At 35.5% G+C, this 115,343-nt stretch carries 98 protein-coding genes and 3 tRNA genes (2 of these 101 only partly in view); 40 read left to right on the top strand and 61 right to left on the bottom strand.

Annotated features, from left to right (window positions below; all coding sequences use genetic code 11):
- The 3 genes from DB895_RS01540 to DB895_RS01530 all read right to left on the bottom strand — a co-directional run.
- Positions 1 to 365: the beginning of a voltage-gated chloride channel family protein gene (locus tag DB895_RS01540; RefSeq protein WP_116723659.1), read on the bottom strand. 892 nt of this gene lie to the left of the window's left edge; 365 of the gene's 1,257 nt are visible here — the first part of the coding sequence; it begins with the start codon at positions 363 to 365; its stop codon lies beyond the left edge, outside the window.
- A 91-nt stretch (positions 366 to 456) separates the two neighbouring features.
- Entirely contained in the window at positions 457 to 849 is a 393-nt protein-coding gene (locus DB895_RS01535; protein ID WP_116723572.1) for an ExbD/TolR family protein, read from the bottom strand.
- Positions 839 to 1,561, bottom strand: a complete 723-nt coding sequence (locus tag DB895_RS01530; RefSeq protein ID WP_317046082.1) for a MotA/TolQ/ExbB proton channel family protein — start codon at positions 1,559 to 1,561, stop codon at positions 839 to 841. The genes DB895_RS01535 and DB895_RS01530 overlap by 11 nt, the downstream gene beginning before the upstream one ends.
- Before the next feature lie 212 nt (positions 1,562 to 1,773).
- Here DB895_RS01530 and guaA point away from each other — a divergent pair, with 212 nt between their 5' ends.
- The 7 genes from guaA (at position 1,774) to yidC (ending at position 10,750) form a co-directional block, all read left to right on the top strand.
- The gene (guaA, locus tag DB895_RS01525; RefSeq protein ID WP_116723571.1) at positions 1,774 to 3,303 is read left to right on the top strand and encodes a glutamine-hydrolyzing GMP synthase; all 1,530 of its coding nucleotides are present in this window, start codon (positions 1,774 to 1,776) and stop codon (positions 3,301 to 3,303) included.
- A 21-nt stretch (positions 3,304 to 3,324) separates the two neighbouring features.
- Positions 3,325 to 4,143 carry a LysM peptidoglycan-binding domain-containing protein gene (locus DB895_RS01520; protein WP_116723570.1) on the top strand — a complete coding sequence of 273 codons (819 nt, stop codon included), beginning with the start codon at positions 3,325 to 3,327 and terminating at the stop codon, positions 4,141 to 4,143.
- 53 nt (positions 4,144 to 4,196) lie between these two features.
- Entirely contained in the window at positions 4,197 to 6,218 is a 2,022-nt protein-coding gene (locus tag DB895_RS01515; RefSeq protein ID WP_116723569.1) for a LysM peptidoglycan-binding domain-containing protein, read from the top strand.
- On the top strand, positions 6,218 to 6,619 hold the full coding sequence (locus DB895_RS01510; RefSeq protein ID WP_116723568.1) for an OsmC family protein: 402 nt from the start codon (positions 6,218 to 6,220) through the stop codon (positions 6,617 to 6,619). Before DB895_RS01515 ends, DB895_RS01510 begins: the two co-directional genes overlap by 1 nt.
- A 53-nt stretch (positions 6,620 to 6,672) precedes the next feature.
- Entirely contained in the window at positions 6,673 to 6,903 is a 231-nt protein-coding gene (locus tag DB895_RS01505) for a DUF3820 family protein (protein WP_116723567.1), read from the top strand.
- A gap of 199 nt (positions 6,904 to 7,102) precedes the next feature.
- Positions 7,103 to 8,725 carry a CTP synthase gene (locus DB895_RS01500; RefSeq protein WP_116723566.1) on the top strand — a complete coding sequence of 541 codons (1,623 nt, stop codon included), beginning with the start codon at positions 7,103 to 7,105 and terminating at the stop codon, positions 8,723 to 8,725.
- Between the two features lie 123 nt (positions 8,726 to 8,848).
- The gene (gene yidC, locus DB895_RS01495) at positions 8,849 to 10,750 is read left to right on the top strand and encodes a membrane protein insertase YidC (RefSeq protein WP_116723565.1); all 1,902 of its coding nucleotides are present in this window, start codon (positions 8,849 to 8,851) and stop codon (positions 10,748 to 10,750) included.
- Between the two features lie 840 nt (positions 10,751 to 11,590).
- Here yidC and DB895_RS01490 read toward each other — a convergent pair.
- The 5 genes from DB895_RS01490 to bshC all read right to left on the bottom strand — a co-directional run bounded on the left by DB895_RS01490 (position 11,591) and on the right by bshC (position 18,011).
- Entirely contained in the window at positions 11,591 to 12,010 is a 420-nt protein-coding gene (locus DB895_RS01490; RefSeq protein ID WP_116723564.1) for a nucleoside-diphosphate kinase, read from the bottom strand.
- 131 nt (positions 12,011 to 12,141) lie between these two features.
- The gene (locus DB895_RS01485) at positions 12,142 to 13,332 is read right to left on the bottom strand and encodes a T9SS type A sorting domain-containing protein (RefSeq protein WP_116723563.1); all 1,191 of its coding nucleotides are present in this window, start codon (positions 13,330 to 13,332) and stop codon (positions 12,142 to 12,144) included.
- Positions 13,333 to 13,581: 249 nt separating this feature from the next.
- Complete coding sequence (locus DB895_RS01480; protein WP_116723562.1) at positions 13,582 to 14,730, bottom strand: T9SS type A sorting domain-containing protein; 1,149 nt, start codon at positions 14,728 to 14,730, stop codon at positions 13,582 to 13,584.
- Positions 14,731 to 15,135: 405 nt separating this feature from the next.
- The gene (locus DB895_RS01475) at positions 15,136 to 16,407 is read right to left on the bottom strand and encodes an acyltransferase family protein (RefSeq protein ID WP_116723561.1); all 1,272 of its coding nucleotides are present in this window, start codon (positions 16,405 to 16,407) and stop codon (positions 15,136 to 15,138) included.
- Between the two features lie 11 nt (positions 16,408 to 16,418).
- A complete protein-coding gene (bshC, locus tag DB895_RS01470) occupies positions 16,419 to 18,011 on the bottom strand; it encodes a bacillithiol biosynthesis cysteine-adding enzyme BshC (RefSeq protein WP_116723560.1) in 1,593 nt (530 codons plus the stop codon).
- 332 nt (positions 18,012 to 18,343) lie between these two features.
- Here bshC and DB895_RS01465 point away from each other — a divergent pair, with 332 nt between their 5' ends.
- From DB895_RS01465 to DB895_RS01450, 4 genes are all read left to right on the top strand, one after another.
- A complete protein-coding gene (locus DB895_RS01465; RefSeq protein WP_116723559.1) occupies positions 18,344 to 18,829 on the top strand; it encodes an acetyl-CoA carboxylase biotin carboxyl carrier protein subunit in 486 nt (161 codons plus the stop codon).
- Between the two features lie 4 nt (positions 18,830 to 18,833).
- On the top strand, positions 18,834 to 20,291 hold the full coding sequence (accC, locus tag DB895_RS01460) for an acetyl-CoA carboxylase biotin carboxylase subunit (RefSeq protein WP_116723558.1): 1,458 nt from the start codon (positions 18,834 to 18,836) through the stop codon (positions 20,289 to 20,291).
- Positions 20,281 to 21,822: an acyl-CoA carboxylase subunit beta gene (locus tag DB895_RS01455; protein WP_116723557.1), complete on the top strand. Its 1,542-nt coding sequence runs from the start codon at positions 20,281 to 20,283 to the stop codon at positions 21,820 to 21,822. Before accC ends, DB895_RS01455 begins: the two co-directional genes overlap by 11 nt.
- Before the next feature lie 200 nt (positions 21,823 to 22,022).
- Positions 22,023 to 23,306 (top strand): MFS transporter, encoded by a 1,284-nt coding sequence (locus DB895_RS01450; RefSeq protein WP_116723556.1) that lies wholly within the window; start codon positions 22,023 to 22,025, stop codon positions 23,304 to 23,306.
- Positions 23,307 to 23,311: 5 nt separating this feature from the next.
- Here DB895_RS01450 and DB895_RS01445 read toward each other — a convergent pair whose 3' ends face one another.
- Positions 23,312 to 27,481, bottom strand: coding sequence for a DUF7948 domain-containing protein (locus DB895_RS01445; RefSeq protein WP_116723555.1), 4,170 nt, complete (start codon positions 27,479 to 27,481; stop codon positions 23,312 to 23,314).
- An 89-nt stretch (positions 27,482 to 27,570) separates the two neighbouring features.
- Here DB895_RS01445 and DB895_RS01440 point away from each other — a divergent pair, with 89 nt between their 5' ends.
- Positions 27,571 to 29,784 carry a B12-binding domain-containing radical SAM protein gene (locus DB895_RS01440; protein WP_116723554.1) on the top strand — a complete coding sequence of 738 codons (2,214 nt, stop codon included), beginning with the start codon at positions 27,571 to 27,573 and terminating at the stop codon, positions 29,782 to 29,784.
- 62 nt (positions 29,785 to 29,846) lie between these two features.
- Here DB895_RS01440 and DB895_RS01435 read toward each other — a convergent pair whose 3' ends face one another.
- Positions 29,847 to 31,349: an OmpP1/FadL family transporter gene (locus tag DB895_RS01435; protein WP_116723553.1), complete on the bottom strand. Its 1,503-nt coding sequence runs from the start codon at positions 31,347 to 31,349 to the stop codon at positions 29,847 to 29,849.
- A 79-nt stretch (positions 31,350 to 31,428) separates the two neighbouring features.
- On the bottom strand, positions 31,429 to 32,391 hold the full coding sequence (locus DB895_RS01430) for a hypothetical protein (RefSeq protein ID WP_116723552.1): 963 nt from the start codon (positions 32,389 to 32,391) through the stop codon (positions 31,429 to 31,431).
- Positions 32,392 to 32,491: 100 nt separating this feature from the next.
- Between DB895_RS01430 and proS the strand changes: the two genes are divergently transcribed.
- The 5 genes from proS (at position 32,492) to typA (ending at position 36,573) form a co-directional block, all read left to right on the top strand.
- Positions 32,492 to 33,970, top strand: coding sequence for a proline--tRNA ligase (gene proS / locus DB895_RS01425; protein ID WP_116723551.1), 1,479 nt, complete (start codon positions 32,492 to 32,494; stop codon positions 33,968 to 33,970).
- Between the two features lie 78 nt (positions 33,971 to 34,048).
- Positions 34,049 to 34,120: transfer RNA gene (locus DB895_RS01420), tRNA-Glu, on the top strand.
- Positions 34,121 to 34,166: 46 nt separating this feature from the next.
- A tRNA-Glu gene (locus DB895_RS01415) sits at positions 34,167 to 34,238 on the top strand.
- A 32-nt stretch (positions 34,239 to 34,270) separates the two neighbouring features.
- Positions 34,271 to 34,522, top strand: coding sequence for a 30S ribosomal protein S20 (gene rpsT / locus DB895_RS01410; protein ID WP_116723550.1), 252 nt, complete (start codon positions 34,271 to 34,273; stop codon positions 34,520 to 34,522).
- A 254-nt stretch (positions 34,523 to 34,776) separates the two neighbouring features.
- Complete coding sequence (gene typA / locus DB895_RS01405; protein ID WP_116723549.1) at positions 34,777 to 36,573, top strand: translational GTPase TypA; 1,797 nt, start codon at positions 34,777 to 34,779, stop codon at positions 36,571 to 36,573.
- 83 nt (positions 36,574 to 36,656) lie between these two features.
- On the opposite strand, the gene DB895_RS01400 is transcribed toward typA, so the two are convergent.
- The gene (locus DB895_RS01400; protein ID WP_116723548.1) at positions 36,657 to 38,570 is read right to left on the bottom strand and encodes an SPFH domain-containing protein; all 1,914 of its coding nucleotides are present in this window, start codon (positions 38,568 to 38,570) and stop codon (positions 36,657 to 36,659) included.
- A 146-nt stretch (positions 38,571 to 38,716) separates the two neighbouring features.
- Positions 38,717 to 39,898, bottom strand: coding sequence for an MFS transporter (locus tag DB895_RS01395; RefSeq protein ID WP_116723547.1), 1,182 nt, complete (start codon positions 39,896 to 39,898; stop codon positions 38,717 to 38,719).
- Positions 39,899 to 40,264: 366 nt separating this feature from the next.
- Between DB895_RS01395 and DB895_RS01390 the strand changes: the two genes are divergently transcribed.
- Positions 40,265 to 41,503: an ammonium transporter gene (locus tag DB895_RS01390; RefSeq protein WP_116723546.1), complete on the top strand. Its 1,239-nt coding sequence runs from the start codon at positions 40,265 to 40,267 to the stop codon at positions 41,501 to 41,503.
- A 176-nt stretch (positions 41,504 to 41,679) separates the two neighbouring features.
- On the opposite strand, the gene DB895_RS01385 is transcribed toward DB895_RS01390, so the two are convergent.
- The 10 genes from DB895_RS01385 to truA all read right to left on the bottom strand — a co-directional run bounded on the left by DB895_RS01385 (position 41,680) and on the right by truA (position 51,909).
- A complete protein-coding gene (locus DB895_RS01385; RefSeq protein ID WP_116723545.1) occupies positions 41,680 to 41,973 on the bottom strand; it encodes a chaperone modulator CbpM in 294 nt (97 codons plus the stop codon).
- On the bottom strand, positions 41,970 to 42,866 hold the full coding sequence (locus DB895_RS01380; RefSeq protein WP_116723544.1) for a DnaJ C-terminal domain-containing protein: 897 nt from the start codon (positions 42,864 to 42,866) through the stop codon (positions 41,970 to 41,972). Before DB895_RS01380 ends, DB895_RS01385 begins: the two co-directional genes overlap by 4 nt.
- A gap of 446 nt (positions 42,867 to 43,312) precedes the next feature.
- Positions 43,313 to 44,473 (bottom strand): phospholipase D-like domain-containing protein, encoded by a 1,161-nt coding sequence (locus DB895_RS01375; protein WP_116723543.1) that lies wholly within the window; start codon positions 44,471 to 44,473, stop codon positions 43,313 to 43,315.
- Positions 44,460 to 45,563, bottom strand: a complete 1,104-nt coding sequence (locus DB895_RS01370; RefSeq protein ID WP_116723542.1) for a site-2 protease family protein — start codon at positions 45,561 to 45,563, stop codon at positions 44,460 to 44,462. The genes DB895_RS01375 and DB895_RS01370 overlap by 14 nt, the downstream gene beginning before the upstream one ends.
- 84 nt (positions 45,564 to 45,647) lie before the next feature.
- Positions 45,648 to 46,052, bottom strand: coding sequence for a hypothetical protein (locus DB895_RS01365; protein WP_116723541.1), 405 nt, complete (start codon positions 46,050 to 46,052; stop codon positions 45,648 to 45,650).
- A 160-nt stretch (positions 46,053 to 46,212) separates the two neighbouring features.
- Positions 46,213 to 46,884 carry a dienelactone hydrolase family protein gene (locus DB895_RS01360; protein ID WP_243694608.1) on the bottom strand — a complete coding sequence of 224 codons (672 nt, stop codon included), beginning with the start codon at positions 46,882 to 46,884 and terminating at the stop codon, positions 46,213 to 46,215.
- A gap of 32 nt (positions 46,885 to 46,916) precedes the next feature.
- Positions 46,917 to 47,564, bottom strand: coding sequence for a phosphoribosyltransferase (locus DB895_RS01355; protein WP_116723540.1), 648 nt, complete (start codon positions 47,562 to 47,564; stop codon positions 46,917 to 46,919).
- Between the two features lie 287 nt (positions 47,565 to 47,851).
- Positions 47,852 to 49,240, bottom strand: coding sequence for a dihydrolipoyl dehydrogenase (gene lpdA, locus DB895_RS01350; RefSeq protein WP_116723539.1), 1,389 nt, complete (start codon positions 49,238 to 49,240; stop codon positions 47,852 to 47,854).
- Between the two features lie 137 nt (positions 49,241 to 49,377).
- Positions 49,378 to 51,138, bottom strand: coding sequence for an ABC transporter ATP-binding protein (locus DB895_RS01345; RefSeq protein WP_116723538.1), 1,761 nt, complete (start codon positions 51,136 to 51,138; stop codon positions 49,378 to 49,380).
- Between the two features lie 36 nt (positions 51,139 to 51,174).
- Positions 51,175 to 51,909 carry a tRNA pseudouridine(38-40) synthase TruA gene (truA, locus tag DB895_RS01340; RefSeq protein WP_116723537.1) on the bottom strand — a complete coding sequence of 245 codons (735 nt, stop codon included), beginning with the start codon at positions 51,907 to 51,909 and terminating at the stop codon, positions 51,175 to 51,177.
- A gap of 220 nt (positions 51,910 to 52,129) precedes the next feature.
- On the opposite strand from truA, the gene DB895_RS01335 reads away from it, so the two are divergent.
- Positions 52,130 to 52,627, top strand: a complete 498-nt coding sequence (locus DB895_RS01335) for a metallophosphoesterase family protein (RefSeq protein WP_116723536.1) — start codon at positions 52,130 to 52,132, stop codon at positions 52,625 to 52,627.
- Here the strand turns inward: DB895_RS01335 and DB895_RS01330 are convergent.
- Both DB895_RS01330 and glgP read right to left on the bottom strand, forming a co-directional pair.
- Positions 52,624 to 54,321, bottom strand: a complete 1,698-nt coding sequence (locus DB895_RS01330) for a tetratricopeptide repeat-containing sensor histidine kinase (protein WP_116723535.1) — start codon at positions 54,319 to 54,321, stop codon at positions 52,624 to 52,626. The two genes, DB895_RS01335 and DB895_RS01330, sit on opposite strands and share 4 nt — an antisense overlap.
- A gap of 138 nt (positions 54,322 to 54,459) precedes the next feature.
- Entirely contained in the window at positions 54,460 to 56,124 is a 1,665-nt protein-coding gene (gene glgP / locus DB895_RS01325) for an alpha-glucan family phosphorylase (protein ID WP_116723534.1), read from the bottom strand.
- Positions 56,125 to 56,523: 399 nt separating this feature from the next.
- Between glgP and DB895_RS01320 the strand changes: the two genes are divergently transcribed.
- Positions 56,524 to 57,591: a branched-chain amino acid aminotransferase gene (locus DB895_RS01320; protein WP_116723533.1), complete on the top strand. Its 1,068-nt coding sequence runs from the start codon at positions 56,524 to 56,526 to the stop codon at positions 57,589 to 57,591.
- Between the two features lie 90 nt (positions 57,592 to 57,681).
- Here the strand turns inward: DB895_RS01320 and DB895_RS01315 are convergent, their stop codons facing one another.
- Positions 57,682 to 58,065 (bottom strand): pyrophosphohydrolase domain-containing protein, encoded by a 384-nt coding sequence (locus tag DB895_RS01315; RefSeq protein WP_116723532.1) that lies wholly within the window; start codon positions 58,063 to 58,065, stop codon positions 57,682 to 57,684.
- Positions 58,066 to 58,141: 76 nt separating this feature from the next.
- Between DB895_RS01315 and DB895_RS14420 the strand changes: the two genes are divergently transcribed.
- The 9 genes from DB895_RS14420 (at position 58,142) to DB895_RS01270 (ending at position 67,262) form a co-directional block, all read left to right on the top strand.
- Complete coding sequence (locus DB895_RS14420) at positions 58,142 to 58,330, top strand: hypothetical protein (protein WP_116723531.1); 189 nt, start codon at positions 58,142 to 58,144, stop codon at positions 58,328 to 58,330.
- 76 nt (positions 58,331 to 58,406) lie between these two features.
- On the top strand, positions 58,407 to 59,519 hold the full coding sequence (locus DB895_RS01305) for an SRPBCC family protein (protein WP_116723530.1): 1,113 nt from the start codon (positions 58,407 to 58,409) through the stop codon (positions 59,517 to 59,519).
- Positions 59,520 to 59,576: 57 nt separating this feature from the next.
- Complete coding sequence (locus DB895_RS01300; RefSeq protein ID WP_243694607.1) at positions 59,577 to 60,116, top strand: RNA polymerase sigma factor; 540 nt, start codon at positions 59,577 to 59,579, stop codon at positions 60,114 to 60,116.
- A 24-nt stretch (positions 60,117 to 60,140) separates the two neighbouring features.
- Positions 60,141 to 60,560 carry a hypothetical protein gene (locus tag DB895_RS01295; RefSeq protein WP_116723529.1) on the top strand — a complete coding sequence of 140 codons (420 nt, stop codon included), beginning with the start codon at positions 60,141 to 60,143 and terminating at the stop codon, positions 60,558 to 60,560.
- A 60-nt stretch (positions 60,561 to 60,620) separates the two neighbouring features.
- Positions 60,621 to 61,079 (top strand): sensor of ECF-type sigma factor, encoded by a 459-nt coding sequence (locus tag DB895_RS01290; protein ID WP_116723528.1) that lies wholly within the window; start codon positions 60,621 to 60,623, stop codon positions 61,077 to 61,079.
- A gap of 224 nt (positions 61,080 to 61,303) precedes the next feature.
- Positions 61,304 to 62,530: a hypothetical protein gene (locus DB895_RS01285; RefSeq protein WP_116723527.1), complete on the top strand. Its 1,227-nt coding sequence runs from the start codon at positions 61,304 to 61,306 to the stop codon at positions 62,528 to 62,530.
- A 153-nt stretch (positions 62,531 to 62,683) separates the two neighbouring features.
- Positions 62,684 to 64,660: a KUP/HAK/KT family potassium transporter gene (locus DB895_RS01280; protein ID WP_116723526.1), complete on the top strand. Its 1,977-nt coding sequence runs from the start codon at positions 62,684 to 62,686 to the stop codon at positions 64,658 to 64,660.
- 117 nt (positions 64,661 to 64,777) lie between these two features.
- The gene (locus DB895_RS01275) at positions 64,778 to 65,992 is read left to right on the top strand and encodes an RsmB/NOP family class I SAM-dependent RNA methyltransferase (RefSeq protein ID WP_116723525.1); all 1,215 of its coding nucleotides are present in this window, start codon (positions 64,778 to 64,780) and stop codon (positions 65,990 to 65,992) included.
- Between the two features lie 178 nt (positions 65,993 to 66,170).
- On the top strand, positions 66,171 to 67,262 hold the full coding sequence (locus DB895_RS01270; RefSeq protein WP_116723655.1) for an endonuclease: 1,092 nt from the start codon (positions 66,171 to 66,173) through the stop codon (positions 67,260 to 67,262).
- Positions 67,263 to 67,344: 82 nt separating this feature from the next.
- Here DB895_RS01270 and rho read toward each other — a convergent pair whose 3' ends face one another.
- Complete coding sequence (rho, locus tag DB895_RS01265) at positions 67,345 to 69,081, bottom strand: transcription termination factor Rho (RefSeq protein ID WP_116723524.1); 1,737 nt, start codon at positions 69,079 to 69,081, stop codon at positions 67,345 to 67,347.
- Between the two features lie 179 nt (positions 69,082 to 69,260).
- Between rho and DB895_RS01260 the strand changes: the two genes are divergently transcribed.
- Positions 69,261 to 69,674, top strand: coding sequence for a DUF4293 domain-containing protein (locus DB895_RS01260; protein WP_116723523.1), 414 nt, complete (start codon positions 69,261 to 69,263; stop codon positions 69,672 to 69,674).
- Positions 69,675 to 69,828: 154 nt separating this feature from the next.
- The gene (locus DB895_RS01255; protein ID WP_116723522.1) at positions 69,829 to 70,518 is read left to right on the top strand and encodes a response regulator; all 690 of its coding nucleotides are present in this window, start codon (positions 69,829 to 69,831) and stop codon (positions 70,516 to 70,518) included.
- 188 nt (positions 70,519 to 70,706) lie between these two features.
- On the opposite strand, the gene DB895_RS01250 is transcribed toward DB895_RS01255, so the two are convergent.
- The 11 genes from DB895_RS01250 to DB895_RS01200 form a co-directional block, all read right to left on the bottom strand.
- Positions 70,707 to 71,747, bottom strand: coding sequence for a PLP-dependent cysteine synthase family protein (locus DB895_RS01250; protein WP_116723521.1), 1,041 nt, complete (start codon positions 71,745 to 71,747; stop codon positions 70,707 to 70,709).
- A gap of 86 nt (positions 71,748 to 71,833) precedes the next feature.
- Positions 71,834 to 73,888: a S9 family peptidase gene (locus DB895_RS01245; RefSeq protein WP_116723520.1), complete on the bottom strand. Its 2,055-nt coding sequence runs from the start codon at positions 73,886 to 73,888 to the stop codon at positions 71,834 to 71,836.
- Between the two features lie 371 nt (positions 73,889 to 74,259).
- Positions 74,260 to 74,787, bottom strand: a complete 528-nt coding sequence (locus DB895_RS01240; protein WP_116723519.1) for a superoxide dismutase family protein — start codon at positions 74,785 to 74,787, stop codon at positions 74,260 to 74,262.
- Positions 74,788 to 74,858: 71 nt separating this feature from the next.
- Entirely contained in the window at positions 74,859 to 75,383 is a 525-nt protein-coding gene (locus DB895_RS01235) for a hypothetical protein (protein ID WP_116723518.1), read from the bottom strand.
- A gap of 122 nt (positions 75,384 to 75,505) precedes the next feature.
- On the bottom strand, positions 75,506 to 77,296 hold the full coding sequence (locus DB895_RS01230) for an acyl-CoA dehydrogenase family protein (RefSeq protein WP_116723517.1): 1,791 nt from the start codon (positions 77,294 to 77,296) through the stop codon (positions 75,506 to 75,508).
- A 73-nt stretch (positions 77,297 to 77,369) separates the two neighbouring features.
- Complete coding sequence (locus DB895_RS01225; RefSeq protein ID WP_116723516.1) at positions 77,370 to 77,720, bottom strand: four helix bundle protein; 351 nt, start codon at positions 77,718 to 77,720, stop codon at positions 77,370 to 77,372.
- A 37-nt stretch (positions 77,721 to 77,757) separates the two neighbouring features.
- On the bottom strand, positions 77,758 to 78,939 hold the full coding sequence (locus tag DB895_RS01220; protein WP_116723515.1) for an acetyl-CoA C-acyltransferase: 1,182 nt from the start codon (positions 78,937 to 78,939) through the stop codon (positions 77,758 to 77,760).
- 93 nt (positions 78,940 to 79,032) lie between these two features.
- A complete protein-coding gene (locus DB895_RS01215; RefSeq protein WP_116723514.1) occupies positions 79,033 to 81,423 on the bottom strand; it encodes a 3-hydroxyacyl-CoA dehydrogenase/enoyl-CoA hydratase family protein in 2,391 nt (796 codons plus the stop codon).
- Positions 81,424 to 81,506: 83 nt separating this feature from the next.
- A complete protein-coding gene (locus DB895_RS01210) occupies positions 81,507 to 81,953 on the bottom strand; it encodes a MarR family winged helix-turn-helix transcriptional regulator (protein WP_116723513.1) in 447 nt (148 codons plus the stop codon).
- Between the two features lie 130 nt (positions 81,954 to 82,083).
- Complete coding sequence (locus tag DB895_RS01205) at positions 82,084 to 82,464, bottom strand: hypothetical protein (protein ID WP_116723512.1); 381 nt, start codon at positions 82,462 to 82,464, stop codon at positions 82,084 to 82,086.
- Positions 82,465 to 82,583: 119 nt separating this feature from the next.
- On the bottom strand, positions 82,584 to 84,365 hold the full coding sequence (locus DB895_RS01200; RefSeq protein ID WP_116723511.1) for an AMP-dependent synthetase/ligase: 1,782 nt from the start codon (positions 84,363 to 84,365) through the stop codon (positions 82,584 to 82,586).
- Between the two features lie 183 nt (positions 84,366 to 84,548).
- Here DB895_RS01200 and DB895_RS01195 point away from each other — a divergent pair, with 183 nt between their 5' ends.
- Together DB895_RS01195 and DB895_RS01190 are read left to right on the top strand one after the other, a co-directional pair.
- The gene (locus DB895_RS01195; RefSeq protein WP_116723510.1) at positions 84,549 to 86,480 is read left to right on the top strand and encodes an LTA synthase family protein; all 1,932 of its coding nucleotides are present in this window, start codon (positions 84,549 to 84,551) and stop codon (positions 86,478 to 86,480) included.
- Between the two features lie 37 nt (positions 86,481 to 86,517).
- On the top strand, positions 86,518 to 87,108 hold the full coding sequence (locus tag DB895_RS01190) for a dual specificity protein phosphatase family protein (RefSeq protein ID WP_116723509.1): 591 nt from the start codon (positions 86,518 to 86,520) through the stop codon (positions 87,106 to 87,108).
- Positions 87,109 to 87,229: 121 nt separating this feature from the next.
- On the opposite strand, the gene DB895_RS01185 is transcribed toward DB895_RS01190, so the two are convergent.
- The 3 genes from DB895_RS01185 to DB895_RS01175 all read right to left on the bottom strand — a co-directional run bounded on the left by DB895_RS01185 (position 87,230) and on the right by DB895_RS01175 (position 93,331).
- On the bottom strand, positions 87,230 to 87,676 hold the full coding sequence (locus tag DB895_RS01185; RefSeq protein WP_133242632.1) for a hypothetical protein: 447 nt from the start codon (positions 87,674 to 87,676) through the stop codon (positions 87,230 to 87,232).
- 379 nt (positions 87,677 to 88,055) lie between these two features.
- Positions 88,056 to 91,709, bottom strand: coding sequence for a phosphoribosylformylglycinamidine synthase (gene purL, locus DB895_RS01180; RefSeq protein ID WP_116723507.1), 3,654 nt, complete (start codon positions 91,707 to 91,709; stop codon positions 88,056 to 88,058).
- Between the two features lie 86 nt (positions 91,710 to 91,795).
- Positions 91,796 to 93,331: a right-handed parallel beta-helix repeat-containing protein gene (locus tag DB895_RS01175; protein WP_116723506.1), complete on the bottom strand. Its 1,536-nt coding sequence runs from the start codon at positions 93,329 to 93,331 to the stop codon at positions 91,796 to 91,798.
- Between the two features lie 177 nt (positions 93,332 to 93,508).
- On the opposite strand from DB895_RS01175, the gene DB895_RS01170 reads away from it, so the two are divergent.
- The 4 genes from DB895_RS01170 (at position 93,509) to DB895_RS01155 (ending at position 95,937) form a co-directional block, all read left to right on the top strand.
- A complete protein-coding gene (locus DB895_RS01170) occupies positions 93,509 to 93,934 on the top strand; it encodes a PaaI family thioesterase (RefSeq protein ID WP_116723505.1) in 426 nt (141 codons plus the stop codon).
- 48 nt (positions 93,935 to 93,982) lie between these two features.
- The gene (locus tag DB895_RS01165; RefSeq protein WP_116723504.1) at positions 93,983 to 95,065 is read left to right on the top strand and encodes an isochorismate synthase; all 1,083 of its coding nucleotides are present in this window, start codon (positions 93,983 to 93,985) and stop codon (positions 95,063 to 95,065) included.
- Positions 95,066 to 95,084: 19 nt separating this feature from the next.
- Positions 95,085 to 95,801 carry a bacillithiol biosynthesis deacetylase BshB1 gene (gene bshB1, locus DB895_RS01160; protein WP_116723503.1) on the top strand — a complete coding sequence of 239 codons (717 nt, stop codon included), beginning with the start codon at positions 95,085 to 95,087 and terminating at the stop codon, positions 95,799 to 95,801.
- A gap of 62 nt (positions 95,802 to 95,863) precedes the next feature.
- Positions 95,864 to 95,937, top strand: a tRNA-His gene (locus tag DB895_RS01155).
- Positions 95,938 to 96,012: 75 nt separating this feature from the next.
- Here DB895_RS01155 and DB895_RS01150 read toward each other — a convergent pair.
- The 3 genes from DB895_RS01150 to DB895_RS01140 all read right to left on the bottom strand — a co-directional run bounded on the left by DB895_RS01150 (position 96,013) and on the right by DB895_RS01140 (position 98,595).
- Positions 96,013 to 97,032, bottom strand: coding sequence for a M28 family metallopeptidase (locus DB895_RS01150; RefSeq protein WP_116723502.1), 1,020 nt, complete (start codon positions 97,030 to 97,032; stop codon positions 96,013 to 96,015).
- A gap of 47 nt (positions 97,033 to 97,079) precedes the next feature.
- A complete protein-coding gene (locus DB895_RS01145) occupies positions 97,080 to 97,841 on the bottom strand; it encodes a dienelactone hydrolase family protein (RefSeq protein ID WP_116723501.1) in 762 nt (253 codons plus the stop codon).
- Positions 97,842 to 98,019: 178 nt separating this feature from the next.
- Positions 98,020 to 98,595, bottom strand: a complete 576-nt coding sequence (locus DB895_RS01140) for a YciE/YciF ferroxidase family protein (protein ID WP_166426913.1) — start codon at positions 98,593 to 98,595, stop codon at positions 98,020 to 98,022.
- A 462-nt stretch (positions 98,596 to 99,057) separates the two neighbouring features.
- Here DB895_RS01140 and DB895_RS01135 point away from each other — a divergent pair, with 462 nt between their 5' ends.
- Entirely contained in the window at positions 99,058 to 99,327 is a 270-nt protein-coding gene (locus DB895_RS01135) for a hypothetical protein (RefSeq protein WP_133242631.1), read from the top strand.
- Positions 99,328 to 99,355: 28 nt separating this feature from the next.
- On the opposite strand, the gene DB895_RS01130 is transcribed toward DB895_RS01135, so the two are convergent.
- Positions 99,356 to 100,489: a glycosyltransferase family protein gene (locus tag DB895_RS01130; RefSeq protein ID WP_116723498.1), complete on the bottom strand. Its 1,134-nt coding sequence runs from the start codon at positions 100,487 to 100,489 to the stop codon at positions 99,356 to 99,358.
- A 41-nt stretch (positions 100,490 to 100,530) separates the two neighbouring features.
- Between DB895_RS01130 and DB895_RS01125 the strand changes: the two genes are divergently transcribed.
- The gene (locus DB895_RS01125; RefSeq protein WP_166426912.1) at positions 100,531 to 101,622 is read left to right on the top strand and encodes a glycosyltransferase; all 1,092 of its coding nucleotides are present in this window, start codon (positions 100,531 to 100,533) and stop codon (positions 101,620 to 101,622) included.
- 11 nt (positions 101,623 to 101,633) lie between these two features.
- Here the strand turns inward: DB895_RS01125 and DB895_RS01120 are convergent, their stop codons facing one another.
- The 11 genes from DB895_RS01120 to DB895_RS01070 all read right to left on the bottom strand — a co-directional run bounded on the left by DB895_RS01120 (position 101,634) and on the right by DB895_RS01070 (position 110,694).
- Positions 101,634 to 102,689: an NAD(P)-dependent alcohol dehydrogenase gene (locus DB895_RS01120; protein WP_116723653.1), complete on the bottom strand. Its 1,056-nt coding sequence runs from the start codon at positions 102,687 to 102,689 to the stop codon at positions 101,634 to 101,636.
- A 16-nt stretch (positions 102,690 to 102,705) separates the two neighbouring features.
- On the bottom strand, positions 102,706 to 103,095 hold the full coding sequence (locus tag DB895_RS01115; protein WP_116723497.1) for a (R)-mandelonitrile lyase: 390 nt from the start codon (positions 103,093 to 103,095) through the stop codon (positions 102,706 to 102,708).
- Positions 103,096 to 103,359: 264 nt separating this feature from the next.
- Positions 103,360 to 103,965 (bottom strand): NAD(P)H-dependent oxidoreductase, encoded by a 606-nt coding sequence (locus tag DB895_RS01110; protein WP_116723496.1) that lies wholly within the window; start codon positions 103,963 to 103,965, stop codon positions 103,360 to 103,362.
- 127 nt (positions 103,966 to 104,092) lie between these two features.
- On the bottom strand, positions 104,093 to 104,953 hold the full coding sequence (locus DB895_RS01105; protein ID WP_116723495.1) for a helix-turn-helix domain-containing protein: 861 nt from the start codon (positions 104,951 to 104,953) through the stop codon (positions 104,093 to 104,095).
- A 138-nt stretch (positions 104,954 to 105,091) separates the two neighbouring features.
- Positions 105,092 to 105,667, bottom strand: coding sequence for a TMEM175 family protein (locus tag DB895_RS01100; protein ID WP_116723494.1), 576 nt, complete (start codon positions 105,665 to 105,667; stop codon positions 105,092 to 105,094).
- Positions 105,668 to 105,677: 10 nt separating this feature from the next.
- Entirely contained in the window at positions 105,678 to 106,247 is a 570-nt protein-coding gene (locus tag DB895_RS01095) for an NAD(P)H-binding protein (protein ID WP_116723652.1), read from the bottom strand.
- A gap of 74 nt (positions 106,248 to 106,321) precedes the next feature.
- Complete coding sequence (locus DB895_RS01090) at positions 106,322 to 107,155, bottom strand: SDR family oxidoreductase (RefSeq protein ID WP_116723651.1); 834 nt, start codon at positions 107,153 to 107,155, stop codon at positions 106,322 to 106,324.
- A gap of 10 nt (positions 107,156 to 107,165) precedes the next feature.
- A complete protein-coding gene (locus tag DB895_RS01085; RefSeq protein ID WP_116723493.1) occupies positions 107,166 to 108,146 on the bottom strand; it encodes an aldo/keto reductase in 981 nt (326 codons plus the stop codon).
- Between the two features lie 12 nt (positions 108,147 to 108,158).
- The gene (locus DB895_RS01080; RefSeq protein WP_116723492.1) at positions 108,159 to 108,530 is read right to left on the bottom strand and encodes a nuclear transport factor 2 family protein; all 372 of its coding nucleotides are present in this window, start codon (positions 108,528 to 108,530) and stop codon (positions 108,159 to 108,161) included.
- Between the two features lie 120 nt (positions 108,531 to 108,650).
- Positions 108,651 to 109,799 (bottom strand): aldo/keto reductase, encoded by a 1,149-nt coding sequence (locus DB895_RS01075; protein WP_116723491.1) that lies wholly within the window; start codon positions 109,797 to 109,799, stop codon positions 108,651 to 108,653.
- 43 nt (positions 109,800 to 109,842) lie between these two features.
- Positions 109,843 to 110,694 (bottom strand): aldo/keto reductase, encoded by an 852-nt coding sequence (locus DB895_RS01070; RefSeq protein ID WP_116723650.1) that lies wholly within the window; start codon positions 110,692 to 110,694, stop codon positions 109,843 to 109,845.
- Positions 110,695 to 110,868: 174 nt separating this feature from the next.
- Between DB895_RS01070 and DB895_RS01065 the strand changes: the two genes are divergently transcribed.
- The gene (locus DB895_RS01065) at positions 110,869 to 111,765 is read left to right on the top strand and encodes a helix-turn-helix domain-containing protein (RefSeq protein ID WP_116723490.1); all 897 of its coding nucleotides are present in this window, start codon (positions 110,869 to 110,871) and stop codon (positions 111,763 to 111,765) included.
- Positions 111,766 to 111,900: 135 nt separating this feature from the next.
- On the opposite strand, the gene DB895_RS01060 is transcribed toward DB895_RS01065, so the two are convergent.
- From DB895_RS01060 to DB895_RS01040, 5 genes are all read right to left on the bottom strand, one after another.
- A complete protein-coding gene (locus DB895_RS01060) occupies positions 111,901 to 112,740 on the bottom strand; it encodes a VOC family protein (RefSeq protein WP_116723489.1) in 840 nt (279 codons plus the stop codon).
- 26 nt (positions 112,741 to 112,766) lie between these two features.
- Entirely contained in the window at positions 112,767 to 113,207 is a 441-nt protein-coding gene (locus tag DB895_RS01055) for a VOC family protein (protein ID WP_116723488.1), read from the bottom strand.
- A 1-nt stretch (position 113,208) separates the two neighbouring features.
- Entirely contained in the window at positions 113,209 to 113,637 is a 429-nt protein-coding gene (locus DB895_RS01050) for a DUF6157 family protein (RefSeq protein WP_116723487.1), read from the bottom strand.
- 13 nt (positions 113,638 to 113,650) lie between these two features.
- Positions 113,651 to 114,076 carry an SRPBCC family protein gene (locus DB895_RS01045; RefSeq protein WP_116723486.1) on the bottom strand — a complete coding sequence of 142 codons (426 nt, stop codon included), beginning with the start codon at positions 114,074 to 114,076 and terminating at the stop codon, positions 113,651 to 113,653.
- 172 nt (positions 114,077 to 114,248) lie between these two features.
- On the bottom strand, positions 114,249 to 115,343 hold the 3' portion of the coding sequence (locus DB895_RS01040; RefSeq protein ID WP_116723485.1) for an NADP-dependent isocitrate dehydrogenase. 129 nt of this gene lie beyond the right edge of the window; only the last 1,095 of its 1,224 coding nucleotides appear in the window; the start codon falls outside the window, past its right edge — the gene reads right to left on this strand; its stop codon occupies positions 114,249 to 114,251.

Here is a 115,343-nt window from a genome sequence, read left to right as displayed (position 1 = left end):
ATTTGCACCGCCGTTCCTTCACGACCTGCGGAACCTCCCAAAAGATGAGTGATTAATGTGCCAATTAAAACTAAAGGCACCATGAGTAACGGAATAGTTTTTTGAGGATTCTCGTATTCTTCCAGTATGAGATTATTGCCTTTTACGGCAGTTTTCCCGTAATAATGATACATCAAACCAATGAATAGCCCGCCAAGTGGAAGCAATCCAATAAGCCAGAAATTGTTTTCCCTGAAAGTGGTTACCCAATTTAAGGAAACCAAAAAGAATGCCGATACAGAACCTGAAAGGATACCAATAATCAAACTAATCAGTATCCATTTGAAAATGGAGCGAACAGAAAAATTTTCAGAAGAAGAATTCAAATCTATGTAGTTTAAAAAAATAAAAGTAATCAAAATACATCATAAAAAAACCTATCAAAATGACAGGTTTTCTATGAATTGTTTTCGAGAGTTATTTTGTGGTTGCAATAACAAAGTTCAGTTTCAATTTAACGCCCATTTGCATTAAATCGACTAAATCTTGCACTTTGTTATCGGCAGGAACGCGAACTACAACTACTTTGTCATTTGCCGCAGTAGTCATATCGTTTAATGTCTGCTCCAATTGTTCAAAAGGAACCTGCACTTTATTGATATAATAGATTTTGTCTTCCGTAACCGATAAACTAATATGGTCTTTGTTTGTTGTTTCGTTTGACTTGGCTTTTGGTAAAGTCAGTTTGATCACATTGGGGTTGGCCAAGGTGGAGATAATCAGGAAAAACAAAAACAAGAAGAACATGATGTCGCTTAAAGACGAAGTTGGAATTTCAGCGTGAAAACGTTTGTTTCTTTTAATTGCCATTTTGTGGTTCTTGTATTATACTGATGATTTCTAAGGTTTGTTTTTGCACTTTCAAAGCAAAACCGTCAATCATCATATTAAACAAATGGTAAGCGGAATAAGCAACAACACCTACAACCAATCCAGCACCACTACTAATCATTTTTTCGTATAACCCTCCGGAAATGGTTTGGATATTCAAGTTTCCTGTGTTAGAAATGGTATGAAAAATTTTGATAACCCCCGAAATGGTTCCGATAAATCCAAGAATTGGGGCAATTCCCGAAATCAATCCAAGATAAGTCAGACCTTTTTCCATTTGGGCAATTTCAATGTTTGCCGTTTTTTCCATCACGGATTCTATTTCGCCAATTGGTCTTCCGATAATAGAGATTCCACTTCTCAAAATATTTCCCGAGGCGGTATTTTCTCTGCTACAAAGCATAATGGCGTTGTCCAGTTTCCCAGTTTTTAGTTGCATTTTGATATCATTTAATAAATTGACATCTTGTTTAGCCGCTTTTTTAATAGACAAATAGCGTTCGATAATTACATATACACAAAAGAATAGTAAAAGGATTAGCGGGAAAATCATTACCCCACCTTTTAATAAAAACTCTAAATAGGATATATTTTCTGTAACGCTAACTTCAGTACTCGCTGGATTTGCGACGGCATTAGCGATAGTGTCAGTGACAGGATTGGCTTGCAATATAAAATTTAAAATTACCATAGAAATTGTAGTTGTTTATTACGTTTACAAAAGTGCATAAATTTTTAAAAAACTCACTCAAAAAAAATTTTTTTTTTCAAAAGATGCTGTTTTATTTCACTATAATGTAACGTAATTTTTTAATAATAAGTGTCAGTCCTATAAAATAATAAAAAAAAGACTAATTTTATAGGTATTATTTTAAATTTCGAATATAAAAGTTATTTTTGCGCATGCAACACAACGTACTTATTTTAGACTTCGGATCGCAATACACACAACTAATTGCCCGAAGAGTTCGCGAATTAAATATATTTTGCGAAATTTTCCCATACAATCATTTTCCAAGTGATTTATCCAGTTACAAAGCGGTCATTCTTTCCGGAAGTCCGTTTTCTGTTCGTGCCGATGATGTGCTACATCCTGATTTGTCTGAAATTCGGGGTAAATTGCCTTTGCTTTCGGTTTGTTACGGAGCGCAATATTTAGCCCATTTTAGTGGTGGCGAAGTGGCTCCATCGGATACTAGAGAATACGGAAGAGCAAATTTATCATACATAAAAGGTGGGGAAACTTTCTTCGAAAATATTTCTGAAAATTCCCAAGTTTGGATGTCCCATAGTGATACTATTAAAGAATTGCCTACAAACGGAGTTCGATTGGCAAGCACGCACGATGTCGAAAATGCTGCCTATAAAATAGAAGGGGAGACAACATATGCCATACAGTTTCATCCTGAAGTGTATCATTCAACCGATGGAAAACAGCTATTGGAAAACTTTTTGGTCAAGATTGCCCATGTTCCACAAAACTTTACCCCCAATGCTTTTGTTGGAGAAATGGTGGCTGAATTAAAGGAGAAGTTGCAAAATGACAAAGTGGTTTTAGGACTTTCTGGTGGTGTCGATTCAACAGTTGCTGCAGTGTTATTGCATCAGGCAATCGGTAAAAATTTGTATTGCATTTTTGTGAACAATGGTTTGTTGCGCAAAAATGAATTTGAAAACGTACTCGACCAATACAAACACATGGGGTTGAACGTGAAAGGAGTCGATGCCTCTTCTCGTTTCTTGGATGAACTGGCAGATATAAGCGATCCTGAAACCAAAAGAAAAATTATCGGACGTGTTTTTATCGAAGTTTTTGATGATGAATCGCACCTTCTTGAGGATGTGAAGTGGTTGGCCCAAGGAACTATTTATCCAGATGTGATAGAATCGGTTTCGGTAAAAGGACCCTCGGCTACCATCAAATCGCATCACAATGTTGGTGGATTACCCGATTATATGAAATTAAAAATCGTGGAGCCATTGCGCATGCTTTTTAAAGATGAGGTTCGCAGAGTAGGAGCAACATTAGGAATAGATGCTGAATTATTAGGAAGACATCCTTTTCCAGGACCTGGATTATCGATACGAATTTTAGGTGATATTACTTTAGAAAAAGTTCGTATATTGCAAGAAGTTGACGCGGTATTTATTGATGGATTGAAATCTTGGGGTTTATACGATAAAGTTTGGCAAGCCGGCGCCATTTTGCTTCCCGTAAATAGCGTGGGAGTTATGGGTGACGAACGCACGTATGAAAAAGTTGTGGCTCTTAGAGCGGTTGAATCTACGGACGGAATGACTGCCGACTGGGTTCATTTACCATATGATTTCCTGATGAAAGTGTCCAATGATATTATAAATAAGGTGAAAGGCGTGAATAGAGTGGTATATGACATCAGCTCAAAACCACCTGCAACAATAGAATGGGAATAATTTAATAATTTTTTATAACATATGAAGAAGCTTATACTGTTTTTTTTCTTGATGACGATTAGTCTCAATGGGTTTAGTCAAAATTCAAAGAAGAATCAAGAAGTTGATATTATCGACCATGAAGTGCAATTGGGAGAATCGGTTAAGATGCTTTCTAAGAAATACTTGACGGATCCTTCAGAAATTTACAGATTAAATAAATTTGCGGTTGATGGAATTAGCCAAGGCATGATTTTGAAGATCCCTGTTCCAAGAAAAGAAGTTGTGGTGGTTGAAGAAACGAATTTAAACAATGCTCCCGAACCCGTTTCTCCTCCAGTCATAAAAAAGGTTGTGAAAGAAGTGCCAGTCGTAAAACGGACAGTTGAAAAAGAAAAAGTGAATGCGGAGAAAGTGATTGCGGAAAAAGAAAAACCGATTGTAGTTTCTTCGGATAATTTTTCGGAAATTAGCCATACCGTTGAGCCTAAGGAAACGCTTTACAGTATATCAAGAAAATACAATGTTCCTGTGGATGAAATCAAGTCTAGCAATCAAAAAATGTTAATTAATGGTTTGAAAATAGGCCAGGTCATTATAATTCCTTCAACAAAAGGTTCTGCTGGTAATGATGTTGTGAGCTCAGTAATAGAGCCGGCGAGTTCTGTTTCTAAAGTCGTTGTTCCTCAAGAACAAGTTGCGGGAAACAACATTACACATAAAGTGGAGCCAAAAGAAACCTTGTATAGTTTATCTAAAAAATACAATGTAACGGTTGATGAAATCAAGCAACAAAATAAAGTGCTATTGCAAAAAGGTTTGCAAGTAGGACAGCTATTGACAATAAATAAAAGTAACTAATAAATCAATTTAAATTGACTAACCTAACCATTAAACCAGTAAAAAGTGTAAGAATGAATCGAATTCTCGTTTCTTTCCTAGTAATTTATTTAATTTCCTTTTCGCTTTTTGCGCAAGACAACAGTTTTTTAAAACACACTGTTTTAAAAGGGGAAACAATTACACATATTGCCGCAAAGTATAAGGTTACCCCATTTGATATTTACAGGTTGAATCCAGATTCCCAAGCAGGAATTAAGGAAAATGACGTTATTTTAATTCCCACTTCAATTCAAAAGGAAAGCACTTTTAAAACGCACATTGTAAAATCTAAAGAAACGCTTTACAGCATATCTAGGGATTATAATGTAAACGTATTTGAGTTAAAGACACTTAATGAAGATATCTTAAAAGACGGCTTAAAAACAGGGCAAACGATTAAAATTCCAACGAATGAAGCAGTGGCTTTAGTCTCGGAAAAAAAAGCTCCCCAGCCTACTGAAACCGCAATCAAGAAAACTGAAAAAGTTTCAGTAACAGTGCCTGAAAAGGTAATTTTCCACGTTGTTGAGCCAGGAGAAACAAAATTTGGAATTGCAAAAAAATACGGAATTAGTGTTCAGGAATTAGAACAAAAAAATCCAGCAATAGTTTCTAATTTAACCGTAGGTTATAAATTAATTATTGACGCAAGCAATGTGAAATCCGAAATTGTTAATCATCAAGTAGAGCAAATAGCAAATCCTGTCGAGAAATTAGTAGTTCCTGAATTCTCTTCAACGACCGAATACGCAAAAAATCCTAAAAAATATGCATTTGCTAATTATGAAGTAAAACCAAAGGAAACATTTTACAGTTTGACACAATTATTTCATTTAACTCAGGAGGAATTGATTCTTATGAATCCCTCTTTGGCAGATGGAGTAAAAGAAGGAATGATACTTAAAGTCCCAGGAAAAGGGTCTATTACGCTAGTAGCTCCTCCTATTTCGAATGCTAAATTTGTCGATTTGTCGAAAACAATAAAAAAAGAGGATAAGAAACAATTGGTTTTATTGCTTCCCTTCAATGCTTCAAGAATTCAAGGAGACACGTTGAAAACAATGGCAATACGATTAAAGAAGGATGCTTTTTTGAATATGACACTTGATTTTTATTCTGGAGCGTTAATTGCAATTGACTCGGCTAAAACTTTAGGGTTAAATATTGATGTGAAGATATTTGATTCCGAAGAAAGCAAAATATCTTCCAATGTGGATAATGTTGTTCAAGTTAATAACCTTCAAAATGCCGATGCTATAATAGGACCATTTTATCAACAATATGTTGAAAAAGTAGCAGAGCTATTAAAAGACAAAAACGTTCCGGTGATTTCTCCGTTATCAAAAGAGATTGGAAAATCATATAGTAATTTATATCAAGCCATGCCACCGAGCGATTTTGCAAAAAGTGCTATGTTTGATTTTATGTTGGCTAAACACGGAAATATTATTGTAGTTAGTGACCCGAAAAAAACATCTAATAAAGAGTTTATTTCCAAAAAATGTCCTTCGGCAAAATTCGTTGCAATCACCGAAACGGGTGCTTTGGATATCATAAACTTGAAGTCACTCTTAGAAAAAGACAAGTTGAATTATGTGGTCATGGATTCTGAAAGAACGGTAATGATTATAGAAACTACAAATGCGTTGCTTAATGAATTGGCTAATTCCCAAATTCAAATGGTGATTATCGAACCAAATCAAACATTAGATTTTGATGAAATTTCATTAAAGCGACTTACCATTCTAAAAATGCTTTATCCTTCTCTTACTCGTGACAATGATTCTTCTGGCGCGGCCATTTTTGAAAAAGAATATAAAGAAAAAAACAAAATCTTTCCAAGTCAATTTGCCACACGAGGTTTTGATGTCACTTTAGATACCATGTTGCGATTGTCTCAGGGGAAAACATTTGAAACTTCCGTTAATGAGGATAATACACAACAAGTGGAAAGTAAATTTGAATACGTTAAAAAGAATTCCAATGGGTATGTAAATAAGGGGGTTTATATCATGCAATATGAAGAAGATTTATCTGTAAAACAAGTAAATTAATGACCTCAAAAATAACCTATTTAGGCGATTTAAGAACGTCGTCCATACATTTGCAGTCTGGTACCGAAATCCTTTCAGACGCACCAATTGACAATAACGGAAAAGGCGAGGCTTTCTCTCCAACTGATTTAGTGGCCAATGCTTTGGGGAGTTGTATGATGACACTTATGGGAATAAAAGCCCGCGATATGAACGTTTCAATAAGCGATTCAATTGCTTCGGTAAATAAAATCATGCAAGCAGAACCAAGAAGAATCAACGCTATCGAAATTGTATTTGACATGAATTATTCCCCAGATGATAAAACCAAAATCATTCTGGAAAGAGCTGCAATGACCTGTCCCGTTTTTTTGAGTTTACATCCTGAAATCGACAAGAGAATCACTTTTAATTGGAAATAATTCTTTAGAATCTTTGCGAAAAACTTTGAGTTCTTTGCGGTAAAAAATCAATTTTGAATCCAGATCAAAAGCAACTCATCCAATTAGCCCACACTAAAATGCCTTTTGGCAAATACGAAGGCTGGCACCTTATTGATTTGCCCGAATATTATGTCGTTTGGTATAACAACAAAGGCTTCCCAAAGGGACAATTGGGCGAACAACTCCAACTCATTTATGAACTCAAATTAAATGGATTGGAAGAATTAATTCGGAACATCAGAAAGAAGTACCCTAAGCCATAAAATGGATTGTTAGACATCATGTACAAATTATATGGTCAATAAACAAGGAGGAATTAATTTTTCTGAAAATCCAACAATCTAAAAATCTAAAAATCGAATTATAATCGTATTTTTGCCACGTTTTATAAAATGCCTAATAGGGTAATGATATTTCTTTGGGCGTTTTTAGAAAAACAACACAACAACAAATAAAAACAGAATGAATCAAACAAAATATATTTTTGTTACTGGCGGTGTGACTTCTTCCCTCGGAAAAGGAATTATTGCCGCTTCCTTGGCAAAATTATTGCAAGCAAGAGGGTATAGAACGACTATTCAAAAATTTGATCCATATATCAATGTCGATCCAGGAACATTAAATCCTTATGAACACGGTGAATGTTATGTTACCGATGATGGTGCCGAAACGGATTTGGATTTAGGGCATTACGAACGTTTTCTGAATGTTGCAACTTCACAGGCCAATAATGTAACTACAGGAAGGGTTTATCTTTCCGTGATTGAAAAAGAACGAAGAGGTGAATTTCTAGGGAAGACGGTACAAGTCGTTCCGCACATCACTAATGAAATTAAAGAACGCATGCAATTGCTGGGTAATTCTGGTGATTACGATATTGTAATTACTGAAATTGGTGGGACTGTTGGTGATATTGAATCCTTGCCATACATTGAATCCGTTCGACAATTGGTATGGGAATTGGGCGAAAATAACGGTATCGTTATTCATTTAACTCTAGTTCCATATTTAGCCGCTGCGGGAGAATTAAAAACAAAACCAACACAACATTCCGTAAAAACCTTAATGGAAAGCGGAATAAAAGCGGATATATTAGTTTGTAGAACAGAGCATGAAATATCGGATGAATTGCGTCAAAAATTAGCCCTGTTTTGCAATGTGAAACGGGAAGCCGTAATTCAATCCATCGATGCTTCAACAATTTATGAAGTACCTAATTTGATGCTCGAAGAAGGTCTTGATGTAGTCGCTTTGAAAAAATTAAATTTGCCTAAAAAAGCAGCTCCCGATTTAAAAAACTGGAATACTTTTTTGCACAGACTGAAAAATCCAAAACATACCGTAAATATTGGATTGATTGGGAAATATGTAGAATTGCAGGATTCTTACAAGTCAATCTTAGAAGCATTTATTCATGCGGGTGCAACAAATGAGACCAAAGTAAACGTCGTTTCCGTTCATTCCGAATATATTGATTCCGAAAATGTAGCTGAAAAGTTGGCTGGACTAGACGGGATTTTAGTAGCTCCAGGTTTTGGAGAACGAGGTATAGAAGGAAAAATCGAGGCAGTACGCTATGCCCGAGAAAATAAGTTACCATTTTTTGGAATTTGTCTCGGAATGCAAATGGCAGTTATAGAATATTCCAGAAATGTGTTGGGTTTGAAAGATGCCAATTCAACCGAAATGAATCAAGGAACAGCGCATCCTGTTATTGATTTGATGGAAGAACAAAAAGACATTACGGACAAAGGGGGAACCATGCGTTTAGGAGCCTGGAAATGTGACATACTACCAGATACGTTAGCTTATAAAATATACGGGAAAACCAATATTTTGGAACGCCATCGCCATCGATACGAATTTAACGGTGATTATTTGGCACGATTGGAAAATGCAGGATTAAAGGCTTCTGGAGTCAATCCAGATACGGGATTGGTAGAGATTATCGAGATAGAAAACCATCCGTTTTTTATTGGTGTGCAATACCATCCAGAATATAAGAGTACGGTTGCCAATCCGCACCCATTATTCGTTAGTTTTGTGGGGGCAATGGTAAAAAATAAAAAATTAGGAGCGAAATAGGAGGATGAATTAAGAGATGCAATCGGGGCTAGGGGAGAAATGGAGCCGCCCACTTATAAATTAATAGTAATAAACAGTGCTTATCGCTTAAAGCCAACTGCTTAAAGCAAAAAATAAAAAATAATGAACGAAAAAAAATTAGATCTTAATTCTATTATCGGTTTTGTGTTGATTTTTGGAATTATAGTTTGGATTATGTACAATAATCAACCTTCTCAAAAAGAGATTGCGGCCGAAAAAGCTAAAAAAGAGCAAGTACTTCAAAAAGAAAATGAAGCCAAAGTTCCAGCAAAACAAATTGCATCAACAGTGATGGATACCACAGCTAGCGATTCATTGCAATTGTCAAAACTAAAATCTACTTTGGGTAATTTCGCTTATTCTGCAACGCTTCCCTCTGCCAAGGAATCATTTACTACCCTTGAAAATAATTTGGTAAGCATAAAAATAGCGAACAAAGGTGGTTATATTGTTGCCGCAAAATTAAAGAGTTTCGAACGGTTCAAGAAAGGTTCTGGGCAATTAGTTGAACTCATAAAAGACAATAATGCGGATTTAAATATTAATTTGCAAACGCAGGATAATAGAACATTAGAAACCAAAAATCTGTTTTTTGAACCTGAATTAACTAAAGTTGGCGAGAATCAAATTTTAACCATGCGCTTGAAATCTGGTGCAAATGAATTTTTGGAATACAAATATGTATTGAAACCTAATGATTATATGATTGGTTTTGATATTCGTTCGCAAGGTTTGAGTAAAGTTTTAAACACTTCAAAACCCTTGGATCTAGTATGGAATTTGAAAGCCTACAGAAACGAGAAAAGCATTTCTTACGAAGATCGTTACGCCGATATTCGCTACGAATATGAAGACGGAAAGGATAACAATGTTGGACTTGGAAAAGACAAAGAAGAAAATCCTGAAAAAGTAAGTTATATCGCTTTCAAACAACATTTTTTTACTTCTATTTTATTGACTGAAAAACCATTTGAAAAAGCTAAATTACATTCTAATGATTTAGTGCTTAATCAGGAAACCGATACCATTTTTACCAAACAATTTAATGCTACAATTCCTCTAGTATTCAATAATGGTGAAGTGGATTATAAAATGAATTGGTATTTTGGACCAACAGATTATAAAACATTAAAAGCGTATGATAAAAATCTAGACAAGATTATTCCTTTAGGTTGGGGAATTTTCGGGTGGATTAATAAATTTATTTTTATTCCATTATTCGGATTTTTAAGTTCTTACATTGCTTACGGAATTGCAATTATCGTATTTACGATTTTAATAAAAATTGCGATGTCTCCTATAACATATAAGTCTTTCCTTTCTCAAGCTAAAATGAAAGTGTTACGGCCAGAAATTGCAGAATTGGGAGAAAAATTCAAAAAAGACCCAATGAAAAAACAACAAGAGACAATGAAATTATACAATAAGGCAGGGGTTAATCCTATGGCCGGATGTATACCTGCATTGATACAAATTCCATTCATGTATGCCTCGTTTCAGTTTTTTCCATCGGCTTTCGAGTTAAGACAAAAAAGTTTTCTTTGGGCAGACGACTTGTCTTCTTTTGACCAAGTGGTAAAATTACCGTTCCATATCCCATTGTATGGAGACCATATTAGTTTGTTTCCGATACTTGCTGCAGTTGCTATTTTCTTTTATATGAAGATGACATCTGGCGATCAACAAATGGCAGCACCGCAACAAGAAGGAATGCCAGATATGGCAAAAATGATGAAAATCATGATTTATGTATCTCCAATTATGATGTTGGTTTTCTTTAATACGTATGGTGCTGGATTGAGTTTGTATAATTTTATTTCTAATTTAATTACTATTGGAATTATGTTAGTAATAAAAAATTATATTATCGATAGCGATAAAATTCATGCTCAAATTCAAGAGAATAAATTGAAAGAGCCTAAAAAACAAGGCAAGTTTCAACAAAAACTTCAAGAAGTAATGCAGCAGGCTGAAGAGCAAAAAGCACAACAAAAGAAAAAGTAATAAAATGGCTCTCTTAAAAAAGTTTGGGAGAGGTCTTGAATTTATACAATAAAGTAAATGGATTTTAGGTAATGTAGTCAAAAATAGTTGGTAATTTTTCATTTTAGATTAGTTAGATTTCCTGTCAAATTGTAGAGGACATTGACTCTGCTGAGAGAAGTAACCAATTAGCTATAGGTTAGATTATATGATAATTAAGAGGATAGTTTTAGAGCTATCCTTTTTATTTATCGGTAATCTGAAATGGCTAAAAAAAAACTACTTATTGATTTTATTTTTGTAATACAAATACCTTTCATTTCAAAAGGTCTTTCGATTTGCGAAACTTAATTCTTTATGAACGTTCAAATTGCCTTTTAAATGTCCCAAAAATGATTCGAAAAATTTGTTGAATTGTGTATTTTGTCATTTTTTAAGTGCAGAAACATATTGGGTAATGCTTTCTTGATTACGCTAAATGATCTTCTTGCCATTTTACGGATATATCAATATTATCCCGTTTCAATATAATTTTTGATTGATAAAATCGCTATACTCTTTTTTCTATTGGATGAATTCAATAAGATTCCCTATTTAATAGTTTGAAGACTTTTACATGTTGGATAATACTTTTTTTGAGTTTTTCATAAATAAAAAAAGTTTATTGAAATGAATTTCAATAAACTTTTAGGAACAACGTATTTTATAGTGCTATACAGTTTTTTTACCAACTATTTTTGACAATTAAACCCTTTAATCAGATTAAAAAGATATGGTAAATGTTAAATTTTTTCTATTTAGAATAGATAAAATTTTCACTATTCCATTAGGATTTATGTGAATCAAAATAATAGTCAAAAACTAAAACTGTTCTCTTCCTGCAAAATGAAAAGCGCCTTCAACAGCCGCATTTGCATCGCTATCAGAACCGTGAACTGCATTTTCTCCAATAGAAGTTGCATATTTTTTTCTTATAGTACCTTCGACTGCATCAGCAGGATTAGTAGCCCCAATTAGAGTTCTGAAATCCTCTATGGCGTTTTCTTTTTCTAATATGGCAGCAACAATAGGTCCTCTTGACATGAATTCTACCAATTCTCCGTAGAAAGGTCTTGTGGCGTGCACTGCATAAAATGCTTTTGCGTCGGCCAATGTTAATTGTGTTAATTTCAAAGAAACAATTTTGAAACCACCTTCTGCAATCATATTTAAAATTCCTCCGATGTGTCCGTTTTCAACTGCATCAGGTTTAATCATTGTAAATGTTCTATTCGTAGCCATTTTATATTTTTTAATTTGGGTGCAAAAATAAGGTTAATTAATCGATTAATAAAGATGAATTACAATTTAGGTATAAAAAATCCCTTACTATTTCATGTTAGGTTAATTATTGATACAATATAAACTAATGATTAATTTTTTATCAATTTAATTGTTTCTATAGCTTTAGCAGTGGCTATTTGGGCAAAATACATTCCACTTGTTAAATTAGAAGCATCTACATTAGCTGTGTTAGTTTTTGGAGAAACAGTCATTACGTTTTTACCTAAAACATCTACAATTTTAATAGATTCTATTCTTTCATTTGCGGAAGTAAAGTTCCAATTGTTTTGAGTGGGATTTGGATACGCTTTAAAGTTTGAAAAACCAAATTCCTTAGTGGATAATAGTTTTGAGAATGCGTATTCTCCGGTTATAATGTTAAACGTAATATCGTAGGTTCCTGTTTCCGCAGGAATATTTGCTCCGATGGATGTTCCCGTTCCCGTAGGCCAAGCTGCTTCAGCCCAACCAACTGTCCAAGCGTGATCTTGACGAAATTTTAATTCAGTGCTTGCTGGAATCCCTGACGGAGTGATCTCAATCCCGTTTTTTGTGTAGTTAATACCGTCAATGGTTTCTAAATCGATATCAACACCCCAACCACCCACTCCGGTTCCGGTAATACTTATTGTTGGATATATAAAATGATATTGTCCAGTAGTAATATTAAACGATACTGCCCAAATACCAGCAGTAACTGGAATAAAATTAGTATTAAGAGTAGTAGTTCCTGAGGGAAAAGTGCTTCCTCCAGTAATTCCTCCATTAATTTCAAATTGAGCTGTACCATCTGTAAAAGTTCCTGTAAGTTTATAAGTTTCGCCGTCTTCTGTAGCCATACTGACACCTTCTGGAGGAGTAACGGCAGTACCTAAAATTTTAACAATAAAAATTTCTGGACCACCAGAAAATGAATATTCCCCTGTTAGAATATTGAAGGTCAGATCGTAAGTTCCAGCAATAACTGGAATGTTTGCACCATCTCGAATTCCAGTTCCAGTAGGAAACAAAGCCCCGCCCCAATTGATAGTCCAATCTCCATCTTGTCTGAATTTTAAGCCACCACTCTTCAGTTCAAGCCCCGTAAGGGTGAAGGTTATGTTATCTTGTGTAGTCATTATGTGGGTATCAGGTGTTGATGGGTCGCTATCTGGCCAGCCATCGCTACCATCACCTACTCCCTTAATAACTGTAGCCACACCAACAACAGCAATAGACTGTGCATTAGTAGCTATAGTTGTAAAAATACATATGATAAAATATAGTAGTTTTGTTTTCATAATGATTCTTATTTTAAATAAAAATGGTACTATAAAGGTACACATTTTTGAAACAGAAATAGTTGAAATATTAATTATTAAACGGTAAAGACCTGTTTTATAATGTGTTATTTTTTAAGTTAAGAACGTTTAATTCATTTTTTTTTTTTTTTTTTTTCAATTCCAGAGCACAAAAATAATATTTATTTTTATAAAAAAAAGCCCTTACTGCAAATTGCAGTAAGGGCTTACTTTGATTTTAACTAATGATTAGTTTTTCATCAATTTAATTGTTTCATTAGCTTTAGCAGTAGCTATTTTAGCAAAATATATTCCTTTTGTTAAATTAGAAGCATCTACATTAGCTGCGTTAGTTTTTGGAGAAACAGTTATTACGTTTTTACCTAAAACATCTACAATTTGAATAGATTCTATTCTTTCATTTGCTGAAGTAAAGTTCCAATTGTTTTGAGTTGGATTAGGGAATACTTTGAAGTTCAAAGAGCTGAATCCTTTGGTAGATAGTGCATCTGTAAATACATATTCTCCAGTTGCAATGTTTATGGTAACATTATAAGTTCCAGGTAATGCTAGGATATTTGCTCCAAGACTTGTTCCAGTTCCAGAAGGCCAAGCTACGTCAGCCCAAGCAACAGCCCAGTCATGATTTTGACGGAATTTTATTTCAGAGCTTGGAGGAGTACTACCATCAACATTAATAACAAGTCCATTGATAGTATAAATAACACCATCTACAGTTGCTAAATCAGTATCAACTCCCCAGCCACCTACACCAGCACCAATAAGGCTTATTGTAGGGAATGCAAAACTGTATGCACCAGTTGTAATGTCAAGAATAACAGTAAAAGTACCAGCGGGTACCATAATACCTGCACCACCTTCAGCAGCTGTTCCGGCAGGGAAAGCCATGTCTGAAAGTAATACTCCGTCAAGGTCAAATTTAGCTTCTCCTGCTAAAAACGTTGTTGTAATTTTGTAAACAGATCCGTCTGCAGTAACCATAGTAAGACCTTCTGGTGGAGTTACAGCAGTTCCTAAGATTTTAACCACTGAAATAGGCGCTCCTCCGTCAAACTTGTATTCTCCAGTTACAATATTGAAAGTAACATCATATGTACCTGCAATTACAGGGATGTTTGCTCCGCCTTGTGTTCCTGTACCTGCAGGGAAACTTGCAGTTCCCCAGTTAATAGTCCAATCATGACCTGAACGAAATTTTGCTTCACCACCTGCAGAAACGAATCCTTTAAGGGTGTAAGTAATACCATCACCGGAGTCAGCCAAATCAACATCAGAAGCCCAATCTCCAGAACCACCTGGTCCAATTAGGGAAATTTGCGCATTAATAGCTGTCATTGTAAAAACGCACATAATCAAATAAAGTACTCTTTTTTTCATAATAATATTTTGTTTAAATTAATATCAGATAAAAGTACTCATTTTTGTAGAACAACATTGACTTATTGAAAAAAATAACACACGAAAACGTTTTCGTGTTAATAACATTATTAAACACCGCACTTTTTTGCGTATCTTATAGTAAATGTCGATTCAATTTAATTTTTCTATTTTTTTTTAACTTTTTAAACAAGAAGTTCTAGCATTTCATAGATATGGTAAATTAATGAGTTTTCCTTGTTACAGTTTTTTTGTAAATCAATTCCTTTGGCTTACAACGTATATTTGGTTACTGTTAGACGTCTAATTTACTAAACTTTAAAATATTGGAATAGACGGGCTATTTTTCTTAATTCAAATTGATTATGTTTTAATTTTGGTGATTTTTTTGTTTTCAAACAAATCTTACACCTTGAAAATCAATTTGTTTTTGTAAAAAAAACATAATATTAAAGACCAAAAAATGGTGTTTATCAATGCAAAGGCCAATGAGGCATTTAACGGATTGCTAAAAGTGGGAGTAATCCAAAATTTGTAGAAATAATCCTGAATGCTGATTTGTTCTGTGACGATTTCTGGATTCTGAATTTTAATCATTCTCAAAACCTTTGAAACTATTCCTGAATAGAAGAATACAATCATGGGATTTACCCCCCAAATTATAAAAAAAAGAGTCCATTTTTTATAATTGGCGATTTCTACTGTATAATACAAAAAAGTTAAACACAATATGGCCAACCCCGAAGTGTATAATACATATGAACTGGTCCACAGCGATTTATTTATGGGGAAAATGATTCCCCAAAGAATGCCTATAACGGTTGATGTAACACCAATAAGAATGATTTTTTTTACAATCTCCAGTTTTGGCAATGTAATATTCATCAATTGCCCAATCAGCAAACCTATTATTCCTGAAGCTATCGCTGGCACGGTACTTAATAGGCCTTCAGGATCCCATGTTTTGGTATAAATCCACATATGCCCCTTTAGTAATAGTCCATCAAGCCAAGCTGCCATGTTGGTTCCTTTTTCAAAGTTAGCGCTGCCAATTCCCGGAACTGGAACCATAGCCATTACTACCCAATACCCCAATAGTAGTGTTATAGCAACCAGAAGTTGTATTTTTCGGGTTGTTTTTAAGTATAAAACGGCTACGAAAAAATAGACAATTCCGAGGCGTTGCAATACTCCCAGAACTCGGACTTCTTGAAAATCCTTGATACCACCATAGGACAAAAAGAGTAAAACGGTTAGTATTGTAAAAACCAAAAACGTTTTGACCTTTAAATTGAAATTGCCTAATAGGGCATAACTAACCCCGAGCGTCAATGTCAAACGGATAAATAATAAAGAGATTCCATCTAAGCCAAAGAGTTCGATGTTGCTAAAAAAATTTAAAAACAATCCCAAACAAAAGATACGTAGTGAACGTACCACTATTTTATTGACAGGGGAATTTTCTAACGTTTTGTCGGGTATTGCAAAAGGAATGGCCGTGCCCATGATAAAAATAAAGAAAGGGAAAACCAAATCGGCGGGTGTGCAACCGTTCCATTCCGCATGCTCTAAAGGCGGATAAATAAATGACCAACTTCCAGGATTATTGACAAGGGTCATATACAGAATGGTAATTCCCCTAAATACATCTAGCGATTGTAACCGTTCCTTAGTCATTTCTTTTCTTTTTAAGAAACCCCAATTATATCGAAATTAGTCTCAAGGGGTTTGAGTTTATGGATTAATATTGGAATCAATTTCGTTCCGTTTTCTAAATAGAATTCCGAAAAATTGGATTGGCGTTCCTGTAAACTCTGATTTGGAAACAATTCATTTTGCAACTCGGCAATCCGCTCCAATTCATCATGTAGCTTTCGTTTCTGAGCTTTCAAGAGTCGTTTTTCCAAATTTTCCAATCCTTTAATTTGTTTCGCTTCTTGAGCTTTTACTGCTCCAGAAAAGGATTTGTCGGTTTGATGGGCAACGGAATATAAATAGGAAAATTGATTTTTTAATTGTTCTTTTTGAATGGATAAATCAATCGGGAATTCGGATAAAGTTCGTGTTCTTTCGTTCAATAAATCATTTTGTTTTGAAAACAGGTCTTTCCATTCCAACATTAATTTGTCAGTCTTTTTTGCCTGTTTTTCCGTTATTAATAAGGCGGAATTCCGCAATAATAGTATTGGAAAAGTGATTTTTGACGCTTCAAACAATGATTTTAGTTCCAGCCAATAGGCAATTTCACCGCCACCTCCTATGTAACATAAATTAGGAAGAATGACTTCCTGATATAAAGGACGTAGGATTACATTGGGACTAAATTTTTCGGGATGGTTTTCCAGTTCGGATAAAATTTCAGTTTCAGAAAATTGAATTTTAGTGTTATTCACTTTATAGAATCCATTTTCCAGAATGATACGTTCTCGCAAATCATCTTCGATATAGAATAAATTAATTTCCCGAGGATTCACCTGAATGGAGTATTCATGCAATTGCTTTGTGGTTTCAAGCACCAATTGGTTTGCGTTTTGAAATAATAATTCTTCCTTAATATAAGGTATGAATTCCTGTTTCAATTTTGGAGTATCGGCATCAAGGATTATCAAGCCGTATTCTTTAAAAAGGGAATTTGCTAAAAACCGAGTGGCACCAGCTAAGGTGTCATGATGGAGGTAGGATTCTTCAAAAAGGGTTTTAATCTCATTCGCGGCATTGCTTGATCCTATTTCTTTTGCAAAAACTTCAAATACGTCTTCTAAGCCTTTTGTGGATAATCTCCCTACAGGTCCAGAACTTGAGGTATTCCATCTAAATTTTTTTCCTTTAAAAATGAAATAATTGATTTCTTCAAAATCATGGTCTTCTGTTGCCATCCAATAAATGGGTACGAAATCGCAAGTGGGATATTTGGCTTTAAGTTCCTTGGATAGATTTATGGTAGATATAATTTTGTATAAAAAATACAATGGTCCGGTAAATAAATTTAATTGATGACCAGTGGTTATAGTAAATGTATTGGGACGGGCTAACGATTCGATATTTTTTTTGGTCAAATCTGAAGTGCTAATTTTTTCATATTGCTTTTGTAAAACCGAAACCAAAACCTCTCGATGGGCATTGTCAAAATTAGCTTGCTTTTCTTCCATTTGTCCTTTAAAGTTTTCTAGAGTGGGGAAACGATGGTAAAGGGACTGTATGTTTTGTTTTTGGTCTAAATAGTCACGAATTAGAGCCGTGAAATATCCTGAATTTTGATAATTAATACAGTCAGTTGGCATGTTTTTGAAGTGCTTAAAATTTTTGTAAAATTAACAAAAAGCGGGTTATGATTTTTTGGTTTAACAAAGGCTTAGTAAATGTCGATTTTTTATTCCTGAAAAGAAAATATTTTCTCCATATTTTAATTGAATTATATGCGTTTTTTGATTGGAGCAGTTCTAATTCTAAAAATATAGTGCCCTTATCAATCTTAGTAGAGATGTTGGATTATCTTATTGGTATATTGATGAATAATTCGTGTTATATATAACTAATTAGCATATATATCGATAAAAACTTGAAAAAAATAGAAATTATTAGTTAAGTTTGGTGTCAACTAAAAATTACACTGATGAGTAAAGACTTCAAAGTGAATGTAAATACGACTTTTCAATTTGATTATGAAAAGGAGAGTATTCCTCAACTCGATGCGGTAAGTATCGAAACAAATAAATTCCATATTCTGCATCAAAATAAACCTTACAAAGCCGAAATTATTTCTTCTAATTTCAATCAAAAATGCTACACTATAAAGGTGAATCACAATACCTACTCGGTAACCATTTCTAATAAACTAGACATGCTTATTATGGCAATGGGATTTGAAGTTGGTGCTACAAAACATGTTAATACGATTAAAGCCCCCATGCCGGGATTAATTCTTGAAATTTTTGTAGTGGTTGGTCAATCGGTAAAAGAAAATGACAACATCTTAATTTTGGGAGCCATGAAAATGGAAAATAGTTTTCTTTCTCCACGAGATGGTGTTATCAAATCGATTTCGGTGATTATTGGGGATGCAGTAGTTAAAGGGCAATTATTAATTGAATTTGAATAAGACAATGAAAAAGATATTAGTAGCCAACAGAGGCGAGATTGCTATTAGAGTCATGAAAACTGCTCAAAAAATGGGCATTAAAACCGTAGCGGTCTATTCTACTGCCGACAGAAATGCGCCCCACGTCAAGTTTGCCGACGAAGCGGTTTGGATTGGGGAATCTCCTTCCAGTGAGTCCTATCTTTTGGGGAGTAAAATTATTGAAGTAGCCAAAGCATTACACGTAGATGCCATTCATCCGGGGTATGGGTTCTTGAGTGAAAATTCTGAATTTGCTGAGGAAGCAGAAAGGAACAACATTATTTTCATTGGACCCAAATCGAAAGCCATCGAAATTATGGGAAGCAAATTGGCCGCCAAGGAAGCGGTGATGCACTACAATATTCCCATGGTTCCCGGTATAGATCATGCGATTACGGATATCGATGAAGCAAAGAAGTCGGCAAAACTAATTGGTTTTCCTATTTTGATAAAGGCCTCTGCCGGCGGTGGCGGTAAAGGAATGCGTGTCGTAGAAAACGAACATGATTTTGTACCCCAAATGAACCGAGCCATAAGTGAAGCCGTTGCCGCTTTTGGAGACGGTTCGGTTTTCATTGAAAAATATGTAGCCTCCTCCCGACATATCGAAATCCAAATTATAGCTGACAGTCACGGCAATGTGTTGTATTTGTTTGAACGAGAGTGCAGCATTCAGCGACGCCATCAAAAAGTGGTAGAAGAAGCACCATCTTCCGTTTTAACGCCTGAAATACGAAAAAGGATGGGAGAAGCTGCAGTTAAGGTGGCCAAATCTTGCGATTATTTAGGAGCGGGAACGGTGGAGTTTTTATTTGATGAACAAGATAATTTCTATTTCCTTGAAATGAATACCCGTTTGCAAGTAGAACATCCTGTTACGGAATGGATTACGGGAGTAGATTTGGTCGAACTCCAAATCAGAGTGGCTAGGGGCGAAGCATTGCCTTTTAATCAGGAAGATATACAAATTAAAGGGCATGCCATGGAACTGCGAGTGTATGCCGAAGATCCCATGAATGATTTTTTACCTAGCGTGGGACATTTAGATGTCTATAAATTGCCTGTGGGGGAAGGCATTCGGGTGGATAACGGTTTCGAGCAAGGCATGGACATTCCTATTTATTACGACCCGATGTTGGCTAAATTAATCACCTATGGCGAAACCCGAGAAGAGGCCATTCAAATCATGCTGAAAGCCATTGAGGACTATAAGGTAGAAGGGGTGCAAACTACGCTGCCTTTCGGGAAATTTGTTTTTGAACATGAGGCTTTTCGGTCAGGAAAATTTGATACCAATTTCGTGAAAAAACAGTATGACGCAGCAATGTTAAAGGCTCAAATAGAAAAGGAAGCCGAAATTGCCGCACTTGTGGCCTTGAAACAGTATTTTGAAGATCAGAAAATAGTACGATTACCAAATTCAATAAATTATGGAATCTAAAATAAAAGCATTAAACGACAAAATAGCTTTAGCTCATTTGGGTGGGGGTAAAAAGCGGATCGAAAAGCAACACGAAAACAAAAAATTAACCGCCAGAGAACGTGTCGAATATTTAATGGATGAAGGTTCCTTTGAAGAAATTGGGATGTTGGTGACGCACCGCACAACCGATTTTGGCATGGAAGAAGAAATTTATTATGGCGATGGAGTAATTACGGGTTATGGAACCATCAACGGACGATTGGTGTATATTTTTGCCCAAGATTTTACCGTTTTTGGAGGCTCTTTGTCTGAAACCCATGCCGAAAAAATCTGCAAAGTGATGGACATGGCGGTAAAAGTAGGAGCACCCATGATTGGTTTGAATGATTCCGGTGGTGCCCGAATCCAGGAAGGCGTTCGTTCCTTGGGGGGGTATGCCGATATTTTCTTTAAAAATGTACAAGCCAGTGGTGTAATTCCACAAATATCGGCCATCATGGGACCCTGTGCCGGTGGTGCAGTATATTCGCCAGCCATGACCGACTTTACCATGATGGTAGAAAACAACAGTTATATGTTTGTTACCGGTCCCAATGTCGTGAAAACCGTGACCAATGAAGAAGTGACTTCGGAAGAATTAGGCGGAGCAATTACCCATTCCACTAAATCGGGAGTGGCACATACCACTTCTCCCAACGGGATTTCCTGTCTGGAAGACATCAAACGATTGTTGAGTTATGTTCCGCAGAACAACAGAGAAGTTACGCCAAAACTGCCTTACATTTTACAGGACGAAATCAGGGAACAATTGTCGGATATTGTTCCGGATACTGCCAATAAGCCCTATAACATGCACGATGTAATCAAGGGAATTATTGATGAAGATTCTTTTTTTGAAATTCATAAAGACTATGCCGAAAATATTGTAGTCGGTTTTGCCCGACTGGGAGGAAGAAGCATCGGAATCGTAGCCAATAATCCTATGTTTTTAGCGGGTTGCCTGGACGTGAAAAGTTCCATAAAAGCGGCACGGTTTACCCGTTTTTGCGATTGCTTTAATATTCCGTTATTAGTATTGGTTGACGTACCAGGTTTTTTACCGGGGACCGATCAGGAATGGAATGGAATTATTGTTCATGGAGCCAAATTGTTATACGCTTTTAGCGAAGCCACTGTGCCTAAAGTTACCGTGATTACGCGTAAAGCCTATGGTGGCGCCTATGATGTAATGAACTCCAAACACATTGGTGCCGACATGAATTTTGCTTGGCCTACCGCCGAAATTGCCGTAATGGGAGCCAAAGGTGCCAGTGAAATCATCTTCAAAAAAGAAATTAACGAAGCGACTGATCCCGCTGCAAAATTATTGGAAAAAGAGGCGGAGTATGCCGATTTATTTGCGAATCCTTACACTGCAGCCCAACGTGGTTTTATAGACGAAGTGATTTTACCGCAAGACACCCGCCGAAAATTGATAAAAACGTTTAGCATGCTGGAAAACAAGGTTGTTGCAACCCCTAATCGAAAACACGGAAATATTCCTTTGTAAACCCTATTAGACAACCTAAATTTTATAAGGCGACAAATAATTGACGGATATTTAGCAATGGCACTTTTCTTATCGATAGAATTGTAGTTTTTGTTTATTGAGGAAATACTATTTTTAATGGGATTTAATGGGTTGATGGAACAAAAAATTTGTTACTCTCGGAAATTAATATCATTTTTATCGAAATATTACATTCCGTTATGAACAAGAACCCCGATTCGAATCAAGTGAATTCGTTAAAGCACGTCCTTTTTGGCAGTTTAATTGGAACAACCATTGAGTTTTTTGACTTCTATATTTATGCCAATGCTGCCGTTTTAGTTTTTCCGCAATTGTTTTTCCCGGGATCGAATCCTACGAATTCCATTTTGCAATCGTTGGCTACTTTTTCCATTGCCTTTTTTGCCCGTCCTATCGGATCGGCCGTTTTTGGACATTATGGCGATAAAATAGGAAGGAAAACCACCTTGGTTGTAGCCTTGTTAACCATGGGGATTTCAACCGTTGCCATTGGGTTTCTGCCTACTTATGCCAGCATCGGAATCACCGCACCTTTATTATTAATGCTGTTTAGGTTTGGGCAGGGGATGGGGCTTGGCGGAGAATGGGGCGGTGCCGTTTTATTGGCAATCGAAAATGCCCCTCCGGGAAAACGCGCTTGGTACGGAATGTTTCCCCAATTAGGGGCGCCCATCGGGTTGTTGCTTTCCGGAGGAACGTTTCTTTTGTTGAGCGACACCTTAACAAACGAACAGTTTTTCGATTACGGTTGGAGAATTCCCTTCATAGCAAGTGCTGCCTTGGTGGTGGTTGGATTTTACATCCGTTTAAAAATTACCGAAACGCCTTCTTTTCTTGCTTCTCTAGAAACCAAGAAACCCGTAAAAACTCCTCTGATAACGTTGCTGAAATCCTATAAACGGGAACTTGTTTTTGGAACTTTAGCGGCAGTAACCACATTTGTAATCTTCTATTTGTTGACCGTATTTACTTTGAGTTGGGCAACCACCGATTTAGGTTTTACAAGACGTGATTTCCTTAAAATACAGCTTTTCTCAGTATTGTTTTTTGGACTATCCATTCCCATATCGGCACTATTGGCCGATAAATTTGGCCGAAGATTGGTGCTGATTGTTGTTTCTGTAGCCATTGTTCTTTTCGGATTGTTTTTTTCCTACTTTCTGGGTTCGGGAAATACGGTTTTCATCACCCTTTTTCTGTGCATCGGAATGGTATTGATGGGATTGACCTACGGCCCTTTAGGCACTTTTCTTTCGGAATTATTCCCTACTGAAGTGCGCTATTCCGGGGCTTCGCTTACCTTTAATTTTGCAGGTATCATTGGTGCGGCTTTTGCGCCCATCATCGCCATTTGGATTGCTAAAAATTACGGACTTACTTATGTGGGGTATTATTTGTCGGCGGCGGCACTAGTCACTTTTATCTCCCTTTTGCTGATTAGTAAAAAGGAGCATCAATTTTAAGGGATTTATCGTTTTAAAGAAAAATGACCTCGATATTCCTTTCCATTTGCTCGGGAAACTATAAACCAATAATCACTTGAGGGAAGCTCTTGTCCCTCAAAAGTTCCATCCCATCCTAAGCCGTTTTGTGCCAATTCTTTAACGAGTTTGCCATAACGATTGAAAATTTTAATTTTCATGGTGGGCTCACTGAATGAAAATTTAATATTCCAGTAATCATTAAATCCGTCACCGTTTGGAGTAAAAAAATTGGAATACAATAAAATATATACTTCATCTTTTGTAATACCGCAACCGTTTTTATCATTGACATAAACAGTATATATTCCACTTGTTAACCCTGAAAAAATATTGCTATCTTGGAAATCTATTCCATTAATGGAATATTCATAATTACCATCACCAGTTGTGAAAATGGTAATCATGTTCTGGCTATCTGTCCAGTCGACGGTTTCTATTTTAGTAATTACGGCTTTGCTTGATGCAACTACAGCAATGTTTTTTGTAGTTGAACAGGAAATGGTATCGTGATTTTTAGTTACTGTTACTGAATAATCTCCGGATTCTTTTACAAGAATAGATTGAGTTATAGCACCAGTTGACCATAAATAGGAATTGAAACCAGCGTCTGCTGCTATGAGAATGGATACTCCTTTACAGATAGACCAATTGTCTTTCATGTTCACCTTTGGTTTTACAAGAACTACTAATTTAACTTTGAAAATGCTTGAACAACCAGAAGTTCCAAGTACTCTAATATAAATTATTTCATTATTGATAGTATTTGAATATAATGCAGCAATTGTATTTGAGTTTCCTAAACTAGCATCTTTTATATTAGTATAATAACTGTATGTATAATTGTCAGTTGGTAAATAAGTGGAAATTTCATTGTACTTTTCCGAAAAGTCAAAAATTACTTTACCATCGTAATCATCATCGCATTTTATAAAATCAGTTAAAATTTTCTGATCAATAGGATTAATAACAAGTGTCAATTCTGCAACGGCAAAACAAGTATTGGAGTCAGAAACCTTTACGTGAACAATTTGATTATTTATAGCATTCAAAAAGGAATTTGGATTAGTAATTTCTAAACCATTATTCAAATCTTGTAATGATTTAAAATATTGAAAAGTTAGATTAGCTGAAGCATTAATTTGCGTTTTAGCAATATCTAAATCAAAAGTTTGAATCCCGTTAAAGAAAGTGTCACATTTAGATAATATTCCATTACTAACAACCGGTTTAGGATTAATAGTCAAAATAATTTTAGAAAGAGAAGAGCAATTATTTACAGTATTTAAAACTCTAACAAAAATAGTTTGTGGGTTAGTTTCGTTTTCAAAATTTGAGAGATTAATTATTTTATTTGTTTGTAATAAAGCATCATTTTCATTTTTAAAATAGCTAAAACTGTAGTTTGGTAAATTTATAATTGCTGGTTGTTTTGATGTCAAATCGAATATTTCTTTGCCATCTATATCGCCATCACAAAGAGAATAAGTGACTTCCGGCACTATTACATCAGCATTTGGATTGACAATAATTTTTTGATTTTGAGTAGCATTATTTCCATTACCATCCTTGTAATTCCAAACGATAGTATATGTTCCTGCTAAATCATAAATTAATGGGTTTGTAGTTGTACCTGTAATTGTTCCAGCACAATTGTCGGTTGCTGTAGGAATAGTCGAAACGGTTGCATTACAAGTTCCAGTAATAGTTGGAAGTTTACTTATGTTAGGAATAGGAGTAATGGTATCATTTACGAGTATATCTATAATATTTGTAGCATCACATCCGCCAGTTCCTGTTATAGCGCAATTGTATTGCCCGCTATTTGCTGCATTCGCCTTTAGAATTATAGGGTTTTGTTCGTTTGAAGTAAAACCATTGGGGCCAGTCCAAGAGTAATTTGTTCCTCCAGAAGCTTTTAGTTCTAGGGAACTTCCGATGCAGATTGGGGAATTGGAAGATGTAGTTGTTGATGAAAAACAATCTCTAAATTTTACCAAAAATGCATCTCCTGTATTAAATGTGTAAAAGTTGGTATCTGGATAACGATTCGGTTGATATGTATTTGGTGTGGCAATATTTGTTAAACTATTTGTCAAACCCGCTAAATAAATGTTGAAATTATCATCTGCACTTGTGATGAATGCATTATCTGCACCAATTCCTCCAAAATAAGTTGCCCAATCTCTTTGTCCATTGGTATTAAATTTTACTAAATAAGATTCAGTTCCTAGATTTCTAATTTCTTGATACGCATTTGGGGTAGGAAGAAAACCATTTTCTACTCTTCCCGTAAAATAGATATCTCCACTTTTGGAAACAGAACCTCCTAAAGTCTCAGGAAAAAAATAGGAACCCCACATTTTGAAACCATTTGAATCAAATTTAAAAATACATCCACTATTGTTTGCTATAGAATTTTTAAGATAAATTTCTTGAAAAACTCCAGTAGTTGCGATATTTGCGGTACTATTAGTTTGTCCAAAACAATACAGATTGTCGCTTGAATCTATACCAAGATTGTAGAAGTAATCATCATTATTTCCACCAAAATAAGTGCTCCAAATTCTGTTTCCATTGAGGTCAAATTTCATCAAAAAACCGTCTGCACCATTATTAATTTCTTGATATGCATTTGAGGTAGAAATACCTAAAGTACTATTTGTGGATCCCATAAGAATGAGGTTGCCATTAGAATCTAATTTGGAATCTAAAATTGTATCTCTTTTATTTCCGCCACAGTATGTTCCCCATTCTCGAACTCCATCAGAATTGAATTTTGCAATGAATCCATCATAGGGATATTGACTTTGATTTGTATGATTAGGTTGATAAGAACCAATTGTCGCAATGCTTTTATCACTTGATGTTTCTCCTGAAATATAAATTTTCTCATTTGAATCTATAATTAAACTATTTATTCTTTCGTCATTTAAATCTCCATAATACGTTCCCCATTGTCTAATTCCATTACTTTCAAATTTGACTAAAAACCCATCATAAGTATTCCAAACTGGATCGCCAGAATTTTGTTGATGACTCCCAATAGTTGATATATTAGTTTTACTTAAAGTTTCCCCAGCAATGTATATATTATCATTATTTGAAACTTTGATTTGGTTAATTATATCAGCATAAGCTCCTCCGTAATAGGTTCCCCAGACTCTAGTTCCATCCGAATTAAGCTTAGTGAAAAAAGCATCATAACCACCATTCGATGCGTAATAGTTTTGGTGAGCACCTACTGATGCAATATTTTCGGAACTGTAAGTTATTACAGCCCAATATACAAAACCATCTTTTGCGAAAACGGATGAAGAAATTTCCAAACCTTCTCCCCCATAATAAGTCCCCCATAATCTCACTGGAACGGGATCAATAATCACCCTTTTATCAGAAACACTATCAGTACTTTCAAAACCATAAACATTTTTCTTGATTTTTCTATATCCAATAGCAATATCTGTTTTCTCATTCCCGTTTTCCGTCCAGCTCATAGGTAAGGTTTCTTCCATTTCGCCAAAACGCACTTTAATTCTGATTTTGTTATCGACTAAATCGGTTTGAGCACCTTTAAATTTCATTTGAATATCCGAAGTTTTTCCACCCGGATGAACCACAAAATTATATTCTACAGTTTTTAAACTGTCTTTCGGAATAGAGAATACGACATCAATATTGGGATATATATTTTTGTACGTAAGTTGTTTGAATTTGTGAACATTAGTAATGCCTTCGGGTCTATTAACGATATTATAATAATTATCATAATCGGCTGATTCTCCTTCTTTAATGAATTCTACATTAGGATTTGAATCTACAAAATCAATATCGATTCGATGGTATATGTATTCTAAAGTATAATCAGGGAATCTGTCTTTATCATTATCTGGAAAAGCAGTAGGATGCTGTTCTTTCTTTTGCTTTTCAGTCAATGGGTGTTTTTTGGTTTCGTAAACATCATACGAAAAACCATTTTTTCTCAACTGAACATTCAAACCACTTGAATTCAATAGGAATTTTACAGCAGGATTTGGTTTTCCTTTTTGATTTATAATCTGCCCTTTGTTTTCTGTAAAACCAATGGATTGATTTTTATTTTGGGAAAACAGATGAAAAGAAATAATAGTAATGAAGGCGAGTAATTTATATTTCACTTTTTCAGGTTTTATACTTTCGTAAAAGTAAATAAATATTTGAGTAATAATGATTAATAACTCCTACTTTTGCTCAAAACAGATTTTCATTGAAAACCAAACTCTTTCTCATCACGCCACCATTTACCCAACTGAATACCCCGTATCCGGCAACGGCATACATCAAAGGGTTTCTGAATACCATAAATATAGAGTCCGTTCAGGCAGATTTGGGAATTGAAGTGATATTGAAATTGTTTTCGAAGGAAGGATTAAGTTCTCTAGCCCCCAAAGGGGGAATTGAGCACTATTCTGATAATTCAAACAGAATATATGCGCTTTGGGATGAATATATTAAAACAATTGATTCGGTTATTGCTTTTCTGCAAGGGAAAAACCCAACCTTGGCACTCCAGATTTGTCAGGAGGATTTCTTGCCGGAAGGATCCCGTTTTTCTCAATTGGAAGAATTAGACTGGGCATTTGGAACTATGGGGGCGCAGGATAAAGCCAAACATCTCGCGACTTTATATCTTGAAGACATTTCAGATTTTATAGTGGAATGTGTCGATGAAAATTTTGGTTTTAGTCGTTATGCGGAACGTTTAGGCAGAAGTGCAAATTCTTTTGACGAATTGTACGAAGCCTTGCAAAAAGAGCCCACCTATATTGATGGAATTTTACTTTCGATTTTGGAAACAAAAATGGAAAGGATTCAGCCTACATTATTCCTGATTTCGGTTCCGTTTCCGGGCAATTTGTACAGTGCTTTTCGATGTGCACAATGGGTCAAAAAAAACTATCCCAATATTAAAATTGCCATGGGTGGCGGTTTTCCGAATACGGAATTGCGTTCGCTTTCGGATAAACGGGTTTTTGAATTTTTCGATTTCATTACTTTGGATGATGGAGAATTGCCAATTCAATTGATAATTGATAATGAACACACGAGCGATAGCGAACTGGCGAAGCAATTGATAATTGATAAGCAATACAAACGGACTTTTCTTCTTGAAAATGAAGTGGTCGTTTACAAAAACAATTCTACCCGAAGTGACTACAAACAATCCCAAGTTGGCACGCCCGATTATTCGGATTTGTTATTGGATAAATACATTTCGGTGATTGAAATTGTGAATCCCATGCACCGCATGTGGAGCGACGGCCGATGGAATAAACTCACCATGGCGCACGGTTGCTACTGGGGAAAATGCACGTTTTGCGACATTTCTTTAGATTATATTAAGGTTTTCGAGCCAGTTGCTGCCAATTTGCTTTGCGACAGAATGGAAGAAATGATATCGCAAACGGGGGAGAACGGGTTTCATTTTGTAGATGAAGCCGCGCCACCAGCCTTGATGCGCGCTTTGGCTCTCGAAATCCTTCGCAGGAGATTGGCAGTCACTTGGTGGACCAACATTCGTTTCGAGAAAAGTTTTTCGAGAGATTTGTGCTTGTTGCTCAAAGAATCGGGTTGCATTGCGGTTTCCGGAGGCTTGGAAGTGGCATCAGATAGATTATTGAAATTAATTGATAAAGGCGTAACCGTAGAACAAGTGGCTAAGGTTACCCGGAATTTCACTGAAGCGGGAGTCATGGTTCATGCCTATTTGATGTACGGATATCCTACTCAAACGGTTCAGGAAACTGTCGATAGCCTAGAAATGGTACGGCAATTGTTTGAAGTTGGTGTGTTGCAATCGGGGTTTTGGCATCAATTTGCCATGACGGCACACAGCCCTGTTGGGATGTATCCCGATAAATTTGGCGTTGTAAAAGAGACGAAAACGCTGGGAACCTTTGCAAATAATGACATCAATTATAAAGATTCAACGGGAATCGACCATGACCAGTTTAGTTTTGGGTTAAAGAAGTCGCTGTTCAACTTCATGCACGGGATTTGTTTTGACTATGAGTTGCAGGACTGGTTTGAGTTTAGAATTCCGAAAACAAAAATCCCCGAAGATTTTATTGCTTTAGCTTTACAACAAGAGGAAGATTTTAATATAAAACCCACTGCGAAAATAGTTTGGCTAGGAGGAAGACCTACCGTGGAACATTTTACCAAATCTAAAAAAGGAAATGTTTGGGAAATGATGAAGTTGACTTTCCACGATAAAAAAGAAAGTTTCGTCATTCAGGTCAATAAGAAGGAAGGGGAGTGGTTGATTGAAATGCTACAAAAGATAGCGGTTTCTAATTTTAAAACACATTCGTTTCAGGAAATAAAAACTGATTTTGAAAGTCGTTCAGAGGATTTCGAATTGTTTTGGTATTCCAAACCGATACATACTTTAAGGGATTTTGGACTGTTGGTGTTATAAAACACAAAACCATCTCACAGATGAAATGGTTTTGTGTTTTAGTCTGTAAAACCTAATGGTTTCTACAACTCAAATAATAAAGTCATGCTGAAATTATTGCGATTCGTTTTTACCGTTGCACTATCCATAAATCCCTGAGAGAAAAATCCTTGTTGTGTACTTCTTTGCGAAAAGGAATAGGCTAAATCCAGTTTGGTAGCCCCAAAATTATACCCAAAACCACCAGAATATCCTGTTAAATCGCCAATGGTTTTTCCGTCTTTATAGGGACTTTGTTCATTGCGAAACCCTCCTCTTAAACTCCATTGCTTAATTCTGTATTCGGCACCAATTCTCAATTCAGCTGCAGTAGTCAGTCTATTTGACAAATCTTGGTTTGCATTTTGAAACTCGTTTTTAGGAGTAAATTTGGTGTTGCTGTAATCCTTCAAGCCATAATCCATACTGATCAATCCGGATTTTCCAAAAATATAGGCCAAACTTCCCGTCCATTTCCCTGGTGTTTGTAAAGTGTAAGGTGCAGAAGTCATAATGAAATTAGAATCAACCGTTGAGGAAGTTGTGCTAGGATTGACGGTACTATAGAGGGTTTGCAGCAATTGATCGTTCAGCCAATACCATGTTGGTGATTCATAGGCTAAACCAAAACGTAATTCTTTGGTGACTTTTGCAATAGCGCCCAATTGAAGCGAAAAACCGGATCCATAGGTATGCAAATCGTTGTCAAATTGCAAACTGCGTACTTGAGAATTTGTGCTATTGGTGTTGGATTCATAAAAACTGGTAGAATGCTTGTAGTCTGTAAAATGAGAATTTAAGTTCAATCCAAAATAGAGTTTGTCTTTGTATTGGGTTGCGGCATTAAAAGCCAATTTTCCATTGTAGCCACTTGATTCAATATAATTATCCTGATAATAATTTCCGCCAGCAGGAACGTTTGAAACATAAGAGTCGTTGTTTAAATTTGTGGGATCTACCGGAATGATAATTTTTCCATAATAGCCTAAATATGCCTGTTGGTCTTGGTAATTGAGTTCCTCGTAATAATAATCTTTTAAGGTGCCTAGATAAATCCCCCCTTGGTTAACAGTAGGATTAGCATAACTCAAAAAATAATCGGCAATAGAATTTTTCGGATTAGTTCCGGCAACAAATATAGAATTGTCAAAATTATTTGCGTTTTCATAATTTACTCCAATAGTGATTTTTTTCCATTCGTTTTTGAGATTGGCATTATTAAAAACAAAAACGGCTCCTGCTTGGTTTAAATCAAAAGAAATGTTGTTTTCGGAATTTTTTGTGCCGAAATATTCGGATTTGTTTTTGGCGTTGTAACTGCTCAACGTAAAACCAACTTGGTTATTTGAAAAAATAGCCGAACCTGCAGGATTCACATTTATAGAAGAAAAATCGCCACCAAGTGCTCCAAAAGCACCACTCATAGCACTGAAACGGGCTGTGCCATTTAGATTGTCCTGCGAAAAACGCAAGGCGTCCGCAATCCCTTGTGAATGAACTGCAGAGAATGACAATCCTGCTATAATAATTGTGATATACTTTTTCATTTTTATGTTTTTTATCAAAAAAGCACCTATGCTAATAACGTTTCAGTTAGAACATAGGTGCTTTTCATGGTTCATATTATTATCTTCTTCCTCCGCCGGATGATCTTCCTCCACCATTACCGTATCCACCACCGTTGCTGGATGAATTTGATCTGCTTGGCGCACTGTTTTGATTCTCGTTGTAATTTCTGGATGGAGCATTTTCTGTTCTTGGCGTGTAGGTGTTGTTTCTGTTTTGGTTATTTTGGGTAGGGGTATATGTGTTATTTCGTGTAGGGTTAGTAGTGTTTCTGGGCGTATTGTAATTATAATTGCCTCTCGTATTCGAATTTTGGGATCTTATGGAATTGAAATTAGAATTTCTGTTTGGTAGTACGTTATTGTTAGAATTACGGATGCCATTATAGGGTACTGTATTCCTGTTTCTACCACTGTTATAATAGTAATTGTTATTGGATGAATTTCTATAAGAAGAATCCCTTCTTCCGCTGCCATAGTAATAGTTGTTACCGTGATAGCCGTTTCCATACCAATTATTTCCATACCAACTGTTCCATCCGTAATAAGGATAGTACCAAGAGTTCCAACCCATGCCATAACTTGGTCCGTACCATGAATTCCATCCCCAGCCGACGTTCCAATTCCAGTAATTATTCCAATAATTATATCCCCAATTGGAATCATAAACGTTTACCGTAACATGATCTGGATTGCTGCCCCAAGCAGAATAACCGTTTGAATACCCTTGGTTTTCATTTTGTTGCGAATTGTCATAACCCGAATTGTATTTCTCTACATCGGTAAATGCTTCAGGCTGCTCTCTGTTGTTTTGTAAGGAATTAAAATAGTCTTTGTACTGGTTATTTTGAGGATTTGTCTGAACAGAATTATCTGATTTTGGTCTTTCGGAACCTCCGTAAATCCCATCTTGGTCATAATATGATGTATTTTGATATGAGCCACAAGAAGTTACAAAGAAGCCTAAAAGTCCAAATAAGAAATAAATGGAAATTTTTTGCGTAGAAAAATAATTAGTTTTCATATCTATGGCATTTTTAATTGTTGGACATGACAAAAATAGTTAGTTTTGCCAAACTATTTAGTTAAAATAAGTTAAACAATTTTTGTGCCAAACTATTCATATGAGTAAGAACCTTACTACAAGATCAGAAGATTATTCGAAATGGTATAACGAACTAGTTGTCAAGGCAGATCTTGCCGAAAACTCTGGCGTTAGGGGATGTATGGTGATCAAGCCCTACGGTTATGCAATTTGGGAAAAAATGCAAGCAGAATTAGATCGAAAGTTCAAAGAAACAGGGCATAGCAATGCTTATTTTCCGCTATTTGTCCCAAAAAGCATGTTTGAAGCCGAAGAGAAAAATGCAGAAGGTTTTGCTAAAGAATGCGCCATTGTTACGCATTACAGATTAAAAAATGATCCTGACAGACCCGGAAAATTGATGGTGGATCCTAATGCAAAACTCGAAGAGGAACTTATTGTTCGTCCTACGAGTGAAGCGATTATTTGGTCAACGTATAAAGGTTGGGTACAGTCCTATAGGGATTTGCCTTTACTGATAAATCAATGGGCAAATGTGGTGCGTTGGGAAATGCGTACGCGTTTGTTTCTTCGTACCGCCGAATTTTTATGGCAAGAAGGGCATACCGCTCACGCCACTAAAGCGGAAGCGATAGAAGAATCGGAGAAAATGATGAATGTATATGCTGATTTCGCCGAAAATTTCATGGCAATTCCAGTGATTAAAGGTTTGAAAACTGAAACGGAACGTTTTGCCGGTGCCGAAGAAACCTATTGCATTGAGGCTTTGATGCAGGATGGAAAAGCACTACAAGCAGGAACGTCACACTTTTTAGGACAAAATTTTGCCAAAGCGTTTGATGTAAAATTTGCCAATGCCGAAGGAAAGCAAGAACATGTTTGGGGGACTTCATGGGGCGTTTCTACCCGATTGATGGGGGCTTTGGTTATGACACATTCCGATGATAAGGGATTGGTTTTGCCTCCTAATTTGGCTCCGATACAAGTGGTGATTGTGCCTATTTATAAAACCGATGAAGAATTTGAAACCATTTCTGCTGTAGTCAATGATTTGGTTGCACAATTCCAGAAACTTAAAATTTCCGTTAAATACGACAACAGAACGACCCAAAAACCAGGATTTAAGTTTGCTGAATGGGAGCTGAAAGGTGTTCCTGTTAGAATAGCGGTTGGCCCAAAAGATTTAGAAAACGGCACTTTTGAGGTAGCAAGACGAGATACATTGTCTAAAGAAGTGGTCTCAAAAGAAGGAATCATAATGCATATCGATGCGTTGTTGGAGCAAATTCAGAAGGATTTATTCAACAAAGCCCTAGAATATAGAGACACCCATATTACGGAAGTCAATTCGTTTGAAGAGTTTAAGGACGTTCTGGAAAACAAAGGCGGGTTTATAGCGGCACATTGGGATGGTACTCCTGAAACTGAGGAAAAAATTAAGGAGCTAACCAAGGCAACGATACGATGTATTCCCCTAAATAGAGTAGAGGAAGCCGGAAAATGCATGTTTTCAGGATCGGAATCTGTTGGTAGAGTGCTGTTTGCAAAGGCTTATTAAAAAAAAATAAAAAAAAATACATCTACTATTGTACGAATAAAAAATAGTTGTATTTTTGCATCCGCATTAGAGAAGTATGGCCCGTTCGTCTATCGGTTAGGACGCCAGGTTTTCATCCTGGTAAGAGGGGTTCGACTCCCCTACGGGCTACAAAATTTCAATTTTTATTGAAGAAAAACCAAACTAGGAGAATAATGGTCCGTTCGTCTAGGGGTTAGGACGCTAGATTTTCATTCTAGTAACAGGGGTTCGATTCCCCTACGGACTACAAAAAAAAAATAATTAAGAAAAAAGAATAAAATGGCAAATCATAAGTCGGCATTAAAGAGAATTAGAAGTAACGAGAAAAGAAGAGTATTAAATCGTTACCAACATAAAACTACTCGTAATGCAATTAAAGCATTAAGATTGGCTACAGACAAATCAGATGCTTCAAGCAAATTGTCAAACGTAATTTCTATGATTGATAAATTGGCTAAGAAAAATATCATTCATGATAACAAAGCGTCTAATTTGAAATCTAAATTGACAAAACACGTTTCTAAATTGTAAATTTTGCAATTTTAGTATATTATTTAAACTCTCCAATTTGGAGAGTTTTTTTATGTCGTTTTTTGTTTTTTTTCTGTTGTTGGTAATGATATTAATGAACTTTTAAGTTTTAATTTATAGTAACAGACTTGTAATAAAAGAACTAATAATTTTAACCCATTCATCACCCGTAAGTTACTAAACTGCAACTATTAAAACTCAAATATTTTTTATATCAAAATAAAGTGTACCTTTGCACCCATTAAAAATCACAGATGGAATCTATCAGAAACATTGCAATTATTGCCCACGTCGATCACGGTAAAACTACCTTGGTTGATAAAATCATGTATCACTGTCAGTTATTTCGTGACAACGAAAACACAGGTGACTTAATCCTTGACAACAATGACTTGGAGCGCGAAAGAGGTATTACCATTACTTCTAAAAACGTTTCTGTTGTATATAAAGGAACAAAAATTAATATCATTGACACTCCCGGTCACGCCGATTTTGGTGGGGAAGTAGAGCGTGTTTTAAACATGGCAGATGGTGTTTGTCTTCTTGTAGATGCTTTTGAAGGACCAATGCCACAAACCCGTTTTGTATTACAAAAAGCAATTGATTTAGGGTTAAAACCATGCGTTGTAATCAATAAAGTAGACAAAGAAAACTGTACTCCTGAAGAAGTTCATGAAAAAGTTTTCGATTTGATGTTTGAATTGGGTGCCGAAGAGTGGCAGTTGGATTTTCCAACGGTTTACGGTTCTGCTAAAAATAACTGGATGTCTGACCATTGGGAAAACGTAACTGATAATGTGGAAGCATTGTTGGATATGGTTGTTGAAAATGTTCCTGCTCCTAAAGTTTCTGAAGGAACACCACAAATGTTGATTACTTCATTAGATTTCTCAGCATTTACAGGTCGTATCGCAATTGGTCGTTTGGAAAGAGGGGTTTTAAAAGAAGGTATGCCAATCTCATTAGTAAAAAGAGACGGTACTATCTCTAAATCAAGGATTAAGGAATTACACACTTTTGAAGGACTTGGTCGTAAAAAAGTTCTAGAAGTAATTGCTGGAGATATTTGTGCTATTGTTGGAGTAGAAGGTTTTGAAATTGGTGATACTATCGCTGATTTTGAAAACCCAGAAGCATTAAAAACAATTGATATTGACGAGCCTACTATGAGTATGTTGTTTACAATTAATGACTCTCCTTTCTTTGGTAAAGAAGGTAAATTTGTAACTTCTCGTCATATTAGAGAACGTTTGACAAAAGAATTAGAGAAAAACTTAGCGATGAAGTTAGGTGAAACTGATTCGGCTGATAAATTCATGGTTTTTGGTCGTGGAGTATTGCACTTGTCAGTTCTTATTGAAACCATGAGAAGAGAAGGGTATGAGTTGCAAATTGGTCAGCCTCAAGTTATCATCAAAGAAATTGATGGTAAAAAATGTGAGCCAATTGAGGAGTTAACAATCGACTTACCAGAGAATCTTTCTGGTAGAGCCGTAGAATTTGTTACTTTGCGTAAAGGTGAAATGCTTTCTATGGAAACTAAAGGGGAGCGTATGATTGTAAAATTTAATATTCCATCACGTGGAATTATTGGATTGCGTAATCAATTGCTTACTGCTACTGCTGGTGAGGCTATTATGGCACACCGTTTTATAGGATATGAGCCTTACAAAGGTGAAATTGCTGGACGTAACAAAGGTTCATTGATTTCTATGGAAAAAGGAAAAGCGATTCCTTATTCTATCGATAAATTGCAAGATCGTGGTAAATTTTTCGTTGAGCCAAATGCTGAAATCTATGAAGGTCAAGTAATTGGAGAAAACTCTCGTGGAGACGATATGTGTGTGAATGTGACTAAAGAGAAAAAACAATCGAATGTTCGTTCTTCAGGAAATGATGAAAAAGCAAGGATTATCCCTCCAATTATTTTCTCATTAGAGGAAGCTTTAGAATACATTCAAAAAGATGAATATGTTGAGGTAACTCCAAAATCGATTCGTTTGAGAAAAATATATTTGACAGAAACAGATAGAAAAAGATTTAAAATCTAATTTTTGAATTTTTGACTAGTCCTAAAAAAGCCCATCTGTTTATAGATGGGCTTTTTAATTACTTGTCAAAAGGGGGGTAAAAATTATTTTTGCTTAATTTCCACTTTCTCATTTTTAGTGTCCATCATTTCCATGAGTTTCATGCCAAGTAATCCACTAATTCCACCTTCTGAACCATTATTTCCAGAAATCAACACATCAGGAATCACTTTAATTTTACCCTTACCAATCTCTTCTGTTATTTTGTATTTTGTAAAGTTGTCACCACCCATAGCCGAAACCTGTAATTGATAGGCTTCTGCAGTAGATTTACCTATTGCCATAATTTTCTCTGCTTCAGCTAAACCGGTTTTGGATATTCTTTCAGCTTCGGCACTTGCGGTAAGTTTAGTAGCTTCGGCTTGTGCTCCAGCTCTTGCTTTTGTAGCTTCTGCCTCAGCATTGGCGCGCATTTTTGTGGCTTCCGCTTCTGCATTTACATTAAGTTTTAAACTTGTGGCATCACCTTCGGCTTTTTTTACTGTTGCATCTGCGGTACGTTGGGCAATTTCTACACTTTGTGATGCTTTTACGATTTCTTTTTGCATATCGGCAATCGCAGTTTCCTTCTCCATTCCTTGGCGTTGTTCTTGAGCCATTTTTTGCGTTTGATAGGTTTTTTGTTCTTCTTCGGCAAGTTTCCTGTCGGTCAAAGTTTTCATTAATGATTCTGGAGGAACAATGTCTCCAATTAAAGTGTCAACGGCATTTACATTGTATTCGTCCAAAACGACTTTGATGTGATTTTTTGCCGATTCTTGACGCTCTTTTCTGGTGGACAGAAATGAAATTACATCACTTTCTTGAGCAGAATTTCTAAAATAATTTCCAATTGTAGGCTCTAAAACTTGGGAGACTAAGTTATTCATACTTCCAAAACGGGCAATTACTTTTGGTGCTTCATTGGCCGGAACATGAATAATTTGTGATACATCCAGATTAAAAGGGAAACCATCTTTTGACCGAACCGTAATGGTTGAAAGATTTTTGTCTAAATTGTGAGATTCACTTCTGGCATCAGCCCAGTTTAAAACTAAGTTGGTTGTAGGGACGGGTTCTAGTTTAGTTGTGTATTTATTCAAAGCATATTTTCCAGGACCAAAAGGCTCCATCCAAACTCCACGTTGTCCTTTTGAAACAATGTTTCCATGTTTGAAAGTGTCCCCGGTAACATCTTTTCCGTCTTCACCAATGTAGGAAATTACCACGCCTACATATCCAATTGGCACGTCTGTCATTGGAGTTTGCTCAATTTGAATAGCCCATGTGTTGATATAATAAGAACCGGCAAGCATTACTTGAGGTTGTAATCCTCGATTTCCACCATTTTTAAGAAACTGATCAAAATCTTGAAAGTTATTGTGGTTTTCCACAAATTTACCTGCAATTTGCCCAATAGGAATAGGTTCTCCATCCATCGCCGTTACGATACCGACCATGTTTTCTGAAATTACAATTTGTGGTGAAATCACTACTTCAAACAAATGAGTGTTGATGCGGTAAGAGCCGGTTGTAATAAAAGCAGATTGTCTTCCTTTTTGGCCCCCATTATTCAGGAATAAAGTAGCATCTTGAAAATTATCCGAATTTACTTTTTGTGCTAAAATTTTACCCGTAGGGATTTCTGCGCCATCTTTACTTAACAACAAACCAATATTTCCTTCTGGAATAATGGTAAACGATGCCATATTTACAGAATATTGCCATGGCCACATAGTCCAGTATAATCCAGGAGCTAAGGTTTTAGCTTGATAGCCTGCTTCACCTTTGGTAGCGATAATTCGGCCATCGGGTAATGATTTTTCTGCTCCAAAGAGAACAAATTTTTTGGTCACTAAACCAATTCGGTCTTCGGGAACGATGACCATTCCAAAAAATACACGCAAAACGAATTTGTAGAAAATAATAAATAAAATTAGAAAGAGAATCCACCAATAACTTGTAATAGTATCTGACATTTTTTAAAAAGATTAGGATGCAAATCTACTCTAATTTTAACATTTTAAGATCATAATTAAAATAATTTAAAGTTTGATTAATCTTACTAATTTTGTTTTGAAGAAAGGGCTTCTTTATGGCTGGAAGTTTCAATTTTAAGATGTGTTTATTGATGTTGTTTAGTTTTAATCCGAATAAAAAACAAAAAATATAGAATAATTAAAATTGTGGTAATCCCTGTTAAAATAAATGTGGCACTTGCACCAAATTGATACCAAATTAACCCTGCCAATGAACTTGCTAACATGGTGCCTATACTTTGAAAACCGGAATATGTTCCTATTGCTGTAGCTACATCTTCTTTGTTAGTTATATTACTTATCCATGCTTTAGAAATTCCTTCGGTTGCTGCTGCATAAATGCCATAAAGGAAAAAGAGTCCGGCTATAACATAAATATTGGAGCTTAAACCCATACCAAAATACACTATGGCAAATAGTACAAGTCCCAAAACAAATATTTTCTTTAAACCAATTTTATCAGCCAATATCCCCGTTGGAAATGCAAATAGGGCATAAACAAGATTGTAAAAAATGTAAACGCCAATTACTTGTGTGTCGTTAAGTCCTGACTGTTTTGCTTTGAGTAATAAGAAAATATCGGAACTGTTAAATAAAGCAAAAGCTAAAAGGCCACCAACTACTTTACGGTAATTTTTGGGAGAAGTTTTCCAATACCTCAAAAATGAAAAGAAGGTTGTTTTTTCTCTCGGTTTTGGTTGCCCCTTATTCTTGTCTTTCAGATAAAATGAAGATAGGACAGCAAGGCTCCCTGGAGCAAAAGCGATATAAAAAAGAGTTTTATAGTGTTCTGGATTAAAATATAAATATAGCAATGCAAATAAAGGACCCAATACTGCTCCAAAAGTGTCCATTGCACGATGTAATCCAAAGATTTTTCCTTTAGTTTCTGGGGTCGCTTCGTCCGAAAGAATGGCATCTCTAGCTCCTGTACGAATTCCTTTTCCAAAACGGTCAATGGTTCGTGAAAAGAAAATCCATAGGGGATAGCTGAAAATGGCCATCATTGGTTTAGATAAAGCGCTAAGTGTATAGCCTAGTTGAACAAACGGAACCCGTTTTCCTGTATTGTCAGAAAGTTTGCCAAAATATCCTTTGCTTAATCCTGCCGTTGCCTCGGCGACTCCTTCAAGGATTCCGATGAGTACAATAGAGAAGCCTATTGTCTTTAAGTAAATAGGCATTATAGGATAAAGCATTTCGCTAGCCACATCCGTAAATAAACTCACCAAGGATAAAACCCAAACGGTTCTTGTAATATGTTTCAAAATGCTCTCATTTAATTGGTTTAGTGTTGCGATTTCTTAAGAAATATGCTAAAGCATTAATCATTTTAAATTTCAATGGGTTGTTGAAGGTCACAGGGATATATATCCTAACCCATTATTTTTTAAAGGTAATCACATCCGAATCCTTTTCATTTCGACCTTATATAGGCTAAATTTAATGTTTTTTATCTAATTTACATGTTCTCAGATTTATTAAATTTTATTCGTTTTTTAATTTTTTAAACACGTTTCAAATAATGGATTTTGCATGCGTCACTTCTTAAAAAATGTCACAATATTCATCAAAACCGACAAAAAAATATTGGCATATTTGTTTAAATTTGCGCTGAACTAAAAAATACCGTTATGTTAGATGTTGGATTAACCACTTTTATGATTCTTGCCACCAGCTTGGTGATGCTGATGACACCCGGTCTTGCCTTTTTTTATGGAGGGTTGGGATGTAATAAAAATATATTAAGCATTATGATGCAGAGTTTTGTTTCTATGGGAATAGGCACTGTGCTCTGGTTTGCTTTTGGGTATTCGGTTTGCTTTAGTGGCAGCATGCATGACGGAACTGACTTTTTTGGAATAATTGGAAATTTTGACAAAGCATTTTATCATGGAATTACACCGTCTACGCTCTATTCCCCTGACAAACGTTTTCCTGAATATATTTTCATCGCTTATCAAATGATGTTTGCCATTATTACTCCAGCGCTTATCACAGGAGCCTTTATTAATCGAGTTTCTTTTAAATCCTATATCTTTTTCCTGATTTTATGGCAAATATTTGTTTATTACCCTTTTGTTCACATGGTATGGGGAGGCGGATTGCTTGCTGAGTGGGGCGTGTTTGACTTCGCAGGAGGAATTACGGTGCATGCAACTGCGGGATTTGCAGCATTGGCATCAGTTTATTTTGTAGGCCGACGTCAAAAAAAACATGAGCCCAATAATATTCCGTTGGTTGCCATTGGGACGGCGCTACTTTGGTTTGGTTGGTATGGATTTAATGCAGGAAGTGAGCTGGCTGTTAACTCTATTACAATCTCTTCATTCCTCAATACCGATACGGCAGCTTCTTTTGCCGCGGTAACCTGGTTATTAATAGAATGGAATACGGGCAAGAAGAAACCGACGTTTATAGGACTAATGACAGGCGCAGTTGCAGGTTTGGCTACGATTACTCCAGCTGCAGGATATGTTGATATTTACTCTGCAGCCATTATCGGAATTATTGCGGCCTGTGGCTGTTTTGTAGCCGTAAAATACAAAGAAAGTAAGGGATGGGATGATGCCCTTGATGTTTGGGGAGTCCATGGGATGGGAGGTATAATTGGAACTATCTGTTTGGGATTTTTTGCTAATAGTGCTATTAATTCAGCCATTCCCAACGGGTTGTTTTTTGGCGGAGACGGCATATTACTTTTTAAAGAATGCGTTGCTATATTATTTGCAACAAGCTATGCTTTTATTTTTACCCTGTTACTGTTCAGAACCATAAATAAATTTATTCCTGTTCGCGTAACCGAAATGGATCAAACGGTTGGACTGGATATAATACACCATGGGGAAGTGGCAAGACAAAGTCTAAACTAGAAATAGATTTTCTATGATTTTCGTTTATCGAGTAAAGGGGAATCTCTTCCATTTTTTTGACGAGTTTTTCCTTTTTTTCTTATCAAAAGGATTATATTGAATAATATTGTTTTTAATATTCTGAAGTATCTATTTTAGATTAGTTCTATTACAGGAATTTGATATTCTCAACACAATTAATTTTCGTACAGTCTTAATCTATTTTTAACGGTAATCAGTTCGTTTTGTAAGGAATAAATTTTCTCCAACAAATTCAAGGTGACATCAATTCCTTCAAAATTAACTTTTAATTCATAGTGAATCCGGATCATCTTTTCAACTTCATCTAAATGATTCTCATGAATATACTGAGATTGGTCTATTGTTTTAATTTCAATTAGCCCCAGTTCTCCTAAATTACGGAAGAATGACATTTCAATTTTAAAATAGGCACATAATGTAGTTAAAAGGATTAGTTTTTCTGTGTTCATGACGTTTTTAGCTTAGCAAGTTCCGTAAATAATTCTTTTTCTTTTTCGGTTAATTTTGTGGGAATCAGAATTTGATAAGTAATATATAAATCTCCGAAGCTTCCTTCCTTTTTGTAGAAAGGAAAGCCTTTTCCTTTCAGTTTCACTTTAGTGCCATTTTGGGTTCCCGGTGGTATTTTTAGTTTTACTTTTCCGTCAAAAGTATCGGTCATAATCTCGCCTCCTAATAAAGCAGTGTATAAATCGATGTTTACGGTTGTGTAAAGATTATGATGGTCTAGTTTAAAATTGGTGTGGTTTTCAATGGTAAAAGTGATGTATAAATCACCTTTTGGACCGCCATTTGATCCCTCGCCCCCAAGCCCGCTTATCTTTATGATTTGACCATTTTCTACCCCCGCAGGAATTGTAAGCCGAATGCTTTTTCCGTTTATCGTCAGAGTGCGTTTGTGTGTGGCATACACATCTTTTAAATCCAGATGTAACTCTGCATTATAATCTTCGCCTTTATATTGCGCACTGCGACTTCTGCCTCTTGAAGATTGACCACCAAACATGGATTCGAAAAAATCAGAATAGTCACCGCCACCTCCAAAACTTCCAAAATCACTTCCTTGTCCCCTTTTTTGATATTGTTGTTGCTGTCTTGCTTTTTCGTATTCCTCGGCATGTTGCCAGTTTTCGCCATGTTGATCGTATTTTTTGCGATTTTCGGCATGACTCAAGACCTCATTGGCTTCATTGATTTCCTTGAATTTTCTTTCGGCTTCTTTGTCGTTAGGGTTTAGGTCGGGATGGTACTTGCGTGCCATTTTTCGATATGCTTTTTTTATATCGGCTTCCGACGCATTCTTGTCCACTTCCAATATTTTGTAATAGTCTATAAATGCCATTTGGATGTTATTTATCTATTTCGTATTGTGGAATTATTTTTTAATAAGAATCCCAATTGCTTAATTTTCTAGCAAATCATGCTTTCTTACCATCAAATTTAATCAAATTTTTGATGATAAAACAGGAATAAATGGTTTTATTTCAGGAGATTGTGGGAATGTGAAAAGTCCCAATTTGGAGTTTTTAAAATAATTTCATCTAAAAGATTTGTCTTCCTAAACAAGCAGAGAACCCCGTTTTATTTTCTCTTCAGATTCCTTTTTCTTTTTCAAATCAATGAGGAATGATTTGTAATGGGTAAATTCAATGTCTTTTGGATTTATTTGCAAGACGAAATTTATTTTACCCAACAAATGTTCCAAATAGTTGCACTGATTTATTTCTTTATATACACGATGTTCCTCGATTCTAAATTTTTGGATATAGTAAAGCGCTTGTCTTTATGCTAATAGAATTTCTTGAATCGTTTGTATGGAAAATATGTAACGGTTATCAGAATTAGTCTTGAAATCCAGTAGGATAACCAATTTATAAAGTTAGAGGATACATTATTCCTTTTTTTTAAGGATTCTGGAGTTATTCTTTGACACTGTGCGATGATTTGGTTGAGGTTCTCCATAAAGGCATTGGAAAAATCTATAGAATTTATTTCCACATTCATTTCGATGCTTCCATAAGAACTTAGGTTGTTCAAGTTGAAAGAACCAATCGTGGTCCAATAGTTATCTACCACTGCGGCTTTTCCGTGTAATACGGATTTATCCCATTCGTATAGTTCAATATTATGTTTAAGAAGAGAAGAGTAGATGTGGTAGGTTGCGCGTCTTAACAAAGGAACGTCTGAAATTCCAGAAAGGATTAATTTAATTTTCACCTTATTTTTGGATGCTTTCTTTAGCGCTTTTGTTAGCCTTTTTCCAGGGAGAAAATAGCTTCCAACAATAATGATTTCCTTTTTTGCATTTCGAAAAGACTTAATGTAGGCATTACAAATTTCGTTTTTTCGTTTTAACCAATCATTTTGAAGAAGACCAATAGTCCTTTTTTCATTATCGTAAATTGCAAATTTCAATTTTTTTATTTGTAGCGGTTTGTCTTTATAATATAGATCCTTGCATGTTTTTTGAAGAGAAATGGCAATTTTTTCATTATTTATCTGAACGGCATAGTCAAGCCAAGGAAGTTCCGTCGCAGTTCCACAGTATTTTTTTGCAATATTGATTCCACCAATTAATGCTATTTTTCCATCTGAAACAATTACTTTATGATGCAATCGTCTCCCAATATAAAAGGAATTTGCCGAAAACAATGGGGCGAAAAAGCGGATGCTAATTCCACTTTTCTTGAGTTTGTTTATCAATGTTGCAGGAAGTGAAAAGGAACCAAATCCATCCAGTAAAATGTATATTTTAACATTACGGGAAGCGGCTTCTCGCAAGGCATCGACAATCCTTATTCCGGTCGTGTCATTCTCAAAGATATAGGTTTGTAAATGGATTTCGGATTGAGAATTAAGAATGATTTGTTCTAAACGCGAGAAATAATCTTCCCCGCTATGCACCAGTGTGATATCTTTAGAAACTGAGGTATGGTCATGAATCGGCATTGGTGTTTTTTGATTTAGCTTCTTTAATTAAAATAAATTCTAAAAGATTCTCCGTATCCAGTGTGCCAATTAGTTTTTCGTCTTTTCTTACCAGCATTAAATGGGATTTATTTTTGTAAACCAATTCGAAAATGTTTTCTAAAAGGGCATCTGCTTCCAGATAAACCAAATTTTTGTTCATTACATTTTTAATAATTTCATTGTCTCCTCCAGAGGATAGCCCCTGTATAATCTGGTCTCGATTGAGCGTTCCCACTGGTTTTCCGTTTTCGGTAATTAAAAAATTCCTGTCCTGGCTGTTCAGCAATAAATCGATGGCAGTTCTTAGTTTTTCTTGGGCGTCAATTGATTGGTATGTTGTCATGAGCACATCACTAACCCTGTCCCCTTCAAGCAGGTATTTCGACACCGTGAAATCAAGTTCAATTTGTGCTCCCATTATGATAAATATTCCTATAAATATAAGAAAAGGATTGCCGAAAAAGCCTAAAAAAATAAAACCGATTGCCAATAGCTGACCTATTCGGGCTGCAATTTTAGTGGCCACATGCCGTTGTAATTTCAACGACAACAATGCCCGTAAAACCCTTCCACCATCCATGGGAAAAGCAGGGATTAAATTGAAAAGGGCTAGCCAAAAGTTTACCAAAAAGAAATGAAGTAAAAAAGTCTTGCCATTTATCCCCTCCATTAATTGCTCCGATAATTGCTGTGCATCACTGGGCATTGCAATGAATAATCCAGTTACAAAAGCAATGGCAATATTTACAAATGGTCCTGCAAGTGCGACTATTAATTCTTCGGAAGGTTTTTCAGGAATGCGCTCCAATCGGGCGAGTCCTCCAATAGGTAATAGTGTTATGTCTTTAGTATTTATATCATATTTTTTTGCCGCAAGAGCATGTCCGAGTTCATGTAGAAAAACAGTGATAAAAACACTTAGAATGAACAGTACCGACCAAATAATTTGTGAAGCGGAATGTCCTGCTTTATAGTTGATGAAAATAATAAAAGCGAGGAGTAATGAAAAAGTCCAATGTATGAATACGCCGATGCCTGCGATGGTTCCGAGTTTAAATGATCCTTTCATTTTATAAATTTTTAATGACCATAATTTTTTATACTTGTCGATTCATCACGGTATTCGATAACTCCACACAAATCTAAACCAGTTTCAAAAATTAATCTTAAAGGATAAGCTTGGTTGTGAATTTAGAACTAGGGAACCTTGTCTTGGAATGTATATTGGTTGGTTTGTTACGGCTAAGGTTGCGGCTTTTCGAGCATTGTTTCCATAACTTATAAAAAACGGGATACTTCCTAAACTAATAACGGGACCTCCCAACATTAAATAGCCATAACGATCAGAACTATCGTCCAAAAAATCGCTATTGCTAAATCCAACAACTCCAACCACAGTCATAACTGCTCCACTTGCAAGCAAAATCCAGCCAGTAGTTTTTTTGTTTTTGCTTTTTTGCAGATAATAATCTTTAGAAAATTCGGTATTTGGAATTGCCTGGCCGAATATTCGTAGTGTAAAAAGCAAAAGGGTCAGTGTAAAAAAGATTTTTCTCATGGTGATATGTCATTTTTAATGTGCTGTTTTTAGCTTTGCAATTTCAACACTAACTTATAAAAATGAAGCAGGTGTATTGTTGAATTTAATTTTAAGAAGGTGTCAAATTCAATAGATACCTACATTGTGTCATGTTAGTTAGCAGTTGAATATAGAATTATTATACCAAATACCGTTCATACCATAAAATGGCTAATTTGGCCACTTCAAATAATTTGCCCGGTTCTTCAAACAAATGGGTAGCACCATCAATTATTTTTATTTCTTTAATTGTACCCAAACGATCATAGGCTATCTTATTCATTTCGATTACAGCTTCGTCCAGTTGACCAACCAGTAATAGTGTAGGTGCTGTTACTATTGGCAATTCATCTAAAGCTAAATCCGGGCGACCACCCCGAGATACCACTGCTTTTATGGTTTTCCCAAAATGCGCTGCCGCCCTTAGCGCTGATGCAGCTCCTGTACTGGCGCCAAAATAGCCAATAGGCATCCCCTTCGTCTGTTTGTAATTTAGGAGCCATTCGGTAGATTCAATCAAGCGTTCTACCAGCAAATCAATATCAAATCTGTTTTCGTAAATTTCATCTTCTTTTTCAGTCAATAGGTCAAATAACAAGGTGCCCATACCATGTTCTTGAATCAACGTTGCCACATATCTGTTTCTGGGGCTGAATCTACTGCTGCCACTTCCATGGGAGAAAATGACAATCCCTTTCGCATTTTCAGGAATTACCAATTCCCCTCTTAACGTTACGGAAGCTAGGGGGATATCTATTTCTGTTCTGTTCATGGTGTTTGTTTGCAACAAATTTGTTGTTAATGATTTCATGATGGACAAATTTTAAATGTATATATACTCAATCAAATTTGTTTTAAATTAACCAGATTTGTGTCGTTCAGTAAACGGATTACTTCATCGTCTTCTACTTGATCAAATTTTTCATAAAAGGCTCCGACCCCCGTGAAATATTTGGGAGCCATCAAATAGATAAATTCGTCCGCTTTTTGCCTGAAAATAGCAACAGTTTCAAAAGGTATAACCGGCACTGCCACAATAATTTTTTTTGGTTCTTTTTTCCGTAGCATGTTTATGCAGACCATAAGGGTATTTCCTGTTGCAATCCCATCATCCACCACAATTACGTTTTTCCCCTTTATTTCAAGAGGTTTTCGATTGCCCATGTAGCGTTCGTATTTCTCTTGCATTACTTTTCTAAGCCTAATAATTTCATCCTCGATATAACTATTTGGAACTTCAGGAAGTTCATTAATAAGTAGCGAATTCATGGATACAGCGCCAATGGCAAATTCTTTGTTGTTGGGGTGACCAATTTTTTTTGAAAGCACAATATCCAACGGGAGATGCAAACTTTTGGCAATTACATATCCCACAGGAACCCCGCCCCTTGGAATGGCGAGAATTATGGTATCGCTATCCTGATATTTTTTTAATTTATCCGAAAGGAGTAAACCTGCTTCCATTCTATCTTTTAATTCATCGTCATGCATGACACTATGAGTATTAAAGTGAATGCTAATTTATACAATAAAGATACTGATTTTCAGTTGTTTCTGAAAATATTTTCAAATAATAATAAAAAATAGAATCTTGATTTTATTTGGAAATCAATTTTCTGACTATTGATGGTATAGCAACGAAAAACATTGCTTATTCCTTTTTATCATAGTTCTTTTGAAATGCCTTAAAAGATAAAGACAAAAAAATCCGCTTTGCTTTCGCAAAACGGATTAATAATTAATTAGAATGAGATTCTTCGTATCCTCTCAATGACGATTTATAAGTGTATCACTTCTCCATAAGCTTCGGCAACGGCTTCCATAACGGCCTCACTCATTGTAGGGTGAGGGTGAATGGATTTCAGTATTTCATGCCCCGTAGTTTCCAGTTTTCGCGCTACAACCGCCTCGGCAATCATATCGGTAACACCGGCACCAATCATGTGACAACCGAGCCATTCGCCATATTTGGCGTCAAAAATTACTTTTACAAATCCATCGGGAGTTCCTGCGGCTTTTGCTTTTCCAGAAGCAGAGAATGGAAATTTACCCACTTTCAGTTCGTATCCTTTTTCTTTAGCTTGTTTTTCAGTCAATCCAACCGAAGCAATTTCGGGTGTTGCATATGTACAACCCGGAATATTTCCGTAATCAATTGGGTCAACATGCAAGCCTGCGATTTTCTCCACACAGGTAATTCCTTCGGCAGAAGCTACGTGAGCCAATGCTGGTCCTGGAACTACATCACCAATAGCATAGTATCCTGGGATGTTGGTTTGGTAGAAATCGTTTACTAGGATTTTATCTCTATCAGTGGCAATTCCCACTTCTTCTAAACCTATATTTTCAATATTTGTTTTAATTCCAACAGCCGAAAGTACGATGTCAGCCTCAAGTATTTCTTCGCCTTTAGCTGTTTTTACGGTTGCTTTCACGCCATTTCCAGAAATGTCAATTTTCTCAACGGAAGAGTTGGTCATGATTTTAACGCCTGCTTTTTTCATGGAACGTTCCATTTGTTTTGAAATGTCTTCGTCTTCCAGAGGAACTATATTTGGTAAAAATTCAACAATAGTTACATCTGTTCCCATAGCGTTATAGAAGTGCGCAAATTCTACTCCAATTGCCCCGGAACCTACCACAATCATTGATTTTGGTTGTGAAGGTAAAGTCATTGCTTGACGGTACCCAATTACTTTAACCCCATCTTGAGGTAAATTTGGCAATTCACGAGAGCGTGCTCCTGTAGCAATGATGATATGGTCTGCGCTATATTCGGTTACTGTTCCGTCAGCAGCTTTAACGTCGATTTTCTTTCCCGGTTTCATTTTTCCGAAACCATCAATCACATCGATTTTGTTTTTTTTCATCAGAAACTGAACTCCTTTACTCATTCCTTCAGCTACGTTTCGGCTACGAGAAACTACGGCATTAAAATCCTTGTCGAAAGCGGCAACGGTCAATCCATAATCGGCTGCATGTTTTAGGTAATCAAAAACTTGTGCCGATTTCAGTAATGCTTTTGTTGGGATACAACCCCAGTTTAGGCACACTCCACCCAAATTTTCTTTTTCAATTACAGCCACTTTAAAGCCCAATTGTGAGGCACGAATTGCAGTAACATATCCGCCTGGACCACTTCCTAAAACAATAATATCGTATTTCATTTTTCGTTTTTGTTTTTTTAAATTAGTAAAAATGGAATTGCTTCACCTGTTCGTAAACTCAGGTCGCAAAAGCGCATTTCATCACTACTAAATTTTGATTTGTATTTCGGTTGCGAAAATAAGGAATATTTGTTTAATTATGAATTGTTTTCAACCAAAAACTGGGAGTAATATAAATTCTTATAAAATCCTCCTTCAATATTTAATAATTCAAAATGGGAGCCTTCCTCTACAATCAAACCTTTATCCATAACCACAATTTTATTGGCATTGACAATGGTTGCCAATCGATGCGCAATAACAATTGAAGTTCTTCCCATCGTGATTTTTTCTGTGGCACGTTGAATCAATTCTTCAGAATGGGTATCAATGGACGAAGTGGCCTCATCCAAGATCAAAATGCTTGGATTACTCACATAGGCGCGCAGGAAAGCAATCAGCTGACGTTGACCGGAAGAAAGCATCACACCGCGTTCTTTTACATTATAATCATAGCCGTTAGGCAAACTCATAATGAACTCATGTACACCTATTTTTTTTGCGGCCAGAATGACTTCTTCACGAGAAATATTCGGGTTGTTTAAAGTAATGTTGTTTAAAATAGTATCGGCAAACAAAAAAACATCCTGTAAAACTACCGCAATTTGCTTTCTGATGGAACTTAAACTGTACTCGTTAATGTTTTTGCCATCAATGCAAATGGTTCCGCTGCTGATTTCGTAAAAACGATTCAATAAATTAATAATGGTCGATTTTCCCGCTCCTGTCGCTCCCACAATAGCAATTGTTTGCCCTGCTTTGACCTCTAAATTGATGCCTTTGATGATTTCTTCATTTTCGATATAACTAAAATGTACCCTTTTGAATTGTATGTTTCCTTCAAAAATTGGGGCTTCAATAATGCCAGTATCTTGAATTTGGTCTTTGGTATCTAAAATATCAAATACGCGATTGGCGGCAATCATTCCCATTTGCATCTCGTTAAATTTATCTGCAATTTGTCGCAATGGATTGAACAGCATTCCGATGAACATGGTATAAGAAAACAAATCTCCAAAGGTGGTGAAATGATCTCCATTAAGAATTTTAATACCACCATACAATACTACAATACCTAATGTTAAGGACGAGATGATATCGGCAATAGGGAAGAAGATGGAGTTGTATAAAATGGTTTTTATCCAGGCTTTGTTGTGTTTATCGTTGATTTGACTAAATTTATCGGCTTCAATAGCTTCTCGGTTAAAAAGTTGTACGATTTTCATTCCTGTAACCCGTTCTTGAACAAACGTATTCATATTGGCTATTTGAGTTCGGACTTCTTCGAAAGCGAGTTGCATTTTTCGCTGAAAGATTCGCGTTATAAATACCAAAACCGGCATGGCTACAATCACAATCCAAGTCAATTTCCAGTTCATGTAAAACATGAAAATCATGACCACTCCCATTTTCATCAAGTCACTCGTAATCATGAACAAGCCTTGACTAAAGATTTTTGCAATAGCCTCAATATCCGAAACGGAACGGGTCACTAATTGCCCAACGGGTGCATTGTCGTAGTATTTCATGCGAAAACTTAGCATGTGTTTGAATAGTTTGATTCTAATGTCTTTTACAATATCCTGACCCAACCAGTTAGCCCAAAAAACGAAATAAAATTGAGAAAACACTTCCATTAAAAGCACGATTCCCATTATGGTGACATAAAATAACAGCCCTTTTGCATCGTGGGTTTTTAAATAACCGTCAACGGTCTGTTTCAAAAGGTACGGACGTAATGCTGCAAATACAGATAGTGAAACGGCAAAAACGATTACGCCGTTAAATCGCCATTGGTAGGGTTTAGTGTATTCTAAAATTCGTTTGAATACTTTCGTATCGAATGCTTTTGCTCTCATTTTTTTGTCATTGTAGGAGTACTGACTAATTTAATTTTAGATATAATCGTACGCTATTTCAGTTAAATATAATCCATGAGCTGGGACTGAAAATCCAGCTTCACTTCTATTTTTGTTTTCTATAATGGTACTAAACTCGTCTAATGTAATTTTGTGTAACCCTACTTTAATCAGGGTTCCAACGATGGCTCTGACCATATTTCTAAGAAACCTATCGGCGGATATGGTAAAAACAAGGGTGTTGTTTTCTTGTTTCCAAGAGGCTTCCGTAATTTTGCAATTAAACGTGTTTACTTCAGTATTTACTTTAGAAAAACACTGAAAATTAGTATGGTTCAATAATATTTTCGATGCTTCGTTCATCAAATCGAGATCCAATTTCTGACGATAATACCAGCTTTGTTCCTGCAAAAAAACATCTTTATAGCTGTTGATATGGTATTCGTAAGTTCTTTTCGTGGCATCAAATCGTGCATGCGCATGATCAGGAACGGGAATAATATCAAAAACAACAATGTCTTTTGGAAGATAAGAGTTCAGTTTATGTACCGTACATTTAGTGTCTATTTTTTTTTCGAAATCAAAATGGGCAAACATTATTTTGGCATGAACACCCGTATCAGTTCGTCCGGCCCCCATTAATTTAATTTCTAAATTTAATACTACCGAAAGTGCTTTACTTAATGTTTCTTGTACAGAAGGAGCGTTAGGCTGACATTGCCAACCGTGGTAGTTTGTTCCGTTGTATGCCAATTTGATAAAGTAACGCATTTTTAGTATTCGGTCGCAGTTTTAGGAATTAGAATTTGGCTTAAAGAATGAAATGCAATTTAAAACGCGTTCATTTTGGCAAAGATACTTATTAATGTGTGATTTCTTTGAATTGAAAATGTAACAAAATGTTAATTTGATTTTGAAATGGGATTGTTTAATTTTACCGAATCCCGATTGCTATAGGAACAACTCCTTAAATAAAACAAGTTTGCCCTAAATGAAAAAAATTCTACTGCTTTCTGATACCCACAGTCATATTGACGAAACGATATTAAAATATGTTGACCAAGCAGATGAGGTTTGGCACGCCGGAGACATTGGTGATCTAATGATAACCGATACCTTAAAAAAAAGGAAGCCATTGCGAGCGGTTTACGGGAATATTGATGATGATAAAGCCCGGTTGGTGTTTCCATTGCACAATAGATTTCTTTGTGAAGGGGTTGATGTTTGGATAACACACATTGGTGGATATCCGGGGAAATACAGTCTTAATATCAGAAATGAATTGACAAAAAATCCACCAAAATTATTTATTTGCGGACATTCGCATATTCTGAAGGTGATGTTTGATAAGAGACTCAATTTATTACACATGAATCCAGGAGCGGCAGGAAAAAGTGGTTTTCACCAAGTGAGGACCATGCTGCGATTTGTTATTGATGGAGAAAAAATAAAAGATTTGGAGATTATTGAAATAGAAAAAAGGGATTAATGAATTTCTTTAATCGGTATTTTCATCTGAATGAACGTACCGGTAATTGGGGTAGAAAAAATAGACAATTCTCCTTTCATTTTTGATACTCTCGCACGTATCTGAGTCAATCCGAAACCAACATGATGTATGGTTTTATTGGTGTTAAACCCTTTTCCGTCGTCTTTAATGGTTATGATTATTTCTTTGTTTTTTTCTTCAAGTGCAATTGATGCAGCACTTGCTTTACTGTGTTTTTGAATGTTATTCAAGAGTTCGGCAACTATAAAATAGAGTTTCATTTCATAGTCTTCATTATATCTTTTTTCTAATGGGATTTTGCTGAAATAATTGAATTTTAGTAATGAATTCGAATTTTTTTCACATAAATCTTCAAGTGCATTAAGTAACCCAAATTTAATCAAAGTACAAGGTATCAATTGATGGGAAAGGTTTCGTATTGCATCATGAATTTCTTTTAGGATTTCTTTAGCCTTGACAATTTCTTCTGATTCAATTTTTGTTATTGCCGTGAAAGCAAAAAGGTGTAAACATACAGTTGATAATTTTGCACTAATATTATCATGCAAAAAAGCAGCTATTTTTTTTCGTTCTTTTTCTTGACCATCAATAGTGGCAATGATGATGTTTTGCTGTTCTATATTCTGAATGCTTTTAATTTTATTTTTTTGAGTCAACTTGGCATTCTGATAAAAGAAGTAAAGGAGCAATCCTAGTAAAATAAATGTGACAATAAATGTTATAATAATTCTTTGATTTCGGATTCTTTGTTCTGCCGCTAGACGAATTTCTTGGAGGTATCTGATTTCTGTTTTTTTTATATTTTTTTTGGTCTCTTCTAATTCGAGTTTAAGGCCTGAAATATTATTTTTATTGATTTCATTATCATCATTGATTTCTTCACTAATTTTATCGTAAAGCTCTAGGCTTTCATAGGCTTTTCTATAGGCTCCAATTTTTAATAGATGTTTGGAATATTCCTTATAGGCAAAGGACAATTGTGGCTCGTTATTTTCTTCAATCCCTAGTTTTATGGAATTTTGAAAATATGCTTCTGCTTTTTCATTATCATTGATATGATTATAAAACATTCCGTTTAGCATATTTAAGGTGCTAATTATTGAATTGTCTTTGTGATTTTTGTAATAGGAATTGATTGATTTTAAATAAGGTAGTCCTTCATTATAGTGACCAATATCAAAATAGGCCCAAGTTATATTGAGCTTTGTGAGGGAATTTTGAGAGAAGTCCTTTATTTTTTTACTATATTCCAAAGACTTTTTATAATGGGCTATTCCTTTTTTATATTGTTTTCTGTCAAAAAAATAGATATTGCCTAAATTATTGTTTAGCCTGTTTTTAAGGTCATTGTCATTGGTTTTATCAGCATAAATTAAGCTTTTATTGTAATACAAAAAGGCTTTTTCTGACTCGCCTAATTCATCAAAATTTGTTGCGATTAGTTTATAGGAATAGGCAATGAGTGAGTTGTCACAAATTGTAATTGCATGTTGTAAAGCAAGACTCGATTTTAGTAATGATTTTTCGTAATGGCCTTTAATTATTAATTCCTTGGCTTCATTTGCCAGTTTTGTAATTTCAATTTTAGTCAACGTTTTTTCATAGGCATAGGAATGTGCCCCAAAAAAAATCTGAATAAAAAGAAATACAATAAGAAATCGATTATTAGGCATAGTTAATCAAGATGAAAACTTAATGTTTTGTTAAAGGCACTAAATTAACGCTTTTTTTAACAATTAACAATTAAATTGAGATAATAAGTTAAATTCATAAAAAAAGCCCAAATAAATGGGCTTTTAATAATTTTAAGTTTATTTGTATAACTTACTATAATATTCGTCTACCATTCGGTCAGAATCAAAATAGGGAACAACTTGCTTCATGCTGGTTTCTACTAAATCCCACCATTTTTTAGGTGAATTATAATATAAAGGCAAAATTTCACCTTCTAACATTTCATACAAGTTATCTAAATCCATCTGATCTTGAACATAAGTAGGCAATGTATGGTCAACAATAGGCAGTACAAATGAATTTTGGGTTTTATTCATGTCCTTAAATTCACGAACCCAACCGTCATTTGTAGAGAAATTGATGGCTCCATTCATTGCGGCTGTCATCCCAGAAGTACCGGAAGCTTCTCTTGTAACCCTTGGGTTATTCAGCCAAACATCGGCACCTTCTTTTAACTGGCGTGACAATTTTAATTCATGTCCGGTAAGTACTGCCATGTTTTTGATGTTTTTACTGATGTGTGTAAGATTGTCAAAATTGTGTATGGCCCCAAAATCCATTGGGTAGGGTTTGCCTGCAAATATAATTTGAACGGGCATTTCGGTATTGGCCAATAATTTTATGAATCGATTGTAATCTCTAGTTATCAAATCGGGTCTTTTATAGTCAGCAAATCTTCTGGCCCAAACGATAGTTAAAATATTTGGATCAAATAATTTACCTGTTTGGTCTGCAACCACATCAAAAAGTTTCGATTTTAATCTCGTCTTTCTTTTGATTAATCCCGCTCTGTCTTTGCTTTGGAATGCTTCATCTAGCCAAGCATCGGCCCAATATTTTTTGTTTTGGGCGTTAGTAATATGGGTAATTGGACAAATTCCAGGATAATCTTTCCACATATCCCTAGAAACCTCCCCGTGTAATTTAGAAACTCCATTTGCATTATGACTTAATCGTAATCCGACTAAAGTGTGATTGAAAGTATCGTCTTGAATTCCGGTTATTTCTCTAACCTTTTCTAATGGTATACCATCGAAAAAACTTAATGAATTCAGTAAATTAATGTCATGTTTTTCGTTACCCGCTTCTTCTGGTGTATGGGTAGTAAACACCATTTTTTCTTTTATGGCATCCACATTTTTAAACTTATTGTACAAGTGAAAAACACAAGACACGGCATGGGCTTCATTTAAATGATAGATATCCGGATCATAATCTAAAGCATCCAGTAATTTTGCTCCTCCCAAGCCTAAAACCATAGTTTGTGCAATTTTGGCAATAGGGTCGGAATCGTATAATTTGAATGTGGTCGATTTTGCTAAATAGTCATTTTCTGGTAAATCGGTTGACAGGAAAAACATCGGAACTGTGCCAAATGTTTCCGGATTCAAATAAAAAGCGGTTACCCAAACATCGTGATTGTTGATTTTAATGGTAAACTTGATGTTAGTTTCTTCTAAGAAATAATATATTTTTTCTTGAAAAAGCACTCCCATCGAAAGGTCTTCTTTTTTATATTGGTCATAATATCCTTTTTTCCATAAAATCCCAATTCCTATTAGATTTTGTTTCAAATCATAGGCACTTCTCATGTGAGAACCTGCTAAGAAACCCAAACCTCCCGAATATGTTTTCAGGGCTTGGTCAATTGCAAATTCCATCGAAAAATATACGGCTGGTTTTTTGTATTTTTTATTAAAATCATACGGATGTCTGTATTTCTCAGGTAATATCTTACTCATCTTAAATTTGATTTTTGTGTTAGTATTTATGCAAACGTAACATAATAAAATTGAATTTTAGAATTAAATTCCGGAAAAAAAATGGATTTTAAACACATAAAGAACTGTTTTTCTAGACTTCAAACGATAGCGCTAAAGTTGTATTTTAAACTCAATTTGTCAAATTAAAATGTAAATTTCTGATAAAACTATATTTTTTTAAATATTCAATAGAATTTTGCGTTAATTTTTAGGCTTTTTTAAAATATAAACAAATCGTGATTTTACGCTTCGATTAATATGATTTTGGCAAGTATTTTGCTAAATTTTATTTAATTTTGCATTCAATAATAATTTTTGTACGGTAACAATTTAATACCGAACTTTACGTTAATTACTAAAAAATAATAAGACTTTATCATGAATACAACCCTAACAAACGGAATTGAAATAATAAAAGCGACCACCTCAAAAATAAATGAAGTAGATTTTGAAAATTTAAGCTTTGGGTCTGTTTTTACGGATCATTTATTAGAATGTGATTTTAAAAATGGAGAATGGCAAACACCAGTCATTAAGCCTTACGCTCCTTTTTTAGTAGATCCATCTTTAAGGGTTTTTCATTATGGACAGGCCATTTTTGAAGGTATGAAAGCTTATAAAGATGAGAATAATGACATTTGGCTTTTTAGACCAGATGAAAACTACAAGCGTTTTAATAAATCTGCCGTTAGGATGGCTATGCCTGAAGTTCCTGAAGAAGTGTTTTTAAATGGTTTGCACCAATTGCTTCAATTAGATGAAGCATGGGTGAAAAAAGGAAAAGGAAAATCTATGTACATCAGGCCATTTATGATTGCAACGGGTACAGGGGTAATTGCAAATCCGTCGAATGATTATAAATTCATGATTATTTTATCACCTGTAAAATCATACTATTCGGGAGATGTTAAGGTTCTCATTGCAGAACATTTTAGTAGGGCTGCCAATGGCGGAATAGGTGCTGCAAAAGCTGCAGGAAATTATGCCGCTCAATTTTATCCTACGAATTTGGCTAATAAAGAAGGGTTTCAGCAAGTAATTTGGACTGATGACGCAACGCATACCAAGTTAGAAGAAGCGGGTACCATGAACGTCTTTTTTAGAATAAATGATACTTTGCTAACAGCCCCTACAAGTGAAAGAATTCTGGATGGTGTAACTAGAAAAACTCTAATCGATTTGGCTAAAAGAGAAGGGATAAATGTAGAAATTCGTCCTGTTTTAGTTTCGGAACTTGTTGAGGCGGCTAAAAACGGAACCTTAAAAGAGATTTTTGGAGCGGGAACGGCTGCGGTGATAAGCCCCATTTCGGGATTTTCGTATCAAGAAGTTTATTATGAATTGCCAAAAATTGAAAAATCAATGGCATTGGAATTGAAAGATAAATTAGAAAACATTCAAAATAAACTGGCTGAAGATACCTTTGGATGGACTGTCAAGATATAATAATTAAATTTAACGATTAAATAAAAAAGCGATTTTATTATGTAAAATCGCTTTTTTATTTAGTTAATCTTCAGAAAATTATAGTACATTCTATTTTAAAATCTTCGAGAAATCGGGTTTAAAATAATTTGGACCCTTCATAACTTTTCCGTCTTCACGGTAAATAGGATTTCCGTCTTCGCCCAATTTACTCATATTGCTTCGTTGAATTTCGTCGAAAACGGCTTCAATTTTGTGTTGCAATCCGTGTTCAATAATTGTCCCACACAAAATATACATCATGTCACCCAATGCATCGGCAATTTCTATCAAATCATTGTTTTGTACCGCTTCTAAGTATTCTTCATTTTCCTCTTTCATTAAATTGAACCGAAGTACATTTTTGACTTCACCTAAATCGGCTTTGGGATTTTCGCTGTGGCCAATGGCAAAAGCAGTGTGAAATGCTTTTACTGCGTTAAGTTGTTTTTGCATAATTCTATTATTTAATGCTGCAAAATAGTAACTTTTGTTTACAAATGAGTATTTTTGGAAAATAATATTTACAACTATGTTTAGTACGGGACAATGGATTTTTGCAGCTTTGTTTTTAGTGACTTTTATTATCATTATGATTTTTTCTTATAGAAAAGACATTTTGATTCATCAAAAATTCTACAAGGGAACTTATAAAGTATTGATTGCTTTTTTGTTATTCATTGCTTTATTATTTGTTATAAAAGTTTTTTTTAAACGGTAACAAAAATAAGAACTTTTCTTTGCTGACAGGATTTAACAATATTATTCATAACTTTACATTATAAATTCATTGGGTTATGAGAATTCTAAAATATATATTCCTACTAGTAGTATTGGCATTATTTGCAACTACGGTATTTGTTGCCACCCAAAAGGGAGATTTCGATGTAGAAAGAAGCGCTCTCATTAAATCCCCAAAATCGACCGTTTTTAATTATGTAAATGATTATAGAAATTGGGAAACCTTTGGTTCTTGGAAAAAGGATGACCCCGAAATGGAATTTTATTATCCCATCAATACTATTGGGAATGGTGCTTCCTATTCTTGGAATGGAAGTGAGGGGAGTGGTGAGATGAAGACTATTGCCGTAAAGGGAAATGAAAGTATTCATCAAAAAACGGATTTTAGCGGGACTATTTCAGATGTTTACTGGACTTTTAAGGACACAGTTGGCGGGACAAAAGTCACTTGGCGTTCCAAAGGGAGCATGGGTTTTAGTTTCAAAATTTATAGTGCTTTTAAAGGAGGCGCAAACAAAGTGATTGGAACTACGTATGAAAAAAGTCTGGCCAATTTAGATAAAACGCTTGATTATGAATTAAAAACCTATACCATTAAAGTGAATGGTATTGTTAAAAAACTTGGCGGTTTTTATCTGCAACAAACCATTAACAGTAAGATTAGTAATGTTCCTAAAAACTTGCGCATCATGATTCCGAAAATGATTCATTTTTTCAAAAAGAATCATTTGGTCATGTACGGAAAACCTTTTGTGCTTTATCATACTTTTGATACGGCAAAAGGGATTACAAAATTCTCAGTTTGTGTTCCTATAAAAGATGAGATTTTCATCAGCGAAGGAAGTGATATTACTGCGGGACAATTGGTTCCATTTAAAGCGGTAAAAACGACACTAAAAGGTGATTACTCACATCTTAAAGAAGCGTGGAAAAAAACGTTTGAATATATTGCTAAAAACAATTTGGCACAAAATACCGAAGGATCTTCTTTAGAGTTGTATTCTAAGAGTATAGAGCAGGTAGCGAATCCGTCACAATGGGTTACCGAAATTTACATTCCTATTAGATCAAAAATTGCCGTTGTTTATAAACCAAAACCAATAACAGTAGTTCCTGCCGTTGTTACAGAACAGCCAGCACCAGCAACGACTCCAGACCCAATTCCATAATTTTTTTGGAAGAATTAAACCTTTTCCATTAGTTGTATTCTAATAGAAAAAATATTTTTGGAAGAGAAAGATTTCATACAAAAACTATTGGATCCCAAAACGCAAAATGAAGCGTTTCAAAAGCTCTTGTTTGATTACCAAAGACCCTTGTACAATCATATTCGGAATATTGTTTTGAATCATGATGACACCGATGATGTGTTGCAAAATACCTTTGTGAAAATTTTCCAACATCTGAAAAACTTTAAGGGTGACAGTAAATTGTTTTCTTGGATGTACCGCATTGCAACAAACGAGGCCATTACTTTTATCAATCTGAAAGCAAAACGGAACGGTGTTACGAGTGAAGCTTTACAGAATAAAATTGTAGATAATTTGAAAGCGGATTCTTATTTTGACGGGAATGACATTCAATTCAAACTTCAAAAAGCCATTGCTCATCTGCCCGAGAAACAACAATTGGTTTTTAAAATGAAATACTTTGAAGAAATAAAATACGAAGACATGTCGGAGATTTTAGGAACTTCTGTTGGAGCTTTGAAAGCTTCTTATCATCATGCGGTAAAGAAAATCGAAAATTTCATGACTAAAGATTAAACCTTAATAAAAAAATCGAGTCTAATGGCTATGAACAATTTTAAAATAGACAGCGAACCAAAAATTCAATCAGGATTTAAGACACCTGATCGTTTTTTTGATGATTTTTCGTCAAAAATTATGGAACAATTACCTGTAAATGAGCCAAAAGTAATTTCTTTTTATGCGAAAAGGAAAAACTGGATTTTAGCTGTTGCTGCCATAATAGTTCTGGCGTTGACTGTCCCAATTATCAATAAATTTAATACTCCATCTGCCGAATTAGACGTAACAACGTTAGAAAATTACCTTACGAATCGCGCTTCAATTTCTGATGATGATTTAGTGGAGCTTCTTGATGAAGAAGATATTCAAAAAATGAAAGTCGATTACAAGATTGAAGATAAAGCCATAGAAGACTTGCTTTCTACCAATTCTAATTTAGAAGAATATATTATATATTAATGCTGTATAAAAAAAAATCCATCTATTCCAATTTTTTTAATAAACAAATAGTAGCTACAGATGAAAACACATAAATTACTTTCGATATTTTTACTTTTAGTGGCCATTGGCACATCGGCACAACCTCGATTCAAACAAAAAAAAGAACAAATAAGGGCTTTGAAAGTGGCTTATATTACTGATGAATTGCAATTGACATCAGATGAAGCGACAAAATTTTGGCCACTATATTATGCGTTTGATGACAAACAGCGGGAATTAAAACAAGATAAAATGCGTTCCTACATGAATCGATTTGAAAGTGGTGAAGTAGAAAAAATGAGTGATAAAGAAGCTCTAAATTTCTTAAATCAAATGGAAAGTACGGAAGATGAATTGTACCAGCTTCGAAAAAAATTCATAGCCAATTTAAAAGTGGTGCTTTCGCCAATAAAAATTATAAAACTTAAAAAGGCCGAAGAAGGTTTTAATATAAAGCTATTGAAACAGTATCGGGATAAAGGACTACAGAGGCCGTAATTTGCCATTTTTATGGTTGTTCCTTCAAATGGATGATTAAATACATTCCGATAATTTTGATGTAAAATAGTAGCAATTAAATAGTATTAAAAAAACGTTAATTAAAACAACAGCGACTTAGTTGTCCTATTTATTGGCACAGTAATTGGGTTGTAGGTAAAGTAATCAATTCTATTTTAAAACGGATTTCAATAAATGCTATACTAACTCAAATATTAAGTATCATGAAAATTAAAATAATCAGTTCGTTGCTTTTGACCACTTTGCTTACTTCGTCCCTTTTAGCCCAAGACAAAACAATTGTTAATGCAACGAGTTCAGAAATTAGTGATAATCTAGATTTGAGAGCGATAGCTTCCATTTTTGGAGAAGCACAAAACCTTGAAGATTTTGAGAGACAATTGAATGATCCGAAAATTCAAATTTCTAACTTGGATTTAAACGACGATAATCAGGTTGATTATTTGAGGGTTATAGAATCGGTAGAAGGGAATACCCATTTAATTATCGTGCAATCGGTTCTGGGGCGGGATAGCTTTCAGGATGTAGCTACTATTGAAGTGGAAAAAGACAGAAATAACCAAATTCAAGTTCAAGTTGTAGGGGATGTTTACATGTATGGACACAATTATATTTATGAACCCGTTTATGTACATGCGCCCATAATTTACACTTCTTTTTGGATTGCGAGTTACCGTCCTTATTCTTCCGCTTGGTATTGGAATTATTACCCAACCTATTATTATGCTTGGAATCCATATCCAGTATTTAGATATAGAAACAATATCAATGTGTACATAAATTATGACAATCAATATAATTATGTAAATTATAGACGCAGTCAAAGAGCCGTGACTTTATTGGATACCCGAAGATCAAATTATTGTGAAAGACAGTACCCAAATCGCTCTTTTGCACAAAGAAACACAAACGCTGTAAACCGTTATCAATTAGATCAAACCAGAACAATCAGGAATGTGGGTTCAAAAAATGAAATCGCTTCGAATTCCACCCGAAATACAACTCCAAGAGAAAACGGACGACCAAATATGAATGGAACAAGAGAAACTAGTACTCCAAGAACGGAAACACAAACAAATACGAATGCAACAAGGGAAAATACTTCTCCAAGGTCAGGAACGGGTATTAGAGAAAACTCTAATTCTACCAGAGAAACCAGTTCACCTAGAGTGGGAACAGGAATTCGGACAAATTCTATTTCCACAGGAGAAAATAACATTCAAAGAAGTCAAAATAATGTGAGTCCACGTATCAATTCTAATCCCCAAAATGTAAGAAACGAAAATTCCGGTATTAGAAATATGACTCCGCCCAGAAATGAATCTCAAAGGTCAAATTCAGAAACTAGAAATGTACCACAAAGAGAAAATCAACAAACTAGAAATGCAACTCCATCAGGAAATAATAGAGGAGGAAGTTCTAGAAGGTAATTTTTTAGGTTTTTTTCAAAAGTAAACACTGCTCCGGCGGTGTTTTTTTTTGTACAATATCAATTGGAACGTTATTATAAAAAAAATATCTCATATAAATATCTTAATCTGTTTTATAATGGTAAATTTGTGGGCTTTTTCTAATAAATATTTATGAGCACTCAACATAGCGATCTTCACAGTAAATTAACTTTAGGTGGATTATTAATTTCTTTAGGAATAATTTACGGAGATATTGGAACTTCCCCATTATATGTGATGAAGGCTATACTTGGCCTTGACTTCGCAATTAATAAAGCACTGGTTTTAGGAGGTGTTTCTTGTGTTTTTTGGACATTAACATTGCAAACTACAATAAAATATGTTTTAATTACCCTAAGTGCCGACAATCATGGTGAAGGGGGAATTTTTGCTTTATACGCATTGGTTAAACGAACCAAAATTAAATGGCTCATTATTCCCGCCATTATAGGGGGAAGTGCGCTACTAGCGGATGGAATCATCACGCCACCCATTTCCGTTTCTTCTGCGGTAGAAGGTATTCGAACTTTTTATCCACAAATAAATACGATTCCAATTGTAATTGGGATACTTTTTGTTTTGTTTACCATTCAACAATTTGGCACAAAGCTTGTTGGTAAGTTTTTTGCGCCTATTATGTTCCTGTGGTTTATGATGTTGGGGATTTTAGGAGTTATACAAATATCAAGTAATTTAGAAGTTCTTAAAGCCATTAATCCTTACTATGCCTATCACTTATTAATTGCTGATAAAGGTATTAATCCTGAAGGTTTTTATGTGTTGGGATTTGTGTTTTTGTGTACCACGGGGGCCGAAGCCTTGTATTCGGATATGGGACATTGTGGAAGAAAAAACATTAGAATAAGTTGGATATTTGTAAAAATAACCTTGCTATTAAACTATTTTGGACAAGCCGCTTATTTGATACAACACGAAGGAGAAACGCTTAGAAGCTTGGGCGGATCGAACTCGAACCCGTTTTATTTATCAATGCCAACTTGGTTTCAGCCTATCGGAATCGTAATAGCCACTCTTGCCGCGGTAATTGCTTCTCAGGCCTTAATTAGCGGTTCATTTACCTTAATAAATGAAGCGATGCGATTAAACTTTTGGCCAAAAGTAAGAATAAAATATCCTACAGAATTAAAGGGGCAATTGTACATTCCATCTATTAACTGGTTGCTATTATTGGGCTGTATTGGTATAGTGCTACATTTTGAAGAATCCAGCAATATGGAACACGCTTACGGATTGGCTATTATATTATGTATGATAATGACTACGGTATTACTTAATTTCTATTTGATCATGAAAAGGGTAAAGTTGTATTTTATAATGCCTTTAATTGCCATATACACTGTAATTGAATTTAGTTTTTTTATGGCAAATATCACAAAATTTGCCGAAGGGGGGTATGTGACTCTATTCATAGCAATTCTCCTGATTCTTATTATGACCACCTGGTATTTAGCCAAACAAATTAGTAAAAATTACACCAAATTTGTTAAAATTGACGATTATAAAAAAGTAATGGCCGAGTTAAGTGTCGATTTGTCAATCCCTAAATATGCGACACATTTAGTATATATGACAAATGCAGGCAGAACGGATGAAATAGAAGAAAAAGTGATGTATTCTATTTTGCAAAAACGACCAAAAAGAGCTGATATTTATTGGTTTGTTCACGTAAACATCTTAAATGAACCATATAGAAAAGAGTATAAAGTAACCAAAATAATTGAAGATGACTTGTTTAGGATTGATTTCAATTTAGGTTTTAGAGAGCCAACGAAAATTAATCTGATGTTCAAAGAAGTGTTGACGGATATGGTGAAAAACGGTGAAGTTGATGTAACCAGTCGTTATGAATCGTTGAGTAAAAACAATATTCTTGGAGACTTTAAATTTGTATTGTCCGAAAAATTCATATCAAATGACAGTGATTTATTGTGGCATGAGAAAATTATTATGAATACATATTTCTTAATTAAAAAATTCAGTTTGTCTGAAGGGAATGCATTTGGATTAGATAGTAGTTCTGTCAAAATTGAACAATTTCCATTAGTATTGCATCCGCCAGAAAAAATTGATCTAATAAGACTCCAATAATTAAATGGAAACACTGCCCTAAACAGTGTTTTTTTTTGCAATAGACAAAAGCAACATTTATCATTTATACTTCAACATTCATCATTAAAGAGTACCTTTGCACCTCAATTATAAAAAATGAGATTACACAGAAATTTAGTTTATACTACGATAGATTCGCTGAATGCGATTTTTAATGAAGGAGAATATGCCGATAAAGTGGTTGCGAGAGCTTTAAAAAAAGACAAACGGTGGGGGAGTTCCGATAGAAAATTTGTTGCTGAGACCATCTATGAAATCGTAAGATGGAAAAGATTGTATGCGGAAATTGCCGAAGTAAAAGAACCGTTTGATAGGGATAATCTTTGGAGAATGTTTTCTGTTTGGGCTGTTTTACGCGGATATCCAATACCAGACTGGAGACAATTAGAAGGAACTCCGGAACGAAAAATAAAAGGACGTTTTGACGAACTTTCAAAAATTAGAGCTCTTAAGGAGTCTATCCCAGATTGGATGGATGAGTTGGGCGTAAAAGAGCTTGGCGAAAAAGTTTGGGCAACCGAAATTGCTGCTCAAAACCAACCCGCAAAAGTAATTTTGAGAGTGAATACTCTTAAAACAACTAGAGAAAAATTGCATGCCATTCTAATGGACTTGAATATTGAGACCGAATTTTTGAAAAATCAACCGGATGCCTTAGTTTTGAAAGAACGTGCCAATGTTTTTCTGACAGATGCTTTCAAACAAGGTTTTTTTGAAGTCCAAGATGCCAATTCGCAATTGGTTGCCGCTTTCTTGGATGTAAAACCCGGAATGCGCGTGGTAGATACTTGTGCCGGTGCTGGTGGGAAAACGTTGCATATTGCCTCTTTAATGGAAAATAAAGGCCAATTAATTGCGATGGATTTGTATGAAAGTAAATTGAAGCAATTAAAATTACGTGCCAAAAGAAATGGAGCTTTTAACATAGAATACCGGATTATTGACACCACAAAAGTCATCAAAAAATTACACGAAAAAGCGGACAGGGTTTTAATTGACGCTCCTTGTAGCGGATTAGGCGTTCTGAAAAGAAATCCAGATGCCAAATGGAAACTACAACCCGAATTTATAGATAACATTCGAAAAGTTCAAGCGGAAGTTTTAGAAAATTATTCTAAAATTGTGAAACCTGGGGGAAAATTAGTATACGCCACTTGTTCTGTATTGCCTTCCGAGAACCAAGAACAAATCAAGCATTTTTTAACAACAGATACAGGTAAAAACTTCATTTTTGTGAAAGATTCTAAAATTTTGGCTTCTGAATCTGGCTTTGATGGTTTTTATATGGCATTGTTAGAGCGAAAGGAATAATTGATTCTATTAAGCATGTCAAACTCTCTAAATACTGTTTAGAAAGTTTTTATTTATTAAAACTGTTAAAATTTAATGGAAATATTAAATTATGTTGTCAAAAATAATTTTTACAACAGAATATGAATTAAATTTGTTACCCCAAACAAAATTTATACTTAATTTTATTAATGCCACAATGAAAAAAAATTACTATTTAGTATCCTTACTTCTTCTTGTTTCTTTCTGTTTTGCCCAAGCACCAGCAGGATATTATAATAACGCCACAGGAACAGGGTATGCGTTGAAAACACAATTATATAATATTATTAAAGGTCATACAGACCAGTCATATCAGGGTTTGTATAATACTTATTTAACATCTGACATTGATGTTAGTTATGAAAAAGACGGGACAATTTTGGATATGTATTCAGAAAACCCAACTGGGGCAGATCCTTACAATTTTTCTTCTGGATCAGCACAAAGATGTGGCAGTTATTCTAAAGAAGGAGATTGTTATAATAGAGAACATATTATTCCGCAATCCATCTTTAATTCTGAATCCCCAATGGTTTCAGATGCCCATTTTATTACGCCTACCGATGGGACTGTAAATGGCTTAAGATCTAATTATCCTCATGGGAAAGTAGGGACTGCGAGTAAAACAACCCTAAATGGATCTAAGTTGGGATCTGCTTCAAACACGGGATATGCTACGGGTTTTACCGGAATGGTTTTTGAACCCATTGACGAGTTTAAGGGGGATATTGCAAGAATGTATTTTTATTTTGCTACCCGATATGAAAATGTAATCACGACTTGGGGGAATTCATATGCTCCGTTTAACGGAACCTCCGATCAAGTTTTTACGGATGCTTACAAAAACATTCTTTTAACCTGGAATGCCCAAGATCCAGTTAGCCCAAGGGAAATAGCAAGAAATAATGCGATTTATGCACGCCAAAAAAACAGAAATCCATATATTGACAATAATGCCTATGTAACTAGCGTTTGGGGTTCCCCAATACTAGCTGTTAGTACATATGATATATTGGCTGGTGTTTCTGTATATCCAAATCCAACTAACAATCATAGAATCGACATTCAAACTGAAACTGTTCTTGATGAAATCAATTTGATTAGTGTTAATGGACAAATAATTCAGCAAATTAAGAACCCACTATTACAAAACAATACGTATACGTTAGAAAACTTATCGAAAGGGTTTTATTTTTTGAAATTGACTTCAAACAACCAATCAGTAACTAAAAAAGTAATTGTGAATTAATACCATGTAAATAATTCCAATAAAAAAACTCCGATATGAAATTTCATTCTTATCGGAGTTTTTTTTAATTGCTATTTTGAACTTAATCATTCATAGAAATCAGGAATTCTTCGTTGTTTCTGGTTTTCTTGAATCGTTCATTAATAAAATCCATTGCCTCTACAGGATTCATGTCAGAAAGGTATTTTCTCATAATCCACATGCGTTGCAATGTTTTTTCGTCTAGCAGCAAGTCGTCTCTACGGGTGCTGGATGAGGTCAAATCAATAGCGGGGAAAATACGTTTGTTCGCAATTTTACGATCTAACTGTAATTCCATATTTCCTGTTCCTTTGAATTCTTCAAAAATAACCTCGTCCATTTTAGAACCGGTTTCCGTTAAGGCAGTAGCTATGATACTTAGTGAACCTCCATTTTCTACATTTCTTGCGGCACCAAAAAAACGTTTTGGTTTTTGTAAGGCATTGGCATCTACGCCACCACTCAATACTTTTCCAGAAGCAGGCTGTACGGTATTATAAGCTCTCGCTAAACGTGTAATGGAATCCAATAGAATCACAACGTCATGACCACATTCAACTAATCGTTTCGCTTTTTCCAAAACGATATTCGCTATTTTTACGTGTTCTTGAGGTTCTCTGTCAAAAGTAGAAGCGATTACTTCACCGCGAACACTACGTTGCATGTCTGTAACTTCCTCAGGACGTTCGTCTATCAAAAGCACAATTAAATACACTTCAGGGTGATTGGCTGCAATGGCGTTGGCAATGTCTTTTAATAACATCGTTTTACCAGTTTTGGGCTGTGCTACAATCATTCCACGTTGCCCTTTTCCTATTGGTGAAAATAAATCGATTATTCGAGTAGAAATTGAACTCCCTTTCTCTGCTAATCTGAATTTTTCTGTAGGGAAAACGGGCGTCAAGTGCTCAAAAGATACCCGATCACGAACCACCTGAGGATCATGACCGTTAATTTTTAAAACACGAACCAATGGAAAGAATTTTTCGCCTTCCTTAGGCGGGCGGACAACTCCTTTTACAGTATCTCCTGTTTTTAAACCAAACAGTCTGATTTGGGAAGTCGATAAATAAATGTCATCAGGCGAAGCCAAATAATTATAATCGGATGATCGTAAAAATCCGTATCCGTCTGGCATCATTTCAAGAACACCTTCACTTTCTATGATGCCGTCAAATTCAAAATCGGCATCTCTAAAATTGCTTTTCTTGCTTTTGAAATTTGGATTGCTGTTTTGGTTCGGATTTCCATTACCGTTTTGATTTAATTTGTGTAGCTGGTTTGGATTTATCTTTTTTTCAGGAGCTTTAATTTCAGTCTTTATGTCCAAGATGGCAGGCCCATTAATTTCTGGTTGATTTACTGCTTCACTGGGTACTGTTTTTTCTGCTTTAATTGCAATTTTTTTTTCGTAATCTGACTTTTTGAATTTAATTACTTTTGGAGTTTCTATAGCAACAGCAACGGTTTCTTCTAGTTCGGAATTTTTTTCTTTTTTTTCTTCTTCTTTTGGTAAAATGGGAGTTTCAACTATTTCTGAAAAAAGAGTTTTGGTATTCTTTTTTTGAATTGCAGGTTTTTTTTCTGGTGTAATCCGAGCTCTTTTAGGCTTGTCTTCAATAGTATCTGTATTTTCTTTTACTACAGGATTATTGTCTTGTGTTGTGGATTGATTCTCCAAAATTTGAGAGATTAACGCTTCTTTTTTAACGCCATTAATCTTTATGCTTTTTGCTAACTTAGCTATTTCTTGAAGCTCGGAAAGCTTCATTTCTTTTAATGCGGAAATATCAAACATGAATGTTATTTGAATTTAATTGATTTGGATACGATATAAAATGTGTAGTGTATTTTACCTTTGGAAATGCTCGTAAAATGAAGTGATTACGTTTTTGTTATGCAATAATACGAATAAAATTTGTGATACAATAGTATTTCTTAAAAAGAAAATATATTTTTGTGCTATAAAAATAATATATGATTCAGAGAATACAAACGGTTTACTTACTATTTGCGCTGGTTGTTACTGGAGTGTTACCATTTTTTTTCCCTTTGTGGACTTTGAGTGATGGCAAGGAATATTATTTTATGGCAAACCAATTTTACGCCATATTATTCGGTTTGAGTACTTCTTTATCTTTATTGAGCATTTTATTTTATAAAAAGAGACAGCATCAATTTGTTATTGGCAGATTGAATATCATATTAAATTTAATTTTATTAGGATTATTTGTATATCGTTCGTTAAATCTATCTGGAGAGACAGTGCTTGTTTCTGAGAAGGGTATTGGGATGTTTCTACCTATTATTTCTATCGTTTTTTTAGTTTTGGCCAACAAAGCCATTAAGAAGGATGAAGATCTCGTAAAATCTGCGGATCGATTGAGATAAACCTATAATATTAGTTTATTAGTGCGAAGAAAAACCTGGACAATACGTTCGGGTTTTTTTTGTTTAGGACAAAATAATTGGTTTAAAATATCACTATATTTAATGATATGATTACCAATGATTTTGGTTAACTTTGTTGAAATGAATTTCTACTATGGAGGATAAAATTAAAGTTTACCTGGCAGATGATCATCAGATGCTTATTGAAGGAATGAAAGCGGTGATTAAATCCAATGAAAATTTTGAAGTCGTTGGTTATTCATTAAATGGCGTCAATCTTATTGAAGATGTTACTATTTCAGATGCGGATATTCTTATTATGGATATTAATATGCCTAAAATTGACGGTATTGAAGTGTTGAAAGAATATTCGCGTCTAAAACGACCTTTTAAAGTTATTGTACTCTCTAGTTACGATGATTTAAAATTGGTTCGGGAGGTTATGAAATTAGGGGCTCGTGGGTACTTAACCAAACAAAGTGCGGCAGAAAGCATTATTGAAGCCCTTGTCGAAGTTACTAAAGGAGAGGAATATTTTTGTAAAATAATGCACGAAAAAATATTGAACTCTTTTGTTCAAAATAATCAAGAATGGAGTCAAAATAAAATAGTAGCCGACATTAATTTAACTCAAAGAGAATTGGTTATTTTAAAACTTATTGCACTAGAATTCAGTGGAAAAAAGATAGGTGAAAAATTATTCATAAGTGCCAATACAGTAGAAACACACCGAAAAAATTTATTGAAAAAAGTGAATGTGAAGAGTTCTATAGGATTAGCAAAATACGCGATTAGAAATAATTTAATCGATAATTTGAAAGGAGAATCTGACGTGATTGATTAGAAGTTCTACAATATAAAATAATTAGAAAAAAGCAATTTAATTTTATGCATGCTTTCTCTTTATGTTAATGGCAATCATTACTTATTGAATTAAGTAATGATTGCCATTAATTTTATATCAAAGCGGTTGCTATACTTGATACAAACTGTTTTATTTAAAAAAAATGTAGAATTTGAAATACTGGTTTGTTATTTAATAAATTCAATTTGCTGAGCTCCTTCGGCATGAACGCTATCAAAAAAACCTTGCTCATTCATCCAGTCATCACTAAATACTTTGCTCATGTATCGGGAACCATGGTCAGGGAAAATTGCAATAACATTACTATTTTTATCAAACTCTCCTTCGGCAGCATATTGTCTGATGGCTTGGAGTACCGCTCCTGAAGTGTATCCTACGAACAATCCTTCTCTTTTGGCAATTTCTCTTGTAACATGAGCACTTTCCTCATCGGTCACTTTCATGAAATGATCAATAACATCAAAATCTGTTGCCGTTGGAATCAAGTTTTTTCCTAAACCTTCAATTCGGTATGGATAAATTTCATTGTTGTCAAACTCTTTTGTTTCATGGTATTTTTTCAATACGGAACCAAAAGCATCAACTCCTAAAATTCTGATATTTGGATTTTGTTCTTTTAAATATTTTGCTGTTCCAGAAATAGTTCCACCTGTTCCGCTACAAGCAATAAGATGTGTGATTTTACCGTTGGTTTGTTCCCAGATTTCTGGCCCTGTAGATTTGTAATGGGCATCAACATTTAATTGGTTGAAATATTGATTGATATACACGGAACCCTTAGTTTCCTCATGCAACCTCTTGGCCACGCTATAGTAGGAACGATCGTCATCAGCGGAAACATGCGCAGGACAAACGTATACTTTTGCTCCCAAACTGCGAAGCATGTCAATTTTATCTTTTGAGGATTTTGAACTAACGGCTAAAATACAGTTGTAACCTTTTATGATACTCACCATGGCTAGACTAAAGCCGGTATTTCCAGATGTTGTTTCTATTATGGTATCGCCAGGAGAAAGGATACCTCGCTTTTCGGCCTCTTCTATAATAAATAAAGCAATTCTATCTTTAGTGGAATGACCAGGATTAAATGCTTCCACTTTAGCATAAAAATTCCCATCTAAATTTTCAGTAACCTTATTGAGCTTAATAAGTGGTGTGTTCCCTATTAATTCCAGTACATTATTGTAAGCTTTTATTTCTTCTTTCATAAAAAAAAAGTTAATCAAGACAATTATATTGAATATCTATTGACCTTAACACTATGCAAATTTAACAAAAAAAAACTAATAAAATTTCAATTTTTCTCTAAATCTAATAAAAAACTAAATTCTTTGGCTAGTTCTTTTAGTGCTTCAAATCTCCCCGATGCACCACCGTGGCCTGCATCCATATTTGTATCTAAAAAAAGTAACTTATTATTCTTTTTTGAGACTCTTAATTTGGCCACCCATTTTGCTGGTTCCCAATACTGTACTTGGGAATCATGCAATCCCGTAGAAATATACATGTTGGGGTAATCCTGTGCTTTTACATTGTCATAAGGTGAATATGACTTCATGTAATCGTAATATTTTTTAACATTTGGATTTCCCCATTCGTCATATTCTCCTGTTGTTAATGGAATCGTATCGTCGAGCATCGTTGTTATTACATCTACAAAAGGGACTTGGGCAATAATACCGTTGTATAATTGTGGCGCCATATTTACAATAACACCCATTAATAATCCGCCTGCTGAACCTCCTTCGGCATATAAATGTGCTGCGGAAGTATATTTTTGTTCAATTACAAATTTAGAGCAGTCGATGAAATCGGTAAATGTATTTTTCTTTTTCAATAATTTACCATCTTCATACCATTGTCTTCCCAGGTCTTCTCCTCCTCTAATGTGCGCGATGGCATAAACAAAACCTCTATCTAAAAGAGACAAACGAGTGGAAGAAAAATAGGGATCCATTGATATTCCATATGAGCCGTACGCATAAAGCAACAATGGATTTTTGCCAGTTTTCTCCAATCCTTTTCTGTAAACCATAGAAATTGGTACTTTCGTTCCGTCAGCAGCTGTGGCCCAAATGCGTTCTTCGGTGTAATTGTTTTTGTCGAATTTCCCTCCCAGAACCTGTTGTTCTTTCTTGATTTCCTTTTCTTTGGTTTTCATGTTGAAATCAATTACGGAGGAAGGTGTAGCCATTGATTGATAGCCGTAGCGTAATATATCTGTATCAAAATCTACGTTTGCAGTCGTATATGCCGTATAGGTCTCAATCTCGAAAGGCAGATAATATTCTCCTTTTCCGCTCCAAGGCATGATCCGAATGGTATTCAGACCGTTGCTTCTTTCGGAAACCACCAGATAATTTTTGAATATGTCAATATCTTCAATTAAAACATCATTTCTGTGCGGAATCAAATCTGTCCAATTTTCTTTTGATGTTGCCGTTTCTGGAGTTTTCATCAACTTGAAATTGATGGCTTTATTGATATTGGTCACGATATAAAAACTGTCTCCATAGTGTGAAATACTGTATTCCAAACCACGAACTCTTTTTTGGAAAACCTTGAATTTATCGTCGGGATTATCTGCTAAAATAGTACGGTATTCCGTTGTCAAGGTACTTGAAGAACCAATAACAATATATTTTTTCGATTTTTCTTTTGCCACAGAAACATTGAAAGTATCGTCCTTTTCAAAGAAAACCAATTTGTCATTTGCAGTTTCGGTTCCTAATTTATGTTTGAAAACTTTATCAGAACGCAAGGTTTTTTCGTCTTGTCTGGTATAAAAAATAGTTTTATTGTCATTTGCCCAAGTCGAATTTCCAGTGGCATTTTCGATCCTATCCGAAAGGATTTCGCCTGTAATCAGATTTTTTATTTGCAGGGTATAAATGCGTCTTCCTATGACATCAAGAGCAAATGTGGCAAACTGATTGTCGGTGCTGATGCTTAACCCGCTCAATTGGAAATATTTTTGTCCTTTTGCCATTTCGTTGCAATTGAACATGATTTCTTCTTTTGCCTCAAGGCTTCCTTTTTTTCGTGAATATATGGGGTAATCATTGCCAGTTTCAAAGCGTGTAATGTAATAATATCCGTTGTATAAATAAGGAACCGATTCGTCATCTTCTTTGATTCGGCTCTTCATTTCGTCAAACAATTGCGTCTGAAACTTTTTGGAATCGGCAGTTAAAGCATTGTAGTAATCATTTTCTTTATTTAAGTAATCAATGACATCGGGATTTTCTCTATCGTTGAGCCAAAAGTAATTGTCTATTCTAACATCACCGTGTTTTTCTAAAATTGTAGGAATTATTTTAGCAACGGGTGCTTGCATTTTTTCTGTCATTTTTTGAGCTTTAATTCTTATGGAAATTAATGCAAAAGTAATACAAAGACAACTTAAGATAAATCTATTTTTCATTAAAATTAACGGAATGTTACTGTGGTTTTATTAATAATAAGTGGCATTAATGACTAAATCCGCATTGATTTTCTGGAGATCAAGCAGTAATGATAGTAAATTGAAACAAATTCATATAAAAAAACAAAGGTAATAAAACCGCTTTTTCACTCCGTTTGGATTGATAAACAAAGTAATAACAGATTGTTGAAAGCTACTCTCATAGCTCTACAATAAAAATAAAATACCTAACCTATACTAATTCTTTATTGGAAAAATAAAGATTACCCAAATAACCGCTTTTTTAAGTATTATGGTTATTTAATAATTGCAGAACAAGCCACTCTGGCACCAGAATTCCCCGCAGGTTGTGAAACATAATCGTCCGGACCTTGATGTACTATCAAACTTTTTCCAAGAATGTCTTTTGTTGCATCTCCACAACCAATACACCATTCTTTAGTTGTTATCATGATGGTTCCATTGCCATATTCATCGGTGGTAAAATTTCCGATATCGCCTTTATGAGATTCACCTTCACTTAGTTTACCGTGTTTTTTGAATGTTGGGTTCCAATGTCCTCCAGCCGAACTTCCATCTGCAGCCGAACAATCTGATTTTTCGTGGATATGGATGGCATGAATGCCTGGTTTCAATTTTTTGAAATTGGCCACAAAAGTCACCTCGCCATTTTTTTCTGTAAAAGTGCCTTTTCCGCTAACTTTGCTGTCGCTTTTAGGTTCAAAAGTCACATTTAATTTATTTGTTACACCATTTGAAGAGTTGGTTTTACATCCAATAATAACCACAATTAGTAGAACGATTGAAAGGATTATTTTTTTCATGACTTTTTAGATTAAATTATAGAATAAATTTACTCATAATTTTTTAGAAGTAGTAGTTTTAATTGTAAAATCTATTTTGTTTTTTCTCCAACAAAATAATCATTAGTCGATTTGAATAACACATTGAAAGTAGTTAAACTACCATAAATTCGAGTTATATATTGTTGCAACTCAATTTTTTCAATTTCCTCAATTTTGCTGGCATTGATTTTTTGTTCCATTACCCGAACTCGGTCTCGAACCATAATAATCTTGTGAAAAAAAGTATCGATTGGAATTTCTTTCGAGGCCAATCCTGCTTGACCTGGGTCTAAAATTATTTTTCCGCCTTTCCATTTGTCAGCAATAGGAACGATTTCGGAAATATCGGACCATTTTTTCAAAAGATGGAGTAAGCTTTTTTCTACATCATGAAAACTCACCGTATCGACCTCATTTTCTGTGGCTTCAATCACCTCAAATTCACTTTCAAAGGCAATGGTCTCCAACCCATTTTCAATAAAGGTTACCCAATATTCTTTAGCGGATACATTGGTGATAACTCCTTTCCCAAATTCATGGTGATTGATTCGGGAACCTATTCCTAATATTTTCATGTTAATGGTTTTAATTTATTTTTGTGCTAAAATATTCATTTTTATTTAATAAAAAAACCGCACTGATTTTGGAAACAGGTGCGGAATTTTTCTAAGCAATCAAATACTAAAAATCTTTCTGTTTAGAAGCAGTATTGGTTTTCTGTCACTAATTTTGTAGTAATCGTTTCTCTTAAACCTACAATATTTGGCATATTGGTATATTTGGTAAAACGGCGTAATCCCATCAACATCATTCGTTGTTCATCACCTTCAGCAAAAGAGATAACACTTTCTTTTCCTTTTTGAGTTACAATATCCACTGCTTTGTATAAATATAATTTTGCCATAGCAATTTGCTCTTGTACTTTGGCTTCTCCATCTTTTTTAGCTAATTTTTCAGTTCTAAGAATAGTACTTTCAGCCATGTAAATTTCAATCAAAATATCTGAAGCTGCCATCAATAATTGTTGGTGAGCATCTAAATCTGGTCCGTATTTTTGAACAGCTCCGCCAGCAACCATTAAGAATGCTTTTTTCAATTTTCCAATCATTTCTTTTTCTTCGGCAAATAATTCAGAATAATCGGGAGTTTCAAATGATGGGATTCCCATTAATTCTTCTTGTACTTTTGATGCTGGTCCGAGTAAATCAACGTGACCTTTCATCGCTTTTTTGATTAACATTCCTACAGATAACATTCTGTTGATTTCGTTAGTTCCTTCATAAATACGAGCAATTCTAGCATCTCTCCAAGCACTTTCCATTGGCGTGTCTTCTGAAAATCCCATTCCGCCAAAGATTTGAATTCCTTCGTCGGCACAATTTTGAATATCTTCTGAAACCGCTACTTTAAGAATTGAACACTCAATAGCATATTCTTCAATCCCTTTTAATTCGGCTTCTTGATGTGAGGCACCTTCAGTTTCACGAGATATGATTCGGTCTTCAATATCTTTTGCAGCACGGTAAGTGGCACTTTCTCCGGCATAACAGCTGGCAGCCATTTCTGCTAATTTGGAACGTACTGCACCAAACTGTGAGATTGCAGTATTGAATTGAATTCTTTCATTAGCATATTTTGTGGAATTTGTAATCACACGGCGTTGCGCATCTAAGCAGGCTGCGGCCAATTTGATTCGGCCTACGTTTAAAGCATTCATGGCTATTTTGAAACCATTACCTCTTTCAGATAGCATGTTTTCAACAGGAACTTTCGTGTCCGCAAAGAAAACCTGACGGGTAGAAGAGGAGCGAATTCCTAATTTGTGCTCTTCTTCATTCATAGAAATACCATTATTTGGGTCATTTTCTACGATAAATCCAGTTATGTTTTTATCATCTCCGATACGGGCAAAAACAATAAAGACATTACAAAAACCGGCATTTGTAATCCACATTTTTTGTCCTGAGATAGAATAATATTTTCCATCTTCGGATAGAACGGCTTTTGTTTTTCCGGAATTAGCATCAGATCCTGCGCCTGGTTCTGTCAAACAATAAGCTCCAAACCATTCACCAGAAGCTAATTTTGTCACATATTTTTGTTTTTGTTCTTCAGTTCCATACAAAGTGATTGGCAAGGTTCCAATTCCGGTATGTGCTCCAAAAGCTGAAGAGAATGAACCTGTAGCTCCCGAAATATAATCGCAAACTAAAACAGAATTTACAAATCCCATCCCCATTCCGCCATAAGCTTCAGGAACTGTGATACTCAAAAAGCCCAATTCAGCAGCTTTATGCATACTTTCTACCGTTAAAGCAAAATCTCTTTTCTCAAAACGGTCTTTGTTTGGCCAAATTTCTTTGTCCACAAACTCTCTTACAGAGTCACGCATCATTAATTGTTCTTCATTGAAATCTTCTGGAGTGAAGATGTCTTCGCATTTTGTTTCTTTTACCAGGAATTGACCTCCTCTTGTTTTGTCGTTCATGACTTATTTTTTTAGATGATAGACTTTAGAGTAAAGAATATAGAAAATAGAATATAGAGTTTTGTGAATAGATTTATTTTAGTCCATTTTGAAATCCCATAGTCATTCTTTGAAATTCTTCTACTTTTGTTTCTAATTGATTAAATTTTATTTCGTTAATGTATTTTCGATGCTTTGCAACTATTAGTTGTGTAATTAATTCAAAAGAAGAGCCTAAAGAGATATCTATAAAATGGCTAAATGATTTATCAGTTCTAGATGAACCTTCGGCTATATTACTAGGTATTGAAACTGAACATCTGCTTAATTGTGAACTTAAATCAAATCTTTCGTGTTTTGGAAAGTCTAAAAGTATGTCAGAAACATCATTTGCGATTTCTATTCCAAGTTGCCAAATTTTCAGATTCTTATAATTATGACGCATATTTTGTCTTTTACGGCAATATTCTTTTCTCTTCTGCCTACATCAACTCGTAAATCCCCGCACTTCCTTGTCCAGTTCCTACGCACATACTCACAATTCCATATTTACTTCCTCTGCGTTTCATTTCGTCAAATAATTGAACCGATAATTTTGCACCGGTACAACCAAGAGGGTGACCTAAAGCAATTGCTCCACCGTTTACGTTGACGATATCCGGATTTAGACCTAATTCACGAATTACGGCTAATGATTGAGAAGCAAAAGCTTCATTCAATTCAATTAAATCAATATCTTTCAATTGTAAACCGGCTTGTTTCAATGCTTTTGGAATTGCTTTTACCGGGCCAATTCCCATGATTCTTGGTTCCACTCCAGCTGAAGCAAAGTTCACCAAACGTGCTATTGGCTCCAGATTCAACTCTTTTACCATTTCTTCACTCATGATTAAAACAAAAGCTGCTCCGTCACTCATTTGGGATGAATTTCCTGCAGTCACACTTCCATCGGCAGCAAAAACAGGTTTTAATCCAGTCAATGCTTCTACCGATGTTCCTGCTCTTGGACCTTCATCTTTATTGACAACATAAGATTTGGTTTCTTTTTTGCCATTTTCGTTTATGAAAGTTTGCTCGATGGTAATTGGAACAATTTGTTTGTCGAATTTACCTTCGGCCTGTGCTTTCAAGGCTTTCATGTGGGAGTTATAAGCAAACTCATCTTGATCTGCTCTGGACACATTATATTGTTTGGCAACGGCTTCTGCGGTCAGTCCCATTCCCCAATAATAATCTTCGTGTCCAGCTTTTGCGACAGCATAATCCGGAGTAGGTTTGTAGCCTCCCATCGGAATAAAACTCATGCTTTCGGCACCACCGGCAATAATACAATCGGCCATTCCGGACTGGATTTTGGCTGTGGCTATCCCGATAGTTTCTAATCCAGAGGCGCAATATCTATTTATTGTCACACCCGGAACATCTTCGATTTTCAATCCCATTAAGGAAATCAATCGTCCTACGTTCAATCCTTGTTCGGCTTCTGGCATGGCATTTCCTACCATCACGTCATCAATACGTTTTTTATCAAAATCAGGCAACTCATTCATCATGAATTCAATGGTTTCGGCTGCCAGTTCATCGGGTCTTTTAAATCTAAAAACTCCTTTTGGTGCTTTTCCTACTGCAGTACGATAAGCTTTAACTATATATGCTGTTTTCATTTTTTTTTCTTTTTAAGAGTATAGAAAATAGAGTATAGAAAATAGACTTTAACGCTGTCTTAAATCTATATTCTATTATCTTTTTTCTATTTTCTAATTGCGAAGAGGTTTTCCTTTAGTTAACATAAATTGGATGCGCTCCAATGTTTTTCTTTCGGTGCAAAGAGATAAGAAAGCTTCACGTTCCAAATCCAATAAATATTGCTCAGATACTAATGTTGACTCTGATAAATCGCCACCCGCCATTACATAAGCCAGTTTGTTAGCGATTTTCTGGTCGTGATCTGATATGTATTTTCCCGCTTGCATTTGATCTGTTCCAACTAAGAACATTCCTAATGCTTGTTTTCCTAAAACTTTTACATCATTTCTGCGAATTGGTTGTGTGTAACCGGCTTCCGCCATTAGTAAAGCGTGTTTTTTCGCTTCGGCAATCTGACGGTCTTTGTTGACTACAATGATATCTTTTCCATGTTGCAAAAGACCGGTATCAAAGGCTTCGTAACCGGAAGTTGATACTTTTGCCATTGCAATGGTCAAGAAATATTCTTGTAAAACATTTAATTCCACATCGTTTTTACGGAATAAATCAGAAGCTCTCAAAGCCATTTCTTTCGATCCGCCACCACCAGGAATTACACCGACACCAAATTCCACTAATCCCATATAGGTTTCTGCAGCAGCAACAACTTTATCCGCATGCAAACTCATTTCACAACCACCGCCAAAAGTCATTCCGTGTGGTGCAACAACAACAGGAATTCCTGAATAGCGCACACGCATCATCGTGTCTTGGAACATTTTGATAGCCATATTCAATTCATCATATTCTTGTTCCACCGCCATCATGAATATCATCCCGATATTGGCTCCAACAGAGAAATTGGCAGCTTGGTTTCCTATAACCAAACCTTGATGTTCCTTTTCGGATAAATCAATTGCTTTATTGATAGCTGCCAAAACATCACCACCAATGGTATTCATCTTGGATTGGAATTCTAAATTCAAAATTCCGTCTCCTAAATCTTGTATAATCGCTCCGCTATTGCTCCATACTTTTTTGCTTTCGCGAATGTTGTTCAAGATGATAAATGCATCCTGACCTGGAACTTTAGTTTGTGATTTTGTTGGAATATTATAGAAAAAAGTCGCTCCTTCTTTTACAGTATAAAAACTAGAAATACCAGAAGCCAACATATCATTTACCCAAGCGGCAGGCGCTAAACCTTCGGCTTTCATGATTTCGATTCCTTTTTCAACACCAATGGCATCCCAAATTTCGAAAGGACCATTTTCCCATCCGAAACCGGCTTTCATCGCATCATCAATTTTGTATAACTCATCGGAGATTTCTGGAATTCTGTTCGAAACATAAGCGAACATTCCCGCAAAACTTTTTCTATAGAATTCTCCCGCTTTGTCTGTTCCTTTTACCAGAACTTTAAAACGATCAATAGGTTTATCAATTGTTTTTGTCAATTCTAAAGTGGCAAAAGATGCTCTTTTAGCCGGACGGTATTCTAATGTATCTAAATCCAAAGACAAAATATCCTTGTCTACTTTTTTATAAAAACCTTGACCCGTTTTGCTTCCAAACCATTGATTTTCCACCATTTTATTGACAAAATCTGGCAATTTGAACAATTCGTGTTGCTCATCATTCGGGCAGTTTTCATAGATTCCGTTGGCAACATGCACCAAAGTATCCAATCCAACCACATCAACCGTTCTAAAAGTGGCCGATTTTGGACGACCAATAACTGGACCAGTCAATTTATCTACTTCTTCAATCGTTAATCCCATTTCTTTGACCAAATGAAACAAACTCTGAATACCGTAAATTCCAATTCGGTTTCCAATGAATGCCGGGGTATCTTTGGCTACTACCGAAGTTTTGCCTAAGAATTTTTCTCCATATATAGTAAGGAAATTCAAAACCTCAGTTGCCGTTTGTGGACCAGGTATGATTTCGAATAATTTTAAGTAACGCGCAGGATTAAAAAAGTGTGTGCCACAGAAGTGTTTTTGGAAATCTTCAGTTCGTCCTTCGCTCATAAAGTGAATCGGAATTCCTGAAGTGTTTGAAGTTACCAAAGTTCCGGGTTTTCTGAATTTTTCAATTTGTTCAAACACCATTTTTTTGATGTCTAAACGTTCCACCACCACTTCAATAATCCAATCGACAGCAGCAATTTTAGCCATGTCATCGGTGGTATTTCCAGTAGTAATTCTGTTGGCAAATTTTGGATTGTAAATAGGGGATGGTTTCGATTTTAATGAATTGGCTAAATGCTCATTCACCAATCGGTTTCTGACAATTTTACTTTCTAAAGTAAGCCCTTTTTTAGCTTCAGCTTCAGTGAGTTCTCTTGGAATAATATCCAAAAGTAAAACTTCAACCCCAATGTTAGCAAAATGACAAGCAATTCCCGAACCCATAATTCCGGATCCAATTACTGCAATTTTTTTAATTGATCTATTCATCTCATTTATTTTATTTGGTATTCAATGTAACTCGTTAATTGATTTAATAACCTAGATTGTCATTATATAGGCTCATTTCATTTCTATTTTTCTGTTTGATTAAATATATTTTTGTTTTGAATCAGTTCATTGATGGTCTCTGCAACTTCAATGAAGTGCTGTAGTTTTTCTTCTGGGATATTTTTACGAATGGTTTCGTTAAATTTCAAAACGGTATTACGCGACAATTCTCTTTTTTCTTTCCCAAAATCAGTCAAGTAAATCAACACGCCTCGACCGTCATTTGGGTTTTTCTTTCGGATAATTAATCCCCTTTCCTCCATAGATTTTAAGGTCCTGGTCAAGCTTGTGGCTTCCATTCCCATTTTTGGTCCTAATGTGGTGGATGGAGTTCCTCCTTCTTTGTCAATACTTAACAACGCAAATCCTGTCGCCATAGTAGCATCGTATTTTGCAGCTTCTTCATTATACATTCTGGCAACCGCTTGCCAAGTGGCACGAAGTATGTAATCTATCGTTTTGTCTTTCATATTCAACTATATCGATTTCAAATATACTAAAAAATACTATGCATGCATAATAAATTTAAATAAATTTTCTATAAAAAAAACTCATCTAATGGATGAGTTTAATTTTATAGAAAATTTAGGGAACAATTTATTATAATTTTCCGTTAACAAGGGAAATAGCTGCTCCAACAAATGAGCCCATTATGACATTTATTAAAACATCTGTCACGAAATTTTGGAAATTCATAGGCATGCCGGAGTACATGAAAAAATCCATTGATAAACCATAGAAAAACCCAATTACTGCTCCACCAAATAGACCCGTTTTAAAGGTGGTAATATTTGCCCATTTAACAAAAATGTAGGAAACAAATAAACCGAAGGTCAGGCATCCTAGAGCGATAAATTCGACCTTCATGTCTTTATTTGGATGATAAATGTTTGGGAATAGTGTTTGATAAAACAATCCCCCAAGAATAAAGTCAACAATCCCTCCTACAATCCCGGAGATTAAAAATTTTTTGGCATTCATAATCATTTGGTTTTAAATAGTTTATAGAGGTAAAGTTAAGCGAAAATCGATATTAATTAACAGTTTGTTAATTTTTTTTTAACATTGAAATGTTTTTTGAATATCAATGAAGAATTGGATTATGATTGCCCATAGATTTTTACATAGAGATCCTTATATTTTTCCAGAACTATTTTTCGTTTTAATTTTAAAGTGGGAGTGAGGTGTCCACCTTCAATGGACCAAATATCAGGAGTTAACTCAAAACGTTTGATTTGTTCCCAATTTCCAAATTTTTGATTTAAGTGATTGATTTCTTCTTGAATCCGTTCATTTACCTTTGGGTTCGAAATGATTTCCCCATTGGTTGAACCAACAGTTATTCCATGAATTTTTCCCCAATCTTTGATGAAACTGAAATTAGGTTGTATAAAAGCGGCCGGCATTTTCTCGCCATCGCCAATAACCATAATCTGCTCAATGAAACGGGATTGTTTCATGGTGTTTTCTAGCAGTTGTGGTGCGATATATTTTCCGCCAGAGGTTTTGAACATTTCTTTCTTGCGATCCGTAATTTTCAGAAAACCTTCGTCGTCTATTAATCCAATATCTCCAGTATGAAAAAAATCATCCTTGATGACATCATTCGTTAATTTTTCGTCTTTATAATAACCCAGCATGACATTAGGGCCTTTGCAAAGAATTTCTCCATCTGCGGCAATTTTTACAATTACATTATCGATCGCTTTACCCACCGTACCCACTTTAAAACCTCTATTGCTCATACAATTAACCGAAATTACAGGAGATGTTTCGGTCAAACCATAACCTTCCATCACAGGTATTTCTGCGGCAGCAAAAATTCGGGCTAATCGGGGTTGCAAAGCCGCACTTCCGGAAACCATTAAATCTAAATTTCCGCCCAAGCCATCTTTCCATTTACTGAAAATTAACTTGCGGGCTATTTTCAATTGCAACTCGTACCCAATGCCGTTGGCTCCGTAAGGTTTATAGCGCAACCCTAAATTAATGGACCAAAAGAACAACATTTTTTTAATGCCTTTTAGTTCCGTTCCTTTTGCATATATTGAATCGTAAACTTTTTCCAAAAGTCGGGGAACGGCAGTAATTACATTCGGTTTTACTTCCTTAAGGTTATTACCAATTTTATCTATGGATTCTCCAAAATATACAGAAACACCGTAATATTGGTATAAATACAAAATCATTCTTTCAAAAATATGGCAAATGGGAAGAAAGCTCAACGCACGAGTTTTTCCGGCTTCAAAAGGGATTCTGGGAGCACTACCTATAACATTAGAAACAATATTTTTGTGGGAAAGCATGACTCCCTTAGGTTTTCCTGTTGTTCCGGAAGTATAAATAATGGTAGCTAAATCATCAGTTCTCACATTGTTTTTTCGCTCTATAACCCTGTTTTGATTGCTGAGGTCTTCACCAAGGCTCAATAATTCGGTCCAGTTTTTACAATTTGAAATTTCATCAAAAGCATATACTTCTTTTAAATGGGGAACTTTATCCTTAATCAAATTCACTTTTCTCAATACTTCAGCGTCGGAAACAAAACAATAAATAGCACCCGAATGATTTAGAATGTATTCATAATCGTCTTCAGAAATGGTGGGGTAAATGGGCACATTTTGAGCGCCAACCTGCAAAATACCAATGTCTATAATGTTCCATTCGGTTCTGTTGCTGGAGGAGATTACGGCAATTTTATCATTTACAACTACATCAAGTCTCAAAAGTGCCCTTGAAATGGCATTGGCTTTTGATATGTATTCCTCAGTAGAAGTTTTTACCCAAACACCATTGTACTTTGTTACTAAAGCATCGGGTATAGAATTGTATTTTTCTAGTTGAAAATAAGGGAAATCAAAAAGGCGAGAGATATTGGTCATTATAGGAAAGTCTTTATGTATTGCAAATTAAGTAATAAATAATTACCGAACAATTATTTAGATTGAATTCCTAATTTATTTGCGTTTTGATCCTCTTTTTAGCTCGCTTTTTTCGTTAAATTTAACTTATAGCCACAAATTTATTGTTGGAGAATTGATAATTTTGCAAAAATAAATTATAAAATGCAAAAGCACTTGCGCCTAAACGAATACAAAGTAGTTCTCTACAGAATTTCGCTCGCTTATCTTTTTTATTTCATTGCCCGGATCCTTTTTTATATTTTTAATTTCGATTTGTTAAAAGTCGATTCCATTACGGATTTACTGTCATTGTGTTACTATGGATTGGCCTTTGATACGACCGCTATTTTATATGTAAATCTGCTTTTTATTGTTTTTTCGATTCTTCCATTTTATAGAAACACGAATGCAGGCTATCAAAAATTCCTTTTCTATCTGTATTTTGGAACCAATTTAGTGGCTTATGCTACCAATTTCATTGATTTTATCTACTATAAATATACCTATGCCAGAACGACTATTGTTGCCTTGAATGTTTTGGAACATGAAACCAACAAGACGACACTTTTTCTTAGTTTTATGGTCGAATATTGGTATGTGTTTGCACTATTTGTATTGTTTTCCTCACTTTGGATTTACTTATACAAGAAGGTACTGGTTCAGGATTTACAACCTACAAAGAAACTCCATTATTTTAGTTTTTCTACTTTTGGGTTTTTGTTATTTTCCGGACTTATTATTGGAGGAATTCGTGGCGGTGATTTCAAGAAATCCACACGTCCCATAAATCTTCTGGATGCCAGTCGTCATGTCAAGAACATCGTTCATTCGGATATCGTTCTTAATACTCCTTTTGCCATTATCCGAACATTGTTTAGTAATAGTTTCATAAAAACGGATTATCCGGATGTTACTGCCAATGTTATTTTAGAAAAAGTGCAACCTATAAAACAATACCATAATAATCCTGAAACCAAACCGAATGTGGTTGTGTTAATACTGGAAAGTTATGGTAGGGAATACATTGGTTCTTTCAACAAAAATGCAAATATCCCGAATTATATTTCCCATACGCCTTTTTTAGATTCTTTGTCACAACACAGTATGATTTTTACTAATGCGTATGCCAATGGCCGCCAATCCATTCACGGAATGTCCTCAATTTTGGCTGGAATACCTGCCTTTAAAGACGCTTTTACATCCTCGCCTTACCCAAAACAAAAAATAGAATCCTTGGTTTCAACTTTAAAAAGTGAAGGCTACAACACGTCATTTTTTCATGGTGCGGCGAATGGCTCTATGGGATTTTTAGGTTTTGGAAATATTCTGGGAATTGATAAATATTATGGGAGAACGGAATTTAATGACGATTCCCAATTTGATGGATTTTGGGGAATTTGGGACGAACCATTTTTGCAGTACATGAAAAAAACATTAGACCAGAAGAAAACTCCCTTTTTTGCCACGGTTTTTACAGTGTCCTCACACGAACCTTACAACATCCCCGAAAAGTATAAAGATAGGTTTCATGAAGGCGGTGTTCCCATGCATAAATGTGTGGAATATACTGATTTTGCCTTAAAGCAATTTTTTAAAGAAGCCCAAAAAGCGCCTTGGTTTAGTAACACCATTTTTGTTTTGGTAGCAGATCATGGCAATCAAACGTTTTATGACGAATACCTAAAGCCCATCAATCGTTTTGCGGTGCCTATTATTATTTATAAACCCAATAGCAAATATGTAGGAGTTGATGATGATTTAGCACAACAAATCGACATTTATCCCACGGTTTTAGATATGATTGGGTATGAAAAACCATTTAGAAGCTGGGGAAGAAGCCTACTGGATAAAAAATCGAGTACCCCCTTTGTAATTAACTCGACAGGGAATATTTATCAATTTTCCAGAGGGAATTACATTTGTACTTTTGACGGAAAAATTGCCACGGGTTTTTATGATAAAAATGATAAAGGGTTAACAAATAATTTAATACCAAAAAGAAACCCGGAAATGAACGCTTTAGAATTGAATTGTAAGGCATTTATTCAAGATTATATGGATCGGGTTGTTGACAAAAAACTATATGCTAAATAATTTCAGTAATTTTATCAAATAATTTCAATTTATAAAAATGAAAAAGAATAAGAAGGCAATCATTTTTTCGGTACTTACCATAGTTTTAATTTTTGTCGGGAAGTATGTTTACGACATGAATATCAATCATAATTTTGAGACTATTACAGCTGGTAAAGTGTATAAATCGGGCGTTATTCCTCCCGATGAGATTGAAAGTTATGTTAAAAAATACCATATCAAGTCGATTGTTGATTTGCGTATGCCAGGTACAAATGACTTGGTTTTGAATCCAGAAAAAATGGGGGAATTGCAGGCAGAAAGAGAAGCTGTTTCAAAAATTGATGGTGTGAATTATTTTAGTAATCCATCGGAGCAGGTTCCTAACGAAAAAAATATTCAAGTTTTTACCAAAATAATGGATGACAAAGCCAATTATCCAGTTTTGATTCATTGCTATCACGGAACTGGAAGAGCAGAAATGTATTCGGCTTTATACCGAATTGAGTATGAAAATTTTACCAATGAACAAGCACGAAGCGGAGTAAGAACCCTAATAAAATGGAGTTCTTTTGATGACGGAAAGCCTAAAGGGGAGTATTTGAAGGCCTATAAAAGCAGAAAACAGTTGGCAGAGGAAAAACAATAGTTTCCATTTCAATCTAGACATAAAAAAACTCATTCATTCAGCGAATGAGTTTTTTTATGGATTTATTTTTGAACCTAAATTATTCTCGGTGTTGAAAAAATAGATTGAAAAGGCTGGAAAATTATTTTTCGACAGATTCAACATAGTCTTTAATTCGTTCTCCCTGAATGTACATCTTTAATTTATTAAAGTGAATGGAAAACTGTACCGCAGTCCAGTCCTCATTACCATCAGGGGTTAAACTCGACGTATTTTGATACCAAAGCGTATATGTGGCACTGTCAAAGCCTTTTTTGAATTTGGGCTCTCCATTTTCCTTGCATTCCATTCCCCAAACCATCGTTGTTTTGGGCTGGTCATGCAACTGAAAAATGCCTGTACCATTAGCTTTTAATTCAACAATTGGTTCTGCTCCTTTGTAGAGATAGGTTCCGGTTATGGGATAATCAATAATGGTGGTGATGTGGTGTGTGCCGTCTTTTGCATTGATTGTTGTAACTGAATTTTGGGCGACGCCGTTCATTACAAACAATAGGAATGCAATAGATAATAAATTTTTGAATTTCATTGTTTTAGCGTTTTAGTAGTGATGAACTTGGGATGAGTTGTGAGCCATTTAAAATCTAAAACAAATATAACTTTCTGTCTTTACTTTGCAAGACTTCGCATTCGATTTTATTTGCATTTGGAAAAACGAATGCATGAGGAAAGTACAATTGCCACATTTGAGCAAAGTATTTAAGGTTTTTTCCTTGAGATATTGATAGTGGTTATTCTTTTTGACTTTAAAAAAGTTAATTAAAATTCAGCATTAATTACTGTTTATAATCTGGAATATTGACTTGCAATAGAGGAAATACGATTTAGTAAATCTAATAATTATTTTATTCCACAAAAAAAGCGTTCACCATTGGCAAACGCTTTTTAAAATATAGAATAATTTCTAATTATAATTTTTCAATCCACAATCTGGCATTCACAAAGGCTTCGTGCCAAGGTGAAACTTCGTCGTTTCGGTCTTTTGGGTAATGCGCCCAGTTCCATTGAAAAGTGGAACGCTCAATGTGTGGCATCATGACTAAGTGGCGTCCGGTTGTATCGCACAACATCGCAACATCAAAATGAGAACCGTTTGGATTAGCGGGGTAGTCTTTATAGGTATATTTAGAAACAATATTGTAATTTTCTTCTCCCATTGGCAAGCTGAATTTTCCTTCCCCATGCGAAACCCAAACCCCCAAAGTACTTCCCGCTAATGAAGCTAACATCACCGAATTATTTTCTTGAATCGTTACGGATGTAAAAATACTTTCGTGTTTGTGACTGTCGTTGTGCAGCATTTTTCCGTGTACTTCATGCTCCGGGTTGATTTTTTCCAATTCCATAAGCAACTGGCAACCATTACAAATTCCAACCGATAAAGTGTCTTCCCGTTTGAAGAAATTGTCCAAGGCAGTTTTTGCTTTTTCGTTGTATAAAAATGCTCCAGCCCAACCTTTTGCAGAACCCAAAACATCCGAATTAGAGAACCCTCCGACAGCTCCAATAAACTGAATGTCTTCCAAAGTTTCGCGCCCCGAAATCAAATCAGTCATGTGCACGTCTTTTACGTCAAAACCGGCTAGATACATGGAGTTGGCCATTTCGCGTTCGGAATTGCTTCCTTTTTCACGAATAATGGCTGCTTTTGGTCTCTCGACAGCGCTCGAGATGACAGGTGCTTTACCAGTAAAGTGCGCAGGGAAAGTATAGTTTAATGCTTGGTTTTTATAATTGTCGAAACGGGCTTGAGCCGTTCCGTTTTTAGATTGTTTTTGGTCGAGTAGAAAAGAGGTTTTAAACCAAATGTCCCTGTATTTGACAATGTCTAATTTGCAAGGTCCAAAGTCTAAAGTAGCTTCATTGGTAACTGTTCCTAATTTATAGAAGGCTACATTATTTACCTTTAGTTTATTTTCAATAGCAGCATCGTCTTTGGCTTGGAAGACAATCGCAATGTTTTCGGCAAAAAGATATTTAATAATGTCTATTTCTTCAAAAACAGAGAAGTCTATTTTTGCACCCAAATTCACATCGGCAAAACACATTTCCAATAAAGTAGTAATCAAACCACCACTTCCTATATCATGTCCTGCAAGAATATTGTCTCCTAAAATTAATTCCTGAATGGTATTAAAAGCTTTTTTGAAGAAAGCCGCATTTTTTATCGTTGGTGTTTCGGTTCCAATTTTGTTCAGAACTTGTGCAAATGAAGAACCTCCCAATTTGAATTCGTCTTGCGACAAATTGATGTAATAAATAGAACCACCATCTTTTTGCAGAACAGGTTCCACCACTTTTCGAATATCAATACAGTTTCCACCAGCCGAAATAATGACCGTTCCCGGAGCGATTACTTCGTCGTTTGGATATTTTTGTTTCATCGAAAGCGAATCTTTTCCGGTTGGAATGTTGATTCCCAATTCGATGGCAAAGTCGGAACAAGCTTCAACGGCGGCGTACAAACGGGCGTCTTCTCCTTCGTTCTTGCAAGCCCACATCCAGTTGGCCGAAAGGGAAATTCCTTTCAATCCGTCTTTAATCGGAGCCCAAACAATGTTTGATAATGACTCGGCAATGGCCGTTCTTGTTCCAGCAACCGGATCAATCAAGGAAGCGATAGGAGAGTGCCCAATTGAGGTCGCAATTCCTTCTTTTCCCAAATAATCCAAGGCAACCACACCACAATTGTTCAAAGGCAATTGCAAGGGTCCGGCACATTGTTGTTTGGCTACTTTTCCGCCTACACAACGATCTACTTTGTTAGTTAACCAGTCTTTACAAGCAACGGCCTCTAATTGAAGCACTTGCTCTAGATACGTTGAAATATTTTTTACACTATATTCTAATGCAGGATAGTTGTAATGGATGGTTTTGTCGGTCATTACCGTTTTAGGAGAACTTCCGAAGAAATCTTCCAAAGCATAATCCATTGGTTTTAAACCGGTAGTTTTAGACTCGAATGTAAAACGGTGATCGGCTGTAACGTCGCCCACTTGGTACATTGGTGAACGTTCACGGTCTGCAATTTTTTGAAGTAAATCGATGTCTTTTTGACCAATAACCAATCCCATCCTTTCCTGGGATTCGTTACCAATGATTTCTTTTGCCGAAAGTGTAGGATCTCCCACGGGTAATTTGTCCAAATCGATCAAACCTCCAGTTTCTTCTACTAATTCCGAAAGACAGTTCAAATGTCCGCCCGCTCCGTGATCGTGAATGGAAACAATAGGGTTGTGATCGCTTTCTACCAAACCACGAATGGCATTGGCAGCACGTTTTTGCATTTCAGGGTTCGAACGTTGGATTGCATTCAATTCAATTCCAGAACTCATCGCTCCGGTATCAGCAGAAGAAACAGCCGCTCCACCCATTCCGATTCTATAATTTTCTCCACCAAGAATAACAATTTTGTCTCCTTCTTGTGGTTTCTTTTTGATAGCTTGGTCTAATTTTCCGTACCCAATTCCACCCGCTTGCATGATTACTTTATCGTAACCAATTTTACGGTTGTTTTCTTCATGTTCGAAAGTAAGAACGGAACCTGTAATAAGCGGTTGTCCAAATTTATTTCCAAAATCAGAAGCTCCATTTGAAGCTTTGATTAAAATATCCATTGGAGTTTGGTACAACCATTTTCTAGCTTCAACAGCATCTTCCCATGGTCTATTTTCTTCCAATCGAGAATAAGAAGTCATATAAACCGCAGTTCCTGCCATTGGCAATGAACCTTGACCTCCTGCTAAACGGTCACGAATTTCTCCTCCTGATCCTGTTGCAGCTCCGTTGAAAGGCTCTACAGTTGTTGGGAAATTGTGTGTTTCTGCTTTTAATGAAATAACTGAATCAAATTCTTTTACTTCGTAAAAATCGGGTTTGTCAGCTGTTTTTGGAGCGAATTGTTGCACTCTTGGTCCTTTTACAAAAGCTACGTTGTCTTTGTAAGCTGAAACAATATCGTTAGGGTTTTCCTGAGATGTTTTTTTGATTAATTTAAAAAGAGAAGTTTCTTTTTCTACTCCATCAATAACAAATGTTCCGTTGAAAATTTTGTGGCGACAGTGTTCTGAATTGGCTTGTGAGAAAGCGAAAATTTCAGAATCCGTTAATTTTCTACCTAATTTAGTGGCTAAATTATCTAAGTATTCTACTTCTTCAGGACTTAAAGCAAGACCTTCAGATAGGTTGTAAGCAGCGATATCATCAATGTTCAGAATGGCTTCTGGTTGAACGTTAATGGTAAAAACATCCTGATTCAACTCGGTATATTTTTGCGAAAGCATAGGGTCAAAATCATTGAAATCAGCCGTTGCTTTGTGGAATTCTTCGATACGAATGATTCCAGTAATCCCCATGTTTTGGGTAATTTCCACCGCGTTGGTACTCCATGGTGTAATCATAGTAGCGCGAGGACCAACAAAAAAATCCGTCAACACGGATTTTTCTATTTTATTGGAGTCGGCAAAAAGCCAGTTGAGTTTTGAAATGTCTTCTGTAGTAAGTTGATTGTGCGTATGTACCGCAAAAACCGTATTTGTCTGGTTTCCGAAGAAATGAATCATTGTTTTGTAGTTTGCGTTGTTGTGGTTGCAAATTTAGTTTAAAAAAGTGCAATGCGCAAAGAACCGTTATAAAGATTTTTATCAAATTACTTCGGGAAAGCGGCGCTTTGGTAAGCCCCTAAATCGGGAATTACAGTTCGTATCACGCCTAAAATATCGGTCGGGATACGGTACAAAGTATTCCCTTTTTGGAATGCCGCCGAAGTCTCGTCAATATTTAACTTGTTCTGATTTTGCTTAAAAAATTTTGGGTCTTTATTTTTAATGTTACCCGATTCCTCATTTCTTATGAAATCATATAAAATATTTTTTGCAAGTCCCGTACCAAAATCATTAAACTTGATTAAACAATTTTCAAAAGACACATTGAATGCGGCGGAAGGCTCTTTATCTAAAAATAATTCGACATTATTGCTTCCATAAATGATGCAGTTGCGGAAAATGGCTTGTACTAAATCGGCTTTTGTAATGCTTTCATCTTGATTTTTTTCATAATTGCTCACTAAGACTGAAACCTGTTTGGAGCTGTTCCAATTGTTGTTTACCGTGCAATGCGTAAACTGATAATTGCCACCCATGCTACATGCCAAACTGGCTTGCCCTGCTGTATTCAGTACTAAATTTTCTCCGGTTACGGTTGCTGTTCTTGCCAAAATTCCAATGTTGGCAGAATTGTAAATTTGTGAATTGCTAATCGATAAAGCGCTGTTTTCTAACAATAATCCAACGGTCGCATTTTTCAGGGTCAAATGATTGATGGAGCCCTGACTTCCTTCTCTCATCCAAATGGTTCCCCATTGTCCGGGAGTGTCTTCAAATTCGGGTTCTAGACGATCTCCTTCAAAAACGACCTCGTTTTCCTGAGGATTTTTACTGTCTGGCGATAAGGTTCCGCTGATATTTATAGCTGCATTGGGTTGAACAATCATTCCGGATTCCGAATGGAAATGAACTCGTGCTCCGGCATCAATTTGCAAGGTTTTTCCTTGCGGAATTCCCGCATATCCATAAATGACATACGGTTTTTTATTGGTGAAATGAAATTCATCTCCGTTGACAGGATCATTTTCGTCCAATTCAAATCCCTCAACTCTAACTTCGTCACCATTGGTATCTGTGCCTAAAAGCAGTGTTTCCTTCACCCCTTTAGCATCTTTTTTAGGAAACAGGAAATAGGCATCTTTGACTAAAGTAACCAAATTTACCTTTTGCAAATTGCTTCCCGAATCAAACTGAATTTCATCGGTATATAAAAAATCGGTTGGGTTTGCATCAGCAGCACTAGCGGTAGTTTCAATGAAAATGAAGAGACTGTCTTTGGCCAAAAGATCCACGTTATTGAATATTTTTCCGTTAACGCCAGTCATGCCATCGACCATCATTCGGTATTTAGAGTCTGATTTTTTGAATTGTATTTTTGGGATTTTAATATCCTTATTGCTTCGGTTGTATACTTTTAATGTGTAGGTACTGGAACCAATATTTGTAAAAACGGTATCCAAATAAATAGTGTCCTTTGAAAATTCTAGTTTTCCTGAACTCGCAACGGTATCAAAATCTTTCCGGCAGGAGCTCATTGATAGTACTATTCCGATAAAAAGAAAATAAATTGATTTGCGCATTGCTATTGAATTTTGGTAAAAATAGTGAAAAATGTTTATTTGGGTAATTGTTGATTTGTTTATTTGTAACGTATAAGTTTAAAAATTAGTCTTTTTTTCTGTCATCTTTCTTCCATTTTCTTCCATTCGCTTTTTTCTATTCTCGTAATAACTTATTTTTACAACAAAAACAACGTAATGGCTTTTGACAAAGATTTAATTATTGCCAAGTGTAATGAACTTTCGAAAAACACTTTAATGCAGACTTTAGAGATTGAATTTATAGATGCAGGAGAGGGTTTTCTTGTGGCAAAAATGCCCGTAAATCCTAATGTGCATCAACCCATGGGGTTGCTTCACGGAGGGGCAAGTGTTGCATTGGCAGAAAGTGTAGGTAGTGCCGCATCGATGTTGTTTGTAAATTCACACGAAAGGGAAATTCGGGGTATAGAAATTTCTGCCAATCATCTCAAAGCCAAAAGGGACGGTTTTGTAACTGCTACCGCTAGAATTATCCACAAGGGGAGGAGCATTCATCTATGGGAAATCAAAATTACAGATGAAGCCGATCAATTGATCTCGATTTGTAAATTGACGAATATGGTTTTGCCAAGAAAAAAATAGAAAAGCTATAGGTGTTTTTAATAATGCCAATCTTTAAAATAAATGAGTATGATAGATTTTTTTATTAAAGTGAAACAGCAAGAAAGACAAAATTTACCTTTCGTAATTTATAGTAAACCGAACAAAAATGCTTTAGTTGGTTTTTTTCAGAAAAATGATCATTTGTATTTCGCGGATGATTTTACGGAATCGGGTTTTGTTTTTTCTCCCTTTGATGGTAATCAAATAATACTCATTCCAAAAAATCAATCTCAAAAATGGGCTTCCCAGTTATCCACTTCAGCAGAAAAACAGCATTCAAATTTCACAGTTTCTGAAAATCATAAAGATAAGGAACATTTTAAAAATTTAGTTCAGAAGGGGATTGACTCCATTAGAAAAGGCGTTTTAAGCAAAGTGGTTTTGTCTCGAGAAGAAATTATCGATTTGCCGGGTTTTGATATTGTTTCCATTTTTGAAAAATTGGTTCGCACGTATCCAACGGCCTTTTGTTATTGTTGGTTTCATCCCAAAATTGGTTTATGGATGGGAGCCTCGCCGGAACGATTGCTAAAAGCACAGAAGAATCAATTTTACACCATGGCGTTGGCAGGTACACAAACTTTTGAAGATGATATGGAAGTTATTTGGGGAAACAAGGAAAAAGAAGAGCAGCAATTAGTGACGGATTTTATTTTAACCAATCTGAAAGACGTAACAACGGAAGTGAATGTTTCGAGTCCCTATACTTTAAAATCAGGTAATTTGTTGCACATTAAAACGGATATTGAAGGAATTGTCAACCCCGATTCCAATTTAAAGGAAATAGTTTCTATTTTGCATCCCACACCTGCAGTTTGCGGATTGCCTAAAAGAGTTGCCAAAGATTTCATTTTGCAGCATGAAGGATATGACAGAGCCTATTATACGGGTTTTTTAGGAGAATTGAATAGGAAAGTGGAACCTAAAGGAAAATTAAAATCTGATTTGTATGTTAATTTAAGATGCATGCAAATTAAGATTGCCCCGGATAATGCAACGACAAAAGTCCATTTATATATGGGCTGTGGAATAACAAAAGACAGCATTCCTGAAAACGAATGGGAAGAATCAGTCAATAAATCAATGACGATAAAAAAAATAATTGGTTAAATTATCAAGAAACATAAATATGAAATTAGATATACTTGCTTTTGGAGCTCATCCCGACGATGTAGAATTGGGATGTGGTGGAACCATTTCTAAGGAAATCACATTAGGGAAAAAAGTGGGGATTATAGATTTAACTAGGGGCGAATTGGGTACCCGAGGTTCCGCAGAAATTAGGGATCAAGAAGCCTATGCAGCGGCAAAAATATTAGGTGTTTCCGTTCGTGAGAACCTGAACATGAGGGATGGTTTTTTTGTAAATGATGAAACCCACCAACTTGCAGTTATTGAAATGATCCGGAAATACCAGCCCGAAATCGTCTTGTGCAATGCTCTTGATGATAGACATATCGACCACGAAAAAGGAAGTAAATTGGTGTCGGATGCTTGCTTTCTTTCTGGATTAATAAAAATTGAAACGGAATATGATGGTGTTAAGCAACAGGCTTGGAGGCCTAAATTAGTATACCATTATATGCAATGGAAAAATTTGGTTCCTGATTTTGTTGTTGATATTACGGGGTATAACAACAAAAGAGTGGAAGCTATTTTGGCTTACGGTTCCCAATTTTACAATCCTAATTCTAACGAACCGGAAACACTAATTGCTACAAAAAACTTTTTGGAGAGCCTAAATTATCGTGCGCAAGATTTAGGACGATTAATAGGGACTGAATATGCTGAAGGATTTAATGTAGAAAGGTATTTGGCCGTCAATAGTTTAGGGGATTTAATATAATTTTTTATAAATTTTCTTTGTAAAATAAAACTTTTGCAATACATTTGCACTCGTTAAAAATGGTGGTTGTAGCTCAGCTGGTTAGAGTATTGGTTTGTGGTGCCGAGGGTCGCCGGTTCGAACCCGGTCAGCCACCCAAAAACGCAAAAGCTTCGAAGTAATTCGAAGCTTTTTTTGTTAGTACCATTTCTAGTTTGGGACAAGTAGTATTTTACCTGCCAGATTTATCCACTACGGGACGATTTTCTCGATTAGCTAATTCCCATGCTGTTGCAAAAGCCAATTGAGCTCTTTTTGCCAAAGCATCAAATTCTATTTTCTCTACTTTGTCCGTTGATTTATGGTAATCGGCATGCACGCCGTTAAAAAAGAATACCGATGGAATTCCGTTTTTAGCAAAGTTATAATGATCCGAACGATAATAGAAACGATTCGGATCATTTCGGTCATTGTATTTATAATCTAAATTTAAATGAACATAGTTTTTGTTAGCTGCTTCACAAATGTTGTACAAATCTGTCGATAGATAGTCGGAACCAATCAGGTAAACATAATTATTGGAGTTGGCATGTGCTTCATCCCGACGTCCTATCATGTCAATATTGATGTCTGTAATAGTATTGGTTAAAGGGAACAAAGGATTTTCAGTATAATAGCGGGAGCCATGAAGCCCGTGTTCTTCACCAGTCATGTGAAGGAATAGGATGGAGCGTTTGGAGCCATGACCTTCTTTTTTGGCTTGTTCAAAAGCTTGAGCAATTTCAAGCAGCGCCACAGTTCCTGAACCGTCATCATCGGCACCATTATAAATTTTGCCATCTGTTATTCCTACATGATCATAATGGGCTGAAATAACTATAATCTCATTTGGTTTTTCCGAGCCTTCAATGAATGCCCAAATATTTTCAGAATCGGGTAAATTCTCGTTATTTCGGGCATTCAAATATGCCGCAGGAATTTTTTGATAATAGCTTTTTGCCCCTTTTGGGAAAGGAATTTTGTTATTTTTATACTGGCTAATAAGATATTCGCCTGCTAATTTCTGTCCTTTTGAGCCTGTATCCCGACCTTCCATTTCATCGGATGCTACAATATAGAGATGTGTTTTTAACTCATTGGGCGTTATGGTATTCATGTATGTGGAAAGATCAGAAGACGCTATGCTAGATTTTTTAACCGTGCAGCCGATGCTTAAAACGGATAATAAACTCAATAAGATTATTTTTTTCATTCGATTCATTTATTTTAGTGTAAAATGGGTTGTTTCATAAATTTTATTTATAAAACTTCTTTTAGGAAAACCAATAGGTGTTCCCAAGAGCGTTTAGCTGCCTTTTCATTGTAGGCTGCCCCCTTAGAATTGTCGGTTCCGGATTCTGGATTTGTAAAAGAATGTACCGCATTTGCATAATATATCATTTGCCAGTCGGCTTTGGCATCACGCATTTCTTTTTGGAAAGCGGCGATTTCCTCTGAAGATTCATAAGGATCGTCGGCTCCGTGGCAAACCAATACTTTTGCAGATAGATTTTCGGTAATTCGAGCGCTATCCTTTCCAAGTCCCCCATGAAAAGAAACGACTCCTTTTACAGGTAAATGTCCCCTTGCAGCTTCAAGTGCTCCTGTACCTCCAAAACAATAGCCGATGACAACCGTTTTTTCGGAATTGGCTCCAGATTTGGTCAATTCCTCTAAGGCTAAACGAATTCTTTTTTGATATTGTTCATAGTCTTTTTTATAAAAACCAGCACGTTCACCAGCTTCTTTAGCGTCCTTAGGATAATTTCCCTCTCCATAAATATCAGCTACAAATGTATAATAGCCTAGATTTGATAGTCGTTGAGCCGTATCTTTTGAGAGTTGATCTATTCCTTTCCAAGCGGGAAGGATTAGAATACCAGGATTTTCTTTTTTTGCTTTTTTTGGTCTAATTTGAAAACCGTTTAATAGTTGTTCTCCATCTTTATATTGAATGGGTTTGAGTTGTGCAAAACAAAATGTCGAAATGAGAGACAAAATTATCAGATTATAAATTTTCATGTTTTTTAGGTATTAGGATTTGTTTTAGCTTAGCATGGTTTAGTAAGTCCTTATTGGTTTTTATAATGGATTTTCGATAGGTTTCATATTAATGCCTTGAACTTGGAGCTCTTCCGCAATAAAAATAAAAGTTCAGAATTGATAAGAAGTAGAAATTTTATTTTTACTTAATGTTACCCTACAATCTGCTCTCATAAGTTTTAAATCGAATGGAATTGGCAATTTTCATTAATCTTAATTCTGTTATTTTTTCTTCATTTAGCGATTCAGCCAGTAAATTAAAGATGGTTTTTTCTTCAAGGAGCTCTGCATAAATAGATAGAATACCGTAGGTTGCCAATTCATAATGCCCTATTTTGTATAGCGAGAGAATGATGCCTGCGTCTCGTACAGTCCCGAATTTAGTGTCCTCAATCATTGCATCAACATCTTGAAGCAAGCAATCGATGGTTTCGCTTTTTTGAAGGAATGGGTCTTCATCTAAGTTTGAAAACGCTTCTCCCAAACGAATTACGTGCAATTTTGTTTCTTCAAAATGGATGGTGATGGCTTCAATTAATTCAAATGCACAAGAGTTTTTTATCATTTTAGGAAAAGCTTTTAATAGTGCTTTTTCTATATAATACATTGTTTTTAATTCATTTACAAGTAATTCGAATAATCCTGAAGTACCGTCAAATTTATTTCTAATGGGTTTTGTGTCGTTGTCAGTTATAGAATTGTAGTTTTCATTTGGTTTTTTATCGTTATCCATTTCATTTTTCATTTGGTTAATCTGTCAAAACAAAATGTTTTGAAGATATATTTCGCGGGGATACTAATTTTTGGCTCTTAAAATAATTTTAAATTAATGCAATTATCATATTCCTAATGCAAGATAAAATAAAATATCGTCAAATTCAATTTTGGATTATGATTATTAGAAATGAATTCAAAAGTAAGTTTTATGATCGAATTTTGTAACCTGAAAATCATATTAGGTATTTCATCGACAAAAGCGTACTGATGGTCTGAAAAAATGCGGATTTACATCATATTAATTTTTTTGTTTTAACTTTATATACCCAGATCATTTTTTTTAATTTTTATAATCAATGCTATTATGAAAGCAAAAAATTACATGATTATGGTGGTCTTTTTTTTATGCTGTTATATATCTAGGGGACAGTCTCTTGTGGATACGGTTGTCGCAAACGACACAACAACAGCTGCAAGTATGGCAGTAAGATTTTTTTATTTCCCGAATCTTCAAGCCTATTTTGATACTAAGAAAGGTTTTTATATTTACAATGAAAATGGGACTTGGCTTACATCAGAAAGAATGCCGGCAAACTACAGGGGATATTCCCGGAACAATGGACTTTATGTACCGATAAAAGGATATTTTGGGGAGAAACCATATTCACTTTTAGATCAACATAAATTAAAATATCCAGCCAATTATTCCAGTAGACGTCAATTAAAGCCTATGGCATCTACGGATTAATCACGAAAAAAACGCTTCAATATTCTATTTATTGGTTCCAAATGCTTAGGTACCTTTTCGAAATTTGTATGTAATCATGTTCCTTTTCTACAAACATCCTGGCTCTTTTACTGATGATGGATATTTCTTCTGGATTTTCAATGAGATATGACAGTGATTCAACCAAGTAATTCACGTCTGGTTTTGCATTGACGTTCACACTTTCTTTTAGATTATAAAAGGCTTCAAATTCTTTTTCAGCACCGGTAAAAACGACTTTTCCTTTAGCCATTGCTTCGAGTGCATTGTACCCTTGATCATAACAGTAAACTTGGTCTAAAAGGATGTGTGCTTTGTTGTATAATTGGATATATTGTTGATATGGAATATTTCGTGTGGTAATTATTTCAACTCTGTCATTATATTTATTCTGAATAATTGCCAATGCTTTTTCGAAATAATCATTCCCTTTCTTGAAGTAATTTTCAGTATTAATACCGTGGAAAATGATTATTTTTTCAAGAGGACTAAAAGGTTGAACTTCTATATTTTCTACATTGATTGGATTGGGAATTAGGCCCAAATACTTCGGATTATTCCTTAAAGGGATATGATAATCCATGTCTGAAGCAATAATTCCCGATATGTTTTTATAGATAAATTCATGAAGTTTTCTAGACGATTTTTTTCTGAATTTTAAAACATTCTGAAAATTTTTATTGTTAATTTTTCCTTCCAAATAAGGTTGAATAAGTGATTTTATTTCCGGATTTTCAAAAGAATACTTCACGGTCAGGTAATCTGTGCCACAAGAAAGCAAATACACTTTTTTATTGTTTTTGAATAGAAATTCTAAAATTTTTTTTTCAAAATGATACCCACAGTAAAAACTATTTTCATTAATAAGCTGAACTACATCAAAATTAACAAACTGGTTTTTATTCTTCTTAAATTGAAGATAGGTCAAATAGGAACTGATGTTAAAACCGGTTAGTTTAAATATCCCAACCTTTATTTTTTTTAAGAAACCGGAATCCCATTTTTTTTCAATAGGAAAATCCACGGGAAAATCTTTGAACCCATCCTTGAATCCAAAAATGACAACATGATGCCCTAATTTTTGTAACCCTTCCTTTAAAGAATTATGCAATCGGCTGTATTCTCCTATGAGTAAAATGTTCATATATTGTTATCTTTGACAAATATATTTACAATTTGACAATAATGGGCACTACAAAAACTAAAATTGCAATAATAACCTCTTCTTTGGCACATGGTGGGGCAGAGCGGAGTTGTGGGTTATTATCCATTTTATTGTCTAACTTAGGATATGAAATCCACGTGGTTACTGTTCTGGATGAAATAGAATTTAATTATCAAGGGGAGTTGTTAAATTTAGGACTTTTAAAAAAGCAGGATGATTCCTTTTTGGGGCGATTCAAACGGCTTTTAGTTTTCAAAAATTATCTAAAAAAAAATAATTTTGATTGGATTATAGATCACAGACCCCGAATTCCAACTTGTTCCGAATTAATAATTTCAAGATTTATTTACAATCCCAAGAACGTAATTTATGTAGTCCATAATTTTAAAATTGATAAATATTTTCCTAGAAATAAATTTATCGCTAAAATAATTTACAAACATTCTCCCTATATCATTGCCGTTTCGGAAGAAATAAAAAAGGCAATACATCAAAAATTCGGATACAAAAATGTGAAAACAATTTATAATCCGATAGATAACAAATTGCTGAATTCATTGTCTAAAGAAAAAATTATTGATAAAAAATTTATTTTGGCATACGGCAGAATCGACGATGATGTTAAAAACTTTTCCTTGTTAATCGATGGGTATTCCCAGTCCATCTTGCCACAAAAAAAGATCTTACTTTACATCCTTGGAGATGGGAAAGATGTCGAAAAATTGAAACTAAAAGTAGCAGAATTGCATTTAACTGAAAAAGTCATTTTCAAATCTAAATTGACAAATCCTTTTCCCTATGTAAAATCGGCATTGTTTACGGTATTAACAAGTAAATATGAAGGCTTTCCCATGGTAATAATTGAGTCCCTTGCCTTGGGAACACCAGTAATTTCAGTAGATTGCAATTCGGGTCCCAGAGAAGTCATTGTCAATGAACAAAATGGGTTATTGATTGAGAATTATAGCAGTAATGAATTGGCAAAAGCCATGAATCGTTTTGTTGAAGATCAATTTTTGTATGAAAATTGTAAAAATAATGCGTCAAAAAGCGTGGAACATTTGGCTGTGGCATCGATTTCAAAACAGTGGCAAGAAATACTCTCTAAGTAAAAAGACCAACATTACTCTTTTAAAGAAGCCATATCAATGACAAAACGGTATTTGACGTCTCCTTTTTCCAGTCTTTTGAAGGCTTCATTTACATCTTGGACTTTTATCAATTCAATGTCGGCGGTAATATGGTGTTCCGCACAAAAATCCAACATTTCCTGGGTTTCGGCAATACCGCCAATATTGGAACCCGAGAAACTTTTTCGTCCCATTACCACATTGAAAGCACCAACTTCCAATGGTTCTGGAGGTAATCCAACCAAAACTACCGTGCCATCGTGTTTCAAAAGATTCAGGTACGAATTGATGTCGTGTTTGGCTGAAACGGTATCAATAATGAAATTCAGTTTTCCAGTATATTGACTCATTTGGGCTGCGTCCGTGGACAAAACGGCATTATGCGCACCAAGACGTTTGGCATCTTCCACCTTGGATTGTGAAGTGGTAAACACGGTTACTTCAGCTCCCATTGCTTTGGCTATCTTGATGGCCAAATGTCCCAATCCTCCAATACCCAAAATGCCCACTTTTTTCCCCGGTCCAACATTCCAATGTCTTAAAGGCGAATAGACCGTGATTCCCGCACACAATAAAGGAGCTGCAGCGGCCAAATCCAGGCTTTTCGGAACGTGCAACACATATTTGTCTTCGCAAACATAGGTTTCGGAAAAACCGCCATAAGTGACTCCACCCAAATATTTGTCGGGAGAATTGAAGGAAAAAGTTGGAAATTGATTGCAAAATTGTTCCAAGCCTTCGTGGCAACTCTCACATTCTTGACAAGAATCGACAATGCAACCCACGGCGGATAAATCGCCAACATTAAAGTTTTTGACGTGGCTTCCCACTCGGGTTACTCTTCCCACGATTTCGTGTCCCGGAACAATTGGGTAGGCGGTCATTCCAAAATCATTCTTGATTTGGTGCAAATCGGAGTGGCAAATTCCGCAATAGAGGATTTCCATTTCCACGTCGTGGACCTGTAATTCCCTGCGGTTGATGTTGATGGTTTCCAGGGGCTGGTCTGCCGCCTTGGTTCCAAAGGCTTTTACTGTTGTTGTTTCCATGTTTATTAATTTGTTTTTATAAACTGTTGTAATCATCATCTCTTACGGGCTCTAGCCATTCGGTTTTATCCTTGTCAAAGTCGGGTAGTAGGGCAATATGACGCATCAAACTGTCGTGCGAAGCTCCATGCCAATGCACGACAGTTTTAGGGATTTTAATCACATCGCCTTTTTGAATTAATTGAATCGGTTTGTCTTTTTCCTGATAATAGCCGATGCCTTCAATGACAAACAATATTTGTCCTGATGTATGGGTATGCCAATTGGTTCTGGCTTTGGGTTCAAAAGTTATCGTTCCCATATTGATGTTGTATCCATCATCGGGTGTCACGTTCATGTTTACCCAAACCGTTCCCGTGAAATAGGCTGCGGGTGCTGCTGTTCCTTTTTCTGTATATGTGGTCATATTGTTTGATTTTATTTTTTGCTGTGCATAATTTAACGGATTAAACAGTATTAAAAAGAATTATTGCTGTTAAATATTTTATGATTTTCATTTTATGTTTAACCAATTTATTTCTTTGCAAATTTCCGATGAATTTGCAAATGCATCAGTATACAGATTACTGTGTTAATTACCATTTTTACGGATTGAGAATTTATTTTTTGTTTATTAAACAAAAAAAGCTGAAGTAATTACTCCAGCCTCCTTGAAACTAAATGATTTTATTTATAATCCGAAAACTTTTTCTAAATGCATCGGGAAATTTTCAAGGTCTTTTGCAATGTATTCATTTTTAAAAATATTGAAACAATTATAGTCAGGTAGAATTTCAACACCGCAAAAACGGTAATTACTGCTAATGTTTAAAAATAAATCTGATGTACTTTTACCTTGCATCAATTGTTGTGCAGGATTATCAAAGGCTTCGGCCGGCGCATTCCAAGTGGCAGAAATCATAAACTTTTTGCCTTGTAAATGGCCACCAGTACCATATTGTTTGGTCACATCTTCTCTTGTTCTTCCGTCGTCAGAAAGGAACTTTTTGCTCAACAAACCGCTATTGAAAACTTCGTCCACATATTTTTTATAAATCCAGGGCGCACCAAACCAGTTTACAGGAGTTTGTAGCATCACAATATCTGCTTCGAGGTGTTTTTCTACTTCCTCGTCAGCATTATAGCCCTCTTCAATTTTTGTTTCTAAAATTTCAAAGTCTTTTGCTTCAAAAAAGTCTTTTGCTTTTTGAATAAAGGAATTGTTTAACTTTCCTTCGGTCCAATTTGGATAGGTTAAATGTGTATTTATAAGTAATACTTTTTTTGTTTTTTTCATTGTATGATTATTAATTATAAAGCAAAGATATAAGCTAAATAAAAAAAGGACAGAAACATTCTACCAGTAAAAAAGAAACAAATTACTGATAATAAAAAACGCCTTGTTTAAAGGCGTTTCATTGAGTTTAATTTTTATGGATTGCTTGCAATCGGTATTCTTTTGGAGTCAGGTTTACCTGCTTCTTAAAAAATTTAGAAAAGTAATTCGGGTATTCAAAACCCAATTCGTAAGCCACTTCGGTAGTGTTTAGTTTTTGGTTTTCTACCAATAGTTCTTTTGCTTTTTTGATTACAAAATCGTGGATATTTTCAAGAGCCGATTTTTGTGTAAAATGTTTTACAATATCACCCAAATAATTGGCTGTTAAGCCTAATTTATCCGCAAAATATTGAACGTTTGGAAGCTGTTTAACAGGTTGTTTGTAATAATCAATTAGACTTTGTTGAAAATCGGTCACAATTCTGCTGTACTGTTTGGGGTCGGTAGAAAACTGTCTTTTATAAAATGCTTCCACCAATGAAACCAACACATTTACATAAGACAAAAGCACATTAAAATTTTGTTTTTTACTTTCATAATATTTCATCATCAACTGAAAAACCGCACTAATTTCTTGTACTTCTTCGTCTGTTAAATACAAAGCTTCGTGCTGTCCATAATCCAGGTAGGTTTTGAACAAATACCGATTTTCTTCGATTGTTTTTTTGGAAAGTTGCAAATACATTCCAGTGTAATTTGGGTCAACATCCCATCCTACAGACATTTCAGGACTATTGAAAAATACGGCGTTTACTGGTTTTGCATTTGAAACAAATTTATCTCGATACCCTACTTTTATAGAAATTCTGTAAAAATCTACCGCAACAGCTTCAGACTTCAACAACATATTGGGTGGATCATAATAACCCACATCGATATCATTGTCTAAAGGCTTTGCCAAGCCTATGTATTCGTTATATGAAGCGAAGTCATTGAATGTTTTCATTTGATAAAGATATAAAATTTACTTTTTACTAAATGATTTGGCATAATTGGTGATTTTTTGTTTGAGAAATAGAAGTTGTATTGTTTTGTAACGCTTTAATCTAAACTTAGTATTTTTTTTAAAAACTTTAGTTGTTGTTTAATTGTCATTTTGTTCAAATAGGTGATTGGGAACAAACCAAAACAAGGATGTCAGTATTAGAATTATAAAAGCTGTTTTCGGAAAATCGATCAGCGATAAAAAGATGGCTACACAATTCAAACCTAGGCTGAAATACGATTTTTTATGACCTTTGAAGGTATTGGAAAAAGAGGAATCTTTACCGTGTAATAGGCAAAGTTGATTCACTAAAAGTAGATAAACAAGTATGCTTACAGTGAGCAGAGTGGCATAAATGGTAACTGTGATTGCTTTAAAATCATTTTCACCCATCGTTGCCGTTGCAAAAGGAACAAGGGAGAGAATAAACAGGTTGAGCATATTGATCCAAAGCACTTTATTGTCAACTTTGGAAACGGTTTGAAACAAATGATGGTGGCTGGCCCAATTCAATCCTACAAAAAGGAAACTTACGGCGTAGCTAACAAATACAGGCCACATTGCTGCAAAACTATCCAAAGTTGGATTGTGTGGAACTTTAAGTTCCAAAACCATTATGGTAATGATAATGGCATACACTCCATCGGTGAACGCTTCAATTCTATTTTTTTCCATATTCCATTTTTTAAGGTTTGCTGATGCCCAAATTTTCGTTTTTGTGTAATTCCGGATTTTGAACAAGTGTAGCCACAAAAGCGGCAATACTTTTTCTGGAAATGGCTGAACCGGTTTCAGGTTCGCCTTTGTGAGTAAGCGCATAATCAATTTCGTTGCCATTGGTAAACCAGTCGGGACGCAAAATAGTATAATCTAATCCCGAACTTTCTATTACGTCTGCCAACTTTCTGTAAGGCACTAAAACAGGTTTCAAAGGCGTTTCATAAATGCCGATAGAACTGATGGCAATAATTCTTTTCACTCCAGTTTCCTGCATTGCCTTTACAATGTTTTTTGACATTGCTTCCAGATTTCCTGCAAGGTTTACATATACGATGTCTTGTCCTGCAATTACATTTTTTAGTTTGGCATAATCCATTACATCGGCTTCTACAACCGTGCAGTTGGTCGTGTCATTTGCTATGTGACTTTTGCTTCTTGACAATAGCGTTAGGTGGAGATCGGGTACATTTTTCAACGTATCAATTATATGTTTTGCAAGACTGCCGCTTGCTCCAATCACTAGAACTTTTTTCATTGTTTTGTTTTTATTTATTTGTCCGCTTATGGATAAAGCCATAAATAGTACGGTTGTAATAAAGAGCTTTTTTTTCATTTCGGAGCCAATTCACCATACCAATAGGCAGAAGTTACTCCACCATCCATCAAGAAATCACTACCGGTAATAAAGGCACCGTCTCGTCCCATCAACAAAGCACCAACGACACCTACTTCGTCTGGTGTGCCTGCTCTACCAGCAGGAGAAATTTCCAGCATTCTACGGTAACTTTCCCCACGAGGGCCATTCAACTCGTCGTTGGCAAGCGGAGTTATAATTATTCCAGGACTAATGGTATTGATTCTGGCTCCTCGTTTTCCCCAGCGTACCGCTTCTGCCTTCACGCGCAATGAATTTCCTCTTTTGGATAATTGGTAGGCAAAGAGCGAACTGTCTACGGCATCCGATTGCAAAAAGGGATGAGAAAGCAGTTCTTCGGTGGGTGTAGCTGCCAATGCTTTATCCTGTTCGGGAGTCAATGAAGGTAAACGATGTCCCGATTGGGAAGCAATTACCACACCGGAACCACCGCTTTCGATAACATTGCCAAATTCTTCCAACACCAATGCAGTTCCATATAAATCCACTTTGAAAATAATGGATGGTGGCGCTTGCGAGGGTGAAACGCCGGCAGCATGAATAAGTCCTGTAACACCACCTATTGCGGTAGCCGCTTCAACCAATGCGTGAACCGAAGACCTTGAAGAAACATCAACAATGGCTGTACTAACTTTGAAGCCTGCATCACTGAGTACTTTTGCGGCTGCATCGCTGTTTACCGGACTTAAATCAGCCAGTAAAATATGATTTCCGGCACCCACTCGGCGAGCGATGGCTTGACCGATAGATCCGGCACCGATAACTACAATAACATTTGTTTTTTTCATAACATAAATTTTATTTTCCAACTCTTTGTTGCAAATGAGACGGATAACGGTCACCTTGAACGTTGGTTTTGGCAAAAGCTTCATCAATTTCTTGAATATCAGCTGTAGATAAAATAATGGAAGCACCACCAATATTTTCGGTCAATCGATGTGATTTTGTCGTTCCCGGAATAGGAACAATCCACGGTTTTTGTGACAATAACCATCCCAAGGCAATTTGTGCCGGTGTGGCTTCTTTTTGCGTGGCAATTGCACCTAAAAGCTCGACCAATTTTTGATTGGCCTTTCTGTTTTCTTCAGTAAAGCGGGGCACGATATTTCGAAAATCGGAAGCATCAAATTGGGTGTTTTCATTGATAGCACCCGTCAAAAATCCTTTTCCCAATGGGCTGAAAGGGACAAAACCAATTCCCAGATCTTCCAATGTTGGTAAAATTTCTAGTTCCGGTTTTCTCCACCAAATAGAATATTCGCTTTGCAAAGCCGTCACGGGTTGTACCGCGTGGGCTTTACGAATGGATTCAACGCCCGCTTCCGAAAGTCCAAAGTGTTTTACTTTTCCTTCCTGAATCAAGTCTCTAACGGTTCCTGCAACGTCTTCCATTGGTACGTTTGGGTCAACACGATGTTGGTAGAACAAATCAATCACGTCGGTTTTTAATCTTCTTAACGATTCGTCGGCAACCGCTCTAATCCGTTTTGGACTGCTGTCTAATCCCTTGTGTGAATCGCCATCGTGAAACCCGAATTTGGTCGCAATAACTACTTCTTTTCTAAATGGTGACAAGGCTTCGCCAACCAATTTTTCATTGGCTTTGCCGTAAGCTTCTGCCGTGTCAAAAAAAGTAATTCCTTGTTCGTAGGCTTCCCTGATTAATTGTATCGCTTTTTGTTTGTCAGTTGCTGGGCCGTAACCAAAACTCAATCCCATACATCCCATTCCCAATGCGGAAACTTCCAGTCCGCTGTTTCCTAATATTCTCTTTTCCATAATTTCTATTTTTTAAAATGTGGTGGCAACCGATTTCAGGATAATCCATTTTCCATTGCGTTTTTCAAGCTGCATCGTTTGTTGCAAACGCCAGTTGTTTCTTGTACCCCAAATTCTCGCATCCAAAAGGTTTTGACCAACAAACGTGGTTTTGTCTCCATCAATTTTCACCGTAGTTTTTATTTCTTTATAGGAGTAGTATTTCATTCGCTCACTTTCAATCTCGGAGAACCATTCGGCTTTTGATTGCACATATCCCGTGATGTGCGTGAGTGTGAAGCGCATATCTAAAATTCTGTTCAATCCTGCTATGTCCTTGTCAATCATCAACTGTGTCAGTTGGCGAGTTACCTCCAATACTTGCGATTTATCATCAGTTTCCATTGCGTTTTTTGGTTTAAAACTTGTTTGTGAAAAAGCCGTAGTTGCATATAAAAGGAGACATAACAGTAGTAATTTTATTAAATTTCATTGGGATAATTCTTCATTCCATCTTCTGTTTTACTACTTCTTCAATGGTGCTTCTACTCCCGACATGGCTTGCACGCCGGCTGGCAATCTATCACCTGTAATTTGTATTGTGTTTAATTCATTGGTAAATTTCAATAGTTCATTCGAAGAAAACTTCAGATTGCTTGCGCCAATATTTTCCTTCATATGATTCATTTGTGTAGTTCCTGGAATTGGAGCTATCCAAGGTTTTTGGGCCAATAACCAAGCAAGTGAAATTTGTGCAGGAGTGGTTTCTTTTTGTACACTCCATTTTTTTAAGAGGTGAACCAATGGCATATTTTTGGCAATATTTTCAGAAGAAAAGCGAGTTTCAGAACCTCTAAAGTCGCCTTGGGCAAAGTGGGTGTTTTCATCAATTGAAGCTGTTAGAAATCCAACACCCAATGGACTCCAAGGCACAAAACCAATTCCTAATTCTTCGCAAAGTGGCAGTATAGTTTTTTCCGGGCCACGCCATAAAAGAGAATATTCGTTTTGAATTGCTGCAACAGGATGTTCTTTGTGTGCTCTTCTTACAGTTTGCTCTCCTGGTTCAGAAAGACCATAATTCAATACTTTGCCTTCTTTGATGAGGTCTTTTATGGCTCCAACAACATCTTCAATTGGAACTTGCGGATCTACACGATGTTGGTACAGTAAATCAATTCTGTCAGTACGAAGTCTTTTTAACATTGATTCAACCACTTTTTTAATATGCTCTGGTTGACTATTCAAGCCACCCGGCACACGTTTGCCATCTTCACCAATATTAAATCCAAACTTTGTTGCAACAACTACTTTATCACGTATTGGAGCTAAACCTTCTCCAAGTATTTTTTCAACCTCCAAAGGACCATAAGCTTCGGCGGCATCAAAAAAAGTAACTCCATTATCAAAGGCGGTTCTGATAATATTGTGCATTTCTGGTCGTGATGGAATTGTGGTTTGATAGGTTCTGCTCATATTCTGGACACCCAAACCAATGCTGGAAACTTCCAATGTTCTACCTAATTTTCTCTTTCCCGAAAGGGGTTGTGGAGCATTGTCGTTTCCAAAAGGTTTAGATTCAAGATTAAGGGTTTGTGCAGAAGAGGAGAAAGGCAATAAGGCACTTCCTGCCATAGCAAGTCCGGCTGTTTTTAAAAGGTTTCTTCGATTCATAATTATGTTTTTTCGATAAATGTTTCGGTTAATAGTAATTTTATTATAAATCCAGCTTTCTTTCGCTCAGCCATTTCACCATTTCCGGGTTTCTGTGGTCAAAAAACAAACTTTCGTTGGTGTCCAATGCAGCAATGGCTTGCAAATCATCTGCTGATAGTTCAAAATCAAAAATGTTGAAATTCTCGACCATTCTTTCTTTGCGAACTGATTTTGGAATGGCAACTACGCCTCTTTGCGTCAACCAACGAAGAATGACCTGTGCTACGGATTTATTGTACTTGCCACCAATTGTCGCTAAAACTTCATTCTGGAAAATGTTGTTTTTCCCTTCGGCAAACGGACCCCAAGATTGAATTTGTACATTATTTTTACCAAGGAAAGATTGTGTTTCAATTTGTTGACAAAAAGGATGCGTTTCAATTTGGTTTATGGCAGGGGTAAAACCACTATTTACCACCAAATCCATTACTCTGTCCGGATGAAAATTGGCAACTCCTATAGCTTTTACTTTTCCTTCAGCATACAATTCCTGCATAGCTCGCCAAGAACCAAACACGTCTCCATAAGGTTGATGAATCAGGTATAAATCCAGGTAATCCAATTGTAACTTCTTCAATGATTTTTCAAATGCTTCCAGTGTTTTTTCATAACCCGCGTCTTGAACCCAAAGTTTGGTCGTGATAAAAAGTTCCTCTCTAGCCACGCCACTTTTTTTAATGGCTTTACCAACGGCTTCCTCATTCATGTAGGAAGCCGCTGTGTCGATTAATCGATAACCAATTTCGATAGCATTTATGACTGCTTTTTCGCATTCAACTGCATCTGGAATTTGAAAAACACCAAACCCCAAAAGAGGCATTTCAATTCCGTTGTTTAATTTTATATTTTCCATTTTTAAATGATTTTTTGATGGTAATTTTTTGATGGTACAAAGTTCCTGCAAGAATTGGTGTTGTTTGGTATACAGATTACGGATGTTAGTACCATTATTACTGATTTGGAGATTTAGGCTAACATCTTAACAATCTGGGTAGTATATTTGTACTATAAATTTAAGGAAAACAATATGGATACGATTATAAAACTTGAAAATATCTCCCAACACAATACAATAAAAGGCATAGAAACCCAACACCCTTTAATAACTGTTTTTGACAATTCGAATGCGAATGCATTTCCAAATCACTGTCGAATTCATTTTGGGTTGTATGCTATTTTTTTGAAGGCTGTTCATTGCGGAGAATTGAAATACGGAAGAAATACTTATGACTATGATGAGGGAACGATGGTTTTTGTTGCCCCGGGACAAGTTTTGGAAGTGAATAACGAAGAAAATTACCAACCTTCGGGCTTGGCTCTTCTTTTTCATCCCGATTTAATTAAGGGAACAACACTGGGAAAACAAATGAGCCAGTATTCCTTCTTTTCGTATGAATCGAACGAGGCGCTTCATTTGTCTTTGAAAGAGCAACAAATCATTAAAGACTTGTTTGGCAAACTGGAATATGAATTGGAGCAATCAATAGACAAACACAGCAAAAGTATTATGGTCAACAATATCGAATTGTTGTTGAACTATTGTGTTCGTTTTTACGATAGACAGTTTATTACCCGCGAAAACATCAACACCGATATCCTGTCCAAATTTGAACACTTGTTGAACGATTATTTCCAATTGGAAACCACAAAGGATTTGGGATTGCCTTCAGTGGCTTATTTTGCGGATCGTTTGCATCTTTCCCCAAATTATTTTGGCGATTTGATCAAAAAAGAGACCGGAAAATCGGCTCAGGAACACATCCAATTAAAATTGATGGACGTGGCCAAGGAAAAAGTTTTCGATACCGAAAAATCAATTAGCCAAGTAGCCTTCGAACTTGGTTTTAAATACCCTCAACATTTTAATCGAATGTTTAAAAAGAGTACAGGTTACACCCCTAATGAATATAGATTATTGAATTAGCAGGAGAAAAGTGGACATTCTGCTTTGAATTATGCAACTATTGAAGAATTTAACAATCAAATTAATTATAAAAATGTAGCTTAACTTAATGTGCAGTTTTTGTTTGCATATCCATATTTTTCATAACTATTTAATTTACGCATTCAATAAGGCCTCAATGTCAAATTTTTTCATTTTCAAAAAAGCTTGAATGACTCTGGGTGCTTTTTCAGCATCCGACATTAATTCACTTAAAATTGTCGGCACAATTTGCCAAGAAACGCCAAACTTGTCCTTAAGCCAGCCGCATTGGCCTTCGCTTCCGTCTTCCGTCAATTTGTTCCAATAATAGTCAATTTCGTCTTGTGTTTCACATTCAACAACTATAGAAAGTCCTTCGTTAAACTGGAATTCGTGTTCGCCAAAACCATCCATTGCAGCAAATAATTCATTTTGCAAAGTAAAATGTCCAAATTTTAAATTCCCTTCCTGTTGCGGTTCTCCGGCTTCATAAATTTGTAGCTGCTGTATTTTTGAATTTGTAAAAATGGAAGTGTACTGTTTTATGGCTTCTTGGGCTCGACCATATTGTTTGCCTGTAAAAAGAAAATTAGGAATTATTTTTTGTCCACCAGCCGGTATTTCCCCCAACATTAACTGCCAAGTCATTCCAAATTTATCAACCACCCAACCGTATTTTTTGCTCCAGGGATATTGGTCTAAAGGCATCATGGCGCTACCACCAGCTATGAGTTTGTTCCAAATTGTCTCTATCTCTTCATTGGTTTCGCAAGTAACAAAAAGTGAAATGGATGGGTTTATTTTGAACATTGGCCCGCCATTTAACCCCATTATTAGCGCACCTTCAATTTCAAAACGCACCACCATGGGGTTGTCATTTATTATTTTTGAATGGTTGAAAATCGAGCAATAAAAATCTGCGGCTGCTTTGGCATTGCCATCAAACCACAAACAAGGGTAGAGATTTTTTTTCATTTTTTCCAATTTAAAAAGGGAATAATTTACGATTCATTCGCACAATTAAACATCCAATTTACACCAAATTTATCGGTGCAACTTCCATAATAAGCACCCCAAAACATATCTTGTAATTCCATAGTTATGGTTCCGCCCGCAGACAAAGCATCGAATAATTTCTTGGTTTCTGATTTGGTATCCGGTTCAAGATTTATATAGGAATTATTTCCAAAAATCACTTTAAAACCCAATGATTCAGGAGCATCGGTTGCCATTAAAACATGACCGCCAAGGATGGGTAATTCAATGTGCATCACCAGTTTTTTATCTTCTTCCGCCATTGGTGGCATGCCTTCTTGATGAGGAATATCGCCAAAACGTGCAATTCCGCCATTGCCAAATTCTCCTCCAAAAACGGATTTGTAAAATTGGAATGCTTCCTCGGTATTTCGAGGGAAATTGAGGTAAGTGCTTACTCGTGCCATATTATTTAATTTTAGTTGTTCTCATTGCTTTTACAATGGTGAGATTTTTGTCTTTTGATAGTTTTTTGTACTCATCAGATTCTAATGCGTAAAGGGCAATCTTCCCGTTTTCGTTACAGTGTAGACCCCAGCCGTATCGTTTTGTTAGTGGCGAACACCTGAAACACGCATGTCCTTTCGAGAAAAATATTTCTTTTTCTAATTGAAGAGTAGTGCTCGTTATTTTATTTTTTGTAACAAATACCTGAAAGATGACCTCATCAGAAGTGTATTTGTAGGGATTATGCGCCACCATTTCGAATTGAATATTTGCCACCGTTTGAATGTCAGTTTTTATTTGCGGAAATTTGGCTAATTGTACCGGGCAATCGGTTGCAACTTCAATAAAAGTATTTATAAAATTTGTAGTATGTGTTTTTTGAGTTGCCATTCTAACTGTTTTTTTATTTCATTGATTTTTCAACGTAAGTTTTGAAATTATTTAAAATGGCCTGCCAACCTTGTTTTTGCAATTCGGGAGTGTTTTCCTCTTCAGCATCAAAAATTTCTATAATTTTCACACCGTTTTCTATTTGTACAAACAAAACAGTCACTTTCCTATCATCTAAAAGGGTGTAACTAATTTTTTCATTTGTTATAATCACATCATAAATTCCTTCAAAATCAAAACCGAAACTGCCATCTTTGGCTTCCATTCTAAAAAGAAATTTTCCTCCAATTCTTAAATCGTTTTCCGATCTTGTCGTATGCCAATCTTCGGAAGCATTATTCCACTTTTTTATGTGTTCGGGACTTGTCCAAAACCGCCATATTTTCTCGATTGAGGCTTTTACAAGGGTTTCTACCGTGATGGATTCTTTAGTTTTCATTTTTAAACTATTTTACATTATAACAAATGTAACGAATATTAAAAAATTCAAATGCTTGATAATGAATATTTTGGTTTGAGTATTCAGTTTTTTTATTGTATATTACGTTATTGAGAAACAAAAAAGACGACTGTTTCCAGTCGTCTTACAATTATAATCTTAAAAAAAAATATTACCCTAATTTAGCTTCTAAATTTTCTTTTATTGCTTCTAAGAAACCTTCGGTGGTTAAATAATCAGCAGCAGTTAAACCTTCTGGTTTTACTAACATTGCCAAGTCTTTAGTCATTTTTCCGCTTTCTACGGTTTCCACGCAAACGTCTTCTAGTTTCAGGCAAAAATCAATTAATTCTTGGTTTCCGTCTAGTTTTCCTCGATGTTCCAAACCTCTGGTCCAAGCAAAAATGGATGCGATTGGATTGGTAGAAGTGGCTCTACCTTTTTGGTGTTCTCTGTAGTGACGTGTTACCGTCCCGTGAGCCGCTTCGGCTTCTACTGTTTTTCCGTCTGGTGTTACTAATACAGACGTCATTAATCCAAGTGAACCAAAACCTTGCGCTACGGTATCTGATTGTACGTCTCCATCGTAGTTTTTACAGGCCCAAACAAATCCGCCACTCCATTTCATACAAGAGGCTACCATGTCGTCAATCAATCGGTGTTCATAAGTAATCCCTTCTTTTTCAAATTCGGCTTTGTAATGTCCTTGATACACTTCTTCAAAAATATCTTTGAAACGTCCGTCATAGGCTTTTAAAATCGTGTTTTTTGTAGAAAGGAACAACGGCCATTTTTTAGTCAATGCCATCTGGAAGGAAGAATGGGCAAATCCGTAGATGCTTTCGTCGGTGTTGTACATTGCCATAGCAACGCCATCCCCTTCATAATCATATACTTCCCAAGTTTTGGTTTCACCTACTTCTGGGACAAAAGTCATGGTTAATTTTCCTTTTCCTTTGATAACCGTATCTGTAGCTTTGTATTGATCTCCAAAAGCATGACGACCAATAACGATTGGTTTTGTCCAGCCTTTTACGTATCTTGGTACGTTGCTCATAATGATAGGCTCGCGAAAAACAGTACCCCCCACGATGTTCCGAATGGTTCCGTTTGGAGATTTCCACATTTTAGAAAGGTTAAATTCTTTCACGCGATCTTCATCTGGTGTAATGGTGGCACATTTGATGCCCACATTGTATTTTTTGATGGCTTCAGCCGAATCAATCGTGATTTGGTCTTTAGTAGCTTCCCGGCTTTCAATTCCTAA

This window comes from Flavobacterium psychrotolerans (assembly GCF_003097635.1).
GTDB classification, from domain to species: Bacteria; Bacteroidota; Bacteroidia; order Flavobacteriales; family Flavobacteriaceae; genus Flavobacterium; species Flavobacterium psychrotolerans.
Note: the sequence above shows the minus strand (reverse complement) of the source record. Positions and strands in the feature narration are given on the sequence as shown.

Coding starts and splice junctions, on each gene's coding strand:
- DB895_RS01195 (WP_116723510.1), top strand. CDS start 84,549: ATGCAAAAGCACTTGCGCCTAAACGAATACAAAGTAGTTCTCTACAGA.
- DB895_RS01240 (WP_116723519.1), bottom strand. CDS start 74,787: ATGAAAAAAATAATCCTTTCAATCGTTCTACTAATTGTGGTTATTATT.
- DB895_RS01270 (WP_116723655.1), top strand. CDS start 66,171: ATGAAAAAAAATTACTATTTAGTATCCTTACTTCTTCTTGTTTCTTTC.
- DB895_RS01400 (WP_116723548.1), bottom strand. CDS start 38,570: ATGTCAGATACTATTACAAGTTATTGGTGGATTCTCTTTCTAATTTTA.
- DB895_RS01280 (WP_116723526.1), top strand. CDS start 62,684: ATGAGCACTCAACATAGCGATCTTCACAGTAAATTAACTTTAGGTGGA.
- DB895_RS01485 (WP_116723563.1), bottom strand. CDS start 13,332: ATGAAAACAAAACTACTATATTTTATCATATGTATTTTTACAACTATA.
- purL (WP_116723507.1), bottom strand. CDS start 91,709: ATGATTCATTTCTTCGGAAACCAGACAAATACGGTTTTTGCGGTACAT.
- DB895_RS01490 (WP_116723564.1), bottom strand. CDS start 12,010: ATGGCTACGAATAGAACATTTACAATGATTAAACCTGATGCAGTTGAA.
- DB895_RS01225 (WP_116723516.1), bottom strand. CDS start 77,720: ATGCGTCATAATTATAAGAATCTGAAAATTTGGCAACTTGGAATAGAA.
- bshB1 (WP_116723503.1), top strand. CDS start 95,085: ATGAAATTAGATATACTTGCTTTTGGAGCTCATCCCGACGATGTAGAA.
- DB895_RS01375 (WP_116723543.1), bottom strand. CDS start 44,473: ATGCCGATTCATGACCATACCTCAGTTTCTAAAGATATCACACTGGTG.
- DB895_RS01085 (WP_116723493.1), bottom strand. CDS start 108,146: ATGGAAAAGAGAATATTAGGAAACAGCGGACTGGAAGTTTCCGCATTG.
- DB895_RS01450 (WP_116723556.1), top strand. CDS start 22,023: ATGAACAAGAACCCCGATTCGAATCAAGTGAATTCGTTAAAGCACGTC.
- DB895_RS01515 (WP_116723569.1), top strand. CDS start 4,197: ATGAATCGAATTCTCGTTTCTTTCCTAGTAATTTATTTAATTTCCTTT.
- DB895_RS01130 (WP_116723498.1), bottom strand. CDS start 100,489: ATGAACATTTTACTCATAGGAGAATACAGCCGATTGCATAATTCTTTA.
- DB895_RS01295 (WP_116723529.1), top strand. CDS start 60,141: ATGGCTATGAACAATTTTAAAATAGACAGCGAACCAAAAATTCAATCA.
- glgP (WP_116723534.1), bottom strand. CDS start 56,124: ATGAGTAAGATATTACCTGAGAAATACAGACATCCGTATGATTTTAAT.
- yidC (WP_116723565.1), top strand. CDS start 8,849: ATGAACGAAAAAAAATTAGATCTTAATTCTATTATCGGTTTTGTGTTG.
- rho (WP_116723524.1), bottom strand. CDS start 69,081: ATGTTTGATATTTCCGCATTAAAAGAAATGAAGCTTTCCGAGCTTCAA.
- DB895_RS01355 (WP_116723540.1), bottom strand. CDS start 47,564: ATGCATGACGATGAATTAAAAGATAGAATGGAAGCAGGTTTACTCCTT.
- DB895_RS01230 (WP_116723517.1), bottom strand. CDS start 77,296: ATGAACGACAAAACAAGAGGAGGTCAATTCCTGGTAAAAGAAACAAAA.
- DB895_RS01110 (WP_116723496.1), bottom strand. CDS start 103,965: ATGAAAAAAACAAAAAAAGTATTACTTATAAATACACATTTAACCTAT.
- DB895_RS01250 (WP_116723521.1), bottom strand. CDS start 71,747: ATGAAAGAAGAAATAAAAGCTTACAATAATGTACTGGAATTAATAGGG.
- DB895_RS01260 (WP_116723523.1), top strand. CDS start 69,261: ATGATTCAGAGAATACAAACGGTTTACTTACTATTTGCGCTGGTTGTT.
- DB895_RS01430 (WP_116723552.1), bottom strand. CDS start 32,391: ATGAAAACTAATTATTTTTCTACGCAAAAAATTTCCATTTATTTCTTA.
- DB895_RS01210 (WP_116723513.1), bottom strand. CDS start 81,953: ATGAAAGACAAAACGATAGATTACATACTTCGTGCCACTTGGCAAGCG.
- DB895_RS01245 (WP_116723520.1), bottom strand. CDS start 73,888: ATGACAGAAAAAATGCAAGCACCCGTTGCTAAAATAATTCCTACAATT.
- DB895_RS01070 (WP_116723650.1), bottom strand. CDS start 110,694: ATGGAAAATATAAAATTAAACAACGGAATTGAAATGCCTCTTTTGGGG.
- DB895_RS01235 (WP_116723518.1), bottom strand. CDS start 75,383: ATGAAAATATTAGGAATAGGTTCCCGAATCAATCACCATGAATTTGGG.
- DB895_RS01530 (WP_317046082.1), bottom strand. CDS start 1,561: ATGGTAATTTTAAATTTTATATTGCAAGCCAATCCTGTCACTGACACT.
- DB895_RS01500 (WP_116723566.1), top strand. CDS start 7,103: ATGAATCAAACAAAATATATTTTTGTTACTGGCGGTGTGACTTCTTCC.
- DB895_RS01165 (WP_116723504.1), top strand. CDS start 93,983: ATGATAGATTTTTTTATTAAAGTGAAACAGCAAGAAAGACAAAATTTA.
- DB895_RS01115 (WP_116723497.1), bottom strand. CDS start 103,095: ATGACCACATATACAGAAAAAGGAACAGCAGCACCCGCAGCCTATTTC.
- DB895_RS01065 (WP_116723490.1), top strand. CDS start 110,869: ATGGATACGATTATAAAACTTGAAAATATCTCCCAACACAATACAATA.
- lpdA (WP_116723539.1), bottom strand. CDS start 49,240: ATGAAATACGATATTATTGTTTTAGGAAGTGGTCCAGGCGGATATGTT.
- DB895_RS01190 (WP_116723509.1), top strand. CDS start 86,518: ATGAAAAAGAATAAGAAGGCAATCATTTTTTCGGTACTTACCATAGTT.
- DB895_RS14420 (WP_116723531.1), top strand. CDS start 58,142: ATGTTTAGTACGGGACAATGGATTTTTGCAGCTTTGTTTTTAGTGACT.
- DB895_RS01520 (WP_116723570.1), top strand. CDS start 3,325: ATGAAGAAGCTTATACTGTTTTTTTTCTTGATGACGATTAGTCTCAAT.
- DB895_RS01365 (WP_116723541.1), bottom strand. CDS start 46,052: ATGAGAAAAATCTTTTTTACACTGACCCTTTTGCTTTTTACACTACGA.
- guaA (WP_116723571.1), top strand. CDS start 1,774: ATGCAACACAACGTACTTATTTTAGACTTCGGATCGCAATACACACAA.
- DB895_RS01090 (WP_116723651.1), bottom strand. CDS start 107,155: ATGAAAAAAACAAATGTTATTGTAGTTATCGGTGCCGGATCTATCGGT.
- DB895_RS01535 (WP_116723572.1), bottom strand. CDS start 849: ATGGCAATTAAAAGAAACAAACGTTTTCACGCTGAAATTCCAACTTCG.
- DB895_RS01435 (WP_116723553.1), bottom strand. CDS start 31,349: ATGAAAAAGTATATCACAATTATTATAGCAGGATTGTCATTCTCTGCA.
- typA (WP_116723549.1), top strand. CDS start 34,777: ATGGAATCTATCAGAAACATTGCAATTATTGCCCACGTCGATCACGGT.
- DB895_RS01045 (WP_116723486.1), bottom strand. CDS start 114,076: ATGAAAACTAAAGAATCCATCACGGTAGAAACCCTTGTAAAAGCCTCA.
- proS (WP_116723551.1), top strand. CDS start 32,492: ATGAGTAAGAACCTTACTACAAGATCAGAAGATTATTCGAAATGGTAT.
- DB895_RS01390 (WP_116723546.1), top strand. CDS start 40,265: ATGTTAGATGTTGGATTAACCACTTTTATGATTCTTGCCACCAGCTTG.
- DB895_RS01510 (WP_116723568.1), top strand. CDS start 6,218: ATGACCTCAAAAATAACCTATTTAGGCGATTTAAGAACGTCGTCCATA.
- DB895_RS01050 (WP_116723487.1), bottom strand. CDS start 113,637: ATGGCAACTCAAAAAACACATACTACAAATTTTATAAATACTTTTATT.
- DB895_RS01075 (WP_116723491.1), bottom strand. CDS start 109,799: ATGAATCGAAGAAACCTTTTAAAAACAGCCGGACTTGCTATGGCAGGA.
- DB895_RS01275 (WP_116723525.1), top strand. CDS start 64,778: ATGAGATTACACAGAAATTTAGTTTATACTACGATAGATTCGCTGAAT.
- DB895_RS01385 (WP_116723545.1), bottom strand. CDS start 41,973: ATGAACACAGAAAAACTAATCCTTTTAACTACATTATGTGCCTATTTT.
- DB895_RS01220 (WP_116723515.1), bottom strand. CDS start 78,939: ATGAAAACAGCATATATAGTTAAAGCTTATCGTACTGCAGTAGGAAAA.
- DB895_RS01150 (WP_116723502.1), bottom strand. CDS start 97,032: ATGAAAAAAATAATCTTATTGAGTTTATTATCCGTTTTAAGCATCGGC.
- DB895_RS01175 (WP_116723506.1), bottom strand. CDS start 93,331: ATGCGCAAATCAATTTATTTTCTTTTTATCGGAATAGTACTATCAATG.
- DB895_RS01055 (WP_116723488.1), bottom strand. CDS start 113,207: ATGGCACGAGTAAGCACTTACCTCAATTTCCCTCGAAATACCGAGGAA.
- DB895_RS01140 (WP_166426913.1), bottom strand. CDS start 98,595: ATGGATAACGATAAAAAACCAAATGAAAACTACAATTCTATAACTGAC.
- DB895_RS01095 (WP_116723652.1), bottom strand. CDS start 106,247: ATGAAAAAAGTTCTAGTGATTGGAGCAAGCGGCAGTCTTGCAAAACAT.
- DB895_RS01120 (WP_116723653.1), bottom strand. CDS start 102,689: ATGGAAACAACAACAGTAAAAGCCTTTGGAACCAAGGCGGCAGACCAG.
- DB895_RS01205 (WP_116723512.1), bottom strand. CDS start 82,464: ATGAATGCCAAAAAATTTTTAATCTCCGGGATTGTAGGAGGGATTGTT.
- DB895_RS01105 (WP_116723495.1), bottom strand. CDS start 104,953: ATGAAAACATTCAATGACTTCGCTTCATATAACGAATACATAGGCTTG.
- DB895_RS01345 (WP_116723538.1), bottom strand. CDS start 51,138: ATGAGAGCAAAAGCATTCGATACGAAAGTATTCAAACGAATTTTAGAA.
- truA (WP_116723537.1), bottom strand. CDS start 51,909: ATGCGTTACTTTATCAAATTGGCATACAACGGAACAAACTACCACGGT.
- DB895_RS01060 (WP_116723489.1), bottom strand. CDS start 112,740: ATGAAAAAAAATCTCTACCCTTGTTTGTGGTTTGATGGCAATGCCAAA.
- bshC (WP_116723560.1), bottom strand. CDS start 18,011: ATGCCAACTGACTGTATTAATTATCAAAATTCAGGATATTTCACGGCT.
- accC (WP_116723558.1), top strand. CDS start 18,834: ATGAAAAAGATATTAGTAGCCAACAGAGGCGAGATTGCTATTAGAGTC.
- DB895_RS01125 (WP_166426912.1), top strand. CDS start 100,531: ATGGGCACTACAAAAACTAAAATTGCAATAATAACCTCTTCTTTGGCA.
- DB895_RS01465 (WP_116723559.1), top strand. CDS start 18,344: ATGAGTAAAGACTTCAAAGTGAATGTAAATACGACTTTTCAATTTGAT.
- DB895_RS01330 (WP_116723535.1), bottom strand. CDS start 54,321: ATGCCTAATAATCGATTTCTTATTGTATTTCTTTTTATTCAGATTTTT.
- DB895_RS01315 (WP_116723532.1), bottom strand. CDS start 58,065: ATGCAAAAACAACTTAACGCAGTAAAAGCATTTCACACTGCTTTTGCC.
- DB895_RS01320 (WP_116723533.1), top strand. CDS start 56,524: ATGAATACAACCCTAACAAACGGAATTGAAATAATAAAAGCGACCACC.
- DB895_RS01170 (WP_116723505.1), top strand. CDS start 93,509: ATGGCTTTTGACAAAGATTTAATTATTGCCAAGTGTAATGAACTTTCG.
- DB895_RS01480 (WP_116723562.1), bottom strand. CDS start 14,730: ATGAAAAAAAGAGTACTTTATTTGATTATGTGCGTTTTTACAATGACA.
- DB895_RS01475 (WP_116723561.1), bottom strand. CDS start 16,407: ATGACTAAGGAACGGTTACAATCGCTAGATGTATTTAGGGGAATTACC.
- DB895_RS01255 (WP_116723522.1), top strand. CDS start 69,829: ATGGAGGATAAAATTAAAGTTTACCTGGCAGATGATCATCAGATGCTT.
- DB895_RS01080 (WP_116723492.1), bottom strand. CDS start 108,530: ATGGAAACTGATGATAAATCGCAAGTATTGGAGGTAACTCGCCAACTG.
- DB895_RS01455 (WP_116723557.1), top strand. CDS start 20,281: ATGGAATCTAAAATAAAAGCATTAAACGACAAAATAGCTTTAGCTCAT.
- rpsT (WP_116723550.1), top strand. CDS start 34,271: ATGGCAAATCATAAGTCGGCATTAAAGAGAATTAGAAGTAACGAGAAA.
- DB895_RS01145 (WP_116723501.1), bottom strand. CDS start 97,841: ATGAAAATTTATAATCTGATAATTTTGTCTCTCATTTCGACATTTTGT.
- DB895_RS01135 (WP_133242631.1), top strand. CDS start 99,058: ATGGCAGTAAGATTTTTTTATTTCCCGAATCTTCAAGCCTATTTTGAT.
- DB895_RS01100 (WP_116723494.1), bottom strand. CDS start 105,667: ATGGAAAAAAATAGAATTGAAGCGTTCACCGATGGAGTGTATGCCATT.
- DB895_RS01360 (WP_243694608.1), bottom strand. CDS start 46,884: ATGAAATCATTAACAACAAATTTGTTGCAAACAAACACCATGAACAGA.
- DB895_RS01305 (WP_116723530.1), top strand. CDS start 58,407: ATGAGAATTCTAAAATATATATTCCTACTAGTAGTATTGGCATTATTT.
- DB895_RS01200 (WP_116723511.1), bottom strand. CDS start 84,365: ATGACCAATATCTCTCGCCTTTTTGATTTCCCTTATTTTCAACTAGAA.
- DB895_RS01290 (WP_116723528.1), top strand. CDS start 60,621: ATGAAAACACATAAATTACTTTCGATATTTTTACTTTTAGTGGCCATT.
- DB895_RS01370 (WP_116723542.1), bottom strand. CDS start 45,563: ATGAAAGGATCATTTAAACTCGGAACCATCGCAGGCATCGGCGTATTC.
- DB895_RS01215 (WP_116723514.1), bottom strand. CDS start 81,423: ATGAATAGATCAATTAAAAAAATTGCAGTAATTGGATCCGGAATTATG.
- DB895_RS01285 (WP_116723527.1), top strand. CDS start 61,304: ATGAAAATTAAAATAATCAGTTCGTTGCTTTTGACCACTTTGCTTACT.
- DB895_RS01380 (WP_116723544.1), bottom strand. CDS start 42,866: ATGGCATTTATAGACTATTACAAAATATTGGAAGTGGACAAGAATGCG.
- DB895_RS01335 (WP_116723536.1), top strand. CDS start 52,130: ATGAAAAAAATTCTACTGCTTTCTGATACCCACAGTCATATTGACGAA.
- DB895_RS01185 (WP_133242632.1), bottom strand. CDS start 87,676: ATGAAATTCAAAAATTTATTATCTATTGCATTCCTATTGTTTGTAATG.